General features: G+C 52.4%; 95 protein-coding genes, 1 other RNA gene and 1 pseudogene (2 of these 97 cut by a window edge). 51 read left to right on the forward strand and 46 right to left on the reverse strand.

All coding sequences use genetic code 11. The features are described 5' to 3' along the window. The 3 genes from M2403_RS15430 to yjiA form a co-directional block, all read left to right on the forward strand. Nucleotides 1-1,269, forward strand: partial view of a carbon starvation CstA family protein gene (locus M2403_RS15430; protein ID WP_152323940.1) — the 3' portion only. It extends 882 nt beyond the left edge of the window; 1,269 of the gene's 2,151 nt are visible here — the last part of the coding sequence; its start codon lies off the left edge, out of view; its stop codon occupies nt 1,267-1,269. A gap of 79 nt (nt 1,270-1,348) precedes the next feature. Further along, nucleotides 1,349-1,552 carry a YbdD/YjiX family protein gene (locus M2403_RS15435; RefSeq protein ID WP_104924916.1) on the forward strand — a complete coding sequence of 68 codons (204 nt, stop codon included), beginning with the start codon at nt 1,349-1,351 and terminating at the stop codon, nt 1,550-1,552. Nucleotides 1,553-1,565: 13 nt separating this feature from the next. Beyond that, nucleotides 1,566-2,531, forward strand: coding sequence for a GTPase (gene yjiA, locus M2403_RS15440; RefSeq protein WP_259229904.1), 966 nt, complete (start codon nt 1,566-1,568; stop codon nt 2,529-2,531). Nucleotides 2,532-2,548: 17 nt separating this feature from the next. Here the strand turns inward: yjiA and btsR are convergent, their stop codons facing one another. Continuing rightward, nucleotides 2,549-3,268 (reverse strand): two-component system response regulator BtsR, encoded by a 720-nt coding sequence (gene btsR, locus M2403_RS15445; RefSeq protein WP_152323942.1) that lies wholly within the window; start codon nt 3,266-3,268, stop codon nt 2,549-2,551. Next, nucleotides 3,262-4,950, reverse strand: a pseudogene (locus M2403_RS15450) (LytS/YhcK type 5TM receptor domain-containing protein). The gene btsR and the pseudogene M2403_RS15450 overlap by 7 nt, the downstream one beginning before the upstream one ends. 237 nt (nt 4,951-5,187) lie before the next feature. Between M2403_RS15450 and fbaB the strand changes: the two are divergent. The 4 genes from fbaB to M2403_RS15470 all read left to right on the forward strand — a co-directional run bounded on the left by fbaB (nt 5,188) and on the right by M2403_RS15470 (nt 10,626). Further along, on the forward strand, nt 5,188-6,237 hold the full coding sequence (gene fbaB / locus M2403_RS15455) for a class I fructose-bisphosphate aldolase (protein ID WP_152323944.1): 1,050 nt from the start codon (nt 5,188-5,190) through the stop codon (nt 6,235-6,237). A gap of 108 nt (nt 6,238-6,345) precedes the next feature. Then, a complete protein-coding gene (locus M2403_RS15460; RefSeq protein WP_259229906.1) occupies nt 6,346-8,040 on the forward strand; it encodes an Hsp70 family protein in 1,695 nt (564 codons plus the stop codon). Between the two features lie 4 nt (nt 8,041-8,044). Next, nucleotides 8,045-9,307 carry a hypothetical protein gene (locus M2403_RS15465; protein WP_259229907.1) on the forward strand — a complete coding sequence of 421 codons (1,263 nt, stop codon included), beginning with the start codon at nt 8,045-8,047 and terminating at the stop codon, nt 9,305-9,307. Continuing rightward, nucleotides 9,238-10,626 (forward strand): hypothetical protein, encoded by a 1,389-nt coding sequence (locus tag M2403_RS15470; RefSeq protein WP_259229908.1) that lies wholly within the window; start codon nt 9,238-9,240, stop codon nt 10,624-10,626. The genes M2403_RS15465 and M2403_RS15470 overlap by 70 nt, the downstream gene beginning before the upstream one ends. A gap of 36 nt (nt 10,627-10,662) precedes the next feature. On the opposite strand, the gene amyA is transcribed toward M2403_RS15470, so the two are convergent. The 7 genes from amyA to proP all read right to left on the reverse strand — a co-directional run bounded on the left by amyA (nt 10,663) and on the right by proP (nt 20,197). Continuing rightward, nucleotides 10,663-12,144 (reverse strand): alpha-amylase, encoded by a 1,482-nt coding sequence (gene amyA / locus M2403_RS15475; RefSeq protein WP_208951852.1) that lies wholly within the window; start codon nt 12,142-12,144, stop codon nt 10,663-10,665. 184 nt (nt 12,145-12,328) lie between these two features. Then, nucleotides 12,329-14,119, reverse strand: coding sequence for a DUF2235 domain-containing protein (locus M2403_RS15480; RefSeq protein WP_259229913.1), 1,791 nt, complete (start codon nt 14,117-14,119; stop codon nt 12,329-12,331). After that, complete coding sequence (locus M2403_RS15485) at nt 14,119-14,643, reverse strand: DUF3304 domain-containing protein (protein ID WP_152323948.1); 525 nt, start codon at nt 14,641-14,643, stop codon at nt 14,119-14,121. Before M2403_RS15485 ends, M2403_RS15480 begins: the two co-directional genes overlap by 1 nt. Nucleotides 14,644-14,663: 20 nt before the next feature. Next, nucleotides 14,664-15,194 carry a DUF3304 domain-containing protein gene (locus M2403_RS15490; protein ID WP_152323949.1) on the reverse strand — a complete coding sequence of 177 codons (531 nt, stop codon included), beginning with the start codon at nt 15,192-15,194 and terminating at the stop codon, nt 14,664-14,666. Nucleotides 15,195-15,311: 117 nt separating this feature from the next. Further along, nucleotides 15,312-16,136: a DUF4123 domain-containing protein gene (locus tag M2403_RS15495; protein ID WP_259229914.1), complete on the reverse strand. Its 825-nt coding sequence runs from the start codon at nt 16,134-16,136 to the stop codon at nt 15,312-15,314. A gap of 1 nt (nt 16,137) precedes the next feature. Continuing rightward, on the reverse strand, nt 16,138-18,465 hold the full coding sequence (locus M2403_RS15500; protein ID WP_259229915.1) for a type VI secretion system Vgr family protein: 2,328 nt from the start codon (nt 18,463-18,465) through the stop codon (nt 16,138-16,140). A gap of 229 nt (nt 18,466-18,694) precedes the next feature. After that, nucleotides 18,695-20,197: a glycine betaine/L-proline transporter ProP gene (gene proP / locus M2403_RS15505; RefSeq protein WP_152328060.1), complete on the reverse strand. Its 1,503-nt coding sequence runs from the start codon at nt 20,195-20,197 to the stop codon at nt 18,695-18,697. A 293-nt stretch (nt 20,198-20,490) separates the two neighbouring features. On the opposite strand from proP, the gene M2403_RS15510 reads away from it, so the two are divergent. Both M2403_RS15510 and M2403_RS15515 read left to right on the forward strand, forming a co-directional pair. Beyond that, the gene (locus M2403_RS15510) at nt 20,491-21,672 is read left to right on the forward strand and encodes an oligogalacturonate lyase family protein (RefSeq protein ID WP_152328059.1); all 1,182 of its coding nucleotides are present in this window, start codon (nt 20,491-20,493) and stop codon (nt 21,670-21,672) included. 6 nt (nt 21,673-21,678) lie between these two features. Further along, nucleotides 21,679-21,999 carry a cupin domain-containing protein gene (locus tag M2403_RS15515; RefSeq protein ID WP_259229916.1) on the forward strand — a complete coding sequence of 107 codons (321 nt, stop codon included), beginning with the start codon at nt 21,679-21,681 and terminating at the stop codon, nt 21,997-21,999. Nucleotides 22,000-22,105: 106 nt separating this feature from the next. Here M2403_RS15515 and M2403_RS15520 read toward each other — a convergent pair whose 3' ends face one another. The 3 genes from M2403_RS15520 to M2403_RS15530 form a co-directional block, all read right to left on the reverse strand. Next, nucleotides 22,106-22,744, reverse strand: a complete 639-nt coding sequence (locus M2403_RS15520; RefSeq protein ID WP_120508856.1) for an RpiB/LacA/LacB family sugar-phosphate isomerase — start codon at nt 22,742-22,744, stop codon at nt 22,106-22,108. A 58-nt stretch (nt 22,745-22,802) separates the two neighbouring features. Next, the gene (gene kduD / locus M2403_RS15525) at nt 22,803-23,564 is read right to left on the reverse strand and encodes a 2-dehydro-3-deoxy-D-gluconate 5-dehydrogenase KduD (protein ID WP_152328057.1); all 762 of its coding nucleotides are present in this window, start codon (nt 23,562-23,564) and stop codon (nt 22,803-22,805) included. Nucleotides 23,565-23,964: 400 nt separating this feature from the next. Then, on the reverse strand, nt 23,965-24,321 hold the full coding sequence (locus tag M2403_RS15530; protein ID WP_095925761.1) for a helix-turn-helix domain-containing protein: 357 nt from the start codon (nt 24,319-24,321) through the stop codon (nt 23,965-23,967). A 411-nt stretch (nt 24,322-24,732) separates the two neighbouring features. Between M2403_RS15530 and M2403_RS15535 the strand changes: the two genes are divergently transcribed. Beyond that, on the forward strand, nt 24,733-25,905 hold the full coding sequence (locus M2403_RS15535) for an efflux RND transporter periplasmic adaptor subunit (protein WP_165060596.1): 1,173 nt from the start codon (nt 24,733-24,735) through the stop codon (nt 25,903-25,905). Between the two features lie 16 nt (nt 25,906-25,921). Further along, the gene (locus tag M2403_RS15540; RefSeq protein ID WP_259229919.1) at nt 25,922-29,074 is read left to right on the forward strand and encodes an efflux RND transporter permease subunit; all 3,153 of its coding nucleotides are present in this window, start codon (nt 25,922-25,924) and stop codon (nt 29,072-29,074) included. Nucleotides 29,075-29,170: 96 nt separating this feature from the next. Here M2403_RS15540 and M2403_RS15545 read toward each other — a convergent pair whose 3' ends face one another. Continuing rightward, complete coding sequence (locus M2403_RS15545; RefSeq protein WP_152328055.1) at nt 29,171-29,656, reverse strand: Rrf2 family transcriptional regulator; 486 nt, start codon at nt 29,654-29,656, stop codon at nt 29,171-29,173. 400 nt (nt 29,657-30,056) lie between these two features. Here M2403_RS15545 and M2403_RS15550 point away from each other — a divergent pair, with 400 nt between their 5' ends. Next, on the forward strand, nt 30,057-30,326 hold the full coding sequence (locus M2403_RS15550; protein ID WP_165060480.1) for a DUF3761 domain-containing protein: 270 nt from the start codon (nt 30,057-30,059) through the stop codon (nt 30,324-30,326). Between the two features lie 87 nt (nt 30,327-30,413). Here the strand turns inward: M2403_RS15550 and ompC are convergent, their stop codons facing one another. The 3 genes from ompC to M2403_RS15565 form a co-directional block, all read right to left on the reverse strand. Beyond that, nucleotides 30,414-31,523 carry a porin OmpC gene (gene ompC, locus M2403_RS15555; protein WP_259229921.1) on the reverse strand — a complete coding sequence of 370 codons (1,110 nt, stop codon included), beginning with the start codon at nt 31,521-31,523 and terminating at the stop codon, nt 30,414-30,416. Nucleotides 31,524-32,135: 612 nt separating this feature from the next. Continuing rightward, nucleotides 32,136-32,324: a hypothetical protein gene (locus M2403_RS15560; protein ID WP_259229923.1), complete on the reverse strand. Its 189-nt coding sequence runs from the start codon at nt 32,322-32,324 to the stop codon at nt 32,136-32,138. Nucleotides 32,325-32,477: 153 nt separating this feature from the next. Further along, nucleotides 32,478-32,888, reverse strand: a complete 411-nt coding sequence (locus M2403_RS15565; RefSeq protein ID WP_259229925.1) for a hypothetical protein — start codon at nt 32,886-32,888, stop codon at nt 32,478-32,480. Nucleotides 32,889-33,116: 228 nt separating this feature from the next. On the opposite strand from M2403_RS15565, the gene M2403_RS15570 reads away from it, so the two are divergent. Next, on the forward strand, nt 33,117-33,896 hold the full coding sequence (locus tag M2403_RS15570; RefSeq protein WP_152328050.1) for a (S)-acetoin forming diacetyl reductase: 780 nt from the start codon (nt 33,117-33,119) through the stop codon (nt 33,894-33,896). A 65-nt stretch (nt 33,897-33,961) separates the two neighbouring features. Here M2403_RS15570 and M2403_RS15575 read toward each other — a convergent pair whose 3' ends face one another. The 4 genes from M2403_RS15575 to M2403_RS15590 all read right to left on the reverse strand — a co-directional run bounded on the left by M2403_RS15575 (nt 33,962) and on the right by M2403_RS15590 (nt 37,581). Continuing rightward, nucleotides 33,962-34,828: a helix-turn-helix domain-containing protein gene (locus M2403_RS15575; RefSeq protein WP_259229927.1), complete on the reverse strand. Its 867-nt coding sequence runs from the start codon at nt 34,826-34,828 to the stop codon at nt 33,962-33,964. A gap of 35 nt (nt 34,829-34,863) precedes the next feature. Next, nucleotides 34,864-35,199 carry an SMR family transporter gene (locus tag M2403_RS15580; RefSeq protein WP_152328048.1) on the reverse strand — a complete coding sequence of 112 codons (336 nt, stop codon included), beginning with the start codon at nt 35,197-35,199 and terminating at the stop codon, nt 34,864-34,866. Beyond that, a complete protein-coding gene (locus tag M2403_RS15585; RefSeq protein ID WP_259229930.1) occupies nt 35,192-35,890 on the reverse strand; it encodes a TetR family transcriptional regulator in 699 nt (232 codons plus the stop codon). The genes M2403_RS15580 and M2403_RS15585 overlap by 8 nt, the downstream gene beginning before the upstream one ends. Before the next feature lie 92 nt (nt 35,891-35,982). Beyond that, a complete protein-coding gene (locus M2403_RS15590) occupies nt 35,983-37,581 on the reverse strand; it encodes a tannase/feruloyl esterase family alpha/beta hydrolase (protein WP_259229931.1) in 1,599 nt (532 codons plus the stop codon). Nucleotides 37,582-37,894: 313 nt separating this feature from the next. Between M2403_RS15590 and M2403_RS15595 the strand changes: the two genes are divergently transcribed. Next, nucleotides 37,895-38,062 carry a YhfL family protein gene (locus tag M2403_RS15595; protein WP_152328047.1) on the forward strand — a complete coding sequence of 56 codons (168 nt, stop codon included), beginning with the start codon at nt 37,895-37,897 and terminating at the stop codon, nt 38,060-38,062. Between the two features lie 167 nt (nt 38,063-38,229). Here M2403_RS15595 and M2403_RS15600 read toward each other — a convergent pair whose 3' ends face one another. Then, on the reverse strand, nt 38,230-41,217 hold the full coding sequence (locus M2403_RS15600) for a Tn3 family transposase (RefSeq protein WP_259229932.1): 2,988 nt from the start codon (nt 41,215-41,217) through the stop codon (nt 38,230-38,232). A gap of 167 nt (nt 41,218-41,384) precedes the next feature. Here M2403_RS15600 and M2403_RS15605 point away from each other — a divergent pair, with 167 nt between their 5' ends. Continuing rightward, nucleotides 41,385-42,032, forward strand: coding sequence for a recombinase family protein (locus M2403_RS15605; protein ID WP_259229934.1), 648 nt, complete (start codon nt 41,385-41,387; stop codon nt 42,030-42,032). Between the two features lie 114 nt (nt 42,033-42,146). On the opposite strand, the gene M2403_RS15610 is transcribed toward M2403_RS15605, so the two are convergent. From M2403_RS15610 to M2403_RS15635, 6 genes are all read right to left on the reverse strand, one after another. Beyond that, entirely contained in the window at nt 42,147-43,583 is a 1,437-nt protein-coding gene (locus M2403_RS15610; protein WP_054888135.1) for a sodium:proton antiporter, read from the reverse strand. Between the two features lie 108 nt (nt 43,584-43,691). Beyond that, a complete protein-coding gene (locus tag M2403_RS15615) occupies nt 43,692-44,402 on the reverse strand; it encodes an isochorismatase family protein (RefSeq protein WP_259229935.1) in 711 nt (236 codons plus the stop codon). A gap of 80 nt (nt 44,403-44,482) precedes the next feature. Beyond that, the gene (locus M2403_RS15620; protein WP_259229937.1) at nt 44,483-45,370 is read right to left on the reverse strand and encodes a LysR substrate-binding domain-containing protein; all 888 of its coding nucleotides are present in this window, start codon (nt 45,368-45,370) and stop codon (nt 44,483-44,485) included. 192 nt (nt 45,371-45,562) lie between these two features. Continuing rightward, the gene (locus M2403_RS15625; protein WP_259229939.1) at nt 45,563-46,396 is read right to left on the reverse strand and encodes an alpha/beta hydrolase; all 834 of its coding nucleotides are present in this window, start codon (nt 46,394-46,396) and stop codon (nt 45,563-45,565) included. 361 nt (nt 46,397-46,757) lie between these two features. Continuing rightward, nucleotides 46,758-47,399, reverse strand: coding sequence for a carboxymuconolactone decarboxylase family protein (locus M2403_RS15630; protein WP_259229940.1), 642 nt, complete (start codon nt 47,397-47,399; stop codon nt 46,758-46,760). A 49-nt stretch (nt 47,400-47,448) separates the two neighbouring features. After that, complete coding sequence (locus M2403_RS15635; protein WP_259229941.1) at nt 47,449-48,429, reverse strand: aldo/keto reductase; 981 nt, start codon at nt 48,427-48,429, stop codon at nt 47,449-47,451. 103 nt (nt 48,430-48,532) lie between these two features. Here M2403_RS15635 and M2403_RS15640 point away from each other — a divergent pair, with 103 nt between their 5' ends. Further along, nucleotides 48,533-49,426, forward strand: a complete 894-nt coding sequence (locus M2403_RS15640) for a LysR family transcriptional regulator (RefSeq protein ID WP_054888139.1) — start codon at nt 48,533-48,535, stop codon at nt 49,424-49,426. 44 nt (nt 49,427-49,470) lie between these two features. On the opposite strand, the gene M2403_RS15645 is transcribed toward M2403_RS15640, so the two are convergent. The 4 genes from M2403_RS15645 to M2403_RS15660 all read right to left on the reverse strand — a co-directional run bounded on the left by M2403_RS15645 (nt 49,471) and on the right by M2403_RS15660 (nt 52,575). Further along, on the reverse strand, nt 49,471-50,355 hold the full coding sequence (locus M2403_RS15645; protein WP_054888140.1) for an aldo/keto reductase: 885 nt from the start codon (nt 50,353-50,355) through the stop codon (nt 49,471-49,473). Nucleotides 50,356-50,428: 73 nt separating this feature from the next. Further along, a complete protein-coding gene (locus M2403_RS15650) occupies nt 50,429-50,740 on the reverse strand; it encodes a putative quinol monooxygenase (RefSeq protein WP_054888141.1) in 312 nt (103 codons plus the stop codon). A 10-nt stretch (nt 50,741-50,750) separates the two neighbouring features. Further along, on the reverse strand, nt 50,751-51,524 hold the full coding sequence (locus M2403_RS15655) for an SDR family NAD(P)-dependent oxidoreductase (RefSeq protein ID WP_054888142.1): 774 nt from the start codon (nt 51,522-51,524) through the stop codon (nt 50,751-50,753). Nucleotides 51,525-51,594: 70 nt separating this feature from the next. Further along, the gene (locus M2403_RS15660; protein WP_054888143.1) at nt 51,595-52,575 is read right to left on the reverse strand and encodes an aldo/keto reductase; all 981 of its coding nucleotides are present in this window, start codon (nt 52,573-52,575) and stop codon (nt 51,595-51,597) included. 132 nt (nt 52,576-52,707) lie between these two features. Between M2403_RS15660 and M2403_RS15665 the strand changes: the two genes are divergently transcribed. Further along, nucleotides 52,708-53,604, forward strand: coding sequence for a LysR family transcriptional regulator (locus M2403_RS15665; protein ID WP_054888144.1), 897 nt, complete (start codon nt 52,708-52,710; stop codon nt 53,602-53,604). A 186-nt stretch (nt 53,605-53,790) separates the two neighbouring features. On the opposite strand, the gene ovoA is transcribed toward M2403_RS15665, so the two are convergent. Further along, nucleotides 53,791-55,932 carry a 5-histidylcysteine sulfoxide synthase gene (gene ovoA, locus M2403_RS15670; RefSeq protein WP_259230172.1) on the reverse strand — a complete coding sequence of 714 codons (2,142 nt, stop codon included), beginning with the start codon at nt 55,930-55,932 and terminating at the stop codon, nt 53,791-53,793. A gap of 145 nt (nt 55,933-56,077) precedes the next feature. Then, nucleotides 56,078-57,193: a tyrosine-type recombinase/integrase gene (locus M2403_RS15675; protein ID WP_405047832.1), complete on the reverse strand. Its 1,116-nt coding sequence runs from the start codon at nt 57,191-57,193 to the stop codon at nt 56,078-56,080. A gap of 390 nt (nt 57,194-57,583) precedes the next feature. Here M2403_RS15675 and M2403_RS15680 point away from each other — a divergent pair, with 390 nt between their 5' ends. Next, the gene (locus tag M2403_RS15680) at nt 57,584-59,131 is read left to right on the forward strand and encodes a methyl-accepting chemotaxis protein (protein ID WP_217153644.1); all 1,548 of its coding nucleotides are present in this window, start codon (nt 57,584-57,586) and stop codon (nt 59,129-59,131) included. A 62-nt stretch (nt 59,132-59,193) separates the two neighbouring features. Here M2403_RS15680 and M2403_RS15685 read toward each other — a convergent pair whose 3' ends face one another. Next, on the reverse strand, nt 59,194-59,742 hold the full coding sequence (locus M2403_RS15685) for a GNAT family N-acetyltransferase (RefSeq protein WP_165060494.1): 549 nt from the start codon (nt 59,740-59,742) through the stop codon (nt 59,194-59,196). A gap of 150 nt (nt 59,743-59,892) precedes the next feature. Next, nucleotides 59,893-61,440, reverse strand: a complete 1,548-nt coding sequence (locus M2403_RS15690) for a methyl-accepting chemotaxis protein (RefSeq protein ID WP_165060497.1) — start codon at nt 61,438-61,440, stop codon at nt 59,893-59,895. Between the two features lie 864 nt (nt 61,441-62,304). Here M2403_RS15690 and tssB point away from each other — a divergent pair. From tssB to M2403_RS15835, 29 genes are all read left to right on the forward strand, one after another. Then, nucleotides 62,305-62,802, forward strand: coding sequence for a type VI secretion system contractile sheath small subunit (gene tssB, locus M2403_RS15695; protein WP_152328043.1), 498 nt, complete (start codon nt 62,305-62,307; stop codon nt 62,800-62,802). A 28-nt stretch (nt 62,803-62,830) separates the two neighbouring features. Then, nucleotides 62,831-64,375, forward strand: coding sequence for a type VI secretion system contractile sheath large subunit (tssC, locus tag M2403_RS15700; RefSeq protein ID WP_152328042.1), 1,545 nt, complete (start codon nt 62,831-62,833; stop codon nt 64,373-64,375). A 15-nt stretch (nt 64,376-64,390) separates the two neighbouring features. Beyond that, the gene (tssK, locus tag M2403_RS15705; protein WP_259229950.1) at nt 64,391-65,740 is read left to right on the forward strand and encodes a type VI secretion system baseplate subunit TssK; all 1,350 of its coding nucleotides are present in this window, start codon (nt 64,391-64,393) and stop codon (nt 65,738-65,740) included. Further along, nucleotides 65,737-66,411 carry a type VI secretion system protein TssL, short form gene (gene tssL / locus M2403_RS15710; protein ID WP_152328040.1) on the forward strand — a complete coding sequence of 225 codons (675 nt, stop codon included), beginning with the start codon at nt 65,737-65,739 and terminating at the stop codon, nt 66,409-66,411. Before tssK ends, tssL begins: the two co-directional genes overlap by 4 nt. Nucleotide 66,412: 1 nt before the next feature. Next, on the forward strand, nt 66,413-68,089 hold the full coding sequence (locus M2403_RS15715) for an OmpA family protein (protein WP_259229952.1): 1,677 nt from the start codon (nt 66,413-66,415) through the stop codon (nt 68,087-68,089). A 32-nt stretch (nt 68,090-68,121) separates the two neighbouring features. Beyond that, nucleotides 68,122-68,613: a type VI secretion system effector Hcp gene (hcp, locus tag M2403_RS15720; protein ID WP_101079103.1), complete on the forward strand. Its 492-nt coding sequence runs from the start codon at nt 68,122-68,124 to the stop codon at nt 68,611-68,613. Nucleotides 68,614-68,781: 168 nt separating this feature from the next. Then, a complete protein-coding gene (gene tssH, locus M2403_RS15725; protein ID WP_259229957.1) occupies nt 68,782-71,442 on the forward strand; it encodes a type VI secretion system ATPase TssH in 2,661 nt (886 codons plus the stop codon). Beyond that, nucleotides 71,439-73,781, forward strand: coding sequence for a type VI secretion system Vgr family protein (locus tag M2403_RS15730; protein ID WP_259229959.1), 2,343 nt, complete (start codon nt 71,439-71,441; stop codon nt 73,779-73,781). Before tssH ends, M2403_RS15730 begins: the two co-directional genes overlap by 4 nt. A 52-nt stretch (nt 73,782-73,833) precedes the next feature. After that, entirely contained in the window at nt 73,834-74,349 is a 516-nt protein-coding gene (locus tag M2403_RS15735; RefSeq protein ID WP_259229961.1) for a YbjP/YqhG family protein, read from the forward strand. A 15-nt stretch (nt 74,350-74,364) separates the two neighbouring features. Next, nucleotides 74,365-77,262, forward strand: coding sequence for an N-acetylglucosaminidase (locus M2403_RS15740; protein WP_259229963.1), 2,898 nt, complete (start codon nt 74,365-74,367; stop codon nt 77,260-77,262). Beyond that, nucleotides 77,259-78,104, forward strand: coding sequence for a hypothetical protein (locus M2403_RS15745; protein ID WP_259229965.1), 846 nt, complete (start codon nt 77,259-77,261; stop codon nt 78,102-78,104). The genes M2403_RS15740 and M2403_RS15745 overlap by 4 nt, the downstream gene beginning before the upstream one ends. Before the next feature lie 120 nt (nt 78,105-78,224). After that, nucleotides 78,225-78,782 carry a hypothetical protein gene (locus M2403_RS15750; protein WP_259229966.1) on the forward strand — a complete coding sequence of 186 codons (558 nt, stop codon included), beginning with the start codon at nt 78,225-78,227 and terminating at the stop codon, nt 78,780-78,782. Between the two features lie 18 nt (nt 78,783-78,800). Further along, nucleotides 78,801-79,148: a hypothetical protein gene (locus tag M2403_RS15755; RefSeq protein WP_259229967.1), complete on the forward strand. Its 348-nt coding sequence runs from the start codon at nt 78,801-78,803 to the stop codon at nt 79,146-79,148. Nucleotides 79,149-79,929: 781 nt separating this feature from the next. Further along, nucleotides 79,930-80,193, forward strand: a complete 264-nt coding sequence (locus tag M2403_RS15760) for a PAAR domain-containing protein (protein WP_101079093.1) — start codon at nt 79,930-79,932, stop codon at nt 80,191-80,193. A 2-nt stretch (nt 80,194-80,195) separates the two neighbouring features. Beyond that, nucleotides 80,196-81,407, forward strand: a complete 1,212-nt coding sequence (locus tag M2403_RS15765; RefSeq protein ID WP_259229968.1) for a hypothetical protein — start codon at nt 80,196-80,198, stop codon at nt 81,405-81,407. Continuing rightward, a complete protein-coding gene (locus M2403_RS15770; RefSeq protein WP_259229969.1) occupies nt 81,404-84,832 on the forward strand; it encodes an ImcF-related family protein in 3,429 nt (1,142 codons plus the stop codon). The genes M2403_RS15765 and M2403_RS15770 overlap by 4 nt, the downstream gene beginning before the upstream one ends. A gap of 96 nt (nt 84,833-84,928) precedes the next feature. Next, nucleotides 84,929-86,698 carry a type VI secretion system baseplate subunit TssF gene (tssF, locus tag M2403_RS15775; RefSeq protein ID WP_152327211.1) on the forward strand — a complete coding sequence of 590 codons (1,770 nt, stop codon included), beginning with the start codon at nt 84,929-84,931 and terminating at the stop codon, nt 86,696-86,698. Further along, on the forward strand, nt 86,662-87,744 hold the full coding sequence (gene tssG / locus M2403_RS15780) for a type VI secretion system baseplate subunit TssG (RefSeq protein ID WP_259229971.1): 1,083 nt from the start codon (nt 86,662-86,664) through the stop codon (nt 87,742-87,744). Before tssF ends, tssG begins: the two co-directional genes overlap by 37 nt. A 63-nt stretch (nt 87,745-87,807) precedes the next feature. After that, on the forward strand, nt 87,808-88,350 hold the full coding sequence (gene tssJ, locus M2403_RS15785; protein WP_259229972.1) for a type VI secretion system lipoprotein TssJ: 543 nt from the start codon (nt 87,808-87,810) through the stop codon (nt 88,348-88,350). 12 nt (nt 88,351-88,362) lie between these two features. Beyond that, the gene (locus tag M2403_RS15790; protein WP_259229973.1) at nt 88,363-90,906 is read left to right on the forward strand and encodes a type VI secretion system Vgr family protein; all 2,544 of its coding nucleotides are present in this window, start codon (nt 88,363-88,365) and stop codon (nt 90,904-90,906) included. Beyond that, entirely contained in the window at nt 90,903-92,162 is a 1,260-nt protein-coding gene (locus M2403_RS15795; protein WP_259229976.1) for a VRR-NUC domain-containing protein, read from the forward strand. The genes M2403_RS15790 and M2403_RS15795 overlap by 4 nt, the downstream gene beginning before the upstream one ends. Before the next feature lie 16 nt (nt 92,163-92,178). Then, complete coding sequence (locus M2403_RS15800) at nt 92,179-93,375, forward strand: DUF3396 domain-containing protein (RefSeq protein ID WP_259229979.1); 1,197 nt, start codon at nt 92,179-92,181, stop codon at nt 93,373-93,375. Between the two features lie 129 nt (nt 93,376-93,504). Beyond that, the gene (gene tssA, locus M2403_RS15805) at nt 93,505-95,109 is read left to right on the forward strand and encodes a type VI secretion system protein TssA (protein WP_259229982.1); all 1,605 of its coding nucleotides are present in this window, start codon (nt 93,505-93,507) and stop codon (nt 95,107-95,109) included. A 15-nt stretch (nt 95,110-95,124) separates the two neighbouring features. Continuing rightward, nucleotides 95,125-95,556, forward strand: a complete 432-nt coding sequence (gene tssE, locus M2403_RS15810; protein ID WP_101079068.1) for a type VI secretion system baseplate subunit TssE — start codon at nt 95,125-95,127, stop codon at nt 95,554-95,556. A 33-nt stretch (nt 95,557-95,589) separates the two neighbouring features. After that, nucleotides 95,590-96,060 carry a hypothetical protein gene (locus M2403_RS15815; protein ID WP_259229985.1) on the forward strand — a complete coding sequence of 157 codons (471 nt, stop codon included), beginning with the start codon at nt 95,590-95,592 and terminating at the stop codon, nt 96,058-96,060. Between the two features lie 114 nt (nt 96,061-96,174). Then, nucleotides 96,175-97,548 carry a VasL domain-containing protein gene (locus M2403_RS15820; RefSeq protein ID WP_259229986.1) on the forward strand — a complete coding sequence of 458 codons (1,374 nt, stop codon included), beginning with the start codon at nt 96,175-96,177 and terminating at the stop codon, nt 97,546-97,548. Between the two features lie 557 nt (nt 97,549-98,105). Further along, nucleotides 98,106-99,530, forward strand: coding sequence for a cytochrome ubiquinol oxidase subunit I (locus M2403_RS15825; RefSeq protein ID WP_259229987.1), 1,425 nt, complete (start codon nt 98,106-98,108; stop codon nt 99,528-99,530). Nucleotides 99,531-99,532: 2 nt separating this feature from the next. Then, entirely contained in the window at nt 99,533-100,540 is a 1,008-nt protein-coding gene (cydB, locus tag M2403_RS15830) for a cytochrome d ubiquinol oxidase subunit II (protein WP_259229988.1), read from the forward strand. Between the two features lie 10 nt (nt 100,541-100,550). Beyond that, on the forward strand, nt 100,551-100,715 hold the full coding sequence (locus M2403_RS15835) for a DUF2474 domain-containing protein (RefSeq protein ID WP_152326793.1): 165 nt from the start codon (nt 100,551-100,553) through the stop codon (nt 100,713-100,715). 35 nt (nt 100,716-100,750) lie between these two features. On the opposite strand, the gene M2403_RS15840 is transcribed toward M2403_RS15835, so the two are convergent. The 7 genes from M2403_RS15840 to M2403_RS15870 all read right to left on the reverse strand — a co-directional run bounded on the left by M2403_RS15840 (nt 100,751) and on the right by M2403_RS15870 (nt 108,436). Then, entirely contained in the window at nt 100,751-101,329 is a 579-nt protein-coding gene (locus M2403_RS15840; RefSeq protein WP_259229989.1) for a TetR/AcrR family transcriptional regulator, read from the reverse strand. 46 nt (nt 101,330-101,375) lie between these two features. Further along, entirely contained in the window at nt 101,376-102,872 is a 1,497-nt protein-coding gene (locus tag M2403_RS15845; RefSeq protein ID WP_259229990.1) for an MFS transporter, read from the reverse strand. A 221-nt stretch (nt 102,873-103,093) separates the two neighbouring features. Next, nucleotides 103,094-104,608 (reverse strand): ABC transporter substrate-binding protein, encoded by a 1,515-nt coding sequence (locus M2403_RS15850; protein WP_152326791.1) that lies wholly within the window; start codon nt 104,606-104,608, stop codon nt 103,094-103,096. Between the two features lies 1 nt (nt 104,609). Further along, entirely contained in the window at nt 104,610-105,653 is a 1,044-nt protein-coding gene (locus tag M2403_RS15855; protein WP_208951091.1) for an ABC transporter ATP-binding protein, read from the reverse strand. Beyond that, nucleotides 105,637-106,644 carry an ABC transporter ATP-binding protein gene (locus tag M2403_RS15860; RefSeq protein WP_152326789.1) on the reverse strand — a complete coding sequence of 336 codons (1,008 nt, stop codon included), beginning with the start codon at nt 106,642-106,644 and terminating at the stop codon, nt 105,637-105,639. Before M2403_RS15860 ends, M2403_RS15855 begins: the two co-directional genes overlap by 17 nt. After that, complete coding sequence (locus M2403_RS15865) at nt 106,641-107,501, reverse strand: ABC transporter permease (protein ID WP_208951093.1); 861 nt, start codon at nt 107,499-107,501, stop codon at nt 106,641-106,643. Before M2403_RS15865 ends, M2403_RS15860 begins: the two co-directional genes overlap by 4 nt. After that, on the reverse strand, nt 107,498-108,436 hold the full coding sequence (locus M2403_RS15870; RefSeq protein WP_152326787.1) for an ABC transporter permease: 939 nt from the start codon (nt 108,434-108,436) through the stop codon (nt 107,498-107,500). The genes M2403_RS15865 and M2403_RS15870 overlap by 4 nt, the downstream gene beginning before the upstream one ends. Nucleotides 108,437-108,664: 228 nt before the next feature. Between M2403_RS15870 and M2403_RS15875 the strand changes: the two genes are divergently transcribed. The 4 genes from M2403_RS15875 (at nt 108,665) to M2403_RS15890 (ending at nt 110,878) form a co-directional block, all read left to right on the forward strand. After that, nucleotides 108,665-109,420 (forward strand): LuxR family transcriptional regulator, encoded by a 756-nt coding sequence (locus M2403_RS15875; RefSeq protein ID WP_259229994.1) that lies wholly within the window; start codon nt 108,665-108,667, stop codon nt 109,418-109,420. Nucleotides 109,421-109,508: 88 nt separating this feature from the next. After that, nucleotides 109,509-110,423 (forward strand): proline iminopeptidase-family hydrolase, encoded by a 915-nt coding sequence (locus tag M2403_RS15880; protein WP_259229996.1) that lies wholly within the window; start codon nt 109,509-109,511, stop codon nt 110,421-110,423. A gap of 139 nt (nt 110,424-110,562) precedes the next feature. Further along, a complete protein-coding gene (locus M2403_RS15885) occupies nt 110,563-110,685 on the forward strand; it encodes a hypothetical protein (RefSeq protein WP_259229998.1) in 123 nt (40 codons plus the stop codon). 73 nt (nt 110,686-110,758) lie between these two features. Further along, nucleotides 110,759-110,878: non-coding RNA, RtT sRNA (locus M2403_RS15890), on the forward strand. A 231-nt stretch (nt 110,879-111,109) separates the two neighbouring features. On the opposite strand, the gene msrA is transcribed toward M2403_RS15890, so the two are convergent. The 4 genes from msrA to M2403_RS15910 all read right to left on the reverse strand — a co-directional run. Then, the gene (gene msrA / locus M2403_RS15895) at nt 111,110-111,847 is read right to left on the reverse strand and encodes a peptide-methionine (S)-S-oxide reductase MsrA (RefSeq protein ID WP_254303111.1); all 738 of its coding nucleotides are present in this window, start codon (nt 111,845-111,847) and stop codon (nt 111,110-111,112) included. Between the two features lie 16 nt (nt 111,848-111,863). Continuing rightward, nucleotides 111,864-112,406 carry a peptide-methionine (R)-S-oxide reductase MsrB gene (msrB, locus tag M2403_RS15900; protein WP_259230004.1) on the reverse strand — a complete coding sequence of 181 codons (543 nt, stop codon included), beginning with the start codon at nt 112,404-112,406 and terminating at the stop codon, nt 111,864-111,866. A 203-nt stretch (nt 112,407-112,609) separates the two neighbouring features. Then, nucleotides 112,610-114,649, reverse strand: coding sequence for a TIM-barrel domain-containing protein (locus M2403_RS15905; protein WP_259230005.1), 2,040 nt, complete (start codon nt 114,647-114,649; stop codon nt 112,610-112,612). Next, nucleotides 114,646-115,343, reverse strand: the 3' portion of a protein-coding gene (locus M2403_RS15910) for a glycoside-pentoside-hexuronide (GPH):cation symporter (RefSeq protein ID WP_152326783.1). 682 nt of this gene lie beyond the right edge of the window; 698 of the gene's 1,380 nt are visible here — the last part of the coding sequence; the start codon falls outside the window, past its right edge; it ends in the stop codon at nt 114,646-114,648. The genes M2403_RS15905 and M2403_RS15910 overlap by 4 nt, the downstream gene beginning before the upstream one ends.

Here is a 115,343-nt window from a genome sequence, read left to right on the forward strand (position 1 = left end):
GGGCTGGCGATCGGGATTGTGATCCTGAATCCGGAACTGAAAATGCCTGCGATTACGCAGTACATTGACGGCACGGGTCCGCTGTGGAAAGGCGCGCTGTTCCCGTTCCTGTTTATCACCATTGCCTGTGGTGCGGTGTCCGGTTTCCATGCGCTGATTGCTTCCGGCACCACGCCAAAACTGCTGGCCTGTGAAACTGACGCGCGCTTTATCGGTTACGGCGCAATGCTGATGGAATCTTTCGTGGCGGTGATGGCACTGGTTGCGGCTTCCATCATCGAACCGGGTTTGTACTTTGCGATGAACACCCCGCCAGCCGGTCTGGGCATTGTGATGCCAAACCTGCATGAGCTGGGCGGCGATAATGCGCCGATGATTTTGGCACAACTGAAAGATGTGACGGCGCACGCGGCGGCCACGGTGAGTTCCTGGGGCTTTGTGATCACTCCGGAACAAATTCTGCAAACCGCTAAAGATATCGGCGAACCTTCCGTGCTGAACCGCGCGGGTGGCGCACCGACGCTGGCGGTGGGTATCGCGCACGTCTTCAACAAGATTGTGCCGTTTGCCGATATGGGCTTCTGGTATCACTTCGGGATCCTGTTCGAAGCGCTGTTTATCCTGACTGCGCTGGACGCCGGTACGCGTTCCGGACGCTTTATGTTGCAGGATTTGCTCGGCAACTTTATTCCGTTCCTGAAAAAAACTGATTCACTGGTGGCCGGGATTGTGGGTACTGCCGGTTGCGTGGGCCTGTGGGGATATCTGTTGTATCAGGGTGTGGTCGATCCGCTGGGCGGCGTGAAAAGCTTGTGGCCGCTGTTCGGGATCTCCAACCAGATGCTGGCGGCTGTCGCCCTGGTGCTGGCAACTGTGGTGCTGATCAAAATGAAACGCACTCAATACATCTGGGTCACCGTGCTGCCTGCGGTCTGGCTGCTGATCTGCACCACCTGGGCGCTGGGTCTGAAACTGTTCAGCACCAATCCGCAGATGGAAGGCTTCTTCTTCATGGCCAGCCAGTATAAAGCCCGTATCGCCGCTGGCGGCGCGGACCTGACGGCACAGCAAATCAGCAACATGAACCATATTGTGATCAACAACTACACCAACGCCGGGCTGAGTATTCTGTTCCTGATTGTGGTGTACAGTATTATTTTCTACGGCTTCAGGGCATGGTTGCAGGCGCGTAAAACCGATCAGCGTACCGATAAAGAAACGCCGTATGTGCCGGTGCCGGAGGAAGGTATTAAACTCTCCAGCCACTGATGATGTTGTGTTACTGCCCCGCACTCGCGGGGCTTTCCCGCATATAGCATGGCGGCCAATACTCTCAAAGGAGCGGCTTGTGTTCGATAATTTAGGCGCGGCGAAGAAATACCTCGGTCAGGCGGCGCGCATGCTGGTGGGGATCCCGGATTACGATACCTACGTGTTGCACATGCAGACCAATCATCCGGATAAACCGATGATGACTTACAAAGAATTTTTCCGCGAACGCCAGCAGGCCCGCTACGGCGGCGACGGCAAAGGCGGGATGCGCTGTTGTTAACAGGAATGACGTTATGACACCCATTGCGGTCACGGTTTTAACCGGTTTTCTCGGCGCAGGCAAAACTACCCTGCTGCGCCAGATGCTGCATCAGCAGCACGATTACAAAATTGCAGTCATTGAAAATGAGTTTGGCGAAGTGGCGATCGACAGCCAGCTGATTGGCGATCGCGCGACGCGGATTACCACGCTGACCAACGGGTGTATCTGTTGCAGCCGCTCGAACGAACTGGAAGACGCGTTGCTGGATTTGCTCGACGGTCTGGATGGAGGCGACGTGCAGTTCGACCGGCTGGTGATTGAATGCACCGGCATGGCGGATCCGGGGCCGATTTTGCAGGCGTTTTTCGCCCATGAAATTATCTGCGAACGCTATCTTCTCGACGGAGTCATCACGCTGGTGGACGCGATTCATGCGCAACAACAGCTGGATCAGTTCCCGCTGGCGCAGTCGCAGATTGGTTATGCTGACCGGATTTTGCTGACGAAAACCGATGTGGCCGGTGACAGCAGCGAGCTGATTGCGCGGCTTCAGCGGATTAATGCCCGCGCACCGGTGTATCCGGTGGTGAACGGCGATATCGATCTGGCGCTGTTGTTCGACACGCGTGGTTTTATGCTGGAAGAAAACGTGGTGGTCTCAAAGCCGGTTTTCCGCCGCATTGTGAACCGGCAGGAAAATACGATTTCATCCATCGTGGTGGAACTGGATTATCCGGTGGCGTTGCAGGCGGTATCCGGCGTGATGGAAGGTTTACTTTCCGGTTTTGCAGACAGCCTTCTGCGCTATAAAGGGATGTTGTGGGTTGAGGAACAGCCGTGCCGCCTGCTGTTTCAGGGCGTTCAGCGGCTGTACAGCGCCGACTGGGACCGCCCGTGGGAACCGGACGAAACGCCGGTCAGCCAGCTGGTGTTTATCGGCGTGGCATTACCGGAAGCCGAAATTCGTCAGGCATTTGACGGGCTGAGACCCGTCTGAACCGCCCGCCCTGATACCTAAAGCCCGACGGCTTCTTTCAGTGTTTTCAGATAGCGGCGGCTGACCGGCACGGTCTGGCCGTCGCGCAATAACAGCTCCGCCTGATTGTTATCTTCCAGGCGGATCTCTTTAAGATAATCCATATTCACCAGATATTGCCGGTGACAACGTAACAAGGGCGTGCGGCTTTCCAGCGTGCGCAGCGTCAGTTCCGTAAACCCTTCCTTGCCGTCCTGACTGGTCACGTAAACGCCGCTCATCCGGCTGCTGACAAACGCCACCTCTTCCATCTGCAACAGCCAGATCCGGCTGTGGCCGCTGCACGGAATGAATTTCAGCGACTGCTGGCTTTCCGGCAGTTGCGAGATTTCCTGCACCTGACGTTCCTGCCGCAACCGTGCCAGCGTTTTCTGTAAACGTGGCGGCTCAATCGGTTTCAGCAGGTAATCAAACGCGCACTCTTCAAACGCCTGCACCGCGTATTCATCAAACGCGGTAAGAAAAACAATATGCGGACGATGCCGGTGGTCGAGCATTCCGGCCATTTCCAGCCCGCTGATGCGCGGCATCTGAATGTCCAGAAACAGGACGTCCGGACGCAATTTATGCACCGCGCCGATGGCTTCAATGGCGTTGGCGCATTCGCCGATGATCTCGATATCGCCTTCGTCCCGAAGCTGAATCCGCAGGTTCTCGCGTGCCAGCGGCTCATCATCAACAATCATCACTTTCAACATGCGGGTTCCTCGATCGGCAGGCGCAACGTAACGCGGGTGAAAAGATCCGGTTCGCAGCTGACGGCGATCCCATAGTCATCGCCAAAGCGGGCGCGCAGGCGTCTGTCCACCAGACTCATGCCCAGCCCGTTGCTTTCGGTGCGCGGCTGATATAAACCGGCGTTGTCCTCGACCTCAACAACGACGTTTTGCCCGTCACGACGGGCGCGGATGGTAATTATACCGTTGCCGAGCAATTGAGACGTGCCGTGCTTAATGGCGTTTTCCACAATCGGTTGCAGGGTAAATGCAGGCAGATTCTGAGCCGAGAGCTGGTCCGGCACCTGAAGTTCGACGTTCAGCCGCGAGGGAAAACGCGCCAGTTCGATTTGCAGATAGGCATTCACGTGCTCGATTTCGTTGGCAAGAGTGACAATTTCTGAAGGACGTTTGAGGTTTTTGCGAAAGAACGTCGAGAGATACTGCACCAGTTGCCCGGCTTTATCGCTGTCGTTACGGATCACCGCCATCAGCGTGTTGAGCGCGTTGAACAGGAAATGTGGGTTCACCTGTGCGTGCAGCAGTTTGATTTCCGACTGTGCGAGCAGCGCTTTTTGTTGCTCGTATTTCCCCGCCAGAATTTGCGCCGACAGCAACTGCGCAATGCCTTCGCCCAGCGTACGGTTGATCGAGCTGAACAGCCGGTTGCGCGCTTCGTACAATTTGATGGTGCCGATCACCCGCTGATTTTCGCCCCGCAGCGGGATCACCAGCGTCGAGCCCAGTTTGCAGTTCGGGTGCAGCGAGCAGCGGTAAGGCAATTCGTTGCCGTCGGCGTACACTACTTCGTCCTTTTCAATCGCGCGCCAGGTATAGGCGGAAGATATCGGTTTACCGGGCAAATGGTGGTCATCGCCCACGCCGGTAAACGCCAGCAGTTTCTCACAATCGGTAATGGCGACGGCGCTGATATCCAGTTCCTGATGCAGAACCTGCGCCACTCTCATGCTGTTTTATTCGTTAAATCCCTGCCGCAATATCCCTTCCGTCGATGCCGCTACCCTCAGCGCGGTGGCGGAAAACGCCGACGTGTATTTTTCAAACATCGCGCGTTTATCCAGCAGGATGCGCATAAACATCGCCGCGCCCAGCGTGTTAGTCACCATCATCGGCGCGGCAATATTACTGACCAGATGCAGTGCGTCGTGAAACGGCCGGGCAATCAGCAGGATAATCAGCATCTGCACCGTTTCAGCCACGAACGTAATTGCGCCAGCGGTCAGCGGATTGAACAGCATATCGGTGCGCCCGCGACGGATCAGAATGCTGTGCAGCAAACCACCGAGCAGCCCTTCGGTAATGGTGGATACCATGCAACTGAGTGCCGTCATGCCGCCCATCGAGTAACGATGTAACCCCCCGGTCAGCCCGACCAGTCCGCCGACAACCGGACCGCCCAGCAGCCCCCCCATCACCGCGCCAATCGCACGCGTGTTGGCAATGGAATCTTCAATGTGCAGGCCGAAATAGGTGCCCATAATGCAGAATACGGAGAACGTGATGTAACAAAGCAGCTTGTGAGGCAGACGGACGGTGACCTGCATCAGTGGGATAAAAAGGCGGGTTTTACTCATCAGCCAGGCGATAACCAGAAACACACACATCTGCTGTAACAGCAGTAAAACTAAATTGAACTCGTACATGCCCGACATCCGCAATCAGTGAAGCGCATACGATAGCGCGTTCAGCGAAACGTTTCTTTGGCACGCGCCAGAAAAACGAAATCGATTTATTACTTTTTTGTATGTGGGGGCTTGCTTCAGCCTTCAGCATCTAATGTGCAAGTTGGCCGGAATCAAAACGTTAGTCTACTTTGTCTACTGTAAGGCAGGTTCATTCATCGCTCTGAACCCTGTTCAGAGCCCGAGACGGAGTTCGTTATGACTGATATCTCTAAGGTTTTAGGTAAAGAAGCCGATTCCCTGTTGCAACATCGTTGTTCCACAATTACTGCTGAGCAGCTTAATCTTCCGGGGGCTGATTTTGTCGATCGCGTAATGATTGATAATAACCGCTCGCCGCGCGTGCTGGCTGCGATGCAAAATCTGTATAACACCGGCCGTCTGGCGGGAACCGGTTATCTGTCGATTCTGCCAGTCGATCAGGGCGTCGAGCATTCCGCAGGCGCATCATTTGCGGCAAACCCGCTCTATTTTGACCCGAAGAATATTGTCGAACTGGCACTGGAAGCCGGTTGCAACTGTGTGGCCTCGACTTACGGCGTGCTGGCTTCCGTGTCCCGCCGCTATGCCCACAAAATCCCGTTCCTGGTCAAACTGAACCACAATGAAACGCTCAGTTATCCGACCCAGTACGATCAGACGCTGTACGCCAGCGTGGATCAGGCGTTTGAACTGGGTGCGCAGGCCGTCGGTGCAACCATTTATTTCGGTTCAGAACAATCCCGCCGTCAGATTGAGGAGATCTCCGCCGCGTTCGAACGGGCGCATGAGCTGGGCATGGTCACGGTGTTGTGGGCGTATCTGCGCAATCCGGCGTTTGTTAAAGACGGCGTGGATTATCACTCCAGCGCGGATTTGACCGGTCAGGCGAACCACCTTGCGGCCACCATTGGCGCAGATATCGTGAAGCAAAAGATGGCCGAAAATAACGGCGGCTACAACGCCGTGAAGTTTGGTTATACCGACGCGCGCGTCTATTCCAAACTCACCACCGATCACCCTATCGATCTGGTGCGTTATCAGCTGGCGAACTGCTACATGGGGCGCGCCGGTTTGATTAACTCCGGCGGTGCGGCAGGCGAAAACGATATTCAGGAGTCGGTACGTACGGCGGTGATTAACAAACGCGCGGGCGGAATGGGGCTGATTCTGGGGCGTAAAGCGTTCAAGAAATCCATGAAAGATGGCGTGGCGTTAATCAATGCGGTGCAGGATGTGTATCTGGATAAGAAAGTGACCATCGCTTAACCCGGACTACAAAATCCCTTAAGTATTCTGTAAATTTGGCCGATAGAGACGTTTCGTCGTCAGACGCTTCTTTCGGCCATTCTCAGTTCATTTTCGGGAGCAATACGGATGTTGATAGGGATAGATTTAGGCACGTCAAACAGCGCGGTTTCCATCTGGCAGGACGGTCAGGCCGTTCTGATACCGAACGCCTACGGGCACAATCTCACGCCTTCGGTTATCGGGCTCGATGATAACGGGCACATTCTTGTCGGCGCACCCGCTCACGCCCGCCTGTTTACTCACCCCGGTCTGACCCTCTCCAGTTTTAAACGTTTCATGGGCACCGACCATCATTTCCGGCTCGGACATCAGTCTTTTCGTGCAGAAGAGCTTTCCGCTCTGTTGTTGCGCAGCCTGAAAGCCGACGTCGAGCAACACTGCGGTTGTAAAGTCGAACGCGCCATCATTACCGTTCCCGCCTATTTCAATGACATTCAGCGTAAAGCCGTGAAAACCGCCGGTGAGCTGGCGGGTTTACACGTCGAACGCTTGCTGAACGAACCGACCGCTGCATCGCTGGCTTACGGGCTGGCGAATCAGCAGGAGCAGAAGTTTCTGGTGTTCGATCTGGGCGGCGGCACTTTTGATGTCTCGATCATCGATATGTTCGAAGGTGTCATTGAAGTGCGCGCCAGCAGCGGCGATGTATTTCTGGGTGGCGATGACTTTACGCGCAGCCTGGTCAGCTGGATGCTGGCGCAATTCCCGCAATTCCCGCAACTCGAGCAGGAAGACACCGGTTTACACGGCCGGCTCGTCACATTGGCGGAGCGGGCAAAGCGCCAGCTGACGACGCAGGACAGTACGTCCGTCAGTTATCAGCATGAAGGCGAAACGCTGAGCTGGACAATCACGACGGAGATTCTGGCGCAATGCTGTGAAAGTGCGCTGGAACGGATGAAAAAGCCGGTGATTCAGGCGCTGCGTGATGCGAAGTTTTCCGCCGATCAGGTGGATCATATTGTACTGGTGGGCGGCGCGACGCGGATGCCACTGGTGCGACAGGCTGTCGCGCGTTTGTTTGGCCGTTTCCCGCGTTGCGATCTTCAGCCCGATGAAGCGGTTGCGCTGGGTGCGGGAATTCAGGCCGGGCTGGCGATGCAGGATCAGGCACTTGACGATATCGTGCTGACTGACGTGATGCCCTTCACGCTCGGTATTGAGATTGCGCGCCGTAAAGGCGAAGGCTATGAGACGGGGCATTTTATGCCGTTGATCGAACGCAATAGCTTTGTGCCGGTGAGCCGGGTGGAATCCGTCCGTACGATCACCGACCAGCAAAAAATGCTCGAATTTTCGATTTATCAGGGTGAAGGCCGCCGTGTTTCCGACAATATTCTGCTCGGTTCCTTATCGCTGGATGTGCCGCCACGCCCTGCCGGTGAAATCACCGCCGACGTGCGTTTTACCTATACGCTGGACGGTATTCTTGAAGTGGAATGCAAAATCGATCATAGCGGTGAGATGCAAAAACTGGTGATCGAAAAATCCCCCGGCTCGCTCACGCCGGAACAAATCTCCGCCAGCCTGATGAAACTGGAAAACATCAAACAGCACCCGCGTGAGCAACTGGTTAACCGCCAGCTGGTCGCCGAAGCCAATGCGTTTTACGAACAAAGTCTCGGAGAGCAACGTCAATATATCGCCGATCATCTTTACCGTTTCGAAAGCGTGCTGGACACGCAGGATGCCCGGCAAATCGCTGAAGCCCGCAAGGAAATCGAGGGACTGATCGCGTATCTGCGCAGGGAATGGGAGTAAACGGATGAGCATCTGGTCAGTCTTAGACATCGAACCTACTGACGATCTGAGCGTTATCAAGCGCGCGTATGCCCGGAAACTGAAAAGCACACGTCCAGATCAGGATCCGGAAGGCTATCAGCAGCTGAGGGAGGCGTTCGAGCAGGCGAAGGCGATTCCCAATGTCCGCGGTTTACATGCTGAACAAGATCGTGCTTTTACAGAGCTGACGAAGCCTGAAAACAGTGCGCCGTTTTCGCAACAGCAGATCCTCAATCAGGTTGATGAAATGGTGACATTGCTGCTTGCCGATGCCACCGCCGGTTTTGAAAGGCTGTACACCTGTTTGTCTGAAGGTCCTCTGGAAAATATTCACGCCCGCGAGTTGTTCAGCCATTTTCTGGCAGAGGAATTGGGCAAACGTGAAGGTGTTACCCGTTCTGTGCTGATCAACGTGGCCGCCATGATGGGATGGGAAATCGAAAATTTCAGACCTGAAGGGATTTCCGCGGACCAGTTATGGGCGATTTACACGCAGACTGAAAACACAGAGGCTTCACAATACTGGGATTCCCTCGCAAATGAATCTGAGAAGTCCCTGCAGGAACATGAACGATTTCAGTTGCTGAGCGTTGAGGGCAAAAAGCTGCCTTTCATGGCGAGGTTAATTCCGGGTTATGTCGGCCAGCTACGTAAGACGGTAGAAGAAATCAGCACGTACCATCCTGTATTGCTGGAGCGGGTTAATCCGCAGTTGCTCAAAACGTTATCCGGGCTGCGTTTAGCTTTGGACTGGAGTACAGCTTTTTTTATCGTGTTCTGGGGAATGGTGATCGCTATTGGAATTCGCCATGACGAACATCCGCTGCGCGATGTGTCGATTATTATTTCCGTTCTACTTATCTGTACGTGGGGCAAAAGCGAGCTACAGCGTAAGTTCAGGCATTCGCAGAACGTTGTGGCGATATTCGAAACTCTGCTTTCGCTACTCATCTTTGGTGTGTTTGCTAAAATTTTCAGCGGCTTGTATGGGCAACTGCATTTCATGTACGACGACCCGGGACGGGGTCCGGCACTTTTTGGCATGCTTGCCGCTTTCGTACTTTTCCTCATATGGGCAATTTGTCCGCGATACTGGCGCTGGTACAACCTTATCAGCAATAGCCTGACCGCATTTGTCACATTTCCATGGCAGCAGGCAAAAAAAACTGGCGTGATATGGCGCATCGTCATTTGTGCCGTGATGTTATTCCTTTATTCGTGGCTCGTGACCTGGGCGGTGGCATGAACAACCCATACATCTGGTCAGTCTTAGACATCGAACCTACTGACGATCTGAGCATCATCAAGCGCGCTTACGCCCGGAAACTGAAAACGACGCGGCCAGATCAGGATCCGGAAGGCTATCAGCGGCTGAGGGAGGCGTTTGAGCAGGCGAAGGGTTACGTGGACCGTACTTCGAAGAGTGACGTTGTCACGGAAATTCTGAATGAATCTCCCTCTTTCACTTTACGGATGCCGGTTCACATTGAACCTTTAAAAGAGCTCACGTCGGGTATCGGTGATGCGCTGGAGCAGGAGTTAGAGGCATTAAGGCAGGTGACTGCAATCATCGATGTCATGATGGAAGATGAAACCGAAGGCCTGAACCTGCTCAAATCCGTGCTATCCGGCGAGCTTTTGCAAAATCTGCGTCTGCGGGAAGTGTTCAGTCAGGAACTGGCTGCACAGCTGAGTGAGCGCGAAGGATTGTATTCGGCACTGCTTATCCGTGTTTCAGAGGTCATGGGCTGGGATATTGACCATTATCAGCCGGGCGGCATACCCGCGCATCGACTGGCCGCGCTTTATCGTCAGATTGAAAATACGGGCGCGAAGTATTTCCTGGCTCAGTTGCAAAATAAATATCAGAAATCCGCACTGGATCGGCAACGGCTGAGGTTGCTCACTGTCGAAGGCGCCACGCTTGCGTGGTGGGCAAGGTGGATGCCTGATTTTCTGAAACCCCTTTATGAGGAACTCAGCCATATAAGGATGAATTACCCTTCACTCGTGCCGCAATTAAACTCGCAACTGGTGAAAGCGCTTGATGAATCACGCACAGCGATGAGCTGGGGCACGCTATTTCTGGCCGGTTTCTGGCTTTTACTGACATTGCTTGCGACCCGCGAAGACCCTGACAAGTGGCGTGACCGGATCCTTTTGATCGCGATTATCGGCGTTTATACGCAGGGCTACAGTTTTCTGGAAAGCGTTCTGCGTGACCGGCCCCGGAGCCTGAAGGTTGCGCAAGGCGGACTTTCGCTGCTCGCCCTTCTGATTTTAGTGAAAATGCTGTTGGGCTTTTTCGACGCTTTCAAACCAGAATCTGGCCATCTTCAAATTTTGCTAACCGATTACGGCGTGATGAGCGTTGTCGGTTTCTGTGTCCTCTGGATGATGGCGCCGAAGGCCTGGAAATGGTATCAGGTTCCTCTTAACGCCATGATTATTCTGGTGGTGTTTCCGTGGCAGCTGATGAAAAAATCAGAAGGGATTGTGGGCATTGTGTCATTTGTTTTGCTGCTGGCGATGTATGCCTTTTTGATTGCTTTGGGGATCCGCTGAAAAACTAACAGGCTGGCATTCCACCAGCCTGTCTTTTCACTCCGCCAGAACCCAGACGCTGACACTCCCTGCTTCGCAGAAGAACTGCCCCGTACCGTTTTCATCGGTTTCGATGATGTCTTCGCGGTGTTCCAGTAAATCGCGCCATTTCTTATGCGCGAAACCGTCGCCCAGTTCGATGGTCTTTTCTCCGCCTTCCCCGTTTGACATCACCACCACGCAGCCCGGATGTTCTTCGGTTCCGCTGCGGCTGAACGCGATACAGTTCGGATGATCGAGATAATCGGTCTGCACGCCCCACGCGTATGTCTGGCGGGCTTTGATCAGCGTTTCCAGTTGCGGGATCGCAGGCAGTTCGATGGTGTAATTATTGCCGTCATCCCCTTCATCTTCGTAACTTGCGCCAATCAAATCCGGGTAAAACACAATTGGCACACCCTGCTCACGCAGAAGGATTAACGCATAAGCCAGCGGTTTGAACCACGGCTCAACCGGCGCTTCCAGCGACTGTAGCGGCTGCGTGTCGTGGTTGGCGACCAGCGTGACCGCGTGTGACGCGTCGGCGGCGACCAGCGTGTTGTCAAAAATGGTGGTCAGATCGAAATCCGCGCCCTGCTTTGAGGCATGATGGAAATTCAGCTGCAACGGCGCATCGAACAGCATGGTTTTGCCTTCCACCTGATGGATGTAATTTTGCAGCGTGGGCACGTCGAACGACCAGTATTCGGCCACCAGATACATCGGCTGTTCGGATTCAGCCTGAATATGATCAATCCATTCTTTATAGAACCAGGCCGGGATATGCTTCACTGCGTCCAGCCTGAACCCCGTGCAACCGGTTTGTTCCATGATCCAGCGGCCCCAGTATTTGAGCTCTTCGCTGACCGCGTTATTGCGGAAATCAACGTTGGCACCCATCAGATAATCGTAATTCCCAAATTCGTCATCGACCTGGTCGTTCCAGCCACCGCCGGTGTAATCGTTGATGATTTTGAAAATGCCGTTTTCATCCGGGTTTTCAATATGATCGACGCCACTGAAGCAGTGGAAATCCCAGACAAACTTGGAATACTGCCCGTTTCGGGCGGCGAAGATGAATCGCGTCCAGGCATCGGCTTCGATGATGTCGTCGCTGATATCTTCACGGTCATCCATATTGACGCGGTTAACCTGCACGCGCTCTTTTTCGTCAGCGCCCATTTTATGGTTGAGCACCACATCGAGAATGACGCCAAGCTGATGGTGTTTCAGCGCCTGAACAGCCGCCAGGAATCCCTCTTTGTCGCCGTACTTGGTGGCGCGTGAGCCTTTCTGGTCAAACTCGCCCAAATCGAATAAGTCGTAAGTGTCATAACCCACTGAATATCCGCCGGAACCGCCTTTATATGCCGGAGGAAGCCAGGCGGCAGTGATCCCAATTTCGGCCAGCCACGCGGCTTTTTCTGCAACCTCAGGCCATAATTTGCCGCCATCCGGGTAATACCAGTGGAAGAACTGAAACAACGTAGGATTCTGCATACAGGATTTCCATAAAGATGACCGGGAAATGAAGTATGGAGCAGGATTAGAGAACTGCGAGGTAAAGGGCGAAAAAAAAGCCGGTCAGGAGGTGACCGGCTTGTGTGGGCTTGATTGAATTCAATATCAAACTCGCCATTGTGCCGTGCTTTGACGATGACTGTTATGCAACGTAAGGGAGCAGTCAGGCCGAGGGTATTTCCATTGAGCGGATCACCAGAAAATCCTGTGAAATACCCCGCCCCTTTTCAACAGTTTGTACATCGTGAACGAACCACGCATACATTTGCGAGGGAGCACTGTCTTCAGGCAGTGGCGGGGGCAGTCCCTGATAAGCCGCCTGTGAATAGGCTAAAAACTTTTTTGCTCTTCGTAGCGCGGGGGTATAGACATCCGGCATTATTTGGCGACGGGTATCTGTGCTGCCCAGCATCTCCATAATGTTACGCATACCCAGGGCAACATCATGCACATCCTCGAGCCAGCCCCAGTTTTTATGCAAAATATCGATTTCATTTTGGAGCTGGCCCGCGGTTTCCTTCGCATTGCGTGTGATGCCAATTCCCCCGGCGGAGGCTCCGGCGGAGGCCATCACCTGCCCGCGCTGTTTCTCATATTTCTGACACTCACAGCGGTACAGATAGAACTGTTTACCCAGCCAGTCGATGTAACTGTCGAGATGATAGTTCTGCGCAAATACGCTGAGGGTGGTAAAAGGCACGGCCTGCTGATACGTTTTTGTCCATTCTTCGACAGATTTATTCTCAACGCTGTCTCGCATGATGAAGTAACTGGCAACGTCGGTATCTGTTTTATCAAGTGTCTCAAAATCTGGGAAAGGGACGCCAGCGACCGACGCCGCGCGATACATTTTTTGCAGTGCGACCCTGCACAGTTCTGCGCTGGGTTTTTGTTCGTCGGGTTTCAGGCCGCCGCCGACATCTTCAGAGCATCCCGGCAGCAGTTCCTCAACATGCTTTTCCTTATCGCCGCCCAGCCGGTAAAGGCTCCGCCAGACGCGCGTTTCATGGGCTGCCACCAGATGCAGGGCACTTTTCACCGTCACCGGTAACGGGGTGTCCAGATCGATAGATTTATCACCCAGCAGAGTACTGATCCCTTTAACCGGGCCGCCGGCAGCAGCGACAAACCAGTCCACACCGTTGTTGTTACTGGCAGGCGTATGCCGGGCACAATCGAATAAGCCGGTAAATATGATCTCAACAGGAATGCCTTGATAAACGTATTTATCGCCCTGCTTCTTGCAAATCTCGTTGAGCAGGTCGTCCAGAAACTTACGCGCCAGCGTTGCACCCAGGTCATAACCGAATAATGAAACGGAGATCAGTTTGATGGGAACGGGGCTATTTTTTTTCGCTTCTTTAAAGGCCTCTTCAAATGAAATTTTGGTTGAGGTTATTCGTGTATCCACACCGGTGACCAGCATGTCAGAAACTACAGGGTTATCGCGCAGCCACGGCGTGGCTTCGATGCTCACTTTTTTTACAGCACTTTTGGTCATATCTAAGGCCAGCTTCCCCCATTCAGTGGGGTTAATCAGCTTTTTGCCGGCATCTTTTAATGCTTTCCACCATTTGTCTGTTTTAAAAATTTCTATGCCTGTTTCTTTGGCAATATCGCCGGGCTGATCTTTTAAATCATCTAATGCACTATCTTGCGCACCATCCATGATGGCATGTAGTTTCGAGGTTAAGTTTTCATGGAAAGGCGTTCCGAGGCCAGAAATATAAAATTTTGAATAATTCTCTTTTAACGAATTTTGCCGTTCATCAGGAAATGCCCTGAATAATCGGGCAACATTAGTCAGGCGCTGCTCCTGCGCATCCTGATTGATATCACGATGTATACCATCAAAGAAAAAACCTATATGCCAGATCCGGGAACAGTTCCCTGCCCCGGCGGTGTCCGCTTGTTCGGCTCGATTCGCGGCGGCAGTTAAGCTTTCAACATCCATTATTTAAGCTCCTGTTCACCAGGTTGTTGTTTAACATTTCGAAGATCGTCGATCTTTGGATGGATGAATCCAGTCCCCCACCACAAACGAACTTTATCTCCCGGTAGGAAATACACGTGCAGATAATTTTCTTCCCATTTTCGCTCAGGGAGGGGCATAACAATACTGCGAGTTTCTTTACGCATACCCGCATCGTATTGAGCTCTGGTAGTACTTAATGTCCATATAACTTCTGCCTTATTTCCACTAATACTACCGCAGCAAGTTGCCCCACCTCCTCCATACGCAGAAGCATTTGAACCCGCCACTCCATTAACGCTAAACACCAAAATAGGTCGGTCAATTTCACTGTGAATAATCAACGTCACCGGCCCGGTCGGTGGCCCCCAGATAGATGCCCAGACCAGCCATCCGCAACCGCCCAGTACGATCAATAACAATCCCGCACCCAGCCACTTTCCCCAGCGGGCGTAACCGCGATTTACTGCGCCGTCTATTTCTTCCAGTCTTTTAAAAAAATCCATTTTCTTTCTCGCTTTAATTTTTATTTGCGGATTATTGCATCAGGGAGTTCTTCAGACTTTGGGCTATTAAATCCTGTGCTCCACCACAAACGAACTTTATCCCCAGGTAGGAAATACACGTGCAGATAATTTTCTTCCCATTTTCGTGCTGGTATCGGAATGACAACTCGACGTTTTTCAAGCCGCATTCCCTTTAAATATTGCGAATGGGTTATATCAAGAGTCCAGATAACTTCTGCCGTCTTACCACTGATGCTGCCACAGCAAGTTGCTTTCCCGCCGCCAGTGGCATAAGGATTTTCTTTGTTGTGAGCAAATGCATTTGCTCCTGCCACTCCATTAACACTAAACCCCAAAATAGGCCGGTCAATTTCACTGTGAATAATCAGCGTCACAGGCCCGGTCGGTGGCCCCCAAATGGATGCCCAAACCAGCCATCCGCAGCCGCTCAGTACGAGTAATAACAATCCCGCACCCAGCCACTTACCCCAGCGGGCGTAACCGCGATTTACTGCGCCGTCTATTTTTTCCAGTCTTTTAAAAAAATCCATTTTCTTTCTCGTTTTGTATATTCAGCTATTCGCGTTAATGCGCAAAAATCAATTGTTCAACGTCTTCTCACACTGTAACTCGCAAAAAATCAGACCCGTATTATTGTATGTTCCTATTCAACTCGCTGAATATTCAGTCAGAATTTTCGTCAATGATGTTTTTCCTTCCCTCACTTTTTGAAGTGATAGTTGCATCTCTTCCGATTCCAGTATTTTTTTGCCGCCATTGAGGTAATAAAGTGCATAAAGCTTCACGTTTACACCTTCAGGCATTCCGGCCAGACGAGCTTTTTCCAGTGCTTTGGTCACCATGTCGCGCTGAGAACACGGCGGGAAATGCTGACTTGCGGGCATCTTTTGCCATTGAGTTAACACACTTCCCACTTCTGGCTTATCTTCAATTTTCTGCCAGATATCTGCACCCGGTCTGACGGCATGGTCCTGAGGATTCTTTGCTGTTGAAGGCTGCAGGGTAATCTGCTGCCAGCTCACTTCTTCAGGCACCCACCACTGAGTAATGCCATTAAAAATAAAAGAGTGCCATTCCTGATCATGGCATTGCGCCAGAAGGCTGATGACCTGGCGGGAATAAAAACGGACCAGCGCCACCTCTTCATCCGGGCGAATCATCGTACAGGCGACGGAAAGTCTTGCGGCAAGAAGTCCTGGCGAATCGGGTGAAGCGATGACCCCAACAATCCCGGGGATGGTCTCAATCATTTTTCCCAGATCATTTTTATCCTGTACCGCGAAGACCCATGGGCCGTAGTTCCTGATATCTGCCAGTTGGGGATGTAGATACAAAGAGTGCATTTGTGCGGAGTGTTCTGCGTAAAAAACCTGAAAGTCTTCATTGGTCTGCGCCCCGCCTTCCATCAGTAAATGAAAGCGGCTATTTTCCGTTATCGCGGCAGATTCTAGCAGCGTCGTGAATTCCATCATTTCAGGCTCCCTGCACAACGGCATCGTTGGCTTTTATCGCATTAAGCAAACATTCAATGCAGATTTTGTTTTTAAGCAAAGGATATTGGCCGGGAAGCAGAGGCATTTTCAGCGGCTTTGCCTCCGGCACGGTCAGCACCGAATGCCCGGTGCGCCGAAAATAGTCATGCCCGGTGCCGTACTCGATTTTGCCGTCCTGCAGGATGAGATAACTGCCGCCGCCAATCAGCGTGATGCGCTTTTTCGCCGCAAACAGGATGTCGCCGTCCACCGCCGTGATGCTCACTTTCCTGCCTGCTGCCAGCGTCATGGTGTTGTTTTGCGCCTGCACCTCAACTTTCCCCTGACTGGCCTTCAGGCTCATTTCACCCTTCAGCGCGAATATCCCCATTTCCTGCCCGGCGTTGAGGGTCAGGTTTTTAATCACGCCGAGGTCGGCATTCTGACCGGCGTTCAGTATCAGGTTTTTGGTGGCCGCCAGCTGGAGATGCTCGCCGCTGGTCAGCGCCATGCCTTCCGGGGCGCTGGCGAGTACCACCTGATTAATCGGCTTCAGGCGCTCGCTGAACATCGCGATTTGCGCCGCGATATCGGCCTCCAGCGCACTGACTTCGGCGGCGGCCTGGCTCAGCGCTTTGACCTGCTGTTGCAGGCATTCGATTTCACGCAGCGCGGCGCTGTTGTCCATGACCTGACCCTGCGCTTTGGGCTGGGCGTCGGCGCTGATGAAAATGCCTTTACCGCCGCGCACCGCGCCGTGTTCGTCGGTGCGCAGCTCGACGCCCTGGCCGCGCGGCTTATTCTGCGCATCTACCAGATGCCCGGCGTTAAGCTGGGTTTTGCCGTATTCAGTGGCGAGCTTGACGTGCTCTTCGCCGCGCCGGTCCTCCATCCGCAGCTTGTTATTCGCAGGCGTACGCAGGACGTTGCGGGTGTGGTTGCGTTCGGTCACGTGGTCGGCGTGGTCCGAGTCGTGCAGGGCACCGGCGATGTAAGGGCGGTCCGGGTTTCCGGCCTCAAAGGCGATGGCGACTTCGGTGCCGTCGGGCAGCGGGCTGTGCCAGCCGTAGCCGTCACCGGCGTAAGGCCGGGCGAGGCGCAGCAGCAGGTACGCATAGCCGCTGCCCGATGCATCACGGTCAGCGTCAAGCCTGACGCGATACCGCCCCTGATTGTCGAGCCAGGCGTAAGTGTCCTTTTTCTCCTTGCTTTCCACCCGCGCCGGTACGGTGCCGCGGATAACCGGACGCTCAGGCGGAACGGGGCGGAAACAGACATTTTCGCTGTAGGCCATGCCCCACAGGTTGAGGCGAAAGTGTTCGCTGCGGGCGCCTTTGGCGACAATCCGGGTGATGAGAATGCCGTCTTTCAGGTCGCTGAACGGGTAGTTCTGCGGCTCGAGCACCTGCCCCGGCGCCAGCGTGAGGCCGGTGCTGCGGGCAAAGATGCGGCTCTGTTTGTTGAGCAGGCGCTCGTGGCGGATGCGGGCGTAAAACGCGCCGGTTTCGGCGGCGGCGTCGGTATCGTCCCCGACCTCGCGGTACGACAGGGCGTAGTGATATCCCTCACCGGCCACCGGTGCCAGGCTTCTGACCTGCGCGGCGGTATCGAGCGGAGCGGTGGCGTCGCGGTAGTTGTAATCACGTTTGGTGATACGCCCGGTGACGGCCTGCCAGTGGACTTTCATGCCCCAGACGCTTTCCGCCTGACCGTCGCTCATGCCGGAAGGCTCGCAATAAGGCAGCGTGACGCCAAACTGATACTGCTCCGGCCCGTCGCCGAACACGACGGTTTCGGATTCGAGGCGGGTATCGGTTTCAAAGCGCCACCAGATACCCACTTCGGCCAGAATACGCCGGATAAACTGCAGGTCATTTTCCCCCCACTGGGTGATGAGTTCGCGCTCCGGGTAGGCCTGACGGAGACGAAACTCAAAATCCTGCCCTTCGAGGTCGTGGGCGCGCAGGAGCTGTTCGACCACTTCGGGCACCGACTGGTTCTGATAGATGGCGGTGCGCGTGGTGTTTTCCAGCAGTCTCAGGCGGGGCACCAGCTCAAAGCGGTAATGCGTCTCGTCGGCAGAGGTCGAAAGGCGCTGAAAATCACGCACCACGCCGTAAACGGTGCGGCCCGGTTGTGAGGATGTCTGCATGCCGAAGCGGGCAAATTTGCGTAAGACCTGCGCGGGGTCGATATCCGGTTCCGGGCTGGTCGCTTCAATCACATAAGAAAAGGGCTCGCTGAGCTGCTCTTCGCCGCGAAAGTTGAGGACGTCGAGTTCAAAGGGGCTTTTCCAGATATTGAGGGAATAACGGGACAGTGTATCCATACCGATCCTTGGTTGAGATGTGAAAAGCATCCGGCTTTTCGGGTATCTGGAGAGTCAATTCACATGAAAAAAGTAGGGTTACAGTTTACCAAAATTTAAGTATTCGGAAAGTGATATTGCATTAGGAATGCTGAACAAAATTGTTGCGAAATATCTGAAATTTCTGAGCATTTTGAGGATGAAAAAGCCGGTCAGGAGGTGACCGGCTTGTGTTTGCGTCAGCGCTGAATCAGTTGATTTCAGGGTGCTGCGCGATCAGGTTCTTTCTTTTGGCTTCGAGTTCAGCAATCTGCGCATCAATATCTTCAATTTTATGTTCGATATTGTCGTGATGCTCCTGAAGGATTTCACGGGCTTCTGCGCGGTCAGACGCGGCTGGCGTTGCGCCTTTTAGCGGACGGTTCGCGGTTTCTTTCATGAAGATACCGGTCACCAGGCCAATGACGGAAATGACCATCAGATAGTACGCAGGCATGTACAGGTTGTTGGTCGCTTCCACCAGCCACGCCACGATGGTTGGTGTCAGGCCGGCAATCAGCACGGAGACGTTAAACGCAATGGCCAGCGCGCTGTAACGGATGTGCGTCGGGAACATCGCCGGTAAGGTGGAAGCCATCACGCCGATGAAGCAGTTCAGCAGCACCGCCAGAATGAGTAACCCGAGGAAAATCAGGCCGATCACATCACTGTTAATCAGAATGAAGCACGGAATTGCCAGAATGAACAGGCCGATGCTGCCGATAATGACGAAGGGTTTGCGCCCGAAACGGTCGCTCAGCATCCCCATAAACGGCTGCACAAACAGCATACCGACCATGATGGCGATGATAATCAACACGCCGTGGTCTTCAGAATAATGCAGGCTGTGAGACAGATAACTTGGCATGTACGTCAGCAACATGTAATAGGTGACGTTGGTGGCGATCACCATGCCGACGCAGATAATTAGCGGTCTCCACTGTTTGGTGAGGATTTCGCGGAAAGAGACTTTCGGCGGCTCGGCAATATCTTTGCGTGAGTCGCTGTCGATTTTATCCACGTGCTGCTGGAATGTCGGGGTTTCTTCCAGCGCATGGCGCAGGTAAATCCCGATCAGGCCCAGTGGTGCGGCGATGAAGAACGGAATACGCCAGCCCCACTCGAGGAAGTTCGCGTCACCGACGATACTGGAGATCAACACCACGACGCCCGCACCGAGAATAAACCCGGCGATGGAACCGAAATCAAGCCAGCTACCGAGGAAGCCACGTTTTCTGTCCGGAGAGTATTCCGCAACAAAAATCGCCGCCCCGGTGTATTCACCGCCGACGGAGAAGCCTTGTGCCAGTTTCGCCAGTAAAAGCAATATTGGCGCCCATATGCCGATGGTGGCATAGCCGGGAATCAGACCGATACAGAAGGTACTGACGGACATGATGATAATGGTGACGGATAACACTTTCTGGCGGCCAAATTTGTCGCCCAGTGCGCCGAAGAACAGACCGCCCAGAGGTCTGACGAGGAAGGGAACCGAGAAGGTTGCCAGTGCTGCAATCATCTGAATGCCGGGATCGGCACCCGGGAAAAACACCTGACCTAAAGCGAAGGCCACAAAGCCATACACACCGAAATCAAACCATTCCATCGCGTTGCCCAGCGCGGCGGCAGTAATGGCTTTCTTCAGTTTTTTGTCGTCAATGATAGTAATGTCATTGATTTGCATCGGTTTAACGCGTTTCTTTCTTAATCTCATCTTTTACATCCCTTTTCCAAAATACTCCACTGTGTCAGCGTGAGATATTTTTGTTCGTACCCTTTAACTATTTCAGGTATCAATAATTATTCAGCAAGCCATATCATTATAGAGTGGTTTTCCGCTGAGGCAAAAGGCGGCCATTTTGTGATCAGCTTTACACTTTTGTTTTCCCCTGCCCACGTTTTACCCTGTCAAATGGTAATGTGTTTTCAAATTAATGAAACTGCATTTTAATTAATGAAAGGGAAGCCAGAACAGCGGCTAATTTCATGCTACTGATGGGGTGAATCATGGCTAAAGGTTCTCAGATTCAATTCAATTTCCACACCGTTCAGGATCCTCAGACCGGTGTCCACGTGACGCGTTTAACGCCTCCCGACGTTCTGTGTCATCGCAATTATTTCTATCAAAAGTGTTTTACGCGTGATGGCAATAAGCTGCTTTTCGCCGGGGAGTTCGACGGTAACCGCAACTATTATCTGCTGGATCTCACCACGCAAAAAGCGGTTCAGCTGACGGAAGGTGCAGGCGATAACACGTTCGGTGGTTTTCTTTCACCCGACGATCAGTCGCTGTATTACGTGAAGAACGAGCGCAGCCTGCAATGTGTCACGCTGAAAGATTTCAGCGAGCGGACAGTTTATCGGGTGCCTGAAGAGTGGGTGGGGTACGGAACGTGGGTGGCAAACAGTGAATGTACCCGTCTGGTCGGCATTGAAATCAGCCGCAAGGACTGGACGCCGCTCACCGACTGGACCATTTTCCAGACGTTTTATCACAGCAATCCGCACTGCCGCCTGCTGGGTGTCGATTTGCTCAGCGGAAAATCCCGTGTCATCCACGAGAGAAACGAATGGCTGGGTCACCCGATTTATCGTCCGTTTGATGATAATACCGTCGCATTCTGCCACGAAGGCCCGCACGATCTGGTCGATGCGCGCATGTGGCTGGTAAACGAAGATGGCAGCAATGTGCGCAAGGTGAAGGAACATGCGCCAGGTGAAAGCTGCACCCATGAATTCTGGGTGCCGGATGGATCGGCGCTGATGTACGTGTCCTACCTGAAAGGCCAGCACGACCGCCATATCCGCCGGTTTGATCCGCAAACCGGGGAAGATATTTCCCTGATGACGATGCCGGCCTGTTCGCATCTGATGAGTAACGAAACCGGATCGTTGCTGGTGGGCGACGGATCCGGCACGCCGGTGGATGTGCAGGATACCGCCAGCCATACGATTGATAACGACCCGTGGCTGTATATTTTTGATGCCGTGTCCCGCCGGTACGCACCGCTTGCGGCACATAACAGTTCCTGGCGAGTGCTCGATGGCGATCGTCAGGTAACGCATCCGCACCCTTCTTTCTCGCCGGACGATCGTCATGTGCTGTTTACTACCGATCACGAAGGGCTTCCGGCGCTGTATCTGGCCGAAATCCCGGCTTGCCTGCTCAGTTCATTACGCAAGGACTAAACGACGATGTTTATTTATAAGAATGATATTCCACTCCAGGATCTGGGCGACGGCGTGGGCCGTCGCGTTCTGGCGCATGGCGGCACGATGATGGCGGTGGAAGTCTCATTTGAAACCGGAGCCATCGGCCCGATGCATAATCATGTGCATGAACAGCTGACCTACGTGCTGTCGGGGCGTTTTAAATTCACCATCGGCGAGGAAACGCACGAGGTTTCAGCAGGCGATACGCTGTATAAAAAACCGTACATAATGCACGGGTGTGTATGTCTGGAAAAAGGCGTGTTGTTAGATACCTTTACGCCGCAGCGCCAGGATTTCCTCTAAACCGCCAGCTTTTGAGCCGTCTCCAAATATTTAGGGTTAGATGACTGCTAATAAAAAACCGGTACTCACTGAGCACCGGTTTTTTATCGCCTGAAAGAAACTGAAATTACGCGAGGATTTCACGTACGAAGTTTTCGATCTCTTTGTTCTGGCAGTTTTCAAAGAAGCACTTCTGGAAACGTTCACCGGTGACGGCGGTTTTCACCAGTTCCGGATCAATGGCCCGCAGCGTATCCAGATAGTTTTCTTTCACAACAGCGGCTTTTACCTGATTCAGGATACCGGCGTTGCGCACCTGAGGTTCTTTACGATCTGCCGGATAACCCTGACCTTTCTCGCCGGTAAAAGCTTTCTCGAAGATGAAACGAACGTTAAGCTCTGCACCCCAGCCAAAACCTTTGGCAAATGGCAGGGACAGCGCGTTACCGTTGTTGATTTGCGCGAACAGGAAAGCATCCGCCGGATCGATACAGTAACCACAGTTCACGCCCGGATGGATGTTCAGGGACATCAGCGCGCCCTGTCCGGTGCCGCAGCCTGCGACCACAAAATCGACCGCTTTGGAGTTGAGCAAAATGCTGGCCATGATGCCCAGATGGATGTAGGTCAGGTGATGATCCTGTTCGTCAGACATGCCGACGTTGTAGACCGGATACTCTTTTTCAGAAGCCACCGCGTTCAGTTCTTTCAAAATGATCGCGTTTTTAGCGGCCTGACTGTTTTCCATCATCAATGCAATTTTCATGAGATTTCCTCGTTGTGGCAGCGGATTTCTCCACTGCGCAAGTTGAATTGTGGCGGGATTAACGCGCCAGCCAGCCGCCATCGACGGCAATAGTGTAGCCATTAATATAGTCAGAGGCCGGAGACGACAGGAAAACGACCGGCCCCATCAGGTCTGACGGTAAACCCCAGCGACCGGCCGGAATGCGGCCCAGAATTTCTTCGCTGCGCGCTTCGTCGGCACGAAGTTGCTGGGTGTTATTGGTCGCCATATACCCCGGCGCGATGGCGTTCACGTTGATATTGTGTTTCGCCCATTCGTTTGCCAGCAGGCGGGTCACGCCCATCACGGCGCTTTTTGACGCGGTATAAGAAGGCACGCGGATGCCGCCCTGATAGGAAAGCATCGACGCGATGTTAATGATTTTCCCGCCGGTACCCTGAGCGATGAACTGTTTTGCAACGGCCTGAGACATGAAGAAGACGGATTTGATGTTCAGGTTCATGACGTCATCCCAGTTCTTTTCGCTGAACTCGATGGCGTCTTCACGACGGATAATCCCGGCGTTGTTGACCAGAATATCCAGATGCCCCATTTCGGCGACGGCACGTTCGAGCAGCGCCGGGATCACTTTAGTGTCGCTCAGATCGGCGGTCAGGCTCAGAAAGCGACGGCCGGTGGCGCCCACGCGTTCGATGGTTTCAGTCGGTTCAACAATGTTGATCCCCACGATGTCACAGCCCGCTTCTGCCAGACCTACGGCCATACCCTGACCCAATCCGGTGTCACAGCCGGTGACAACAGCCACTTTTCCCTGCAAAGAGAAATTATCCAGAATCATGATGTTTCCTTTTTTCATAAAACGGAGGCGAATACGCGATTCCGTCGGACGTCTTGAATGATGTCGGGCACGGCCCGGCGCCGAAGTAATGGAGCGAGTTTAGCGTCAAAATTCGCACAACTCAACAAATTGAAACATCATTTCATTTTATGTGAACTTTGATGTTGATTTTTGTTGGGTTGATCACGTCCTGACTATTGCAGGCACAGGAGAAGGCAGGCAGATGCCCGAAACGGGTGAAGGAAACAGTGAAAAATGTGCAGTAAAAAGCGTACCGGATCAGTCAGCGTGGGGTTTTAAAGGGATTGGAATAAAAGATGGGGAAGAAAATTCACTGCCCGACGAAAGCCGGGCCAGTGGTACACGCCGTCTCAGGGAGAAGAGAAAGCGGAGAGGAAACTCAGTGCAGACATCCCTGACATTCTGTTGCCAGACTCAGGCCCCGGCGCCAGTCGCCCGGCGTTTGTCCGAACTGGCGTTTGAAACTGCGCGTAAACGACTGCTGCGAATCAAAGCCCAGCGAAATCGCCACGCTGACAATAGGTTCGCCACTGCTTGCCAGCATATCGGCGGACTTCTTCAGTTTTTTCTCACGAATATATTCACCCATCGGCAAACCAGTGTGTTCTTTGAACATCCGTTGCAGATACCAGCGTGAATACCCTGCCCGCTTGGCGACGGTTTTAATATCCAGACGCTCTTCCAGGTTGTGATCGATCCAGTCGATCAGGTCGTGAATGAAATCCTCGGTTCTCATGGACTTTCTCTCCGGCTTTTTTATTGTTCGGCGCCCCCCGGGGCAGCTCGTCTTTTTATAAAGTGACGCAGTTTTGACTTAAATGCAAGTTTTACTATTGCATTTAATTCCTCGTTACGGGATAGTCCACTTCCCCGAAGTAAACGTTCTGTAAAATAGCACAGAAAGTGTAACAGTATTTCTTGCACTTTAGTAGCGGCATCCCTACAATCCCCTCGAACTAACTGTATCAGACATTGATACATAATTGTGCTGATGAACGGCATAAGCCCCAAAAAAGTCAGATCAGGCAAAGGACGTTACCCGGAGGACAGGCCGGTGTATTGCCTGGCAGCACTTACTTCACTGGAAATAAAAATAATGATGAACCTGCAAAAATCACAGGTTAATGCACGCGGCCGCTCCGGCGGCATGCCTTTGACGTTGCGTCTTTCCGGGATTGCGCTGGTTGTTGCCCTGCTTGCCGGGTGCGATAACAGTGTGGCGCAAAATGCCGCTCCGCCTGCCCCGCAGGTCAGCGCGGCAGATGTTTTAATCAGGCAAATCAGCGAATGGGATGCCTTTAATGGCCGCGTCGAAGCCGTTCAGAGCGTTCAGCTGCGTCCGCGCGTGTCGGGTTACATCGACAAAGTGAATTATCAGGAAGGACAGGAAGTCAAAAAAGGTCAGGTGTTATTCACCATCGATGACCGGACTTATCGCGCTGCACAGGAACAGGCTCAGGCCGAACTCGTACGCGCCCGCAATCAGGCCGGTCTGGCCCGAAGCGAGTCCGCGCGCACCGAAGCGCTGATCGGCACGCAGGCAGTTTCTAAAGAAATCGCTGAGCAGCGCCGTTCTGCCGCGTCGCAGGCGCAGTCAGATGTTCTGGCCGCGCAGGCGCAGCTTGATATGGCGCAGCTCAATCTTGATTTCACCCGCGTAACCTCGCCGATTGACGGGCGCGCCAGCCGCGCCATGATCACTACCGGTAATCTGGTGACAGCCGGTGATACCGCGAGCGTACTGACGACGCTGGTTTCCCTCGATACCGTGTATGTCTATTTTGACGTTGATGAAGGCACGTTCCTGCGTTATCAGGCGATGGCGCGAGACGGCCAGCGCAGCAATAACCCGCAAAACCGCCTGCCGGTTCACGTTGGTCTGGTTGGCGAAAATGGCTATCCCCATCAGGGCGTGGTCGATTTCACCGATAACCAGCTTAATTCCGGAACCGGCACTATCCGTATGCGCGCCCTGCTTGATAACCGCGACCGCACGTTTACGCCGGGCCTGTTTGCCCGCGTACAACTGCCGGGCAGCGCGCAGTTCAACGCCATGCTGGTGGACGATAAAGCCGTGCTGACCGATCAGGATCGCAAGTTTGTTTACGTGGTGGATAAAGACGGCAAGGCGCAGCGTCGTGATGTGGAACCCGGGCGGATGTCCGGCGGACTTCGCATCATTCAGAAAGGCCTTGAAGCCGGTGATCGCGTGATTATCGACGGCGTGCAAAAAGTCTTTATGCCGGGAATGCCGGTAAACGCGAAAACGGTCGCTATGGCGGCCAACAGCGTGACGCCTACTCCCGCCGCAGTTCAATAAAAGAGAATCCTGACTCATGGACTTTTCCCGCTTTTTCATCGATCGGCCAATATTTGCGGCTGTTTTGTCGATTTTAATTCTGGTCACCGGGGCGATTGCCATTCCCCTGCTGCCGGTCAGCGAATACCCGAATGTGGTGCCGCCGAGTGTGCAGGTTCGCGCTGAATATCCGGGTGCCAACCCGAAAGTGATTGCTGAAACCGTGGCGACGCCATTGGAAGAAGCTATCAACGGCGTTGAAAACATGGTGTACATGAAATCTGTCGCCGGTTCAGACGGCGTGCTGGTGACGACTGTGACCTTCCGTCCGGGCACTGATCCGGATCAGGCCCAGGTTCAGGTGCAGAACCGCGTGGCGCAGGCCGAAGCGCGTCTGCCGGAGGATGTGCGCCGTCAGGGCGTGACCACGCAGAAGCAGTCGCCGACGTTAACGCTGGTGGTGCATCTGGTGTCGCCGAACGGTAAATACGACTCGTTGTATCTGAGCAACTACGCCACGCTGAAAGTGAAAGATGAGCTTGCACGCCTGCCTGGCGTCGGTCAGATTCAGATTTTCGGTGCGGGTGAATACGCGATGCGCGTGTGGCTCGATCCGAACAAAGTCGCGGCGCGTGGTTTGACGGCATCTGACGTCGTGAAAGCGATGCAGGAGCAAAACGTGCAGGTTTCTGCTGGCCAGTTGGGCGCAGAACCTATGCCGAAAGATAGCGATTATTTGCTGTCTATCAATGCGCAGGGCCGTCTGAAAGATGAAGACGAATTCGGCAAAATCATCCTGAAAAGTGGTGACAATGGCGAAATCGTCCGTCTTCGTGACGTCGCACGTATCGAAATGGGTTCCGGCAGTTACGCCCTGCGCTCGCAGCTCAATAATAAGGATGCGGTCGGGATTGGTATCTTCCAGTCGCCGGGCGCGAATGCGATTGATTTGTCCGACGCCGTGCGCGCAAAAATGGCCGAGCTGTCGACGCGTTTCCCGGAAGGTATGACATGGCGCGCGCCGTATGACCCGACCGTGTTTGTCCGGGATTCCATCAGCGCCGTGGTTCATACGCTGCTGGAAGCCGTGGTGCTGGTCGTGCTGGTGGTGATTCTGTTCCTGCAAACCTGGCGTGCGTCGATCATCCCGTTGCTGGCCGTACCGATTTCGGTGATCGGGACATTCAGCATTTTGTATCTGCTCGGCTTCTCGCTTAACACGCTCAGTCTGTTCGGGCTGGTTCTGGCGATAGGGATAGTGGTCGACGATGCCATCGTGGTGGTGGAAAACGTCGAACGTAATATTGAGGAAGGTTTAGCGCCACGGGAGGCCGCGCATCAGGCCATGAGGGAAGTTTCCGGGCCAATTGTGGCGATTGCGCTGGTGCTGTGCGCGGTGTTTGTACCGATGGCATTCCTTTCCGGCGTGACCGGTCAGTTCTATAAACAGTTTGCGGTGACGATTGCAATTTCTACCGTGATTTCAGCCATCAACTCACTGACGCTTTCCCCTGCTCTGGCGGCGTTATTGCTGAAAGCGCACGGTGCGCCGAAGGATATGCCCTCGCGTCTGATTGACCGGTTATTTGGGTGGATCTTCCGGCCGTTCAACCGCTTCTTTAATGCCAGTTCGCATAAGTATCAGAATGCGGTATCGAAAACGCTGGGTCGCCGCGGCGCGGTATTTGGTGTTTACGTTCTGCTGCTTTGCACCGCGGCATTTATGTTTAAAGCGGTGCCCGGCGGGTTTATTCCGACGCAGGACAAACTGTATCTGATTGCCGGTGTGAAAATGCCGGAAGGGTCTTCCTTGTCGCGCACTGATGCGGTGATCCGCAAAATCAGCGCTATGGGGTTAAGTACAGACGGCGTAATTGACGCGGTGGCCTTCCCCGGCCTGAATGCGCTGCAGTTTACCAATACGCCAAATACCGGGACGGTATTCTTCGCCCTGAAACCGCTGAGCGAACGTACCCGTACGGCGGCGCAGATTAACGCGGAAATCAATGCCAAAATATCGCAGATTCAGGAAGGGTTTGCCTTCTCGATTATGCCACCGCCGATCCTCGGATTAGGCCAGGGGTCGGGTTATTCGCTCTACGTGCAGGATCGCGCGGGGCTGGGTTACGGTGCGTTGCAAACGGCGATCAATACGATGTCCGGTGCCATCATGCAAACGCCGGGAATGGGCTACCCGATTTCCTCTTATCAGGCCAACGTGCCGCAGCTTGATGCACATATCGACCGTGATAAAGCCAAGGCTCAGGGCGTTTCACTGGATGAGTTATTCAGTACGTTGCAGGTTTATCTCGGTTCGTCGTACATCAATGACTTCAACCGTTTTGGCCGTACCTGGAAAGTGATGGCACAGGCCGATGGCCAGTTCCGTGACAGCGTGGAAGATATCGGCAATCTGCGTACACGTAATGATAAAGGTGAAATGGTGCCAATTGGCAGCATGCTCAACATCACTACCACCTACGGACCTGACCCGGTAATCCGTTATAACGGTTATCCGGCGGCAGATCTGATTGGCGATGCTGACCCGCGCATTCTCTCTTCGGCGCAGGCAATGACCGAGCTGACCGCGATGTCGAAAAATCTGCTGCCAAACGGGATGAATATCGAATGGACGGATCTGAGTTACCAGCAATCTACTCAGGGCAATGCGGCGCTGATCGTCTTCCCGATGTCTGTTCTGCTGGCGTTCCTGGTGCTCGCTGCGTTGTACGAAAGCTGGACGCTGCCGCTTGCGGTGATCCTGATTGTGCCAATGACGATGCTTTCCGCGCTGTTTGGCGTCTGGCTGACCGGCGGCGATAATAACGTCTTCGTGCAGGTCGGGCTGGTGGTTCTGATGGGACTGGCCTGTAAGAACGCTATCCTGATTGTCGAGTTCGCCCGCGAACTGGAAATGCAGGGCAAAGGGATTATCGAGTCCGCCCTCGAAGCGTGCCGCCTGCGTCTGCGCCCTATCGTCATGACGTCGATTGCGTTCATCGCGGGGACCATTCCGCTGATTCTCGGCCACGGTGCCGGTGCGGAAGTGCGTGGCGTGACCGGGATTACCGTGTTCTCCGGTATGTTAGGTGTGACTCTATTCGGGCTGTTTCTGACGCCGGTGTTTTATGTCGCACTGCGCAAGCTGGTGACGCGTAAGAAAGTGGTGCTGGAAACGCAGACGGTCTGATAACACTGGACTAAATCCAGACAGCAAAAAGCCGGGAAATCTCCCGGCTTTTTTATATTTGAAATTCACGCTACGAGTAAAAATGCTTTCTGCGGTTTACTTGGAGCAGGAAACATTCTCTGCGTGTTCTGCGACCAGATCTTTGGTGCATTTGTACTTGCCGCCGCGTTCGAACTCCGCCAGCGCATCCGCCACGGTATGGTGGGCTAAAACCTGAAGCGAGGCTTCTTCGGCTTCGTTGACGATATTTTTGAAATATGTACAGGCATTGGCGCTGACCACACAGCGGGCCGGAACATCAGGCCGCGCAGCCCAGAGGCGCTTATCTTCAATGACCGCGCAGTAAATATCGCGCAGGGAGATTTCTTCCGCCGGACGTCCGAGATTAATAGAGCCGGTACGACCAAGAGTGGAAACAATAATGCCGTGCTGAGTCAGCGGCACCATCAGTTTGCGGATAAAACTGGAGTTGGCTTCCAGACCCGTTGCTAAAATCGCACTGGTGCAGCGCTGTCCAGCCTTTTGGGACTGAGCGATACAAAACACCATCTGCATAGCTGTCGGAAAGCGATAATCTAACATGTCATTGTCCTGAGAAACCAAGTCTTAGGTAAAACACCGTATCACAGAGAAATAGCCCTGTACGTGATCTGGTCAATAATATACCAAATACTCCATCGGTTGTACATGCGATTTATCAATAGATTTCAATCATGTAGAGCACAAATCGCTTAATAAACAACCCTGGTTATTTATGGTTTTCACCTCTTTAAATTCAAGCGCTTGAGAGATTTTTCAGTAGGATCAGGCAAGGATTTGTCGTCTTTTTATACGAATCTTAACCAAGATTTTACGCGGGCAGGAAAATGGTTAAAGCACCTCATTTATACACGTCATTAATGGTTAAATATCAGGATTGCATCGCTGTAAACGGAGAGTACGCTTTGCGCACACTTTCTTATCACCGGATGATAACAACATCATGCGATTATTCGCTTGTTTAATAATCACTGGCATTCTGCTTTTTCAGCCCGCACTGGCAAAACAAACTAATTCACAGGATAGCGAACTTATAGAACAAGGAGATTATATTAATTCTGACGGGCAAAGCGTCCATAAACCGGCACACAGTAAATCTGGGAATGTCCCAGAAGGCGCGTCTGCGCAATGTCGTGACGGAACTTATAGTTTCAGTACACATCATCGCGGAACCTGTTCGCGCCACGGCGGTGTTGCGCAGTGGTTAGAATAATAAATATTCCTATGGATTTAAATGTAAAAAAAACCCATCCGGAGATGGGTTTTTATTGCTCCTAATATTCAGGTTAACGCTGAATAATTAGAACTGGTAGACCATGCCTACACCAACAACGTCATCGGTAGAGATGCCCTGGTTTGTATAGAAGTCATCATCGTTGTCCAGCAGGTTGATTTTATAATCAACATACGCAGACATATTTTTGTTGAAGTAGTAGTAAGAACCGACAGAAACGTATTTAACCAGATCTTTATCGTTGTCTTTACCGCCGTTGCCGTTGTTAAGATCTTTACCTTTAGATTGCAGGTAGGAAACTTCCGGGCGCAGACCGAAGTCAAACTGATATTGTGCGGTTACTTCAAAGTTCTGAGTATTATTTGCAATATCGCTGTCACCATATGGCGTCATATTCCGTGTTTCGGAATACATGGTGGCCAGATAAACGCTGTTAGCATCGTATTTCGCGCCAATCGTCCAGACGTCAGCTTTATCCCCACGGTTGTCAGCAGACTGATCATTGGTACGGTCAGAAGAGGCATACGCTGCACCAACGCTGATGCCCATACCGAAATCATAAGTCGTGGATAACCCGTAACCGTCACCATTTTGATGTTGTACATCGCGATGGTTGTTTGTACCTTCTGAATCATTGGTGCCGTCGTTTGCGCCCTGATATTGCACTGCGAAATTCAGGCCATTCACTGCGCCAAAGAAGTTAGAGTTACGGTAAGTTGCAACGCCATTAGCACGGCCGACCATGAAGTTGTCGGTATTGGTGTAAGAGTCACCGCCGAACACTGGCAGCATATCGGTCCAGGCTTCAACGTCGTATACTACGCCGTAATTGCGGCCGTAATCGAATGAACCGTAGTCACCGAATTTCAGACCCGCAAAACCCAGACGGGTTGCGTTACCTGAAGTGCCGTTATTTTCAGTGTTGTTCGCCTGAACGTTATATTCCCACTGGCCGTAACCTGTCAGTTGGTCAGAAATCTGAGTTTCACCTTTAAAGCCTACGCGGACGTAAGTTTCGTCACCGTCGTCGCCAACGTTGTCGGAGAATTGATGACGCGCATCGACTTTACCGTACAGGTCAAGTTTATTGCCGTCTTTGTTATAAATCTCAGCTGAATGCGCTGCGCCTGCCACCAGTAATGCTGGAATAATAAGAGCCAGTGCTTTTAATTTCATGACGTCATTCCTTTATCATTTAATTGAATACTTAATTTATTATATGTACTTTATTAATGAGTTGGTGCTCGCACTAATACTACCTATATAGTTCCCTTGTTTTGTAGGAGAATTATTGTTTTTGGCTTTATTATTTATTGCTAAATATTTCAAAGGTATTTAATTATATGTTCCGTGAATATTAAAAACCAAACCATATAAATAATATATTTAAAATAAAGAATAACTTTGTGGTAAATTAATTCCCGAATTGCAGAATCATCACTGCAATTCAATTTCCCCTTCCTTGGTTTTAATTATTCGTATTAACTTGCCGTGATCCCTGTCAACGGCCTTATTATTGCCCCGCCTGACTGCGGGGCTTTTTTTTGCATAAAAAAACCCATAACCGGCGAAAGTTATGGGCTCAACAAATGAGAGAGAACTAAAATTTCTACGACGAGGTCAGAGAGACTTTCCACAACAACCTTCATACCTGATGCTACAGCTACGCTGTCCACACAACGCAACGGCAACACCAACTATTCAGGGTACAGCTTTGCACTATCAGGAGAAGATTCGCCGTTGCACAGTTCATTCCAATAACTGAAGCGCAATAAGCGAATATAACGGTCAGGAGCGGCGAAACCACGCCGGGTCTGTGTTCCCCACATCAATGCCGTAAAGGCACCCTGTAGCCAGAAAACTCTCCAGCAGACGCGATGTGTCCTGCGTCTTTTCTTCAGTCTGATCCTTCACCTTGCGATGAGTGATGCGCTGCCATAACGAGCGTTGCTCAGTAGTTAGTGCAGTCGTTGACATACAGGCCTCCGGTTGATCATTACGTCTGTTTAAAAAATCAGACAGACATTGTCTGCCGCTGGAATGACTTCAGTTAACCGTTTCTGCAGTGCGATTTGAACCAACGATTTATGCTTTGCTTTCTCATTAATAGAATAAAGCAGAATCCCTTACCTATTCCCTCAGCCAGACACCTTCACAGAATAGTTTTGCACAAGCGAGGCTGTTTTGGTGGCGCTGCGCCGGGCTGGCTGCCTGATGTGCGAGCTGTACCAGCATGCCGGTGAAACACTGCGCCAGAAGTTCAGCCGGAATATCGTTACGAAAGAGTTTGTCCTGCTGGCTGAACGCCAGATTTTTTGAAATGACAGCGGTGAGCATCGCCTGAGTTTCCGGCCCTTCCGGGGGTAACAAAAAAACGCTCTGTGTCAGATTGTTATCTTCAGCCAGAAAGTTCAGCAATTTGCGAAAACTCAGCGCCATGCGATCCAAAACCTGATTCTCAGCTACCTGGGGTGCTAACTGTAGCGATTGCGCCAATACGATCAGGCGTTCCCGGAAAGTTGCACTGTTTGACTCTGTCATTCCAACATCCTTTATTGCGTTCGGTTCATGCATTCTACCCGAGTCCGTTCGAAATTCTGACGCTCACTGACTATTAGTGTGAGTACAGTTAATTACGGTGGCTAACATTTGCACATGCTGACTCAGAGGCGTAAACCAGTACGGAGCTCACGCAAAGGTACCGGGCTGGTCTGGCCGTGCCTTGCGCGCAGCACCTGAAAAGAAACCGAATACATAGAGGATAGTGGTATGTCTAAAAATGGAAAAGTGGCTTTAGTAACAGGTGGCGGTCAGGGGATTGGTCGTGCAATTGCGCTTCGTCTGGCGAAAGATGGATTTGCTGTTGCGGTTGTGGATTACAACGGGGAAACAGCGAAGAAAGTTGCCGAAGAAATTAATCATGCGGGCGGTAAAGCAATTGCTCAGCTGGCAGATGTTTCAAACCGCGAACAGGTTTTTGCCGCCGTTGAGGCTGCAACAAAACAGCTCGGCGGTTTTGATGTCATCGTGAATAATGCCGGGATCGCGCCGACAACGTTGATCGAAGACATCACGCCGGAAATTGTCGATAAAGTCTATAACATCAATGTGAAAGGCGTTATCTGGGGGATTCAGGCGGCGGTGAAAGCGTTCAAATCCCTGGGGCATGGCGGCAAAATCATTAATGCTTCTTCTCAGGCGGGCCATGTCGGTAACCCTGAACTGGCTATCTACAGTTCCAGCAAATTTGCCGTGCGCGGATTGACACAAACCGCAGCGCGCGATCTGGCTTCTCTGGGAATTACCGTAAACGCCTATTGCCCGGGCATCGTGAAAACGCCGATGTGGGAAGAAATTGACCGCCAGGTTTCTGCGGCCGCAGGTCAGCCTGTTGGCTACGGTACGAAGGAGTTTGCGAAAAACATCACTCTGAAACGTCTTTCAGAGCCAGAAGATGTCGCCGCCTGCGTCTCCTACCTTGCTGGCCCGGACTCCGATTATATGACCGGTCAGGCGTTACTGATTGACGGTGGTATGGTCTTTAATTAACGGGATGTTTTTTTCCTTGCAAGCCTCTCATTCGGGAGGCTTTTGTGTTTTTGCAAGTGTAGAAATCAGTGTCGGGCCAGCGGAATGTAATATTCGCAAGTCACACCGTTTAGTGCAGATTCGCGGGAGTATTTTTCCAGATCCGGCTGCATGATGAATTCCAGACCAAGCGTCGGCAAAAATACTGAATACAAATACAGAATGAAATCATTCAGGCGGCTGAGATCATAAGGATAACGGATCTTCAGATAACGGCTGGCGGGCACCATAATGTCATGGTTATCGCTGACCTTCACTTCATGAGCGACCGTATAATCCATCTGTAATGCATTGGCGACTTCATCATTCGTATCAGGACGACAATCGGATAAGCCCCAGACCGGCGCGAGGAGTGATTCCGGCGTTTCCAGATAGCGTAACAGTTCGGCACGATGTACGTGATTTTTGGCGTTAAACAGCGCTTCAATCGGATAAGAATGCGTTGAAGTCTGCCCCTCGAATGCCATTTCCGGCAATTCTACAATTTCATATTCAGGCGGTGGAAACTCATCCACGGTCAGCGGTGCCGTGATGCCACTCATGGTCCACGATGCATTCCGGCGGTACATTCCCGGCGTTTCAGCAAAGTTCTTTTTGAACGAACGGGTGAACGTCTGCTGAGAATCGTAAGAGTAATACAGCGAAATATCGAGGATCGGCATATTGGTCAGCCGCAAAGCAATCGCGGCCATCGTCAGACGACGGTCACGAATGTATTTGCCCAGCGCGAAACCTGTTTTACTTTTAAACAGACGCTGAAGATACCAGGGAGAATAACCGGTTTTCTTCGAGGCTTTTTCCATGGTCAGACGATCACTTAAGTTGACTTCGATCCAATAGAGTAACTCTTTGATCAAGTCATCATGGAAATCAGGTTTTTGTTCGCTCTGCAAAATGAACTCCCTGTGCTGCGATAAAGTCGCCATAGTTAGTGCGCGACCGATTTTGAAAACACGTTCACGACAATCACGCCCGCGATGATAAGCCCGAGGCCAATCATTGCCGGGGTGTCCAGCTTTTGCCCGTAACCAAACCAGCCAATGGCGGAGACCAGGACAATACCAACGCCGGACCAGATCGCGTATGCAATACCGGTCGGCAGGGTTTTCAGGGTCAGAGACAATAAAAAGATGGCAATCGTGTAGCCCAGCAATGTGACAACGCTTGGCCACAAACGGGTAAATCCTTCAGAACTTTTCAGGCTGCTGGTCGCAATAACCTCGGCAATAATCGCCAGGCCGAGCAGCAAATAAGTTTTAAACATCAGAGGTTTCCTTACATCCAGCTTCACTGACATACAACTCATTCTGGATGGCGCGGTGTAAATTGTATTCCGCACACTGACTGGTTAACCCGAGCGTTTCGAGACGCGACATGGCATCCATGCTGCTGCTCAGACCAATCAGCCTCCAGGATATATGCTCCGGGGATTCGCCTTTGGAGAATTCCCCTTTCTGGCGACCGAATTCAATCGCATCAGATACCAGTTCGTGCCAGTCGGCCACAGACAGCGCAAAAGCTGCTTTCATCAGCGGCTCTTGTTCAGTCAGCAACATGGCCTCATGCCAGAGCGGAATGGCCATCAGCGACTGATCATCCTGGGGATCAATCAACAGCAGGTTGAGCCGTTCCCGGGCGGTCATCTGCTGACTTCTTTCCAGCAACTGTTCTTTCAGGATCTTCATCACCTGCGTATAGGCTTGCGCGCGAAGTTCTCCTGCGCTGGAAAAATGATGATGAACCTGACCGGTTGCGGCCCCCGCTTCCTGAGCAACACGGCGCACCGTGGTGGCAGCCAATCCTTCATAGCGCGCAATCCGGGCGGCGGCTTCAAGAATGGTTGTCTTGCGCGCTTCTTTACAGAGATAGGCCACTTGAAAAATCCGAAGGTGAAGAGACAGCAGAGGATAATGCCAAGACTTGGACGGATGTTCAAGTTTTTTGAGAACGTTCATTCACCTGTGATTATATATAGGTAAATTAGCTTGCATTTGATCAGAAAGGAGTGCGCGCTATATGGTGAATATTCATACAGTGGCCGGTGTACTTAGTCAGTTGTACACACGAAACTCGAAGCAGATTTTGTGTCTTCCTGCCCTTTATATTTGGGAAACTGCGGATATTCGCACAGCGGCATTTCACGACCGGCAGTGGCTTTATTGGTATCAATCATGATCTGCTGGCCAGGATCGATGCCGTGATCCACCCACTTATCGAGCGTGCCGAGGGAATCCCAGCTCACGCGGAACGGGCCGCTGCTATGGGTAAATCCGGGGGCAAGATAGAATCGCGCAAACTGATGCAATTCTTTTTCCCCAAACCGTGCTTTAAGCTTCTCGTAATAAGCCAGCGTATTTCCCGGCGGCACCGCCATGTCTGCCGTGCCGTGCATCAGCAGCAATTTTCCACCGTGCTGAACAAAAGCGCTGATATCTGCATTGTCATTATCGACCTGAGACGCCAGTTCTTTCAGCCGTGTTGAATGTTGCGCGGGATTAAATTGCAGGGAATCATAATCCGGCGAACGCATGACTTCATACCGCACTGCCTGATCGCCCATCATATATGGAAAGGAAATGATGATGTTCGATGAGGCCGGTTTTGGCTTATCAGCGCCCGAGCCAAACACGCTGACCAGCGCAGGGGCATCAGCGCCCAGCAAAATCGGCCAAGGCGCAAAGTGATCGCCGGTGGGTAAATTCACGCCCAAGGACACCGGTTTACTCAGCATTACCACCAAAGATAATTGCGCATCCGAAAGGCAAAGGTCACCGTTATCCTTGCCATCGTGACAACGTAACCTTTCCGGTTTAAAGGCTGCCCTGCACGCGTCCACATTGGCGACAACGCCGTCGGTCAGCCCGTCCAGTTTGTCACAGGCACTTAAAACGGAATTGGATATCAGCGCGGCTTTTGCCGGTGAAATCCAGGCTCCCGGCGTGTTGTAAACAGCCTGTCCGATACGAATTCCCGCCATATGCAGTTCGACAACGTTGTAAACCGGATGGATCGCAATAGCGCCGTCGTAATCGAGCGGATACCGCTGAATGGCGGCCAGCGCCTCATGGCCGCCCTGAGAGTTGCCCTGAAAATAGAGACGCGACGGTTTTCGGCCATAAGCCTGTTCAATAAGTGCCACCGCCACGTCGTGCGTTTTTTTAATCTGTGCCCCGGCAAAATTATTCCAGGCTTCCTCATTCAGCGTAAATGATGCGTCGGACACCCCACCCTGATGGCCGGAATCGCTGCCAAAGGTGGCATATCCTTGTTTCAGAGCGCCGGGTACGGACGCGGGCGCGAGCCGTGCGGTATCTGCCCCTTTTATGGCACCATCGAATCCCCCGCCGCCAAGTTGAAGCGCCTTGCCATTCCAGACGAGTGGCAGATAAAGCTGGAACTGAATATCTGGCGCTTTCGGATCAACCGGTTTGATTTGCCCTTCGAGCTTGCAATGAGTTTCCACGGGCTGACCGGCAATCGCGACGGTCGTTATGACGGCCCCCCGCGTCGGAAGCCCAATGCGCAAAGCCGGAATATGCGTATTTTTCATGGCAACACATTGTGCTTCGGTCAATCCTGAAACGGATGCGGCGGAAACAGTACCGGCGATAAGCATTAAAAACAAACCAGGCAGAATCAATTTCATCAGAAGACGTGTGTCCTTAAGTCGCAGTAACGGCAGTGTGTCACTAAATCAGTGGCGATTGAAGCCCTGTTATTCCGTGAAATGTAGCTGGATTTGAAATTATTATTCCACCTAAACAATATTAATTATCTATGCGCCAATATGCAAATATACAAAAGAGTAATAACAAACTGATTTAATTGAATAATCTCATTAAATAAAATGAATAAACGAGATGTTTTATTTGTATGCGCAGACTTTTCCGGCGTATATTGCTGTCGTCGTCAGGTTCCTGAACGGCACTAATTACACTATTATTTTTAAAGGGATTTACATGAAAAATGTCATCAAGTTCGCACTTCTTTCTGCCTTAGTTGCCACTCTTTCTGGTTGTACCGGTAGCGTTTATAATAAAGAGAAAAACTGCGACTACACTTACTTACTTCACCCGGCCATTTCAATTTCTAAAATGATTGGCGGCTGTGGCCCGACGGATAAATAATCACACTTCATCACTTTTACGCTGACCGCCCTTTTCAGGGCGGTTTTTAAAACCTAATTTTAGTTACAACATTCTTAATGTTTATAAAATAAAACAGCGAAAATTTCAATTCCTGCGTCAGATGCTTTCTTGCAGGGCTCCGTTTGGGAAACGGAAAATATTGTACGTTAAGGTTGTTTTTTGTACTGACTGACATCAACTGGTCGCAAAGGACGATACTTCCCTTCAGCCAGTTTTTTATTGTTTCGCCAGATGTAATCTCCCGTCAGATTAATGTGCTCCCAGCCCAGCGGAGACAAGTGTGACAGCAATTGGCCATTGAGTTGTAGCCCCTTCTTTTTCAGCTGGTTAATGGCGTTTTCCATATATACGGTATTCCACAATGTGATCGCGGCGGTGATCAGCGTAAGGCCACTGGCGCGGTAACTCTGGTTTTCCAGACCACGATCCCTTATTTCACCCAGACGATGCATGAAGATGGCTCTGGCAAGGGCATTGCGGGCTTCTCCTTTGTTCAGACCGGCCTGAACCCGGCGTCGCAATGCAGGATCACGGAACCAGTCCAGCATAAACAGTGTTCGCTCAATGCGGCCGACTTCCCTCAGCGCTTTAGCAAGCCCATTCTGCTTAGGATAGCTGGCCAGCTTTTTCAGCATCAGAGAAGCGGTCACCGTTCCCTGCTTTATTGAGGTCGCCAGCCTCAGAATTTCATTCCAATGGGTTTCTATCTCTCTGATATTCAGCGGAGTTGTGGAAATAATTGACTGTAGAGCAGGATATTTATCAGCCTTCCCCTGAATAAACAACCGCTTGTCATGAAGATCCCGGATCCTTGGTGCAAAAGCGAATCCCAGCAGATGCATCAGCGCAAAAACATGTTCCGTGAAACCTGCCGTATCGGTGTAATGCTCCGTGATTTCAAGATCACTTTCGTGATATAGCAGGCCATCAAGTACGTGGGTGGAGTCACGAACACGGCTGATGACTTTGGTGTAAAACGGACTGTACTGGTCAGAAATGTGCGTATAAAACTGTACTCCCGGCTCCTGACCGTACTTCAGATTGACCTGACCGGCATAGCGACCATGGCTGCCAACCCGAAAATTCTGGCCGTCAGAAGATGAAGTTGAACCGTCTCCCCATAATGCCGCCAGCGGGCGTGACTTCTGGGCATTAACCAGTTCAGCCAGTGCAGCAGAGTACGTTTCATCGCGGATATACCATGCCTGCATGTTTTCCAGCGAAGCTCGCGTGGTTCCCGGACAGGACTCTGCCATTTTGGTCAGCCCCAGATTGATGCCGTCGGCCAGGATGGTGGTAAGTAGCAAACGGTTATCCTGCGGGCGGGTAAGCGGGTTCTTTAGATGGGTAAAATGTCGCGTAAAGGTTGTCCATTGCTCAACTTCATCCAGTATTTCTGTAATTTTTGGGTGTGGCAACATGTTGTAAATCAGGTCGGCCAGTGGTGATATTGTGGAAGGAACGCTGTTATCCAGCGGGGTGATCTTCAGACCTTTATCTGAAATACCCACATCGGGAAGATCCCCGGTAACGGCCATTGCGTTAACTTCCTCCAGGCGGGAGGCCAGCAGCGTCAGCCTTGCCTTAAGGTAAGCTTCGCAATCGGTTTCGACAGATATATTTAACTGATTATTATTTAATAACTTTTCGAAATCAAATCCTGGCATAAGATAGTCATCGAAGTTTTTGTAGCGCCGGGAACCCCGGACCCAGATATCACCGGCCCGTAGCGCTCCCTTCAGCTCGTTCATTGCGCAAATTTCATAGTATTGCCGGTCAATACCTGAGGGGGTGATCACCATCTTTTTCCAGCTCTCAGGAATGAAATCCAGTGACGCTGATGAGGGAATCTTTCTTAGCTGCTTACGATACATTTCACGGATAGTATCGAGGGCATCATTAAGAGATAAGGCGGCCGGAGTGGCCCTCAGTTGCAGTGCCGATAATAATCGGGACGAATATTTACGCAGCGTGCTGAATTTTTCGGTAATAAGATGAAGCGGTTCGAAATTATCCTTACGTGCAAGGAGCCGGGTTTCCTCCAGGCTGGCGGCAAAATCTTCCCACGATAATATCTGTTCAACAGCATACAGAGGATCTTCGCCTGCGTTGCGTGCATCAAGGATCGACTGTCCGACGGAAACATACTGGCGTAATTTCTGCTGTATCAGCTTACCTGTTTTCTGGAGGCGTTCGGCTTGCTGACGTTTTGCCCGGCTGAACATACTGCGCAGTATACGTTCATGCAGTTCTATAATTTCATCAATGATTGTGGCTCTGGCCTCAGTCAGTACACAGACCATCGTTGAATATCGACGAACAGGGGAAAAATCAGCTAAATCCCGGCTGCTCATTTTGCGGCCTTCCCGCGCCAGTTTCAGCAGTCGATTCTGGTGAACGGTTCTCTCCACGCCTTCCGGTAGCGCCAATGCTTCAATGGCGTTAAGGCGGTCTATATGTTGCAGGACATTCTTTCCATTGATCTTCCCCGGAGGCTGAAGCAACCACGTCAAACGAGAAATTTGTTTTTCGGCTGTTACTAGTAGCGCATCAAGGGCTGATTTATGCGTGGCGTTAAGGTGCTCATTCAGCGTGATATAAACCACTTTATCACCCAGAGTCATCGCTTCAGCACAGGTGCGTTCCACAACATCAATACCAGGAACAATAATTCGCCGCTGATGCAGGTACTTCAGTAATTCCTCTGCGATAAGCATGCCCCGATCTGTCCTGGTGGCCTTAGGGAGCAGATACTGGACACATTCTTTCTGAAGCTCCCCATTAAAGGCCTTCAGTTCCAGATAACGATAAAGTTCTCCCAGGTGCTCACGCCGGGTTGTATCTCGGCCGGAAATATATTCCTGCCAAAGTTCTGCTGAAAGTTTAAGGCGGGTACCGATGACTCTGACTAATTCTGCCGATGGGGGCGATTTTTTATCCGGAGCAAACCCGATATTTTTCAGATAACAGAGAAGAACGGCAAAACCAAACCGGCTGGCGGGTTTACGGTGAGCATTAATAAATGCCAGATCCTGCTCACTGAAATACGCCATCCGTGTCAGCGTTAACTCATCGTTCGGTAATGCCAGTAATGATTCTCTTTCCGACAGAGAAAGAATCTGCCTCCTTGCCATATAGTTTTCCTCGTAAATTATTCCATGCGGTATTTTTAACAAAGAGAGTTATCGCATAAGGGTACACCCTGACACCATAACCAAAACGTGACGGTACGCGATGAATGACATAACCTATATGCGATACTATTAATGCAATAACCTAAATGCGACAACACGGTGAAAAAATGTTCATCAGAGCTTATTTGAGGGCATCGACCGAAGATCAGTTCGCTGATCGGGCAAAAGAGATGCTGGAGCAGTTCGTCTTGGAGCGGGGACATAAAATAGCCAGTTACTACCGGGAGAATATCAGCGGTACAAAACTCGACCGTCCGGAGCTGGGGCGCTTACTTATGGACAGTCACCGCAATGATATTTTGCTGATCGAGCAGATAGATCGTCTGACACGCCTTAGCAACAGTGACTGGATGACGCTGAAAAAAAAGATCGAACAATATGAGCTGCGGATTGTCAGCCTGGATGTTCCTACCTCATGGCAGGCGTTGTCGGATAAAGACCCTTCGCAGGCGGACCCGATTACCCGCGCAGTAATAACCGCCATCAATAACATGATAATCGATCTGATGGCCGCAATGTCGCATAAGGACTGGCTGAGTCGCCGCCAGCGGCAGAAACAGGGGATTGAACGGGCGTATAATCTGGGTAAATATCGTGGTAAACAGGCTGATAAGGAGCGCCACCATAAAGTGCTGTACTACCGTCAGGTAAAAAAATTGAGTATCAGGGAAACTGCGGATGCAACGGGTTACAGTCCCTCTCAGATATGTAGAATCCAGGCTCTGCACCGGAAGAGCCAATCAGAAATAGAATAGTTGCATGACTACGCCACACAAGGGATAAAAATATAATATAATTCCCAGTTAGCGAGTTGCAATCCTGTTTTTAGACGCCCAAGATGAAATATCTTTACCTGAGCGCCGCACTCATCACTTTCGATTGCTCAAATCCAGCCAGTCAATTTCCTGTTCTATTTTGCGGTATACCCCGTCACCAATTTTTTCACTTTTACGTAAATCATCGAGCGTCTCCCTGGCCAACAGAATATTTTTGTCAGGAGTCATACTTTTCGAATCAGAAATTGAAGGAGCATCAGTGCGCATTATTCCGAATACATAGGCTCTGGCCAGTTTAGTTTCCGCTTCTGATTGATCGTCGTAGGGTAAATTTAGCAAACGCAATAAAAGCCTGAGTGTTAGTCCCTGAAGCAACAACGTCCCAAGAACCACCACAAACGCGACAAGTAGGATGAAATTACGATATGGAAATCCATCAGGCAATGCGAGTGCTGCTGCCAGCGTAACAATCCCCCTCATACCTGACCAGCCGACAACAATCCCCTCTTTTAAGTCATCTCTTCCCAGGCTGACGCCGGGTGCAGGGCGAATCAGGCCACGTACATATAAAAAGTGATACAAGAAGACCCAAAGAACGCGTACCAGTATTACGGCAGTGAGACTGATGAATGCTATTCCAACCCACTCAGGCCGGATCAAAGGGAGAATATCGCGAAGCTGCAATCCCACCAGTACAAAAGCTAAAATATTCAGTACAAAAGTCACCGTTTCCCAAGTCGCAAATGAAATAATCCTGACGCGGGCTGACATGGAAGATGACGGCGCTCTGGCTGCAGTCAGACCGTAGCAAACCACAGTAATAACACCGGACAAATGAAGGTGTTCAGCGAGGACCCATACACCAAAAATTGTGACAAATTGCAGAACGGTCGATGTAGCCGGGTCTTGAATTTGTTGCAGTAAACGAACAATAACTTTGGCTAAAATCCAACCGGCACACACACTCCCGACGGCTACAAGCAGAAAGGCCGTCAGTGCATCCGCCACATGAAATGAACCGGTGACCAGGGTCTGTACCGCGAGTCCATAAATTAATAACGAAGAAGCATCATTAAAGAGACTCTCACCCTCCAGAATGACTTTGATTCTGTGCGGTAATTCAATCTGCCTCATTACAGCGATTGCGGCTACGGCATCAGTCGGAGCAAGTAAAGCTCCAAGAGCTATAGCCGCTGCCCAGGGCATGTCAGGGAAAAAAGCCTTTGCGATAAATGTTACAGCAATACACGTCAATCCTACTGCAACAACGACCAGAGAGAGTATCGGGAGCTTATTTCGTCGCAGGTCGCGAAACGAAATATCATGAGCGGCATCCAGCAGAACCGGCGCTACCAGTAAAGCCAGGATTAACTCACTTGAAAGACTGAAAACGGGGATCCCGGGAATAACAGCAATCGCGGCTCCCAATAAAGCCAGAAAAACCGGATAGGGAACTTTTAACCTTCCGGCGGCTAATGAAAGTAAGGCTGCTCCCAGCAACAAAACGAGGATAATTTCAAAATTCTGCATGAGTAGTTTCTTCCTGAAAATACGTACTATTATTAATTATCTATATCTGACGTAAAAATTCACGGCTTGCGGTGTGAGTTTCCATTGACCGTTAGTTTTTTAGGTAAGTTATGACCGGTTCAGAACGTCGGAAATAATGGACAGTATTGTCTTGCCTGGTTCGCGGGAAAATTCCGGCGCGAGTTGTGCAGCAACTGTTAATACCGATGTTTGTACTGCCCCAGCCTGGCTTGCCTGCACAAGCGAAGCTGACTCTGTGCGTGAAGAACGGCTGCCAATACAGTCAACGACTACATGAACCTGGTAATCATGACTGCGTGCGCCCAATACAGAAAGCAATACGGCAACCTCCGTACTGTATCCCGCTACAATTAATGTGTTACGCTTATTCGTGGCCAACGCATCAATGATGCTAGGCTCCTGGAATGGATCAGCATTCGTGCGAAAAATTGTATTCTGAGAGTTAGCATAAGATGCGAGTTCAGGGATCACCCCCCCCTTTGTGACGGTCAGGAAAAGCATAGGAATTTTCAGCACCGACGCGACTTTTGCCAGGCTTCCGGCATTGCCAGCAAGCTGACCCGGCGAATTGGTGATACTGGTATTGACCAGTGCAGGGTGCAAATCTGCGAACAGAAACTGTACGTCATTAAGATTAAGATATACGTTTTCGGCCATGATAGCGTTTTCTGCATTTCGGTTATTATTTTGAGCCAAGGTTGCTTTCGCACCCATAGCATTGGCGGTCAATGAAAGTGCGGATACCCCTGCTAAAAGACTTCCTGCGCCCAGTAACTTTCTTCGTTGTTGGTTGATCATGCGATGTCCTTCGCTATTAAAAATATATTAAACCCCAGTCTGCAAAGACACTCTCCTTACTGAATTTCAGTCGGGGTCTTTTACAATCTCAGAGAGTCCATCAGAATTCGAAATGCCTGAGTAGGTGCTCTCCTGGTGGAATAATACAAACTATAACCTTCAAAAGGTGCCGACCAATTATGCAACACCTGTATCAGTACGTTATTTTCCAGTTTATCCAGAATATGAAAATCTGGGACACATATAAGTCCGGCCCCTGAGAGCGCAAAGTCAATCAGAGTGTCGAGTTCATTAACGGTCAATGCCCTATCCGGTTTATGCCTGTATGTCTGAGATTCTGATTCGAATTCCCATTCATAAATTGTCCCTGTACCGGGCCGTCTGTATCCTATGCAACGATGGTTTTTAAGATCTTGTGGCATAACAGGTGATTCATTTCGTGCGAAATATTCGGGTGAGCCCACAACCGCCATTCGCATTTTAGGGCCAATAGGTAAAGCCACCATGTCTTTATGCAGTAGTTCCCCAATACAAACCCCTGCATCGTATTGTTCCTCAACAATGTCTTTCACCTGTAAGGTGACATCTATCTCGATAGAAATCTCAGGATAAGAAGACAGCATCTGTGCCAGTGCCGGCACGAGAATTTGCCTCGTTGCATGTTCCGGCGAAGCGATCCTGATAAGTCCGCTCGGTATGTCGCGGAAAGATTCCAGTTCAGCCAGAACAGTTTCAATACTTTCCAGTGACGGCCGCAGGGTTTTAAGAAGCTGAGTGCCGGCCTGCGTAACTGATACGCTTCGAGTTGTCCTGTTGAGTAAACGGACGCCAATGCGATCTTCCAGACGATTCATCGCGTGGCTGATGGCGGACTGAGTACTGCCCAATAGAACTGCTGCTTTAGAAAAGTTCTTCTCTTGGGCAACTACCGCAAATGTGTGCAAATTTAATAAGTGATCGCGATGCATTATTCATCCTGTGTCATTTTGACCCTTTCTTTAATGACGATATATTCCCCCCCCCCCCCTTGCCTACGGCACATAAACGCTGGCACGGAGAATTATTTCCGGGGATGTATTGGAATCATTGCGGGTATTACCTTGTATCGATGCCATATCTCCCTTTACGGTCACAAAAACTCAACACATCCCCCTTATCTGTCAGGCGACTGTTTGTTGGTGAGTAACAACCGGCGCTAAAAGCAGTGCTGCAACTTGTTCTGGTAACGTGATCATGGCCTCATGGCCTGTCTGTAATTCGTGATAATCCCAACCGTTGTTTTTCGCATAAACAGCAGAAGGGACAATATTTGGTAAGACAGGGTGAACGCAGTGAATGAATTTTTTCGGGAAATTGCCCCCCGGTATGCCATTAAGTTTGAGCGGTGTTTCGTAAGCCTTGAAAGGCATTGCTGTCATCCGGCGGTTAACCCAGGCGATTTGTTGCGGATCTGACAGGCCGAATGCAGTGGCTGGTGGTGTTGCAATAGCACGTGTACCAAAAACGTCAATTGCAGCATCAGTGCGGGCTTTGCGTACATCAGGGGGAGCTTCATCTAAGACAGACTTACCGTTGGTACCCATCGGTGCATCAAGATAAATCATGGAGCCAATGCGATCGCCCATACGATCAGCCACCCCGCTAATCACGTAACCGCCAAAACTGTGTCCCACTAAGACGACGTTTTGCAGTTCCTCACACTCTATAACGGCCATCACGTCCTCAATAAAAGTATTGAGGTCGATCTCGTTATTCAATAAGTGTGCACGCTCACCTAAACCACTATAGGTTGGAGTATAAACAAGGTGCCCTTTTGACCGTAAAATCGCAGCAACATCGCGCCAACACCAGCCACCGTGAAATGCACCGTGTGTCATAACAAACGTCTTTTTACCACTGCCCAGAGCATGATTTTTATTGGCTGCAAGTAAAGGTGCTGATGCCACCAGCAAAGGTGTCGTGGAGAGTAATTTGAGCAACTTTCTTCTGTTCATTAGTATTCTCTTAGCAGGTGAATCATTCCTGAGGGATCGCACGTCCGTTAGCTATGAAGCAGGCATCGGTTGTGCAGAAAAAACCTCTCCCGCAAGTGAAAGAGGTTTTGATAAGGTTAATTGGCTATATAGCCTGCAAATTACAGATCACGACTGACTTTATTCAGCTTGTTTTGTTCAGAGGTTTCATTCACCCGGCGGGCAGGTGATTGCTGTTTTATCGGGTAATAGCACCTGACCGTCAGCCTTTTTTGTATAAAAGAGCTCATGGGTTCAAACCGGCTATTTTAAGAAATAGTCTTCTGAAGCTTTTGACTCTCATAACTCGCCCCCATAACTATTCTGTCAGGGTGGAGTCGCCTTATTTTCTGCTTGCCAGAACTTTCGCAAGCGCCGATGTAGCTCGTTGTGCCACAGCCTTGCTAACGGAATTTTCCAGAGCATCAGTCACGTCTTTCAATTGCTGCTCAGTTAAACCAATGTTCAAAGAAATATTGAAATGAGACATCAGTTGCGGTTCTACGCCGTCCAGACCTGCAAGCGCGCCCAGGGTCGCAATTTCACGATCCATATAGTCGAGGTTGTCACGGCCAAAAATGTCACCAAACAGGTGATCCTTAAGATATGTATCGATAGCAGGAGCAAAGTCCAATACAGGGCCCTTCACGGGTGATCCCACCAGGTAAGTCTGCACTTCAGTTCCCAACTCAAGGCGGGATTTACCGGCAGGCAAAGGGTTAGCTTCTGCACCTACGATATCTACAATGCCTCGTTCTTTACGCTCGTTTACAACGGCCATAAAGGTGCCGAGCCCGTTCAGAGCACGCGGAAAACCCAGGTAAGCATAAAGCTGTGCCAGTACTTCTTTGATATCGTTAATGGTAAGACCGGCTTTCAAACCTTCTTCCAGTACAAGTTTCAGCTTAGGAAGGTCGCCCAGCGCAGTGAATGCAGAAATCGGGGCAATAGCCTGCTGGCGGCGCGTCAGACCTGTATTATTCATAGGATATTCTCTCGTCAGCGACGGGGCTCCCCGCCGCTTCATTAGGTTATTAACGATTGATGGTCTGTTGCATTGCTGCTGTATAACGCTCGCCTTCTACCGGCATTTTTGCTAACAAGTCTGCGATTTCTTGCAAGTCAGCGCTGTTTAGTGACACTGACGCGCCGCCAATGTTTTCTTCGAGACGATGAAGTTTAGTGGTACCAGGAATAGGTGTGATCCACGATTTTTGGGCAAGCAACCAGGCCAGGGCAATCTGGCTTGATGTTGCGTGCTTGCGGCTGGCTATTTCACCAATCAATGCCACCAGACTGTGGTTAGCCTGGCGAGCTTCGTCGGTGAATCGTGGCAATACATTACGTACGTCGCCTTCCGCAAAGGCGGTCTTGCTATCAATTTTCCCGGCAAGCCAGCCTTTACCTAAAGGACTGAATGGTACAAAGCCAATGCCCAGTTCTTCCAGCGTCGGGATAATGGCCTGCTCTGGTTCGCGTGTGAACATGGAGTATTCACTTTGCAGCGCAGTCACTGGCAGAACCGCGTTAGCCCGGCGGATCATATCAACGCCAGCCTCAGACATACCGAAATGTTTTACTTTCCCTTCTTTAATCAAATCAGCCACCGTAACGGCGACGTCTTCAATCGGTACATTAGGATCAATACGATGCTGATAGAACAGGTCAATACATTCAATGTTCATGCGTTTCAGTGACTGTTCGGCCACAAGACGAATACGTTCAGGCGTGCTATCCATACCTGCCGTAGGAATACCGTTTTTAAAACCAAATTTAGTGGCAATCACTACGTCATTGCGCATCGGTGCAAGCGCTTCGCCGACCAGCACTTCGTTTGCTTCGCCGTAGGCTTCGGCTGAGTCGAAGAAGGTTATCCCCTGATCGTAAGCTTTACGGATAAGTGTGACCGCATCCGACTTGTCCATTGCTGGGCCATAACCAAAGGTCATGCCCATACAACCGAGGCCCAGAGCCGAAACTTCAAGACCACCCAAACCTAATTTGCGCTTTTGCATCTACATTCCTTATCCATCATTAGAGGTTTAAACCAGTATAGGATGGGTGCAGATATGACGGTAGGTGGTATTATCTTCATACCGTTATGACTGAGATTCATATATGTCGCGTATTGATTTGAACAGCCTGTCGAGTTTTATTCTGGTCGCAAGAGAACGAAGCTTTACGCGGGCAGCAGCTCAGCTGGGTATAACACAGTCCGCGCTAAGTCATACGATCCGTCGTCTTGAAGAGAAAATCGATACCCGCCTTCTTACCCGGACCACACGTGGCGTCTCCACAACAGAGGCGGGTGAGCGTTTGTTTAACAAACTTCAGCCGGTCTATGAGGTAATAGAAGAGGAGCTCAAAGTATTAAACGAGCTCAGGAAAAAACCCAGTGGTACAATCCGCATCAGTGCTCATGACCATGTCGCAAATACTGTGCTGTGGCCGAAAATCTCACCTATTTTGGTGAACTATCCAGCCCTGAATGTTGAAATCTCAATTGCGTATGGGTTTATTGATATCGTTGCTCAGCGTTTTGATGCAGGGGTTCGTCTGGGAGACCAAATCGCTAAAGATATGGTTGCCGTACGGATTTCCCCTGAGTTCAGGATGGTCGCCGTTGGCGCTGCTGAATATTTTAACACTCATAACAAACCGGTTACTCCATATCAGCTTACGCATCACAACTGCATCAATCTGCGTCTGGAGACTTACGGGGGACTCTATGCCTGGGAATTTGAAAAAGAGGGCCAAAAACTTGAGGTTCAGGTATCTGGCCAACTGACATTTAATACATTGCCGCAGCTGTTGGCTGCGGTGAAAGAAGGACATGGTCTTTGCTTTGTCCCTGAGGATGTTATCCAGGCGGATGTAGATGACGGGCATCTTGTTAAAGTACTGGAAGACTGGAGTCCGACATTTCCGGGATATCATCTTTACTATCCCAGCCAACGGCAACTCTCCGCCGGTTTTCAGGTGATTGTCGACTGCCTCCGTCACTCCCAGTAAATAAAAAAGGCGCAATTACGCGCCCGTGTCATTGAAGACATATATCAGTCCGGTATTTTGAAACCATAGGTGGCCAGATCCAATGAATCGGGGTCCGGACCACCACGAACGCCAGTTTCAAGTGCATCAATCGCTGCGATTTCATCGGATGAGAGTCTGAAATCAAACACGTCGAAGTTTTCGGTAATCCGGTGCGGTTTAACGGATTTTGGAATGGCGGAGAAACCGTGATCCAGATGCCAGCGAAGAATAACCTGTGCTGGCGTTTTCGAATATTTCTTCGCAATGTCAGTGATCACCTTATCTTCGAAAGGATTTTTCTCTGCATTGTTGTAGGTATAAGAACCTCCCAGCGGGGACCAGCATTGCGTGAGAATACCGTAACGGTCGTTAGCCGTACGCCATTCAGCCTGTGAATAATACGGATGAACCTGGATCTGATTAACAGCGGGGATGACGTCGGTTTCGGCAATCAGCCTGTCTAGCTCAGATGGCGTGAGATTTGATACCCCAATAGCACGCACTCGTCCTTCAGTCAGCAACTTTTCAGCCGCTTTATAAGCCTGAATGGTCTTATCAAACTCTGACGCCAGAGGCTGATGGAGTAACCAAAGATCCAGTTGCTCAATACCCAATTTATTCAGGCTGACATCGAAGGCGCGCAGCGCGGGTTCGTAACCGTAGTTAGTGATCCATAACTTGGTTTCGATAAAAATATCCGCGCGGTTAACGTCCGACTGTCGGATCCCCTCTCCGACTTCACGTTCATTAAAATAGGCTGCGGCTGTATCGATCAAACGGTAACCGGCATTCAACGCCGTCTTCACCGCTTCTGTGGTTTCTTCAGGCTTGGACTGGAAGACACCCAATCCGAGTGCAGGCATTTTCACGCCGTTATTCAACGTAATATAAGGATTTTTACCGTTCATATGAGTACCGTTTATCGTTGTATTGATGACATACGTGATGCCATCAACAGTAATAAAGATGAGGTGATTTTAATCAGTCGCTGACGCGGGTACTGAGGCTGATAGAGGGTCCATAGGTGAGCAGCGGCTTCAGCTCCATCATGACTTCTGCGACATGCGGGTTTTCGGCATGGCTGGTTACCGCGTCCTGGTTGACCCAACCGTCAATGATATAAAACGTGTCGGGCTCATCGATTTTTTGATAGAGATCGTAATACAGGCAACCTGCTTCCAGGCGTGCTGGCTCAACAAATTTAAGAACAAGTTCTTTAACGTGTTCACGATCCTCAGGCTTGCATCGCAGTTCACAGATGATGTGACGTTCTTCTGATTTTATTTTCTGCATTCCCATATCCTCAATTTTTACCTGCATAAACACGCGTCATCCCACCATCGACAATCAGGTCAATACCGCGGATGTATGTGCTTGAATCGGACACGAGGAAGATCAGCGCATCAGCGATATCTTCCGCAGTGCCCACGCGTCCGGCCGGAATTTCTGTCGAAACACGCTCTGCGTAAGAGGCAATATCGCTATCACTCATTTTTTGTTCGTTGCTGTAACCTTCGGTCGGCACCACACCCGGGCTTATTGTGTTGACCCGAATATTGCGACCTTTAAGATCCGTGGTCCAGCTGCGAGCCAGAGAACGTACGGCCGCTTTGGTCGCAGCATAAACAGCAAATCCAGGCAGTCCCATATCTGCTGTAATCGACGCATTTAGAACCACAGAAGAACCGTCACGCAACACGTCCAGCATGCTCTGCATAGTTAGTACAACACCTTTAATGTTGGTACTCAGTTCACTGTCGATCTGTTCTTCAGTCAGTTGTTCAAGCGGCGTGGCGTGACCACCGCCCGCATTAGCAAACAGAATGTCGAGATGTCCTTGCTCAGTTTTAATGGTTGCGGCCGCCCGCAACATGTCTTCTTTACTCGAGACATCAGCGCGTATCGCTCTCGCTGAAGTGCCCAATTTGCTTATTGCATCGTCCAGTACATTTTGGCGGCGGCCAGTGATATAGACTGTAGCGCCGTGTTCAATCAGCCGTTTAGCCGCACCGAAACCCAGCCCGGTTGTTCCGCCAGTGACCAGTGCGATACGGCCTTTAAGAGATTGAGTCGTCATGATGTTGTCCTCTCAAACATGAATATGGGATCTGACCGGCGACATCCTGCCGCCGGTGAAAAAGCGAGGCTTAGCGGTTGATGGATTTCATCATTGCAGCGGTATAGCGTTCGCCCTGAACGGGAACTTTTGCCAATACGTCAGCAATTTCCTGCAAATCGGCACTGGTGAGTTCAACCGTTGCCCCGCCAACGTTTTCTTCGAGGCGATGGAGTTTAGTTGTGCCAGGGATCGGTGCAATCCATGGTTTTTTGGCCAGTAACCAGGCCAGAGCGATCTGTGCCGGTGTGGCTTGTTTACGTTTGGCGACTTCCCCAATCAGCGTCACCAGATTGTGGTTAGCCTGACGGGCTTCATCAGCAAAACGCGGAAGACTATTTCGCACATCACCTTCGGCAAAGGCGGTATTGCCATCAATTTTTCCTGTCAGGAAGCCTTTACCCAGCGGGCTGAAAGGAATGAAGCCAATACCCAGTTCTTCCAGTGTTGGGATAATGACCTGCTCAGGCTCACGGGTGAACATTGAATATTCACTTTGCAGTGCAGAAAGTGGCTGAACAGAGTGTGCGTCACGGATAGCTTTGACCCCTGCTTCACACATCCCGAAGTATTTCACCTTCCCTTCTTGAATAAGGTCACGCACGGCACCGGCCACATCTTCCATTGGCACATTAGGATCAACACGGTGCTGGTAAAAGAGATCGATATAATCTGTTTTCAGACGTTTAAGGGACTGCTCAACCACGATGCGGATACGTTCAGGACGGCTGTCGAGGCCCGCCGCGGCGTTACCGTCCTTGAAACCAAATTTTGTCGCGATAACGATTTGGTCACGGAAAGGTGCTACTGCCTCACCCACCATTTCTTCATTGACCTGACCGTACGCCTCTGCGGTATCGAACAGCGTAACGCCACGTTCATAAGCTGCGCGGATAAGCTTGATGGCCTCAGCTTTGTCAGTTGCAGGGCCGTAACCAAAAGTCAGTCCCATACAACCCAGACCGATTGCCGATACTTCCAAACCACTGTTACCTAATTGTCGCTTCTGCATGTTGAGTCTCCTGTTTGTGGATTTGAACGCCTCACAAGCACTGCTTGATTAGGTGGCGTGTATTTACTTTAGGGGATGAAGCAGCATTACAGAAGTGGCATACTTAGATAACCGATATGAAGTGAATTCATAATGAACCATACAGACTTTAATCATCTTGCCGTTTTCATTACGGTCGCGCGCGAAAAAAGCTTCACCCGCGCCGCAGCACATCTGGGCGTTTCACAATCTGCAATCAGTCATAGCATTCGTGGTTTAGAAGAAAGGCTGGGGATCCGTCTATTGACCAGGACAACTCGGGGTGCGGTGCCAACAGAGGCAGGAGAGCGGCTTCTTGCGAATCTGGTTCCTTACTACGACGGAATTGAAACCGAGCTTGCGACTTTGGGAGAGCTACGGGAAAAACCGGGTGGCACGATACGCATCAGCTCTCATGACCACGCGGCAACCACGATCCTCTGGCCAAAACTCTCAAAACTGCTGAGGGAATACCCGGATATTACGCTTGAAATCAATGTTGACTATGGACTAATTGATATTGTCGCGGGGCGTTTCGATGCGGGTGTGCGCATCGGCGATCAAATTGCTAAGGACATGATTGCCATGCGAATTTCACCTGATTTCCGTATGGTGGTTGTCGGCTCTCCTGACTATTTTGCCCGATACCCTAAACCACAAACACCACACGATTTGACCTCACACAACTGCGCTAATCTACGGCTTTCAACACACGGCGGCCTGTTTGCCTGGGAGTTCACTAAAGAAGGGCAAGAATTACGGGTACAGGTTCCCGGTCAGATGATTTTCAATACCTCACCCCAGTTATTAACTGCAGCACTGGAGGGATATGGGCTGGCGTATGCCCCGGAAGATGTGGTGCAGAAAGATATAAGAGAAGGGAGACTGGTGGCGGTTCTTGAGGACTGGTCACCCATATTACCTGGCTACCACCTTTATTATCCGAGCAGAAGACAGGCATTACCTGCATTTAAACTGATATTGAATGCTTTAAAATTGAATCGAGTTTAATAAGAATCACGTGAAAATTGCTTTATATCCAGTCACATTGAAGGTGGTCGAAAGTGGTTTAATTTTAACCTAAACGTACAATATTTTCCGTTTCCCAAACGGAACCCTTGCAGGATAAATGTCCAGATAAAAAAACGGCCAATTTTCGTGACCGTTTGATATTTGTTGACTGAAATCAGCAGCGTTTTATCGCTTACGCCACAACGTAAGTTCTGCCAACGTGTGTTGGAATTTTCGGGCTGTTTCGCGGATAACAAACGGAATATCCTGCGGTGCCTGAATTTCTTCAAAGTCGCTGGCCAGCAGACGACGCAAAGCCTGATGCGTTGTCACCGCTTCTCCGTTCTCGCGGAAACCGCCAAGCCAGTTTTGCTTCGGCGTGAATTCTTCCAACCAGGTATACGGCGAGGACAACATCAGCACCCCGCCACTGCGGATCATCGGCGTGATATCTTTCAGAAAACACGCGGGTTCACGCAAACGGTCCAGTAAATTCGCGGCCAGAACCAGATCATACAGTTCGCCCTGCGGCTTCAGGTTACAGGCATCCCCCTGCACAAAACTCACGCGCCCGGTTTGCTCTGCATCGATATTCACTTCAGACAATGAGGCCTGACAATAATCGACCAGCTCACCCTCTTCCGGAATAACATAACGACAGGCTTCGCCGCGAGCCAGCGCTAAAGCAACATCAATAAATCGGGCCGAATAATCCATTCCGACAACAGAATCAAAATGTCGTGCCAGCTCGAAACTCGCGCGTCCGGTCGCACAACCTATGTCCAGCGCCCTTCCGCGCAAACCGACATTTTTCACCGCAATATCAACTAGTTGCTCAGCATAATTAGGCACATCGAAATGACGCGGCCCGTACTGGAAATCCAGATACTGCGCGATCAGGCCGTCCGTTTCGTAAGGATTCACCGTCTGTAGTCCCTGATGACCGGATATCACATACCGGAAACCGGCGTGCTGGAAAAAGTGACGACGAAACGCATAACGCGAGGATTTCAGGGCTTCATTACCGGTAGAAATCCAGCTTCCGCCTTTAATCATCGAATGTTTGCCGTCAAACGTTGGCGTGGAAAAGTCATCATAAAGCGGATGCACGCGGAAACCTTCAAAGCCGCTGATCGGCGTGGACGCCCATTGCCATACATTCCCCACGATGTCGAAGAAATGCCCCTGCGCAAAATGGTCGACCGGGCATGACGACGCCCACCAGGCGAGGTTGATATTCCCCGGTGCAGTTTCCCAATCAGGCTGGTCACCTTGTACCTGATTTCGCAAAATCATCCATTCAGCTTCCGTCGGCAACTGCACGGATTCGCCCGTTTGTGCCGCCTTCCAGCGACAAAATGCTGCCGCTTCCAGCTGATTCACTTCAACCGGCCAGTCCCACGGCATTGCCACTTCTTCAGTCATTAACCGAAGTTTCAGTTGCTCCGGTTCGGTTGCCGAACCGACCCAAAAAGTCGGCATTTCGGCCTGAGCAAAGTCCCGCCATCCGGCGCCTTCTTCATCCCACCATTTTGTGTCCTGATAACCGCCGCTTTCTACAAATGAGAAATACTCTGCGTTACTGACCAGCATTCTACTGGCGCTAAATGCCTGAATTTTATGTGTTACTGAACCGTATTCATTATCCCAGCCGTAAGTGTCGTCCTGCTTACCTAACGTGACAACGTCACCTTTTATCGCCAGCGTTTCGTTTTCTGGTACGGTCTGACGGTCATGCCGGGCAATGTCGCATGCGGGCCAGTGCGGCTGCGGGGTGACCCAGCTCACCGGCAACTGACGGATCAGCACGCTGGAGGTTTCCAGATGAATACGTTCATGCTCGATACCCATCAGAATCACCCATGCCGGGCTGTCCCAGCCAACGGGAAGCGTCAGCGGCATCGACTCAATAATGCCGAGAACTTCTTCGCGAACTTTGTCGCGATATGCCCGTAAGTTGCTGACAGTGGGCCAGTTATAATTCTGATCATCGAGATCGTCCCAGCTCATTTCGTCAACGCCGATCGCCAGCATCGCCTCGATATGGGAATCGATACGCTGCGGGATCAGCCCCGCCGCCATGAGTTTATTGATGTAAAAAGTAGCGGTATGGCCGAAATAGAAAATGAGCGGATGCCGCAGTGAAATCGCTTTAGTGAAATATGCACGTTCGTCGGTCAGGCAATCAAACAGGCTTTCATAGAGCTCCCATGTCTGAATAAAGTAAGCGCGAATTTCCTGACGCTTTTGTTCCGCGGTTCCGGTACTCAGCAGGATTGTCCGGGTCGGTTCGGGTAAACCGGCCAAGTTCGATTGTGGTGAATGCATCATAATTTCCTTAATCTTCTGGCAACAACGAACAATATCCAAGTGTAGCAGTTCAGCTTTGCAAACCGTGCCAGCGAAGGTTTGGGGCGTTGCCCGGCACGTTTACAGATGAAGATGAATGAGCCTGAAATTCATTTAAGTGACGTTATCTTTCCATATAAAGCAGCGAAATTTCCGGAAGTTCCAGAGACTCGCCTTCATATTTGTGGCGTAAATCGAAGTAATCCGGGGCGTCAATAATGCCCTTTATATTGTCAGAAAATGCTTCGAGCGCTTGTTTCATCTGCGGTAAATAGTCGTGAGTGTCGTAAACCCTGTCGATGCCTTCCAGCGAGTGATTCATAATTTTGCGGGCAACATCGTTGGGGACATTGAGGGACGATAATTTGGAACGTGCAGTCCTGCGTAAATCGCGGGTCGAAAAAGCATCGATGCCCAGGCCACGCTCGGCGCGCAACATCCGACGGATCACCTGCGTAATTGCGCCTCTGGATAACGGTTTCTGTGCATCTTTCGGGGAAGGAACTAGCCAGGCACTGTCTTTCGGGCTGGCATCTAATAAGGCATTGATGCAAATAATCGCCAGCGGCGGCAGAGGCAGACTGTGATCGCGAGCTGATTTGTTTCGGGTGCCCTGCCGCCAGACGCCAATTCGCAAATTAAACTCGTCTTTCCGCGCGCGGATCACTTCATCCGGCCGTCTTGCGGTCAGCAAACACAGACGTAATGCCCACCGACATTGTTCTGAAATATCCCATAAATCAAGACCATGCCAGAACACCCATATCTCAGCATCGGTCAGCGCCCGTTCGCGCGGCGGTGTGTTACGGCCACCGACATCACGGCGTTTCATGGAACTCAGCGGCGAATGTGCCAGATAACCCTGTGTTTCTGCCCAACCAAAGAATTGCTTACACAGCGCAAAAACCCGTTTGGCTTCCGAAATTTTCCCTTCGGCCAGCAAAATATTGAACAACCGGTTCAGGCGCAGGCGCGAAATTTTGTTCAGCGGGACATCCCCGATCACCGGCAGCACATGTTTCATCAAAGAAGAGACGGCGATTTCCGGACGACGTCGGGTCAGCATCAGCGAAAGTCGGATCCAGATATTGATCACCTGCCGGACCGTCGCATTACCCTCTTCGTCAAAATCGTCCAGTTTCGCCAGCGGTGTCATTTTGACCTGCTGAAGATAGGCCAGAACGTGGCGGCCTACATTTTCGGCGGCAAAATCCGCTTCGACTTCTGTTCCTGAAACCACATTGCCCGCCCGCTGAATTCCATCAGAAAAATCACAGTGCGCAGTTATAGCAAGCCTGCGAAACAGAGGCAAAATGTTTGTGACTCCAGACCTATTAAGTCTGGAGTCACAGAAAGAATGAATAAAGAAAAATGAAGGAGTTATGACGGAGATTGGCGCCTGAAGCATTGGTTATAAAAACAGCACACATAATGATATAGCGCATATTTTCGACTGAACACATCGTTGTAGCTTATAAATTGGCGAAAATATCTCCCGTTTTGCCACCTGAATACATTAATTTCAATAACGTGCTTTCAGCCCTAAAGAAAATTTTGGTTATGCCGACATCTAAAGAGTTAAACCTCTTTTATCTCCTCCAAATCGCAGTCTGGCCATGGAAATGTCACTATGCGCAATAATCAACCTGTATCACAGCGGGAATATCAGTACCCGGACGACGCTACATTGATGTCAACGACTGACGCCGACAGCCATATTACCTATGCCAATGATGCTTTTATTGAAGTCAGCGGTTTTGCCAGTGAAGATATTATCGGTCAGCCCCACAATATTGTCCGGCATCCCGACATGCCGCCGTCGGCTTTCAAAGATATGTGGGCCACATTGCAGCAAGGTTTTCCCTGGACGGCGCTGGTAAAAAACCGCCGCAGAAACGGCGACCATTACTGGGTTCGGGCAAACGTGGTGCCGATTATTCGTGGCGGAAAAACCAAAGGCTATCTTTCTGTCCGGACCAAACCTACCGCGACCGAAATTTCTGACACTCAGGCGCTGTATGAGAAAATGAATCGTGGTGAACTGAACAACCGCCGGTTGTTCAGGGGCCTATTGATCCGCACCGGCATCACCCGTCCGTTCTCAATTTTAAAAACACTTTCTGTTCGCGGACGGATCCGCAGCGGGCTCTTTGCTTTATTCCTGCTTAACTCTCTGGCAGTTTCCACACTCACTGCGTTGCCATCGGCACAGTTGTATTTGGCGTATGCGCTCAGCACTTTTTTTGTTTTGCTTTTAGGCTTCTGGCTTGAATGGCAAATCACGCGCCCGGTCGAACAACTTTGTCATCAGACATTGCGGGTTGCCAGCGGGGCGAGTCATACGATCACACCGATGGAACGCGTCGATGAAATTGGGATGACGCTGCGCTCGGTTGGCCAGCTCGGCTTGATCTGCCGGTGGATGGTGGACGACGTTAACGATCAGGCACACAAAGTTCGCACCGCCAGTGAATCTCTGGCAAACGGAAACGAAGCGCTGAGTCAGCGGACTGAACAGACCGCCGCGAATGTTGGCGAGACTGCCGCCGCGATGAATGAAATGAGTGCGACCGTTGAAAGCAATACGCAAACGGCCGCCGAAGCCGATAAACTTTCGCTGACTGCCAGCGCCGCAGCTGAAAAAGGCAGTAACGCAATGCAGGGAGTTGTCGGCACAATGCAGGAAATCACTGACAGCTCGCAACAGATTGCGACCATCACCAATGTGATTGACGGCATTGCATTCCAGACCAATATTCTGGCGCTGAATGCGGCAGTCGAAGCTGCCCGCGCCGGAGAACAGGGAAAAGGATTTGCGGTGGTGGCCGGTGAAGTTCGCAGTCTGGCGCAACGAAGTGCAAGCGCCGCCAGCGAAATCAAAAGACTGATCGACACCAGTGTGGAGACTGTTGTATCGGGATCAAAGCAAGTCGATCAGGCCGGTAAAACGATGGCGGAAATTGTTTCTCAGGTGAGAAATGTCTCGTCGCTGATCGGGCAAATCCGTAACGCTACCAGCGAACAAAATCTGGGATTACTGGATATCGCCAAAGCCATCGAGGAACTCGACCGGATCACTCATCAGAATTCCCTTCAGGTTCAGGAAGGCGCACACGCTTCCACCGGTCTGAAACGACAGGCCGACCGGCTGGTGGAAGCCGTCGGCGTCTTCAGATAATTTGTTGAAATTCGATCACGTTCAGCACCAGATACGGAGATTTCGCCGAATTTGGTGCTGGGTTATTTCCCGACTATGTTTCTGACCTCCCACTCTGACGCCAGCAAAGCATACAAATATTCACTGCACCATTCCCCTTTCAGAAAGCAGTTTTCCAGGAAACATCCTTCCCGCCGAAATCCTGCTGACTCGAATAACCGGTAACTGCCGTGATTGCGGATATCGGTAACGGCGTACACGCGGTGCTTTTTAAGATGGTCAAAAAGATATGTCAGCAACAGATTTAATGCGCTCTTTGCAATCCCTTTTCCCTGCCATTTCGGATCAAGCGTTATGCCCAGTTCCACCTGGTAGTCGTCGACAAAATGCAGCCCGAAATCACCCACCATGCCGGATTCAGCGTGTTCGATCGCAATCTGAAACCAGTTATCCGGCGTACCAAAAGGAATTTCATTCATCTGTTCAAACAACAATTCCGCCTGCGGACGGGTGAAATATTCCCAACTTTGATAACGGGCAACAGCGGGATCCTGGCGATAACGGGTGAAAGCGTCGAGGTCGTCATGTTCAAAGTGACGCAGACTGAGTAAAGGTGAGGCCAGTAAAATCATAGCGTTTGCTCGTGAATATATAGGATAATTAATCCGTTATATCAAAGTGTTATTCATTGTGAAACAGTTTCCGTATCAATAAAAAAGCCGGACAAGATTTTCCCTGTTCGGCCTGATTTATCATAATTCCCGATCAGTCCGCTGCCGGGCTCAGGCGTTCGTCAGCCTGAATGCAGAAACCGAACGGGTCAGATGAAGCACCTGCTCTTCCAGTGAAGCCGCCGCCGCCGCCGATTCCTGCACCAGCGCCGCATTCTGCTGAGTCACGCCGTCAATTTCTGTCACGGCCTGCTCAATCTGACTGATCCCCCGGCTTTGCTCATCGGACGCCGTCGAAATATGTTCCATCAGAACATCAACCTGCGTAACCGACGAAATGATTGCCGAAATAGATTCGCCGGTACGGGACACCTGATCCGACCCTTCCTTTATATTGGCAACCGATTCAGAAATCAGACTTTCGATTTCTTTTGCCGCCACCGCACTTCGCTGCGCGAGACTGCGCACTTCGCTGGCGACCACTGCAAATCCGCGACCCTGTTCGCCAGCGCGTGCGGCTTCAACCGCGGCATTCAGCGCCAGAATATTGGTCTGGAAAGCGATGCTGTTGATGACGCCTGTAATGTCTTCGATCTTTTTAGAGCTGCTGTTAATGCGCCCCATAGTTCCGATCACGTCCTGCGCCACCTTCTCACCCGCGCGGGCATTTTTTACCGCTTCGCGCGTCAGACCGCTGGCCCGGCTGACGTTTTCGGTATTTTGTTTTACCGTCGCGCCCAGCTCTTCCATGCTGGAGGCAGTTTGTGTCAGCGCCGCGGCCTGTTGTTCGGTACGCGAAGCCAGATCGATATTGCCTGCGGAAATTTCTTGCGACGCATGCGCGACGGTATGGCTGGTGTCACGTACCTGCCCGATAATTTGGGTCAGGGACTGGCGCATATGTTCCATCGACTGCATCAGTTCTTCAATTTCACTGCGGGAACTGTTTTTAAACGGTACCGGCGTATCGAGATAACCTTCTGCAATTTTGCGGCAATGATCGCGCGAGCTCAGCAGCGGAGTCAGAACAAAGCGCTTGAGTAATAACAACACACTAATAATGATGATCAGGAACAGCAAACCAAACGCAATCGTCAGCCCGATACCGAACTTGAAATTGCCCTGCGCGTCGCTGTTAAGATTTCTTGCGTACTGCTCATGCAGCGCCAGCACTTTATCCAGCACCACTTCGTACTGATGGTCCAGCTGTACCACCGCCGGGATCCGCGCTTTGAACTGCGCCTGATCGCCCGCTTTCGCCGCGTCAATCAACGGTTCGATCCCGTTCTGACGATAGTCCTGATAAGCCGTGCGGTAAGCCTCCGCCAGTGCATTTTCGCCCGGTAGTTTTGGTGCATTTATGTAAGCCTGAAATGCGGCGTCCGCTTTTCCCATCACCTCACTGACGCCGTCCAGAGAAGTAGCAGACGGCTGGCCGCCGTTGTTTTCAATCTCCTTCATATACTCCATCACGCGAACACGCGAGGTACGGCTGTGGTTGATCGGGTCAATGATGGAAAGCACCACGCGGATTTCTTTATTCACGTCATCCAGGGACTGATTGCTCTGCGTCAGCAACCAGACGTTTGAAATCATGCTGGTAAAAAAGAGAGCAAAAAGAACAACTAAAACAAGCAAAGAAGACTTTTTAAGCGACATCAATACATTCTCAAAATGGGGCTGGAGTCTGTTTATCGGCAATTTGCACCAGATGTTTAACATTCTCATCGCCCTATCTGAAATTTGCGGCAGGATGATCGGTGTCTGCAATGGCTTCAGCGGGGTACACGACAGAATAAATCTGACTATTCAGAACAAGGCGTTTTCCCTATTTTTGAAATGATCTTTCACGCCCCGAATAAGAAATATGTGATCAACCTCTTTTAAACGCGCTTTAACAGTCAATTTTTCTGACGGCCAGAAATCCGTAAATTACTGGGGGGTAAATATAATCACACCGATGAACAATAAATTCATACGGCATGAATAATTCACCACGCGAATATTCTTAGGAGAATAGGAGGAAAAATCTTATATTTGATCTCTTTTCTCACCCTGTGCCAAATAAAAATTCATTGCGAAACGTTATATATTTTTTGAGGGTGGGTTACCCATTCTTAAGAAATTTCTTACGCCCCTCAACTTGTAAAGAAAATTACTAAAGTCCGAAAGCCTTAGCGCATGCGGCCCGCGGGGTTATATGAAGAAAATTCCTATATATCAATAAAATGATCTGGATCTTGCCATATCAAAATCTGTAACATTTATTTACATATTTAGTTTTCCTTAAAACACCTAATGTTTCTAAAATGCCGCCAACAGGTACTTATCTGAAATTTCATTTCCAGATAAATTCAAAAACACACTGCAAGATGTTCCCAAAAATATTTTGTCTCGCTTGTGACCCTGATTTAGTTGCACACCGACGTGCATAAAAAGGATGTTTTTTTGGCAGGGTTGCCAACCTTTCATTTATTTATGGATTCATTGGCAGCGTTTATCACTCCACAGTAAGGGATAGGCATGTCTAATAGCTTTCAGGAAGAAATACCCAAGGCTCGCGTCAATATTAAACTTGATTTACATACTGGCGGTGCCCAGAAGAAAGTCGAATTACCTTTAAAGTTAATGGTAATGGGCGACTACAGCAATGGCAAAGAGACCCGTCCATTGTCAGAGCGTGAAAAAGTTAATATCAACAAAAATAACTTTAACAGTGTTCTGGCCGACTTTGGCCCGTCGCTCAACCTGACCGTGGAAAACACCCTGGCCGGCGATCGCAGCGAAGAAAGCGTCAGTCTCAACTTCAGAGAGATGAAAGATTTCGAGCCTGAACAGGTTGCACGCCAGATCCCACAACTGCGCGCGATGCTCGCTATGCGTAATTTATTACGTGACCTCAAATCCAACTTATTAGACAACGCCACTTTCCGCAAAGAACTCGAAGCCATCCTGAAAGATGACAATTTGAGCGATGACCTGCGTGCTGAACTGGCTGCTCTGGCTCCCCAGAATTCTTAACCCTTCCTGAACGGATTAACCCGAGACTATGCTGATGTCTGCTACTGAAAACAGTCAAGAAAGCCGCACAACCGTGCTGGAACGTACCGACGCAGGAAGTGTTTATGCGTCATTGTTTGAAAAAATCAATCTGACTCCAGTTTCTGCACTGGGTGATGTTAATGCCTTCCAGGACGATCAGGCGCTGTCTGACGTCTCTACGGATGAACGTGTCACAGCGGCAGTTCAGGTCTTCCTGGAACGCCTGAAACAGTCCGGTCAGAAAGTTGAACGTCTGGACAAAACCTTGCTGGACGGCCACATCGCGATGCTCGACGAGCAAATCAGCCGCCAGCTGGACGAAGTCATGCACCACCCTGAATTCCAGCGTATGGAATCCGGCTGGCGTGGTCTGAAGTTCCTGGTAGACCGTACTGATTTCCGTCAGAACGTAAAAATTGAACTGCTGGACGTTTCTAAAGGCGACCTGCGTCAGGACTTCGAAGATTGCCCGGAGATCATTCAAAGTGGCCTCTACCGCCATACCTACATCCAGGAATATGACACACCGGGCGGCGAGCCAATCGGTTCTGTGATCTCCAACTACGAGTTTGACGCCAGCCCGCAAGACGTCGCGCTGCTGCGCAATATCTCCAAAGTGTCTGCTGCGGCACATATGCCGTTTGTCGGTGCTGTCGGCCCTAAATTCTTCCTGAAAGATTCCATGGAAGAAGTGGCTGCCATCAAGGATATCGGCAACTACTTTGACCGTGCTGAATACATCAAATGGAAATCTTTCCGTGACTCCGATGACTCCCGCTATATCGGTCTGACCATGCCGCGCGTGCTGGGTCGTCTGCCATACGGGCCGGACACCGTGCCAGTTCGCAGCTTCAACTACGTTGAAGAAGTGAAAGGCCCGGATCACGAGAAATACCTGTGGACCAATGCATCTTTCGCGTTTGCAGCAAACATGGTGAAAAGCTTCATCAAAAACGGCTGGTGCGTACAGATCCGCGGCCCGCAGGCTGGCGGTGCAGTCACTGATCTGCCAATCCACTTGTATGATCTGGGCACCGGCAATCAGGTGAAAATCCCATCTGAAGTCATGATCCCGGAAACCCGCGAATTTGAATTCGCCAATCTCGGCTTCATCCCGCTGTCTTACTACAAAAACCGTGATTACTCCTGCTTCTTCTCCGCGAACTCCGCACAGAAACCGGCACTGTATGACACGGCTGATGCTACCGCGAACAGCCGTATTAACGCGCGTCTGCCGTACATCTTCCTGCTGTCACGCATCGCGCATTACCTGAAACTGATTCAGCGTGAAAACATCGGCACCACCAAAGACCGCCGTTTGCTTGAGCTTGAGCTCAACACCTGGGTGCGCTCACTGGTGACTGAAATGACCGATCCTGGCGACGACCTGCAGGCTTCTCACCCGCTGCGCGACGCTAAAGTAACCGTAGAAGATATCGAAGATAACCCGGGCTTCTTCCGCGTGAAACTGTACGCCGTACCGCACTTCCAGGTGGAAGGTATGGACGTCAACCTGTCATTGGTTTCTCAGATGCCGAAGGCGAAAGCGTAAAAGGCCGGAGTGGTAATGAAAATTTATCGACCACTGTGGAGCGAGGGGGCATTGCTGTCCCCTCAGCAGTTCCAGCAGCAGGCCCTGTGGGAGGCGCACAATAACCAGTGCATCGCCCACCTGGCAGTTATCAATCCCTGGGGCGTGGCAAAAGCTGAGTTTGATGATGGCCTCCTGAGCGTACAGCGCTTGCAGGCTCTGCATCTGACGGTACGACTGCCTGACGGTACACTCGCGGACACCGGGAGTAGCGACCTGCTCCCCCCTGCTCGTGACTTATCACGGGACATTCCTGCGCAGGCGACTGAACTCACCATACTCCTGGCGATGCCTTTAATGCAGGCGAACACCAGTAACGTACTGATGACCGACACCGCCGGTGACCGCCCTCTGCGTTACCGTCAGGAATGGATTAATGTGCAGGACATGTTTGGCCAGGAAGTAGAGTCTATGGCCGTTGCGCGCTATGCCCTTTCTTTACGCTTTGACACTGAGGAAAACGATGAGTACCTGACCTGTCCGGTGTTACGCATTGTGCGCGACGGGCAAGGTGGCTGGAGAAAAGACAGCGCATTCATTCCGCCGCTGCTGGCCATGTCAGCACACCCTGAACTGGTGTTAAGCATGGAGCAGATCCTTACACAGCTTCAGGCAAAACGCCGTCGCCTCATGAGCATGCGCCGTGAAAGTAATCAGCGCATGGCGGACTTTGCGGTGGCTGATGTGTCGTTGTTCTGGCTACTCAATGCCCTGAATACGCATGTATCTGCCTTGTCTGAGTTGGTGAAATACCCTGCCCGGCCTCCGGAGCTCGTCTGGTTCGAACTCTCCAGACTGGCGGGAAGCCTGCTGACGTTTTCTCTTGAGCATGACATCGAGGCGATACCGGCCTACGACCATGCGTCACCAGAAACCGTTTTTCCTCCACTGCTCGATTTGATCGGAAAACTACTGGAAGCCAGCCTGCCTTCACGCGTGATCTCACTTGAGATGCAGCGCGTCAGCGGGCAGCAATGGAAAGCACCGCTCAATGATAGCCGGTTGCGTGAAGAGGCTGACTTCTATCTGTCGGTGCGCTCGACCTTGCCAGCGTATCAGCTGATTTCACAGTTCCCTGCGTTGTGCAAAGTGGGGGCGCCAGACGATGTTAATAATATCGTGAATATCGCTCTCAACGGCGTTCCGCTCATTGTTCTAAGCCATGTTCCTGCCGCTATACCGTTGCGGCTTGAAAATCAGTATTTTGCGCTCGATCTTAATCATCCTTCCGCGAAGGCTATGCTGGATTCCGGGGTATGCATGTTCTATGTGCCGGAGTTGCTGGGTGAACTTCAGCTGGAACTGTATGCGGTGCTTCGCTCATGAAAAATGAAATCGATATTGATGAGCTTCTGGCCGATACCTGGCTCGCTGTCGTCCAGTTGCGTAACGGTGTTGTCGCAGAAGAAGGTGATGAGTTGTATGCGCGCTGCCGTGCACAGGTTGAACGGACTCAGGATCAGCTGAAGCTGGCTGGCTTTGACGAAGAAAGCATTGAACATATTACGTATGCGCAATGTGCACTGCTCGATGAAACAGCTCTGGGTCGCCAGCAGTCTGGAAATTCACCCGATAACGGGCATCTGGCGTGGCAACGCGCACCGCTGCAGGCCCGTTTCTTTGGTTCATTGCAGGCAGGTGAAGCGCTGTACGAGCGAATACGCTCCGTACTGCGTCAACCTGCACCGGAGATTGCTGTTCTGACCTGCTTCCACCGTGTTTTGTTACTGGGTTTTCACGGCCAGTACGGTGCGCAGGCGATCAATCTGCAGCAGCGGGAACAAACGCTGGAAGCACTCACTGAACGTGTAATACCTTTCAAAGTGGCGCTCCCGGGCACATTGCTCAGCAAAACAGGACGTGTTCGTGGCAGCGCATTACTGCGATCGCCGTGGTCCTGGGTGCTTATCGCTATTGTCGTGGTAGCTGGTGTCTGGTGGGGTGGTCATCTTTGGCTGCAACATGCTATCAGCCAGCAATTGCCGGGGCTGCACTGATATGCGCATAGGTTCCCGAAAGTCTGTTTACTGGCTGACTGCGCTGGCAGGTAGTCTCATCCTGGTTTTGTGCTGGGTATTCAGTCCGTTTGGCATGCCTGAGAAACTGATTGTCAGCGTGACTACCTTGGTGCTGGGACTTTTGCTGATGTGGTGGGCAAAGCGTCGTGATGTGTACGTCGACACAAATACGCGTCTGAACAACCTGCCGGAAGCCTCATTTTCTCAGCCGGTTGTTCTGGTCTGCGGGGACAAACTGGATGTCTTATTCGGTGATACCACGGTTCGCGTAACGCCGCTTGCCTGCTATGTCAAAACGGATCCCGCTAAACCACTCTCCGTTTTCGTTGATGCAGTTTTATCGCAACGCCCGGGCTGGATCCGCCAGATGTCCATGCTTTTAAGCGTGGCGCCTGAAACTCATGCCGATGAAGCTGTGTTTCGGGCAGAGATCAAAAGCTGGCGCCAGCAGTTTCATCGCCTGCAAAAACGTATTGGTTGCCGTATTCCTGTTCTGATCAGCTGCTGGCTGAACGGGCCCGCATCGCCATGGTTTATCGGTGCGGCCGACGGAAAAATGGTGGTCAGGGAAGAAGAGGCAGGTGCGACATTGCTGGACGAATGGCTGGGTACAGCAGGTACACAGACTCAGTCCGCACGCCAGGCGCAGGCAACCGTTCTGGATGCTGCCTGCATATGGCTACGCACCGTGCTGCTCGACGAAATGCAACGCCCTGAGAGTTTATCTCCACCCGTCCGTCCCGTCGGTATTGGTGTGCGATTTGTGGCCCTTTCAGGCATCGCGGATAACCTCTGGTCAGCCGCTCTGCAGCGCCGGACTTCGCTCGGTGCCCTGATGCCTTTGCAGGCAGGTCAGGAAGGCGTGTTGCCTTTCCCGGATCCTTTACTCCCGCTGCTGTCCGGCACCACGCGGCATATCCGCGCGGGGCTGGCTCCGGTGCTTAGCATTATCATCTTGATGTGTTTTGCCGTCGCAGCCATCGGTTTTTCCGTAAACAACAATCTGTGGCTCATCACGCGTGTCGGTATGGATCTGAACCGCTATCGGGCCATTTCGATGGATAACTATATTCCGAAGGCTGAGGCTGTAAGCGTACTTAAACAGGATGCGCAGTTACTGGAACGCTATCACCGTCAGGGTGAGCCAATGCGTCTGGGGATCTGGCTCTATCAGGGGGAACGCCTGTGGCTGGCATTACAGCAGGAAATCGATCGCTACGTTCCCCCGCCCCCCCCTCCACCGCCCGTTGAGAAAGACACACCGAAAACTGTGCGTCTTGATGCCTTGTCGCTGTTTGACACCGGCAAATCCGACCTCAAACCGGGTTCCCTCAAAATGCTGGTGAACGCGCTGGTCGACATCAAAGCCAAGCCGGGCTGGCTGATCGTCGTCGCCGGACACACCGACATTACCGGAGACGCGAAGGCCAATCAGGTTTTATCCCAGAAGCGTGCGGAATCATTGCGCGACTGGATGCTCTCCACCAGCGATGTTTCCCCGACCTGCTTTGCGGTTCAGGGCTTCGGCGCAACACGCCCGATTGCAACAAATGATACCCCGGAAGGCCGTGCAGCTAACCGTCGTGTCGAAATCAGTCTGGTGCCGCAGGCAGACGCCTGCAAGGCAACAGCAACCCCTGATTCATCAAATGATTGATGGATGCTCAACCTAGAAATGGAGAACTACCCATGGCAATTCCTGTTTATCTGTGGCTGAAAGACGACGGCGGCGCGGACATTAAAGGCTCCGTAGACGTAAAAGATCGCGAAGGCAGCATCGAAGTGGTTGCGCAGGAACATAACCTGTACATCCCGACCGATAACAACACCGGCAAACTGACGGGTACCCGTATTCACACCCCGTTCCTGTTTACCAAAGAAATCGACTCATCCAGCCCGTATTTGTACAAAGCAGTGACCACCGGTCAGACCCTGAAATCTGCTGAGTTCAAATGGTACCGCATCAACGACGCTGGCCAGGAAGTGGAATATTTCAACACCAAGCTTGAGAACGTCAAACTGGTGAAAGTCGCGCCAAAAATGCACGACATCAAAGACCCGGCTAAAGAGAAACACAATCACCTCGAAGCGATTGAGCTGCGTTACGAAAAAATCACCTGGACTTACAAAGACGGCAACATCATTCATTCCGATTCATGGAACGAACGTACCACCGCGTAATTCCCTACAGCAGACGGTTCGCCGTCTGCTGTTTTTGTTGTTTCCAAAACTGCCCTGCTTCCCGGACGGTTTCGTAAACACCAAATAATTCGGACATCGACCTTATGGGCCTGGGTTCCTGCAAAGGAAAGGCTAAGGGCGGTAGCATACCCAAAAAAGGAATTGAGCATGGAACACCAGTCAGCCGTTTTACTACGTCGTCTGAACCCGTATTGCGCGAAAGCGCTGGAAGCTGCCGCGACGCTTTGCCAGACCCGCGCACATGCGGAAATCACGCCTGAACACTGGCTGCTGAAACTGCTCGAACAAGGCGAAGGCGACATCACCGTGCTGGCCCGCCGTTATGAATGGGACATGGACGCGCTCTGGCAAAGCCTGCTGGCCCACCTTGATGCCCTGCCGCGTTCCGTGCGCACCCGTCCGCAGCTCTCCGATGATTTGCAGACGCTGATGAAATCTGCGTGGCTGGCCGCCTCTTTGCAGGACGACAATCAGACTATCCGCAGCGTGAATCTTCTCGAAGCCCTGATCGCCAAACCTAAGCTGCTGCGCTGCGAAGGCCTGTGGCCGCTGTTCAGCCTGAGTGAAGAACATCTCCGCCGTCTCAAACCGATGCTGGATGCGGTGTCCGAAGAGCGTTCAGCGCTCCAGCAACAGGAAAGCCTGAACATGCCGGTGTCCTCGCTGAATGAATCTTCTGCCACGCCGAAAGCCGACAACCTCTCCAGCCACGGTCTGAGCGAAGCCCTGCAAGCCGCACTGGATAAGTTCACGCTGGACGTCACCGCAAAAGCGAAAGCCGGGCAAATTGATCCGGTATTTGGCCGCGATAACGAAATCCGCCAGATGGTTGATATCCTCTCCCGCCGCCGTAAAAACAATCCGATCCTCGTGGGCGAACCGGGCGTGGGGAAAACCGCGCTGGTGGAAGGACTTGCGCTGCGCATCGCGGAGGGGAACGTGCCGGACAGCCTGAAAACGGTCAGCCTGCGCACGCTGGATTTGGGTCTGCTTCAGGCCGGTGCGGGCGTTAAAGGGGAATTCGAACAACGTCTGAAAAACGTCATCGACGCCGTCCAGCACTCCCCGACGCCCGTTATCCTGTTTATCGACGAAGCGCATACCATCATCGGCGCAGGCAATCAGGCCGGTGGCGCGGACGCCGCCAACCTCCTAAAACCCGCCCTTGCCCGCGGCGAACTGCGTACCATCGCCGCCACCACCTGGTCAGAATACAAACAGTATTTTGAACGCGACGCCGCCCTCGAGCGCCGCTTCCAGATTGTCAAAGTCGACGAGCCGGACGACGAGATGGCCAGCCTGATGCTGCGCGGCCTGAAATCCCGCTACGCCGGACATCACGGCGTACACATTACCGATGAAGCGGTAAAAGCCGCCGTCAGCCTGTCGCGCCGCTATATCACCGGCCGTCAGCTGCCGGACAAAGCCGTCGATTTGCTGGACACCGCCAGCGCCCGCGTCCGTATGAGCCTCGATACATTGCCGGAAGATTTAACCCGTCTGAAAGCGCAAATCACCGCGCTGGAAATGGAAGAACAGGCACTGCTGGAAGATATTGCGCTGGGCAACAAAACGCACGGCGATCGCCTTGAAAAGATTGAACAGGAGACCGACCGTCTGAGCAAACAACTCACCGCGCTGGACACACAGTATCACGCGGAGAAAGCCCTGACGCAGCAACTGCTGGAGACCCGCCAGGACATCAGCCGTCAGCAAGAAATCGCCAGCCTGCAGGATCAGCTCAGCCATTTGCAGGGCAATGCGCCGCTGCTGAGTCTGGATGTTGATGTGCGCACGGTGGCTACCGTGATTGCCGACTGGACCGGCGTGCCGTTGTCCAGCCTGTTAAAAGACGAACAGACAGATTTGCTGCAACTTGAAAATCACCTGGGGCAGCGCGTCATCGGGCAGGATCACGCGCTCATGGAAATGGCGCAGCGTCTGCGCGCTGCCAAAACCGGCCTGACGTCGGAAAACGGTCCGCTGGGCGTATTTCTGCTGGTCGGGCCGAGCGGCGTGGGTAAAACCGAGACCGCGCTGTCACTCGCCGACTGCCTGTTCGGCGGCGAGAAATCCCTGATTACTATTAATCTCAGCGAATATCAGGAAGCGCACACCGTTTCCCAGCTGAAAGGTTCCCCTCCGGGCTACGTCGGCTACGGCCAGGGTGGGATTCTGACCGAAGCCGTACGCAAACGTCCGTACAGCGTCGTCCTGCTCGATGAAGTCGAGAAAGCGCACCGCGACGTGATGAACCTGTTCTATCAGGTCTTCGACCGCGGCTTTATGCGCGACGGCGAAGGGCGGGAGATCGACTTCCGTAATACCGTCATTCTGATGACCGCCAACCTTGGCAGCGACTACATCATGCAGCTGCTGGAGGAACAACCGGAAGCCACTGACAGCGATTTACAGGAAATGCTGCGCCCTGTCCTGCGCGATCACTTCCAGCCCGCGCTGCTCGCCCGTTTCCAGACCCTGATTTACCGCCCGCTGGCGGCAGACGCGCTGCGCACCATCGTTGAGATGAAACTGGCGCAGGTCGCCAGACGACTGAGCAAACATTACGGCCTGCAAACCACCATCGAAGAAAGCCTCTACGACACGCTGGTCGCCGCCTGCCTGCTGCCGGACACCGGCGCGCGTAACATCGACAGCCTGCTCAACCAGCAGATCTTGCCGGTGCTGAGCCAGCAACTGCTGAGCCGCATGAGCGGGCAACAACGCACCACTTCACTGGCGCTGGGCTGGGATGAAGAGGAAGGGATTACGCTGGAATTTGATGCTGAAAAAGGAAATAACGCATGAGTGCATCCGATGTCTTAAACCTGCTGCAAAACCAGTCCCGTTACCGGGTGGATGTGCACGGCTGTGCGGCATTTCTCGACGTACTACGCTTCGAAGGGGAAGAATGCCTCAGCGAACCGTTTGAGTACATTATCCATGCGACCTGCACGGACGCTGGCCTGACCGCCGAACAGATGGTGTTGAAACTGGCCACGTTTACGATGCAGACGCCCATGTTTGGCATCGCCGGCACCGCCATACCCGTTCGCGCCGTGCACGGCGTGATCCAGCATTTTTCCCGCATTTCTACCTCGGCGGATGAAACGGTTTACCGGATTGTTCTGGTGCCTCGCGTGGCGCTGCTTCGTCATAGCGAAAAATGTGCCCTTTACCTCAATCAGTCCGTTCAGGAAGTCGTCGAGAAAGTTCTGCGCGATCACGGACTGGAAGGCGCGGATTTCGAGTTTCAGCTTTCACAATCTTACCCGGCCCGCGAACTGATCACCCAGTGGCGCGAGACGGACTTAGCCTTCATACAGCGCTTACTGGCCGAGGTCGGGATTTACTGGCGATTTGAAATGGACACGCGTCTTGAGCATGACGTCATTATCTTTGCCGACAGCCAGCAGCAATACAAATTCGGCATAAGTCTGCCTCTGCGTAATCAGGCGGGCATGAGCGACAGCGGTGCAGAAAGTGTCTGGGCGCTGACTACCCGTCATCAGGTGGTGACACAGCAGGTCACCACCCGCGATTACAACTACCGTGATGCGCTTAGCCCGATGGACAGCACGGCCAACGCCGCAGGTGGCGATGACACCACAGAAGGTGAAGCCTACCATTACGCCGAACCGTTTCTGGAGTCCGGCTCAGAAGACGCCGTGGAAACCGGTGCGTTTTATGCCCGCCTGCGCCATGAGCGACTGCTTAATACCCAAAAAGCGGTCACCGGACGCAGCAGTAGCCCACAGCTGGCACCGGGTCAGGTGCTGGAAGTGGACGGCACCGTGCCCTCTGTAATCAGCCCAGGCATCTTGCTGACCGGCATCCAAACCAGCGGTTCACGCAAGAATGCCTTCACGGCTCACCTGACCGGCCAGCCTTACAGCGAAACTGTCTGTTTCCGCCCTGTTCTTCCCGCACGTCCGGCGATTGCAGGCACCTTACCGGCACGGGTTGAGAGCACCACAAAAGGCGACACCTATTCCTGGCTGGACAGTCAGGGTCGCTATCGCGTGAAGCTTGATTTTGACCGTGACGAACAGGAACAGGGTTACGCCTATCTCTGGCTGCGCATGGCGAAACCTTACGCCGGGGACACGTATGGCTGGCATGCCCCCTTGCTGGACGGCACCGAAGTTGCCATTGCATTTGACAGCGGCGATTGTGACCGCCCGTACATCGCTTACGCCCTGCATGATTCGGCGCACAGCGATCACGTTACTGACGATAACCATACCCGTAACGTCCTGCGGACTCCGTCTTTCAACAAACTGAGAATGGAGGATAAACGTCAGGAAGAGCACGTTAAGCTCGCGACTGAATTCGGTAAGACACAGCTGAACATGGGCCACCTGGTTGATGCCGGACGTGAAAAGCGCGGTGCCGGGTTTGAAATCCGGACGGATGAACACGGCGTCATGCGGGCCGGTAAAGGTATTTTTATCAGCGCCGAAGAACAGCTTAAGGCACAAGGTGAGGTGCTGGAGATGGCACCCGCACTTGGCCAAATCAAGCAGGCTAACAACGAGATGCAGGCGCTGAGCGATGCCGCGACTCAGGCTAGCGCGCTGGCATCCGATATCCAGAAACAGCTGAGTTTTGTTCAGGACCGCCTGACAAAACTGCAATCCGCTGCCGTTCTGGTCAGCGCACCAATGGGCGTGGCACTCACCAGCGGCGAGCATTTGCAGCTTGCGGCAAAACAAAATCTGATGATGAACGCCGGTAACAACGCCGATATCGGTGTGATGAAAAACCTGTTTATCGGTGCCGGTGAAGCGCTGAGTATGTTTGTGCACAAACAGGACGCAAAACTGATCGCCAATCAGGGAAAGGTCAATATTGAAGCGCAAAACAACACGATGGCCCTGACCGCCAGACAAACCCTGACCATCACCAGTTCGGAAGATGAAATCGTCATCACCACGCCGAAAAAACTGACACTTAACGGCGGCGGTTCTTACCTGACACTGGATGCCAGCAAAATCGAGCACGGCTCGTCAGGAGATATGACCATCAAATGCACGAACTATTTAGTGCCGATGACAGGGGCGTCTAAACCAAGTGATACACCAAAATTCACGACGGCGACGCTGGATATTTCAGAAAAAAATTCTGGAAAAGATTTTTCTGCATAAATATTTAATTACATTCGGATGCTAAAACTCTAATCGACTTCGCGAGGCTTAAATGAAGGTCAATATTATTTATAAATTTCTCGCATCATTGATTTTAAGTTTTTTTATAGTCAGTGTTGTTTATGCCGGAAACGATACTTCTGAAAATCCGGTAGATAAAACTCAGCAGTTCTACACGAAATACATTCAACTTTATTTCAAAATTACTCCTCCCGATGCTCCTGAACTGAAAAAACTAATGAAGGACAATGTGTCGCCATCGTTTTTAGAAAAAATTAAAAAAGCCCAAATTTGTGCAGATGGAAAGGATCCGGTTTGCCGCATCGAAGAAGTGAGTCCAGAGGATGGCTACGTATACATTATACGAGCCCAGGATGCATACGATGATTGGGTGCACGTCAACGTTGATCCGATATCGCTGAGTGACCGAAAAGCAGTTGTTAAAGTATCACTGGGTGGGGTTCAGGAGAAAGCCCATATACTTTCAGTGAGCCTTATTAATATTAATGGCCATTGGAAAATAAATTCTGTTTCGGATCTTAGCCCCGCTAAATATCGCTTTCAATAACTGAGTAAAACTGCAATGTGGAATAAAGAATCTGCAATATCACATTTAAACGACAATTCAACTGATGCCAGTCAAGGGGAATGCGCCAAATTTGTCAGATTATCCATTAAAGCGGGTGGCATAAGCATCGTATCACCACCTCTTCGCCCCGGTTATAAATATCCTGCCGCTGCCGACTACGGCGGATCACTTTTGCAAAAAGGGTTTCATGTTGTTTACACACATGTGGCTGGGGGGACTGAACTGACTGATACCGCATCAGTTCCAGGTCAGCAAGCCGGTGATGTTGTCGTAATCGCAGAAATACCAGGCCACAAGTATGGTCATATGGCAATGTTCAACGGCACCCAGTGGGTATCAGATTTCAAACAAAAGAAAAGTTTCTATCCTGCAAATGCATACATTGCATTAAAATCTGCATTTATTATGTACCGCTTCGGGGGCTCAGAAGAACAAACAACTCCCGCAGAAAGCAAGACCGACAATAAAGATCTCCATATCTGCTACCCCATCACCAAAAATGCTAAGGGAGATGAGTTTGGCAACAGCGAAGAGATACTGTCTCATATAGAAAAGGAACCCGCGGGGTTATATCTGGTTGGCCGGAATGGGATGTGGCACGGCGGTATTCATATCAGTTCTGTCACTACGCCATGGTGTGCGCTGAGCGGAAACGGAGCCTCGGAATCTACTGACTTCCCAACGCCATATAAAGGAGAACAACCCCTGCGATGCATGGCAGATGGCGAAGTCGTCGCTTACCGTATTTGTAAGGATTATCTTCACGCGCCGTGGCCCTCCGGTGAACTCAGCTATTCGGGCTCTTTCGTGCTGATACGCCATTATCTCCAGCCGGGTGAAGACAAAAAAAGCAGTCTGACATTTTACACGCTGTACATGCACCTTGCCCCATGGTCGGCTTATCAGGGCAAAAAAGGAAAAACAAGCTGGAAAATAAACGAAAAAACCGGCTTATCCGCCTATGAAGATGCAGGCCGGACGATCCGCAAAGGTACATTGCCAAAGGGAACCAAAGTACGTTGGGATGAAAGCAATGGGAGCCTTAAGACCCAAACGGATAAGGGCCGCATTTATGGCAATGTCACTCTTGACCAGGATGTGATTGTCAAAGCTCATGGGCAAACACCCGAAAAAAAACTGTTCAGTAAAGGCGAATTGGTATGGGTTCTGGCGGACAGAGATAATTTAAAAACAACGGAATCTGTCGTTATCCCACCAGCATGGTGGGCGCATTTTCAGCCACCATCAAAGGAAACGCTTGAATACGACAAGGTTGTCTGTCCGACTCCGTTTCGTATTAATGCCAAAGCTCCTGTAGGACATTTGGGTTATTATCAAAACCCGGTCAGCATGGGCTATATACCCCGCTATCAGGCACATATTGAATGTTTGAGTGTGGACGAAAACTTACCGACATTCCTGACCAACCCGGATAAAGTCGAGCGGGATAAACCTTTGTACCTGAAATATTCACCGGGATTGCTTCGTTATAATAAAGATCTCTCTACCGGTAAATTTGTTAAAGAAACACAGGTAACCCGCTCAACTGGCATTGCCACATTATCGAAGATTAAACCGGCTAGTGGACCTGTTGATGGCACCAATCCGGCCGAAACGTATTATCAAATCTATCCGGAAACGGCGTGGCTGGCAAAAAGCAGTGTGAAGTTGTTATCGCGATATGACCTGGGCGAGCTGGGCTTTACGTTGACCGATGATTCGCCTCAAAGCTTTGATAAACTTGAAGGTAAAATTCCGCCAGAAAGTCTCATCAAAAAAATACTGGATATATTGCATCACGATTCACAGCAGGATACGCGTATTGACTATGCGTTGATGCAAACAAACTACAAACGTCTGATTGATATGCTGAGCGCTAAACCTGAAAGCTATTCTCCGGAAGAATACCGCCAGGCGATACACAATCCACACATGCGTGATTCGCTCTTTAGAATCATCGCAAAACATCCCAGTGAATGGTATTTCAAACCGGAAGATTCCTTGTGGCAAACCTTCCTTAAGAATCTGGCAAAAGATCAGCCCGAATGGAAAGCCTACAATGAGACAGCGATTGAAAAACTGGGCTGGATACAGGATTTGGACAAAAGCAAAGTGGCTTTGGGACCGTCGTTGTGGCATATGCATCCGATAGTGTTTTTGAATATGATGAGTTCGAAGGGACGTTTTTCATATAAATACTCAAACTATAACATCACTCTCGAAGATGCTTTAGATACTCAATTGAAGCTCGGTAACAATGGTGGACCTACCATGCAAAAGGGCGGAGGGTTCCCTCGGATAAGCAAGGAAGAAACCCGTCCTTACTTTGATCCTGAGATACATCTGGAAGAACCTGATATTTTCCAATATCTTGATATCTCTATGCCAGTAAGTGTTAATGAGGAACAAATGAGAGCCTATCTTTCAAACAAAAATATCTTATCCGGACATGAGGCAACATTTTTAAATGCGGCTCAAAAATACGGTGTGAATGCTATTTATCTAGCTGTTCATGCATCGCTTGAAACAGGAAATGGGAAAAGCCCACTCGGTACAGGTATTATAGTAGATGGTGTAAAAGTATATAATATGTATGGAATTGGCGCTTTAGACGGAAAAGCAGTTGTTACCGGTTCGAATATGGCTAAGAAGATGGGTTGGACTACGCCAGAAAAAGCAATAGATGGAGGTGCATCATGGATAGCAAGTCATTATATACTTGCGAAACAAAACACATTGTACAAAATGAGATGGAATCCTGAGAAACCTGGCACACATCAATATGCCACAGCAGCTAATTGGGCCTTAGCTCAAAGTAAATCACTTAAGCGCGAGTGTGATCTATTCCCTGAAGTTACTTTACCTTTGGATATCCCGGTATATAAAAAATGAAAATTAAATACTCATTTAGAAAGAACGCCATATCTATATTATATTTGGTTACTATATTCACAATCAATAGTGCTCTGGCTGAGAGTGATTCATGTCAGAAACTACAAAATACTGCCAAAGTGACTACTATAAACGGCCAAACAGATATACCGAGGGATACCTACGTATTTGCAAATAAAAATAGAGTGATGTTCTATAACGCACCAAATAAACTGTGTAAAATTAATGACATTTTTGTTGTAAATGGTGATTTGCTATATGCATATAAAAAATTTCTCACATATACTTATGTAAGCTATCCAACAATTAAAGGGCAATATGTTTTTGGTTGGGTAAACAGCGATGACATAGATGCTTTCTCTCCTGAAAAAGCAGTGAGAAATAAAAAACGACTATTCATTACAGATTTTATTGTAATGAACGATAGCAATTGGTTCGGATTGGGAACTAACCATGAAAGTTTGGGCGTCAAAGAATACGAAATATCATCAAGTTTCATTGGTGATTTCCCAAATAACGTTGGTGGTCTGGATAAGTTTTACGCACATGAATACACGAACTTTTCAATCATAGAATCTAACGTTGGTTATGATAAAAGACTGTGGAGCATGGATGATAGTAATATAATTTCCTCCATCACCTTAAAAACGCCAAAATATAAAACCATTCGCAATATAAAAGTTGGTGATTCTGCCAATGACATCCGCAGTGCATACAATTTACTACCAGATAAAGAAGACAACAACAAAATTGAATATTTATTTTCCGGGATGTCTTTAGTTTTTAATTTAAACAAAGATAAAATAACCTCTATCGAAATGTCTATCGTTATAGATAATTAAAAATTCTGAAAATATAAAATCACTGTATTAAATGTAATTAGTGAGTTTATGGGGTCCATAAACTAATCAGTGATCCACCGCACTGGTCAGACGATGGTCGTTAGAATTAATGAGGTAAGCATGTTCAGAATACTAGCGGTTATTGCATTATTTTTTACATCAATTATATGCTTTGCTAAAGACCCAGTTGTCAAAATTAACACAGGCATTGTAGTTCCATCCAGTGATTATGGTTATTTTTTATACACACCAAGAAAAATCATGGATACAGATATTATATTTATGGAATATAATTTTAATGGTCAAGTAAAGTGTTGCGTGAAAATAAATGGCAATGAGTTAGCATGGCGTGAGAAAACAACAGCAGTAAGTGATGAATCTGGAGGGCAAGATGTTAATCTTTATATTGACATCAAAAATAATAAGATAAAAGAAACAGTTCCAAAGATATCCATTATTTTTTCAGAGCATGATTCTAAGTCATTTTCACCTGTAATCAGCAGGAGTGAAAATAACATAGCAGTTTTAGTGAAAGGCATGAACTATTATTTTTCCATGTGTAATAGCCAAGAAGGTGTGCATATCTACTCTGTAGGAAATAAAGTTGATGGGCATTTATATTATCCCCTTGGGTACGAAGTCAAACCAACGTGCCCTAAAGCTATTTATGATTACTAGTTGATCAAGAGGTTAAAAATGTTGAGCTTGAAATTCTTCCGTTTTCTTATAATTTCTGTTGTTTTATTTTCAACACAACTTATGGCTTCTACTGAAAAACCAGTAAAAGGACGCTTTGTTATTACACAAAAAGGTGAAACACTGAACGATGGATCCAGAGAGTCGATCACTTGGTTATTCAATATCGATGGGAATGGGGGTGGGGCATTAAAAAACTCTTCTTGGCATGCTTTTTTTACTTGTGATGGTGTTTATAAAATTACTCAGGATTCAGGACAGCTAGAATTCATGTGGGATAGAAATGCAAATTCGAAAAAGGTATGTTATACCCCTTCGCCACAATTCATAATGAAAAATGAAAAATGAAAATGGACACTGGCTTATTAAAAGTAAATTATTCCCATGGGGAGATGGCGGTTGGGAGCAAATAGAGAAAATCACGGAAAATTAAGAAAAATTAAGATTGCGCTCCCAATAAATAGAAAAGCCATTTAGAAATAGTAAGAGCACGCCCATTCAACTCAATTTCAGGCAAATAATATGAATAAAAACTTTTGCTATCCGCTTGTTATATTGTCGCACTGGGTTTATTTTCGGCAGAGTCCCTGGCTACGCCCCTTCCTAAAGGAACAGATTATCCGGTCACTCATTTATACAAAGGAAGCCGTTCAGTGCAGGTTGACTGTTCGGATGAATTCACAAATTCATTCAGAACTCGCTTCAAAGATGCAATGCAAGGGCCCGTTGTTTTTGCCGGAGAGTATGCGCAAGCCGAATAGGGATGCGGCGGATCCGGTTGTCACACCGTCGCATTTATTAATATACGTACCGGACGGGCCTTACCTACATCATTCTCTGCTTATGATGCAGGCGATGAGGAGCCAAAAACCATAGGCGAGGAAGTCTTATATATTAATAAAACCAGCAAACTCCTCGTCACCTACGATACCCATGCTGAATCAGGTAAACATTTTTATAATTATTACGCACTGGAAAATGGAGATCTCAAACTTATCCAAAAGGAACCCGATACGGGCTCAGAGTAAATATAGACGCCAGGCAAAACAATCAACCCCAAAAATAATAAATAACCCTATATCAAACAACTCCACAATAACTTCACCCCGCTCTGTAAAAGGACTTGCCCATGTTTCCTGTTGTTCGCGTTGGCGATAAAACCACTCATGGTGGAATGGTATTGGCCGGTTCCGGCACGATGACGTTTGCGAATATTCCCGTTGCCCGTAAAGGCGATAAGGTGTCATGCCCGATACCAGGCCATGGGCCGACAACTATAATTGAAGGCAATCCTAATTATCTCGACAACGGTATTCCTGTGGCCTTTCACGGCCATAAATGCGCCTGCGGATGTACGCTGATAAGTTCTCTTCCTGCGGCGCAGGTAGGATAAAAATGCCCGTCAATCTCGATATTATTCCCGCTATTGCCACCAAAGTGGTCCGGCCCCGCGTTCGTCGCTGGCTTATTTTCTGGGCATTTCTTCTGCTGGCCGGTGCGGTCGCCACGCTCTGGTTCTGGAAAAACGAACACACCGGCATGGCGTTCTGGTTCACTGCCGCCGTTGTTCCTACCGCCGTATGGGGCGTCCTCTTCAGCCTGCGGCGCATCAGCTATAAATGTGACCAGATCTGGGCGGCGTCGTGGAATAAGGAACGTAATCAGCTTCTTGAAGATGAAACCGTGCGGGGTCAGCGCCACCTCTGGCTACACGGGTGCGCATCGTTCACCACGCTGGGGAAAAATACCGGCGCACTGGTCAGCGCCGTGTTGAAAAATACCCCGCTGATGTCTTCCTCTGTTCCACGAACCGGGGGAGCTACCCTTCGGCATACGCGACTGGGCAATGACCACAGTACGGTGCCCGAGCTATTGCTGGAATGCCGTTCGGTTCTTAGCGTGCGGATGAACAGCCTGCTCGACGCCCTTCCCGCTGAAATGCCGTGTTACGTCCTGCTCGATATCCATGTCGACAGCAACCCTGCAGTAAACGCGGCTGCGGCACAGGAATTTCGCGAAGTGTTCTCCCGTCCGCTGCGACAGTTAAACGGCAGCGGGCTTGCTGCTTTAGACAGCTGGACAGATATGACCTGGGGCATTCCGTCGGCTCTGCTGATAGTGAGTACCCAGATCAATGCTTCGCCCACCAATAACAGCGGCGAAGCTGCCGCTGCCATGTTGCTGACCAACTGCCCGTCCACGGCCGATCCGCAAGCAGTACATATTCACCGGCCGGAACGCGGCAGCGCTGGCATGCTCAGCAAAACGATGTCCCGCGCGCTGTTGTGGGCGAAAGCAGCTCCGGCATCTGTCACACAGGCCTGGCTTACCGGCGGGAACCTGTTGACGGACAGCGGGTGGAGTACCGCCTGTGAAACGAACGCGCTTGCGCTGAATATTCAAAAGCAATGCGGCTTCATCGATAACATCACAGGGTTTACAGGCGTTGCTGCGCCATGGCTCGCCTACATTACGGCGGCCACACAGTGCCGCGAAGATGGCATCACACAGGCTGTTGCGGTGCAAACCGCCACGGACGAAATTTGGGTTGGATGCGTTTCTGCACCAGCCTCAGACGTTAAGGACATTCAGGACTCATCACTGTGACAATCAGATCCCTGCTGGGCAGTACTTTCTTGCTGTTGATTTTTATCGTCCTCATTGTGGCAGGTGCCCTCACCTTCTATCCGCAATGGGTGGCCTCCACGTTCGGCATCGGTCCGCTGTCGCCTTCCGGCATCTGGACACTTTGCCTGAGCCTTGTCGCCGGACTGGGCGCACTGTTCTGGCTGGTCGAACGTCTTTTCGACCGCGTCGGCAAGGCCGGTGTTCGCGTGCAATGGCGTAAACAAAAAAATCAGCAGGCAGGGGCTGGCATCGCTTCTGATGTCACCACTGAGCCCTCTTCGCCTTTCACCGGGCTGGATGAACAACTTCGGTTTCGCTACGGCCGGTTCTGGCACAGAAAAGTGCGGATCCTCTGGGTGACGGGCGACGCGGGGCTGGTCGAGCAGGTTGCACCCGGCCTGACCGGGCAGCACTGGCAGGAAGGTGACGGTACCGTGCTGCTGTGGGGCGGTTTACCCGACATTCCTGCGGACGCTGAACGGGTGCAGGCCGTCCGTCAGTTACGTTCACGCCGCCCGCTGGACGGTATTGTCCATGTCCTTGATGGTGAAAACTTACCGGGCACAGCATCGCTGGATGAAACCCTGCGCCAGCGCCAAAAAAGAGACGCACTGCTCGGCTGGCAGGCACCGGTTTACTTTTGGGTGCTCGGCAGCAGTGAATGGTCGCAGGCGGGTCGCGAGACCGAAACCGTCGGTTGCCTGACGCCGGGAAAGGTAACAGCAGATGCCGTACTCAGCGCGCTCGATGCATTAATCCCTGATTTACGTGAGCAGGGAATGGCGCAACTGGCAGTGGATACCCGTTACGACTTCTTATTGCGTCTCACCGATAAACTGCGCAAAGAATGGCGCGCGGGGCTGAAAAGATTGCTTGCCGGCGTTACGCAGGGCCCTTCTGCACTGATGCTGCGTGGCCTGATGTTCAGCTTGCCAGTCACGACAGAAGCGGGAACAGCGCATAACTGGGTACGGGTGCCGGAGTGGCAAGGTGTGTTGGAGGATTGTCGTCGCACAACCGGCAAACGCGTGGGCTGGCCATGGGAAAGGATCCTGCAAATCTCGCTTCTATCTCTGATTGCCCTTTGGGGTGCAGGCACCCTGCTCTCTTTATGCATTAATCAGCAGCAGATTGCCGGGTCTCAGGAAAAAGCCGTGATGGCGGCAGATGCGCAGCAACCTCTGGCAGACCGACTGACGCATCAGCTGGCACTGCAACAGGAAATTGCAAAATTACAGTTCCGTGAGACGTCGGGTTCCCCGTGGTATACCCGCTTTGGTCTCAATCAAAATGCCGCACAGCTGGCTGCACTTTGGCCGTTGTACCAGCGAAACAGCGAGATGTTAGTGCGCGACCCCGCACAGGCTAAACTCAGTCAGAGACTGACGGAGTTTGTCCAGCTGCCGCCGGGCAGCCCGCAGCGCGACGCTTTAACACAACAGACTTATGCAGAGCTTAAAGCCTACCTGATGATGTCGCGCCCTGATAAGGCTGACGCCACTTTCCTGAGTCAGACATTAATGACAGCCTGGCCGCAGCGCGAAGGGGTTCCGAACGGTCAGTGGCAAAATGTCGGGCCAAAACTCACCGCCTTCTGGGCGCAGAATCTGCCCGCACATCCTGAATGGAAAACCACTCAGAACAAAACGCTGGTGACTTCCGTACGACAAATTCTGCTCAAGCAGATTGGCCAGCGCAATGCCGAAGCCGCCTTGTATCAGGACATGCTGAAGAGAGTCGCCAATAATTATCCGGATATGACGCTGACCGAAATGGTCGGCGATACCGATGCTTCATCGTTGTTTGATACCGAAGAAATCGTACCGGGAATGTTCACCCGTCAGGCGTGGGAAGAACAGGTTCAGGATGCGATTGATCAGGTGGTCGCGACCCGTCGCAATGAAATTGACTGGGTGCTCACCAGCAAATCCCAGCCTGCCGCTGACGACATTTCACCCGAAGCGCTGAAAGAACGTCTTACCGAGCGTTATTTCACTGATTTTGGTAATGCGTGGCTGAACATGATCAACAGCCTGCACTGGCAGGAGCCCGGTTCGTTGTCTGAAGCGATTTCTCAACTTACGCTGATGTCTGACGTCCGTCGCTCACCCATGGTCGCGCTGATGAATACCCTCGCCTGGCAGGGGAAAACGGGGCAGAAAGGCGAAGCCCTGGCCGATACACTGGTTAATTCAGCCAAAAAACTGGTGGGCAAAAAACAGCAGCCAGTGATTGAACAGGCGGGAGGTCCGCAAGGTCCGCTGGATGCCTCATTCGGCCCGCTGCTGGCGATTATGGACGGGAAAAACGGCGGCGCTGGTAACGGCAACCTCAGCTTCCAGGCCTACTTAACCCGCGTGACGCAGGTTCGTCTGAAACTTCAACAGGTCACCACGGCACCGGATCCGCAGGCAATGACACAAATGCTGGCGCAGACCGTGTTTCAGGGCAAAGCCGTCGATCTCACCGATACCCGTGATTACGGAAGTCTGGTTGCCGCCAGCCTCGGACAGGAATGGAACGGATTTGGTAAGGCGATGTTCGTACAACCGCTGGAACTGGCCTGGCGTCAGGTGCTGCAACCTGCGGCCGGTAGCCTGAATGCACAATGGCAAAGCACCGTTGTAGACCAGTGGAATATCTCATTCGCCGGGCGCTATCCGTTTGCCACAACAGGCAGCGACGCGTCCTTACCGGTCGTTGCACAATATCTTCGTGCAGATTCCGGGCGCATCTCGCAATTCCTGAAAACACAGATGAGCGGGATTTTACATCAGGAAGGTAACCGCTGGGTTCCGGACGCCATCACCAGTCAGGGGCTGACCTTTAACCCGGCATTCCTGGATGCTATCAACCAGTTAGGGCAATTATCGGACATCATCTTTGCCCAGGGTGATGCGGGCTTACGCTTTGAACTGATGGCGCGACCATCTAAAGACGTGGTGCGCACCCAGCTCACCATAGACGGGCAGGATTTGGATTACTTCAACCAGATGGAAAGCTGGCAAAGCTTTACCTGGCCTGGCAAATCCTATTATCCGGGTACCCATCTCAGCTGGCGCAGCATCAGTTCCGGTATGCAGCTGTTCGCAGACCAGACAGGTAACTGGGGGCTGATCCGCTTACTGGAAAAAGCACAGGTCACACAACTCGACAGCAGCCGCTATCAGCTGGTCTGGAAAACGCCTGACGGGCTGCCGCTCAAATATATTCTGCGCACTGAATTGGGCAACGGCCCGCTGGCATTGCTGGCGTTACGCAATTTCTCATTGCCGAAAAAAGTCTTTTTAGATGACGTGCCGGTTTCCGCGGCCCTTGCGGCTGACCCCGGCGCAGCCAATACCCACGATATGTCAGACAGTGAAGACATCCCCGCCGGAATCCCCTCCGGCTCGGGTGAATAAAGGCTTCGTTTTTGCACCCGCGGCTGAACGCGGTTGCAACCCCGCCATTGCTTTCGATTGACAACACCACTGAATTTTTCAGTCAGGAATCTGTATATGGATGATTTGACCCTGCGTTATTACGAAGCAGAGATGCGCTACCTGCGCGAGGCCGGACGTGAATTTGCTCACGCCCACCCTGACCGCGCCGCCATGCTTAATCTGGACAAGTCCGGCGCACGTGACCCTTACGTTGAACGCCTGTTTGAAGGCTTTGCGTTTCTGATGGGCCGCTTGCGGGAAAAACTGGATGATGACCTGCCGGAGCTGACCGAAGGGCTTGTCAGCCTGCTTTGGCCGCACTATATGCGCACCATTCCTTCTCTGGCGATCGTAGAGCTCAAGCCCGATTACCAGCAACTTAAACAGGCCGAATCCATTCCTCAGGGCTTCTCCGTGCTGTCCCAGCCTGTCGGTCCGAAGCAGACCTGCTGCCAGTATCAGGTCACCCGCGATATGCCACTGCTGCCGGTCAACCTTTCGCACGCGAAGCTGCATACCGAAACGGACGGCCGTTCAACGATACGCCTTCGCTTTGACTGCGGCCCGCTGGCAGACTGGCGCAAAGTCGATTTAAGCCGTGTGTCTGTTTATCTCGATGCCGATGGTCCGGTGAGCAGCGCGCTGCATCTGGCTCTCACGCGCAACGTACAGGCCATGTATGTTCGTCAGCCGGAACTCGGGCAAGACAGACGCGCTATCGATGGCTGGTTCAAACCGATGGGCTTTGAAGAAAATGAACAGCTATGGCCGAAAGGCACTTCGGCTTTCAGCGGTTATCAGCTACTGCTCGAATACTTTACCTTCCGGCCTAAATTCATGTTTGTTGAGCTCAACGGCCTGCAAAATATTCACCTCGCGCCGGGCACGACCTGGTTCGAACTCGATATCGTGCTCAGCGAATTGTGGCCTTACGATCTGCCGTTTGATACCGACACATTCCGTCTGCACTGCGTACCGGTGATTAACCTGTTTTCACTGGAAGCCGATCCGCTTCAGATTGATCCTCTGGCTAACGAATACCTGCTGCGGCCGCTGCGTCTGCAAGACGGGCATGTGGAAATCTACAGCGTCGATCAGGTCCACGGTTCGGTAAAAAACGGCAGGCATGACTACGTGCCGTTTACCAGTTTTCGGCATCGTGGCGGCATGATGCGGCACGACGCGCCTGAGCGCTATTTCCACTCAAGGGTGAAACGGGGGCCATCCGGCCTGCATGACACCTGGCTGATCCTCGGCGGAAAATCATTTGAGGCCGAGCAACTGAGGGATGTACGCGAAGCTTTGTCGCTGCGTATCACCGGCACCAACGGCCAGCTCCCGCGTAAAGCACTGGAAAGCACCTTACTTAACCGTGTGGTTAAAGCCGGAAAAGTTCCGGTGCAGGTGCGTAACCTGACCACCCCGACGATGCCGGTTTACCCCCCTGCCAGCGACCGTTTCCACTGGCGGGTGATGAGCCATCTGGGTTCCAGTTTCCTCAGCATGATGGATGACCCGGAAGTGCTGCGTGGCACGCTGGCGTTGTATGACTGGACTGATGACGAAATGAATTGTCGCCGTCTGGAAGCCATCGTCGCGGTCAAACACCGCCTGATCCAACGTTTTGAAAAGGGGTTCATGCTGCGTGGCGTCGATATCGAAATCACGCTGAATACCGACAACTTTGCCGGTGAAGGTGACGTGAATTTGTTTGGTGAGATGCTGCACCGTTTCTTTGGCCTCTACGCCGATATCCACCTTTTTAATCAGCTGACGCTGGTGTTACAACCGACAGGAAAACGCCTGAGATGGAACGAGAATCACAGTCAACACGTACCGGGCTGATCGACGCCCTGAGTTCGCAGGCACCCTATCTGAATTTCTACCGGTTTTGCCAGCTTCTGGAACAAGCTGACAAAGACGCGCCGTTGTTGGGGACAACCAGCCATCCGGGCACTGACCCGGTGCGCTTTCGCCCCCATCCCGGCATGGGATTTCCGGTCAGCGAAATTAAATCTATTGATGCCGATGAAGACCACCCTGATGCTCCGCATACCGTTCGTACGACCTTTATGGGGCTGTACGGCGTTGACTCACCGCTACCCACAGGCTATCTCGACGATATTGCCCAGCGGCGCGAGGGGCACGAAGGGGTTGAGCATTTTCTGGATATCTTCAACCACAGGCTGATGACCCAGTTTTACCGTATCTGGCGTAAATATGCCTACCCGGCAACATTTCAGGCAGGTGGGACGGATGAAACGTCTCAGTGTCTGCTTGGGCTGATTGGGCTGGGCATACCCGGAACTGAGAAACATATTGCCACGCCGGTCTCCCGCTTTTTGGCCCTGTTGAGCACCATGCGTTTGCCGACGCGCACGGCAGAAGGGATCCGCGCACTGGTTAATCTGCTGGCACCTCAGACACAGGCGCATATTCAGGGCCATGACCCGGTGTCGGTAGAGATCCGCACACGCAGCGGACTTTCCGGTGAAAACAAGATCGCCCTGGCTCAGCGCAGCGTGTTGGGGCGCAAAGGTAAAGACGGCAACAGCCGCGTGCTGGTCACCCTGTTTACCGACAATGTGCAGGAGGCGGAAGGCTGGTTGCCCGGCGGCCATCTGCACACCGACCTGCTCGTCCTGATGCGGGTATACCTGGGATACCGGTGCAACGCGCGATTGCAACTCACCGTCCCAACCCGTCTGCTGCCTGAACCCCGGCTTGGCGGGACACGCCGCATACAACTCGGGCGTACCGGTGTGCTGGGGCTGCAGGAAAGCAAACGCAGTTCACTGCCTCAAAGTATGACGGTCAGCCTTGGCCTCTATGAAGGTATCCGGGATGAACCTCTTTCCCCGGCGGCATCGGGTGAATACCGTTTTCGTTAAATCTCGCCATCCCTGCCCGGCACGGATGCGCTGTTTTATGCAAAGTAAGAGAAGGATGCACTGATGGCAAAAAGAAACTCCACGCACGCCCGTTGGCTGCGAAGCGGCGTATGGCTGCTTGTAACCCTGCTCAGCGGTTGTGGTCTGACCCAGACCGTGGTCGACGGAACTAAAGGCGTGACTAAGGCCATTTTTTATAAACAAATTAAGATATTACATCTCGATTTCACTCCACGCTCTGCCGTGAATACCGACGTGGGTGATCAGTCATCCCTCGCCACGATGGTACGGGTTTACCAGCTCAAAGATCGCAAAGCCTTTGACGGCGCGGATTATGAAAAACTGCTGCTTCAGGCTGACACCGTATTAAAAGCCGATGCGCTGGCATCAAAAGAAGTGTTAGTCATGCCGGGTGGCGATGTATCGCTCGATATGCCGATGGAGGCCGATGCACAGTTCGTTGCTGTGGTGGCACTCTTCCGCCACCCCGACAGACTGCATGACACCTGGCGGGTGGTCCTGAAACGTGACGAACTCGATCCGGATAAGCCCCGTACGCTGGAGCTGAATAACGACCGGATGACCCTGTTGCCCGTCAAAGATTAAATGGAGGTTTCTGTGGCTGATATTCTGAGTTCTCTCCTCCCGGCCTCCGGGAGTTTGTCCCGTTATTCCCTCAATATCTGGAAAAGCCCCTATGTACTCGACGTCCTCAACTTTCGCGGCGAAGAGCAGCTCAGCGAGCCCTATTCTTATGTGATAGAGGCGACCAGCCCGGAACCGGATATCGACCCCGCGCAGGTCTTACGCAAATTTGCCCGCTTCAGCATGCAGACGTCCGCTCAACCGGGCCGCACCGTTTACGGCGTGGTGCGTGACTTTCAGCGCCTTTCGACCTCTGCCGACGAGACGCATTACCGCTTTGAGCTGGTGCCCCGCCTGAGACTGCTGGAAAACACCACGCGCACCGCCATTTATCAGAATCAGTCGGTGCCCGAAGTGGTCGAACAGCTCCTGCGCGCCCACGACCTCGAATGGCAGGATTTTGAGTTTCGTCTCCGTCAGGCCTACCCGGAGCGCGAACTCATCACCCAGTGGGGGGAAAATGACCTGCAGTTTATCCGGCGTATTCTGGCCGAAGTGGGTATCTGGTGGCGCTTTGAAACCGATACCCGCCTCGAGTCCGAAACCGTCGTGTTCGGGGACGGGCCGGAGCAGTATCAGTTTGGCGTCACGCTGCCTTATTGCGAGCCTTCCGGCATGAGCGACGGTCAGGCGGAAAGCGTCTGGGGCATGAAAGTCCACTGGCAGGCCGTCACCGGGCGTATCAGCAAACGCGATTACAACTACCGCGACGCCACCGCTCCGCTTGATACCGCCGCGCAGGTCAGAAGCCTGGCACCGGTGGCCGGTGAGGGATATCACTACGCCCTGTCGTACCGCGAGGTCGGGGACGATACCGACGCCGCCGCCGAAACCGGCGCGTTTTACGCCCGCATCCGCCACGAGCGCCTGCTCAACAAACAGAGCCGCATTTTTGCCCGCAGCACCTGCCTCGCCCTGGCGCCGGGGCAGGTGCTCGAGCCGCAGAACTACCCGTTCAGCGACCTGAAAGACGGCATTCTCATCACCCGGATTGTCGCCAAAGGCGCCCGCAGCGAACACTTTCGCCTTAACCTGTGGGGCATGGCCTACAGCGAAAATGTCTGTTTCCGCCCCGTTCCGCCTGAGCGTCCGGTTATCCGCGGCACCGTACCGGCGCGGGTGGAAAGCACGGAGAAAAAGGATACTTACGCCTGGCTCGATAATCAGGGGCGGTATCGCGTCAGGCTCAACGTTGACCGGGATGCATGGGATAACGGCCATGCGTACCTGCTGCTGCGCCTCGCCCGGCCTTACGCCGGTGACGGCTACGGCTGGCACAGCCCGCAGCCCGACGGCACCGAAGTCGCCATCGCCTTTGAGGCCGGAAACCCGGACCGGCCTTACATCGCCGGTGCCCTGCACGACTCGGACCACGCCGACCACGTGACCGAACGCAACCACACCCGCAACGTCCTGCGTACGCCTGCGAATAACAAGCTGCGGATGGAGGACCGGCGCGGCGAAGAGCACGTCAAGCTCGCCACCGAATACGGCAAAACCCAGCTTAACGCCGGGCATCTGGTGGATGCGCAGAATAAGCCGCGCGGCGAGGGCGTCGAGCTGCGCACCGACGAACACGGCGCGGTGCGCGGCGGTAAAGGCATTTTCATCAGCGCCGACGCTCAGCCCAAAGCGCAGGGTCAGGTCATGGACAACAGCGCCGCGCTGCGTGAAATCGAATGCCTGCAACAGCAGGTCAAAGCGCTGAGCCAGGCCGCCGCCGAAGTCAGTGCGCTGGAGGCCGATATCGCGGCGCAAATCGCGATGTTCAGCGAGCGCCTGAAGCCGATTAATCAGGTGGTACTCGCCAGCGCCCCGGAAGGCATGGCGCTGACCAGCGGCGAGCATCTCCAGCTGGCGGCCACCAAAAACCTGATACTGAACGCCGGTCAGAATGCCGACCTCGGCGTGATTAAAAACCTGACCCTCAACGCCGGGCAGGAAATGGGGATGTTCGCGCTGAAGGGCGAAATGAGCCTGAAGGCCAGTCAGGGCAAGGTTGAAGTGCAGGCGCAGAACAACACCATGGCGCTGGCGGCGGGCAGGAAAGTGAGCATCACGGCGGTGGACGGCGACATCCTGTTTGCGGCGAAAAAGCGCATCACCCTGATTGGCGGCGGCAGTTACCTCATCCTGCAGGACGGCAAAATCGAGTACGGCACCGAACATGACTACTTCCGCCGCACCGGGCATTCGGTGCTGACGGTGCCGGAGGCAAAGCCGCTGACCTTCCCCAATTTAAAACCGGGTTATCAGTATTCAGCCCGCTATCAGCTTACGGATGAAACCGGCAATATTCTGGTTAATACGCCCTATAAACTGACCACCGCGCAAGGAAAAACGGTCGCTGGGTATACCGACCGCGAAGGCAAAACACTGCCGGTCTATTCATCAAAGGCCGAAAATGTCGATTTGCACCTCGTTAAACAAAAGCCCCAACTGATAGAACAGCTTTACTACATTGGTCAGGCCGACCCGCTTGATATGGAAACCGAATACAGGGATGAAGCACAATGAATTTACCTGAATTACCGGATACGCCGGACAGTATCCCCGACGGAGATGCGCCTTATGAATGCACCACCACGACGGTAGATATGCAGGAAAAACAGGCGCGGTTACCGAATGAAGCCAGCCGTCAGTACCTGCATCTGAAAGTCGAATACTCAATGCGGTTTCCGCGACTGACCGCCGGCGTTTCCAGTAAGGGAAAGAGCTACAACATCAGCCTTAAGCAGCTGATGATGAGCGGGTTGATCCGCGTCGATGAAATTGCCCGCAATTATTTCTGGTATTACAAAGCGGAGGTGCCGTTTGATATGCGCACTACGCCACCGCGCCCCTATCTGAGCAGCACACTGTTGAAAACCGAGGGCGCGAAACGGCGGCATACCACCAATCCGTTCCCGGAAAGCGGCAAAGGGATTTACCGCCGCCCGGACATCATCATTGTCAAAAATCAGCAGGATCGCTGGCCGGGTCTGGCGGGGCCAGACAGTGAGAATGCCATGCATGTCGATAACCTCGAAAGATTGGTCGAGGTGAAGTTTCCGGAGGATAAGTTTGGTCGAGAGCAGTATGGCGACTACATGCTGATTGTTGGCAGGGACAGAAACCGTTTAACTATCTTAGAAATCCACGACTGCCGCCCTGACGAAGGCAAACAGGCCGACCATGTATTTAACGTTACCGGCAAGGCGGTCAGTAAATACTGGCCGATGTTTTTCTTTCCGCCCATATTTTTACCCCGACCGCCCACTACGCCGGCGGCGGCACGCATTGAACCCTGGACCTACGCCGTAAAAGAGACGGTGGCAAGCCTGGCTGAAAACGCCGCTGACGGCTGGAATACGTTATCCGCCGATCTTCAGGGAAAACTTAAATATACGGCCCAATGGCTGAATGACAGCGGCAAATGGGTCCACGTGCAGGCACAGGGTGTGTGGCACTGGGTCAGTGATAACGGCAAGATTATAAAAAGCTGGACAGATCATGAGTTGCTGACTGCATGGTCGGGGATCCAGCGGGTCACGGACCTGACGCTGGACACGTTAAAAAAAATTGACTGGATACAGATATTGACGGATGTGGCAAAAGTGGCCGGAGTCGTTTTAGTGTCGATTGGCGTAGGTTTTTTAGTGATGACGCTTGGCATACCGGAGGCGCTGGTGGCTGCGTTGTTACTTATCGTACGTCTGGCAATCATGGCATGGGACGCACTGGCGACAGTGCTGGCCGCGGGTGCGGCCGCTGCGACGTTAAGCACACAATAAATAAGAAGGTATTAAAATGGACTTAACCTATATCGAACGCTGGCTCTCAGACGCTACCGTGAACTACAAAGATGGCCGTCCGGCGGTTAGCCTTGGGCTGATTATTACGGTATTTTTCCGCAACGGACATACCGCGGAAGTTCGCGAAAAAATGGTCGGATGCGTTGACCGGTTTTATGAAGAATTTAAACCCCATTTGAAAAAACAAATGAACGGAAAATGGGTCGGGATCACCGAAAAAAATTATGCCAAAAAACGGCAGGAGATTATCGAATCTACCCCAGAGGAAAATTTTTCCTGGTATCTGACCAGTGCCACTGAGGATTTTCTTGCCCCGGATTACGATGTCTTAATCATGGGAGAGAGAATATTTCATAACGATACAAGTCGTTCTGTCATTAAGTTAACGTTTACATTATCGATATTAACGGAATTGGGAGGCACAGAGTGCTATCAAGATTGGATATTGTGGCTATGCAATGAGTTTGATGTTGAAAGTGGTTATGGGGGTATATCATTTAGCCTTCCAGAAGAATTTCATCGCATGTTCCCATATGAATATGCCCTGGCGCATCGCTTCCCTGGAGCAATGGTAGATTCAATTGGAACCCTCGAAGGTGGAGATGCGACGGAGGGCGTTAAAGGCGCTGCATGGTATACAATCCTCGGCAATCACTGGATAGATAAGATTGGCGGCGAAACAGCACTGAAATGTCTCATTTCAGATACGCCAGAAATTACGCTCTTGCCTTATGACAATGGTGTGATTCTTAAAGCGGGAGAAAAACCGCCTGCTCTCGGTGAAATCAACACAGAAGAGTTACCGCCACTTTTGGTAAAAATAAATCAGGTGATCCGACCAATTCGTCAGGATGGACACAACGGATTGCACTTTTATTCGATGGAACAAAATCATCAGTTCGACAAAGAATCGTCCATGAAGTGGTACGCGCGCTTTGACGCAGCCAGCGATAAATTGCCGTTGCCAGACATGAGCCCGCGGGAACCAAAACGCATCACCGCCTTCAGCGGTGAAATCAGCCCGCACACCGGCAGGTGGGGAACCTTTATCGACGGCAGCCTGCGCTATGTTCACCTGAAACAGGGCCAGAAACTGCCGGACTATGAAGATAAAGAAGGCAAGCTGCGCCGGACGATTTGGTCATTGCTTGAGCGGGATGATAAAGACAATATTTTTGTTAACAGACAATAAAAGCTCCGGGAGTAAGGCTGCTCACTGCAAGTCATATTGATTCTCTTCAAACCCACTACACACACCTGACTTCAAATACCTAACAGCACTTCAAACAAAGACGCAATAAAGATAAGGAATTCGCCTCTTATGGCAACACTACATTCCCTGCTGGGACACTGCCCGGATATAACCCAGACACAGTTGCTGCAAAAAGCAAAAGCCCAAACTGCATTGTGGGACAAATGGCTGCAACCCATCAGCAGCACCTTGCCCGTGGGTGAAGACCCCGGGTATGACGACGATTTTCAGCGCATGCGTGAAGAGGTCAACAAAATCTCAGGCGCTGATACCGAGCTTATTTGTCAGCTGGCTGAAAAATTACTGACCACAGTTTGCAAAGATGTGCGGGTGGCCACCTATTATCTCTGGGCACGGTTACATCGCGACGGCGAATCAGGTCTGGCCGAAGGGCTGGAGCTGCTCAGTGGACTGATTGCCCGCTATGGCGACCGGCTGCTGCCATCGCGAAAAAATAGCCGACTGGTCGCGATGGAATGGTTATCTGGCAGTAAAGTGCTGGACAGCCTGTCGCTTTATCCTGAGGTTGATAAGCCTGAGTTTGAACGCATACTCGCCTCGCTGGCTCTTTTTGAAGATTCAATTCCCACATGGGAGCCCGAAAACCGACCGCAACTCAGCGGCTTATATGACGCTCTCGGCGCACGTCTTGCACAGTCCGGCGGCTTCGATGCGGTTGTTCCACAAAACAGCGGAGGCCAGGCATCCGCCGAATCCCGTTCCACATCACAGGAAATGCCAGCACTACGCACCATTCAGTCTGGTCGTGAGTTGCTCGATCAGGCGAAAGCTCTCGCGCAATATCTGCGCGATCAGCCACAGGGCTGGCTTTCAGGGCATCGTCTGATGACTACCGTGCGATGGGACACCGTCGATCAACTCCCTCCGCTTGACGCCAAAGGGTGTACCCGACTCGTGCCCCCGCGAGCTGAGTACCGCGCACATCTCAAACGCCTGTTTTTGCAGCAAAGCTGGAGCGAGATACTGGAGAACGCCGACCGGATGTTTAGCGAAGGCGTCAACCATTTCTGGCTGGATTTGCAGTGGTATTTGTATCAGGCGCTGAGTAAATCAGGACCACCTTATGACGGCTGGGCGGAGTTCATCAAACAAGATTTGCGGTTGTTGCTGATTCGTCTTCCAGGGCTTGAAACTCTGGCTTATAGCGATGGCACTCCGTTCGCTGATGAGGTTACCGCAGGCTGGATATCCGGCGAAATACAGGGTAATAGCGTGCTCTGGCAATCAGAGCAAAATGCGGCGCCAGTTAACGGTGATGACGATGTCCTCCAGCTGGAAGCTGAAGCGCTCGCACAGGCAGACAGTGAAGGTATCGAGTCCGCACTCAACTGGCTACAAACCCGTCCTGGCATGAATACATATCGCCAGCGTTGGCTCATCCGGCTGCTGATGGCCCGTATTGCTGAGCAATATGGCAAAAATGAGATGGCACTTCATTTGCTCAGCGAACTGGAAACAACGGGCAACAGTCTGACGCTGGCCCGATGGGAACCGGCATTTATGTTTGAAGTGAAAGCCCGTCGCCTTAAATTACTGCGTATGAAAGTTCAACGCGGTGATACCAACAAAACATTAATTTCGCAGGAAATGGACACGCTGCTGGCCGGGCTTTTTGCGATTGATCCCGCACGGGCAGCCGTGCTTTGCGCTTAAAAGGAATCCAACCGGATGAACTCCCCATCCCCTTCTCTCTATGAAGTTCTCACCGGTAACTTCACCGGTGATCTCGATCGTCAAAGCATCAGCGAAGCCAATCAGGTCATTCTGTCCGTACTCGACAACATGCAGCGGGTCCTTAACTGCCGCGCAGGAACGATTTCGCATCTGCCGGATTATGGCCTGCCGGACATGAGCAAAATCTTGCAGGGGATGCCCGGCACTGCGCACTCCCTGCTGACCACGCTCTCCGCCACGCTGCTGAAATACGAGCCGCGGATCCGAAAACTGAACGTGATTTTACTGCCGCAATCCACGCCCGGGCATCTTGAATACGCCATCGACGCGGAGCTGAAAGAGCTCGGTCTGGTACGGTTCGGGACGGAATTTATGCCGGAAGGCCGCGTGCTGATGCGCCATATGAAACAGCAGAATTATGTTTGATGGCCGTCTGCCATTGGCGATAACAGAGGAAGTATGTCAGCTAAAGAACGTTTTTTGAAAAAGCTACAGGACAAACAACCGGGTCGTACCGTGTTTGAAAATAAAGGTCATGCTGATATCGCTGAGTTTCAGCAACAGATGAGTCAGCTTCAGGAGAACGTGGAAACATGGCTGGCCGGTACCGGCATCCGGACGGAAAGCACCTCCGTTTCCTTGGTTGAATTTCTGATAGGCGGAAGGGCATTCAACATTCCCGGCATCCACCTGCGTTATGAAAACAGGATGGTGAAATTCACGCCTGCCTTTTTATACGGTCAGGGCGTGACGGGCTGCGTGGAAGTCAGCCTCTGCGCTGAGGGCGCTCCGGTCCCTCTATGCCGTTTATTCATGCGTTCCGCAGAGCGCAATCACTGGACGTGGCGTCCGGCGGGCAGGTCCACGCAGCCCGGCGAAACGTTCAGCGAAGAGATCTTTTTCAACATGATTGAAGGTTTATTGTCCTGACCTTTAACCCTGCCGCCTGAATTCTTTAATGCACTGGCCTTCGGGAATACCTGAAGGTCTTGTGCTGATCCGCTATGTGAAAGAGCAGAATTACGTCAGTTAAGGAAAACAACCATGTCTATTGAACGCCAGCTGCGCACCGGGGGCGACCCGCGTGCGCTGGCTGATTATGCCGTTTTACGCGAAGAACTGAGTAAGCTGACACACCCGGCGCGTCCGGATGTGAACTGGAAAAAAGTGGAACAGCTGTGTCTGAGCCTGTTCCAGCAAAACGGCATCGAGCTGCAAACTGCATCGTGGTACACGCAGGCGCGGGCGCAAATCGTCGGGTTGTCCGGGCTGAATGAAGGGCTGGCGATACTCGAGGCGCTGATCTCCCGCCAGTGGCCGGGGCTATGGCCGCAGCCGGTTCATGCACGGATGGAAATTCTGACCGGGCTGAGCCAGCGCTTGCAGCAATCCCTTCGGGGAATGACGCTGGAATACCGCGACCTGCCGCAAATTTATGAGGCGGAAAAACTCATCAATGCACTGTGTGACGTATTGCAACGTCTTGAACTCAAACACGCCAGCCAGCTTGCCGTGCTGAGCACCTATATGCAGGGTGCCGCGATGCGCCTCGAAAACATGCACGCCTCGACAGACTCTGCTGTTGTGCTGCCCGCTGCCGCCGAAGAAGTTGAAAGAACATGGGAGACCCAGGCCAGAGAACCCTGGGTTTATGTTGCTCAGGCAGAACCCGAGCTTCCGCAGGTGGTAATTGCGCCCGCTCCGGCGGCAAAGCGTCCGTTACAGTGGAAAGGATTTGTGGCGGGGATTGTGGTCACCGTACTGGTTGGCAGCGGCGTGGTGGCAGGCGTGAACACGTTTTATCATCCATCTGCCAGCGAGCGGCTGATAGCGTCAATGACGAAGATGCCAAAACCTCTGAGCGCTACGGAACTGCAAGCCCTGAAAAATCGCGAGGCAGAATCACTGAACCGCGAGGCGCCAGAGATCATTGCCACCACCCGTCAGCAAACCCGCCATCTGGCCGCACTTTCGCCGCGCTGGGCGCAGGACACCGGTTCGCAGCTGATTCAGCAAACCCGGTTCCTCTGGCCTGACAATCCAGAGACGCAAAAGCTGACGCAGGAATGGAACGAGCAGCTGACCGCCAATGCTATACCGCTGGAAAAACTTAACGGCTGGCATTCGGCCAACGCGCAGTTGCAGCAACTGGCAGACAAGCTTAACGGGCTGGATGAACAGCGCGGCAAATATATGACCGTCTCGCAGCTCAAATCGTCGGTTTTTGCCATTCAGCAGGCGCTGAACAGCGCTACGCCGGTCGAAGAATCGTTGCGTAAATTAGCCGACGCCAGACAGCAGAAAGATGCCATATCTCCTCAGCTGCTGACGCAACTGGATAATCAGTTCACACAGCTTCTGAACCGGTATGCACTGCTGGAACCCACCGCTGCGGTGCCTGAAACGCAACAACGATGATTTATACGCCGTCGGCCAACCCCGCTGCGCTGACGGCGTTTCCTTCGTGATACGTAAATGTAAACAAATACTACAACCATTACCTGTTTTGACGTCATTTCGACCAAAACCGATGACATAAATTTACATTGCATTAAAATCAGAATGCGCTGATGCCGTTGGCGATTTAACTTTTTAGTTACCAATATGGCACACAACAAGTCATTACTGGACGCAGGGTAATTACATTCAGAAAACATCAAAACTCTTTGATCCAGATCAATGCAACATCATGTCCGCGTACTTTTCAGGGTTACTCTTCCCTCGGGCGCTTCGGGCTGAAATTAGTTTCGCTCCCCGCTCCTATTCCCCTGCCGCAAAAGTGTTTCAGCCGGTAATTTCCCCACGAAACCGTCCCTGTTAATACCTTTAACCCCTGTGGTTAAATCGGCCCCTCGCGAAAACCCAGCTGTACCACCCTTTCATTCAAGACTTCACCTGCGAATGTCAGAAATTGCCGGTTCCCGTACCGGTATTAATGTCTGGAAGGGTTACCTGACACACAAAAAGAGGTTGTTATGTTTGGTCTTGATGCGCTAGAACTGGCCCGGATCCAGTTCGCGTTCACCGTCTCTTTTCACATCATTTTCCCCGCTATCACCATCGGGCTTGCCAGTTTTCTGGCAGTTCTGGAAGGCATGTGGCTGAAAACGAAGAAAGAGGCTTACCGCGACCTGTATCATTTCTGGTCGAAAATTTTTGCCGTGAACTTTGGCATGGGCGTGGTCTCCGGTCTGGTGATGGCTTACCAGTTCGGCACCAACTGGAGCATGTTCTCCTCGTTCGCCGGGAGCATTACCGGCCCGTTGCTGACCTATGAAGTGTTAACCGCGTTCTTCCTTGAAGCCGGTTTCCTCGGCGTGATGTTGTTCGGCTGGAACCGCGTCGGCCCCGGTCTGCACTTCTTCTCCACCTGCATGGTGGCGCTCGGTACGCTGATGTCCACCTTCTGGATCCTCGCGTCCAACAGCTGGATGCAGACACCGCAGGGCTACGAAATTGTTAACAATCTGGTCGTGCCGGTCAGCTGGATGAAAATCATCTTCAACCCGTCTTTCCCGTTCCGTCTGATGCATATGACCACCGCCGCCTTCCTGGCGTCTGCGTTCTTCGTCGGTTCTGCGGCGGCCTGGCATTTACTGCGTGGGCGTGATACCCCGGCAATCCGCACCATGCTGTCGATGGCGATGTGGATGGCGCTGATTGTCTCCCCGATTCAGGCATTTTTGGGTGACGCCCACGGCCTGAACACCCTGAAATATCAGCCGGCTAAAATCGCGGCCATCGAAGGCCACTGGGAAAATAAAGACAATAAACCGTCCCCGCTGGTGCTGATCGGTTACCCGGATATGAACCGTGAAGAAACCCGTTACGCGATTGAAATCCCGTATCTCGGCAGCCTGATCCTGACGCACAGCCTGAAGCATCAGATCCCGGCGCTGAAGTCTTTCCCGAAAGAAGATCGTCCGAACTCCTCCGTCATTTTCTACACCTTCCGCATCATGGCCGGTCTGGGCATGCTGATGATTTTGCTGGGTGTGCTGAGCCTGATCCTGCGTCGTGGCGGCAAAATGTATACCTCTAAAGCGTTCCTGCGCTTTGCCTTCCTGATGGGGCCTTCCGGTCTGCTGGCACTACTGGCGGGCTGGATCACCACCGAAATGGGGCGTCAGCCCTGGGTCGTTTACGGCCTGCTGCGCACCAAAGATGCGGTATCGAACCATAACGTTCTCCAGATGAGCGTCAGCCTGATCCTGTTCATCGTGATTTACTGCTCGGTGTTTGGTGTCGGTTACGGCTACATGATGCGTCTGATCCGCAAAGGTCCGCAGGCGCATGAAGGTGAAAGCGTTGACCACGGTGGTCCTGGCCAGCACCGCACGCCTGCGCGTCCGCTGTCTGCTATTTCGGAATCACTGTCCGACGACTCTAAGGGAGCTTGATAATGGGTATCGACTTACCGCTGATCTGGTTTTTGATCATCATCTTCGGCGTGATGATGTATGTGGTGATGGACGGCTTCGACCTGGGCATCGGTCTGCTGTTCCCTCTGGTGAAAAAAGAGCACGACCGCGACGTGATGATGAACACCGTTGCGCCGGTCTGGGACGGCAACGAAACCTGGCTGGTGCTGGGCGGTGCGGCGTTGTACGGCGCATTCCCGCTGGCGTATTCGGTGATTCTTGATGCGCTGTCCATCCCGCTGACCCTGATGTTGTTCGGTCTGATTTTCCGCGGCGTGGCGTTTGAATTTCGTTTCAAAGCCAGCCCGGCCAAACGACATGTGTGGGATAAATCCTTCATCTGGGGATCGGTTATCGCGACCTTCTGTCAGGGCGTGGTACTGGGCGCCGTCATCAATGGTATTCCTGTGGTTAACCGCACGTATGCCGGTGGGGCGCTGGACTGGCTCACGCCGTTCACCCTGTTCTGCGGGTTCGCGCTGGTCGTGGCGTATGCCCTGCTCGGCTGCACCTGGCTCATCATGAAAACCGAAGGCGAATTGCAGGTAGCGATGCACAAAATCGCTAAACCTCTGCTGGTGGTTTTCCTGCTGGTGACGCTGGCAGTCAGTCTGTGGACACCGCTGACGCACAGTGATATCGCCACCCGCTGGTTCACGCGCCCTAACCTTTACTGGTTCCTGCCGGTACCGGTTCTGGTGGTATTCGTCTCTGCGTGGATGTTCCGTGCCATCAGCAAAAACGCGCATCACGCGCCCTTCCTGCTGACGCTGGCGCTGGTGTTCCTGGGCTATACCGGTCTGGGGATCAGCATCTGGCCGAACATCATTCCGCCGTCCATTTCTATCTGGGAAGCGGCGTCACCGCCACAAAGCCAGGGCTTCATTCTGGTGGGCGCGCTGTTCATCATCCCGATCATTCTGGTGTACACCTTCTGGAGCTACTACGTGTTCCGCGGAAAAGTGACGCCGGATCAGGGTTATCACTGAGGAATTTCGTATGAATCTCATCAGAAAAATGGATGACAACAACATCACCAAAGCCCCGTTCTTAAAACGCGTTGGCTGGATGGCCGTCATCTGGGGTGGAAGTGTGTTAGCGCTGTTTGTCGTCGCGACAGTATTTCATCTGCTGATGTTTGCAGCGGGAATGCGGGAGCACTGATGCAGAGGGCCGCTGCATCCGTGGCGGCCTTTTATTTATTTCTTCAACACCAGTTCCACGAAATCACAGATATCTTCCATGGCTTCCAGCCTGACCTCCGCTGAGGGCATGACGATCAGCTGATCGGCGTAACCGTTGAGCATCGCGGAAAGCTGGCGGGTGACGCGTGCGGCGTTGGTGGATCGAAATATCCCCGCTTCAGTACCTGCGCTGATGATTTCAGCCAGCAAATCCAGCCATTTCCTCACCATCAGTTGCGCCAGTGCGGCGTAAGCCTCGTTGTGCGCCGCCAGTTGCCACAGCGAACCGTAAAGTCGCCAGATGTCACCCTGCGTGTCCGGCAGATAACTGTTTACCAGCGTGTGGAGTTTTTCCTGCGGCGGCAGCGCCACGATTTCTGCGGTGAACTCCTTGAGTTCCGCCAGCATTACCTCCGTCAGCGCTTCGATACACAGCGTCTGCCAGTCGGGAAAGTAGTGATAAATATGACTGCGCGAGATCCCGACGTATTCCGTCAGTTCGCGCGTCGTCACTTTCTCAATCCCCTTTTCGATAAAGAGGCTGATTGCGCCGTCGAGGATTTTCGCCCTCAACGCTTCCCGATTTTCTTTCATCATCAATCCTGTGCTGGCATTGAGCAACCGCTCAGGCCGCAGTTTATCAGGAAGACTGGCGCACGCCCACCGGCTTACGCAGGACGATTTTCAGCACCACCACGGTGGCGATCACCAGCGTGGCGGCAGAAATCAGGACCGCCAGAAACGCCTGATCAAACGCCGTACGCGCCAGCTCGCTGATTAACGTCGCATGCTCCGGGCTGAGATGGCTGGCGATATTCAGCGCTTCATCGAGGCTGTCATACGCGCCGTCGCCGGTCACAATACCGGCCGGCAGCGTGAGGCTGCGGCTGTAAACTGCCGTCATCAGGCCACCCAGCAACGTCACACCCAGCACGCCGCCCATTTCCCATGACACGTCTTCGATCGCCGCGACCATCCCGGCTTTCTCTTCCGGGGCGTTCAGCATGATGGAGGTCGAGGCCGCCGTCACCGCGCCGCCGAGGCCGAAACCTAAAATAAACAGGCTGGCGAGCTGCATCACGGTGCCGCCTTCAAACAGCAGCGCGTGGCTGACAATTCCCGCGGCGGAAAGCGCGAAACCCCCGAGCATGATTTTGCGGACGCCGTATTTTGGCATCAGCATTCCGGCCAGCGGCGATGCCAGCGCGGAGGCTACCGGAATAGGCAGAATAAACATCGCGGCCATAAATGGCGTCAGCCCGAGCACCAGTTGCAACCGCTGGCTCAGTACCAGTTCGATGCCGATCAGCGCAATCATCGAGGTGATCGCCACGCCTACGCCGCAGGCAAAAGCGCGGTTGCGAAACAGCGAAAAATCAATCATCGGCTGCACGGCGCGTTTTTGCCTTCTGGCGAACAGCCCCAGAAACAGTACGCCTGCAAAGGCCGGGAACAACACGCCAGTCCATGAAGAGTTCATGTTGCTCAGCTCTTTCAGCGCATAAATCACGCCGACCAGCCCGAGCATCACCATCGCCGATCCGGTGAAATCACACGGACGTTCCGGGTTGCCTTTGCCGCGCGGGATCAACGCCAGCGCACAAGGGAATACGGCCACCACAATCGGCACGTTGATCAGGAACACCGAACCCCACCAGAAATATTCCAGCAACACGCCGCCAATCACCGGCCCGAGCGCCGCCGCGCCTGATGCCACCGCCGACCAGATACCAATCGCCAGCGCACGTTCGCGTTCATTGGTAAACACATGGCGCACAATCGCCAGCGTCGCGGGCATCATCATGGCCGCGCCAATCGCCAGAAACACGCGGGATGCGATCAGCCATTCCGCGGACGGCGCAAAAGCCGCGCACAGCGACGCCAGCGCAAACACCGGCAGGCCGCTCATAAACAGATTTTTATGCCCGAGACGGTCACTCAGCATACCCGCGCCGGGAAGCAGCCCGGCGACGACCAGCGGATACGCATTCACGATCCATAATTTTTCGGATGACGACGCCCCCAGCGCCAGCGTCAGACGCGGCAGCGCCGTGTAAAGCACCGTCATATCAATGATGATCAGGAAAAGGGTACTGGTGACAATGGCGAGGATCAGCCAGCGGTTTTGGACGAACATATACAGCCTCAGAAAGTTTTTGAGCACTTGCTCAAGCGCGAAAGGTACTTGAGCGGGCGCTCAAAATCAAGCGAAGCCAGCGTAATGGTTGAGGATCGGTTGACACACCGGCGGGCAGAAACGCAGAACTCAGCGGCAAGAAAAAGCCCACCGGAAGGTGGGCAAAAGGGGTAAACAGACTTTTATCTCAGTTTTCTTATTATTTCCCCGGTGAGGCGAAATTACTCTTTAACAGTGTCTTCCAGCGTGAAACGGCCCAGCGGGTTCTGATGGAAGTCTTTGATATTTTTACGTGTCACGTTGCGGTACGGGCTGTAATACAAATCTATCCAGTTCACATCCGCTTTAGCCATTTTCTGTAAATCGATATACATCTGCTGGCGTTTTGCCGGATCCATTTCCACACGGGCGGCGGCCACCAGCGCTTTCACTTTATCGTTGTGATAACGCGTCATGTAGTTGTTGTTGGAATCATGTCCCAGCACAAACGTGGTTTTCTGATCGGGATCGAGGATGTCATTCGTCCAGTACATCACCGAAATGTCGTAATCACCCGCGACTAACATGTCCCAGCTCTGGCTCGGATCCACTTTTTGCAGACTGGCCGTAATGCCCGCTTTTGCCAGCTGTTGTTGCAGCAGAACGGCGATTTGCTCGTCCACTTCATCCCCGGCGTTCACCAGATATTTCAGCGTCAGGTTTTTCACGCCTGCCGCCGCCAGCAGCTGTTTGGCTTTCCCGGGATCATAAGGACGTTGTAAGTTACCGGCGTAGTGATACAACGCGCCGTCAGGAATATAGGAATTGGCGATTTTGCCGTAGCCGAACGTCACGGTGTCGATAATCGACTTTTTATCGATGGCGAAATCCAGCGCCTGCCGGACTTCAACTTTGCCCAGATCGCCGTGTGAATGGTTAATCAGCAGATGATCTTCTCGCGTTGAAGTGTCCAGTTCGACGGCCAGTTTCGGGTCTTTCTGCAACGAGGAAATGCGTGAGAACGGAATCGACAGCGCCGCATCGATTTCGCCCGCCTGCACTTTGAGCATGCGGGTATTATCGTCAGGCAGCGTCAGCCACTCGACGCCATCAAGCTTTACCTTCGCGGCATCCCAGTAATACGGGTTTTTCACCAGCTCGACTTTCTCGCCACGCGTCCACGCTTTCACGCTGAATGCGCCCGAACCCACCGGATGTTCGGCAAAATCATCCGCGCCCTGTTTGGTCAGCGCCGCCTGTGAAATCACCGACGCATTGGGCAGCGCCAGCTGGGAAAGAAACGCTGCCGACGGCGTTTTCAGCGTGATGACCAGCGTGTGCGCATCGTCCGCTTTCAGCGTATCAATAATGCTGTACGAATCTTTCCAAAGTGAACCGGCGTCATCGCGGATACGCGTCAGGCTGAACACCGCATCCGAAGCCGTGACCGGCGTGCCGTCTGAGAATTTTGCCTCGCGCATTTTCAGCGTATACGTTTTGCCGTCCGGCGAAATCGTCCAGCTTTCCGCCAGCCCCGGCAGCAGTTTGGTGCCGGTATTGTCCACGCGAACCAGCGGATCAAACACGTTCGAGAACACCCAGTTATCGGCGTTTTGCGCCGATTTTATCGGGTCAAACGTCGTGCTGTCCTCACGACGTCCGATGGTCAGAACCCCGGCCGCCTGCGCCATTTCGCTGACCAGGCTCAACGCCAGCAGCACCCCGGCGGCCACAACGTTAAAATGCTTTTGCTTCATGTCACATTCCTTCAGTCATCGGAAAAATCCTTTCGCTACCGGGCGCATCAAGCACACAGGCGAAAGCATGATCGGCAATATGCCGGGTTTCGGGTGCCGCGCCCTGCCTGCACGCAGGAAGCGCACGGGCACAGCGTGGATGAAAAGCGCAGCCCGCAGGCAGCGAAACCGGGCTGGGCGGCTCGCCCTGTAACGAGTTCTCCGGCAGCGGGCGGTCGGGGTCAATCTCGGGGATAGCCGCCACCAGCGCGGCGGTGTAAGGATGGCGCGGCGTATTAAACACCGTTTGCGTCGGGCCGCTTTCAACAATCCGCCCCAGATACATCACTGCCACGCGGTCGCAGAGACGCCGCACAATCGCCAGATCGTGCGCGATAAACAAAATTGCCAGCCCCATGCTCTCGCGCAGATCCATCAGCAAGTTGATGATTTGGGCCTGAATCGACACGTCGAGCGCCGCGACGCATTCATCGGCGACAATCAGCCGTGGCTCAATCGCCAGCGCGCGGGCGATTCCGGCGCGCTGACACTGCCCGCCACTCAGCGCCTGTGGTCTCCGCGACGCATGATCAGCGCTCAGGCCGACCAGCGTCAGCAGCTCGTTAATCCGCGCCGGGATCGCTGCTTTCGCGACTTTCTGATGTACACGCAGCACTTCACCAATGCTCTCGCCCAGCGTCTGACGCGGGTTCAGTGAGGAAAACGGATCCTGAAAAATCATTGCCGTTTGCTGACGAAGCCGGGCAATATCCGGTTTCACGCCGCCGGTGATCAGTTGCCCGTTAAAGCGCACACGCCCTGCACTGGCGTTTTCCAGCTGCAACATCGCGCGCCCCAGTGTGCTTTTTCCGCTGCCGGATTCGCCCACCAGCCCCAGCGTTTCTCCGGCATTGATGTACATCGACACACCGTTCACCGCCTGCACGACGCGCTTTTTACGCCCCAGCCCGCCGGATACCGGAAACGTCACCGACAAATCTTCGGCTTCCAGCAGCGGGTAAGGCCGCACATCCGGCGCAGCCGTCCGGTCAGAAAGTGGATTCATTTTCCCTCCCGGATATCACCAGACTGAGAACCCGCAAAGGGTGATGGCAGGCGGCAACGTGGCTGCGGGCAAACTCAGCGGTCTGCATCGCGGGCTGAAGGTCATGGCACTGCGCCGTGGCGTGTGTACAACGCGGATGAAAACGGCAGCCGGTCGGGAAACGCGCCGCAACCGGTGGCTGGCCGGGCAACGTGATCAGCCGCCCCGCCCCGCCTTCGCTGGCGGGCTGACAGTCAATCAGGCCGCGGGTATAAGGATGCAGCGCCTGCGCCAGTACCTGACGTTTTTCGCCGGTTTCACACAAGCGCCCGCCGTACATCACCGCGATGCGGTCGCAGGTTTGTGCTACCACGCCGAGATCGTGAGTAATGAGAATAATGGCGATACCCAGCCGCTCGCGCAGATCGCAAAGCAGCCGTAAAATCTGCATCTGCACGGTGACGTCCAGCGCCGTAGTCGGTTCGTCGGCAATCAGAATTTTGGGCTCGCAGGCCAGCGCCACGGCGATCATTGCGCGCTGACGCATACCACCGGAAAACTCATGCGGATAGTTGTCCACGCGACGCTGCGGATCGGGAATGCCCACCTGCCGCAGCCACTCCACGGCCTGACGCTGTGCCTCGCGGCGGCTCGCCCCAAAATGCAGGCGGCGGCTTTCTGCAATCTGCTGCCCGATGGTCATCACCGGGTTCAGATGGCTGGCCGGGTTCTGGAAAATCATGCCAATTTCCCGCCCGCGAATGGCTGTCATGCGTTTATCATTGAGCGTCAGTAAATCGGTGTCATTCAGGCGGATTTCTCCGGCGCGGATGTTCAAGCCTTCGCCCGGCAGCAGGCGCATCATTGCGCGGCAGCTCAGCGTTTTGCCCGACCCGCTTTCGCCCACCAGCCCGAGGATTTCACCGGCACTGAGCGTGAGGGAAAGCTTATCCACCAGCGCCACGCCCTGCCGGTCTTCAATGGTTAAACCGCGAACTTGCAACAGCGTCATGGGCGCTCCCCCAGTTTGTCACCTAAACCGTCGGCCAGCAGGCTGAAACTCATCGCCAGCACGACAATCGCCAGGCCCGGAAACGTGGTTATCCACCAGGCGGTGGTGATAAAACTTTGCCCTTCGGCGACCATCACGCCCCATTCGGCCAGCGGCGGCTGAACGCCTAAACCGAGGTAACTCACCGATGCACCACTGAGCAACACCAGCACGCAATCGGACATTGAGAACACCAGCGAACTGGTCAGCGCATTGGGTAAAAGATGCAAAAGCAAAATGCGCGGATGGCGATAACCCAGGCTGCGCGCGGCCAGAATAAAATCCCGGTGTTTAAGCGTCAGCACCTGCGAGCGTACCAGCCGTGCGTAAGACACCCAGCCGACCATCGCCATCGCGATATAAAAACTGCTTAACCCCGGCCCGAGAATGGCGATGATAGAGAGCATCAGCACCAGAAATGGAAACGCCAGCACCACATCGATAACGCGCATGAAAAACGTATCTACCGCGCCGCCAAGATAGCCGGAAAAAGCGCCGATAAGCGTGCCAAAGGTGAACGGAAAAATGACGCCGATAATGCAGATTTGCAGATCAATCCGCGCGCCCCACATCACGCGGGAAAGAATATCGCGGCCAAAATTATCAGTGCCAAACGGATGCGCAAAAGTCGGCGGCGACAGCGTGACGGCAGCGTCCTGCGCAATCGGGTCGAACGGGGCAATCCACGGGGAAAACAGCGCAATCAGCAGCCACGCGCTCAGCATCAGAATACCCAGCCGCAGCGCCTGCTGACGCGGCAACCCGCGCAGATGAAAACGGCCGAACCGCTGCGTGGCTATTTTTTCGGTCATGCTCATAGTTTCACCCTCGGATCTAACGCCACCGTCAGCAAATCAGCCACCAGATTGACGGCCACCGTCGCCAGCGCAAACACCAAAACCACGCCCTGCACCACCATGTAATCGCGGCTGATAATGGCTTTCACCAGCAACTGTCCCATGCCCGGAATGGCAAAAACGCTTTCAATCACTACCGTGCTGCCAATCAGCCAGCCGATATTTACCGCCAGCAGATTGACCGTCGGCACCAGAGAATTGGGCATGACATGCCGCCAGAAAATCCGGTTCTCGTTCTGCCCGCGCGCCCTGGCCGCGGTGACATAATCGTTCTGCAATTCCATCAACAAACTGGCGCGCAGGTTGCGGGTCAGCACCGCCGACAGCGCCAGCGCCACGGTCAGACAAGGCAAAAACAGATGATGTAAACGCTCGCCGAAATCGCTGCCGTAGCCCGAAACCGGAAACCAGCCGAGCGACAGGCTGAACAGCAAAATCATCATGATCGCCAGCCAGAACGCCGGTAATCCGAGGCCAACGGTAGAAAGCAGACGGATCATCTGATCCGCGAGCCGCCCGCGGTTTCGCGCCGCCGTTGCCGCCAGTGGCACCGTAAACAGCATCGCCAGCATCACACTGCCCAGCACCAGATACAGCGTCGGTTCGATGCGCGACATGATCAGTTTCAGCGTATCCACGCGGTAAATCAGCGACTTCCCCATTTCGCCGTGCAACAGGTTGCGTAAGAAGTAGAGATATTGCTGCCAGACCGGCAGATCCAGTCCGTACTGCGCACGAATGCGGGCGATGGCTTCCGGCGTGCTGCGTACGCCCAGCAGGATCCTCGCCGGATCGCCGGGAATGGCGCGCACCATGACAAACGTCAGAATGCTGATTCCCAGCAAAACCGGCAGCAGTTGCAGCGGTCGCCAGAGCAAAAATCGGTAACGGTGCATGGCAATCCTCTTAATGACTGTTTTTGGTGCAGAGCAGGCGTCATTTCCCCTGTGGCTCTACGTTAGCCGCAGCAAAACCTCACCGGTAGTTAGCAAAAATACTAGGTTTATCCCGTCGGCGATTTGGCATTGCGATTGCATAACTTTTTCTTAACAACAGGTCAGCAGCAAAATCGGTGCCCGATCAGCACATTCGTGGCGGAAAGAGGAACTTGCGGAGATGAATTTATGAAACTCGCGGTGAAAGAAAGTGCCGCGCCGTTGCGGGAAACCACCGTGGATGGCGCGTTTAACCACCTCTTTGCGCAGACGTCGCGTTTGGGGTTCGATGCCCTGATCTACGATTACACGCCGGTGCCGCGTTCGCTGGAAGGCGAGCTGATCACGCCCTCTTTGCTGCGGATGTGTAACGTGCCGGGTGACATGCAGAAATTGTGGCTGGAAAGTGGCTATTACCAGGTCGATCCGGTGCAGCATTACGCGCTGGAAAGTTGCGCGCCGTTTGTGTGGTCCTATCAGCGGCCGGACAACACGTCTCTGCAAAACCGCCTGAGCGATCTCAACAAACCGGTCACGCATTACATGTGTGATAACAATATGCCGTGCGGCGCGACCGTACCCCTGCATTTGCCGAACGGCGGGTTTGTCACCGTGACCGGCATACACACAGGCGCGGGGCATGAACTGGATATTCAGGATGTGCTGGCGGAGCTGAGCCTGCTGGCGCTGACGTTTCAGGAGTGCGTCTTTCCGCTGTTCGACGCCAGCGTGCTGACCTGCAAACATGTGCGGCTGAGCAAGCGCGAGCGCGAATGTCTGGCGTGGGCGGCGGAAGGGCTAACGGCCAAGGAAATCGCCCGCAAACTCAACCGCTCGGTGGCCACCGTAACACTGCATCTCAACACTGCCGGTCGTAAACTGGGGGCCAGCAACCGCGTCCAGGCGGTGGTTCGCGCGCTGCATTATCGCCTGCTGGACAGCTGACCGCCCAATTTCCTATCTTTTTTACTAGCTGTTCAGCACCGCCCCGATGTTTACCCTGAGAAGATTATTCACCGACAGGGGAAACAAAATGGTCAAGATCACTGAAGGCTACGCGCCGTTTCAGGAATACCAGACCTGGTACCGCATCAGCGGCGATCTCAGTCGCGGCAAGACTCCGCTGGTGATCGCCCACGGCGGACCGGGCTGCACGCACGATTACGTCGACGCCTTTCGCGACATCGCCCGAACGGGTCGCGCGGTCATTCATTACGATCAGATCGGCAATGGCCGTTCGACGCATCTTCCCGATAAACCGGCCGGTTTCTGGCAACCATCGCTGTTTCTGGCTGAGCTGGACAATCTCCTGCGCAATCTCGGCATCGAAGACAACTACGCCCTCCTCGGGCAATCCTGGGGCGGAATGTTAGGTGCCGAACACGCCGTCACGCAGCCGGCCGGCCTGAAGGCACTGATCATCGCCAACTCACCCGCCTCGATGGAATTATGGCTGCAAGCCGCCGCCCGCCTGCGCAGCGAACTACCTGACGGAGTGCAGGAAACCCTGCTCGCCCACGAACAGGCCGGAACGATCGACAGCGAAGAATACAAAGCCGCCTCGCAGGTTTTCTACACGCGCCACGTTTGCCGTCTCGACCCGTGGCCGGAAGAGGTTAAACGCACCTTCTCCGCGATGGACGCCGATCCGACGGTTTATCACGCCATGAACGGCCCGACCGAATTTCACGTCATCGGCAGCATGAAAGACTGGACGATCATCGACCGTCTGCCGGCGATCAACGTACCGGTCTTGCTGATTTCCGGCCGCTACGACGAAGCCGCCCCCGAAGTGGTTCAGCCCTTTGCCGACGGGATCAAAGACGTCCGGTGGGTGATTTTTGAGAATTCGAGCCACATGCCGCATGTGGAAGAACGGGGAGCGTGCATGGAATGCATTCAGGAGTTTCTGGATTTGCAGGAGGCAGCTGCAAAGGGCTGCCTTTAAAGGCGATCTGGTGTAAGTTTCGGTGATCGTTCAAGGTCAAGACCTTGGGCTCGCCGCCCAAACGGGCCCAAAGGGCGCGTTAACGCGCGCGCCCTCTGGACACCCGCGCTTTTTAACTCCGCGCTGCCGCTAGTAAAGTATGTTTCAGCAACTCCGGCTATTGCCGCAAACGCCGCCGCTGCGCGGTTCTCTCGCCTCGGGTTCGAACCTGCTCGAAAAAAGACTCTCGCTGTTTCTCACCACTCACCCGACGTCGTTTTGAAAGCGGCCAAAGGCGATGTACTTCGGAAGATTTATGCAGGCTGATTTTGAATTGAAGAAGCCTCCAGCCGCTTTCAGAAAGCTTGTTGAATGAGTGTTTCGAGACCAAAAGGTTTGAGCCGAGCGAAGCGAGACAACGTCACGAAGTGACGACCCGAAGGGCAAGGCCGCAGGCCGGGTAATACCGAAATGAAGGTACCGCGCAGCGGCAAGTTTTCGCGGCAATAGCTGCGGTACCTGAAACATAGCCAGCGAGCGATAGCGCGTGTTGTAAAAAGACGCGGAGATTCCAAAGAGGCCCCGTCCTGGGCCTCTTTGGTCGGTTTCGGCGCGAGCCGCTGAGTAATCACCGCAATTGAAAAACCGAAACTTACACTAAGCTGGCGCGTAAAGCCCGTTTGGGCGGCGAGCCCAAAGTCTTAACCTTAAGGTTTAACCAGAACCGGTTTCTCCCGGTAATCCGCCGGGAAGACTTTCTCTAAATCTTTAATCTTCGGCAGATCGTTCACCACAATGTACGGATAGTCCGGATTATCATTCAGGAAGTTCTGGTGATAAGCCTCCGCCGGATAGAAGTGCGCATTGCTTTCCACCTTCGTCACCAGCGGATCGCTGTAGCTTTTGCTGGCGTTCAGTTGCGCAATATACGCTTTCGCCACTTCCGCCTGCGCCGCGTTCATCGGGAACACTGCCGAGCGGTACTGGCTGCCGGTGTCCGGCCCCTGCCGGTTCAGTTCGGTCGGGTTATGCCCCACGGAGAAGAAAATGTGCAGCAGTTCGCCGTAGGTGATTTGCGTCGGGTCAAACGTCACTTTGACCGATTCCGCATGGCCGGTATCGCCGCCGCTGACCTGTTCGTAGCTGGCGGTTTGCGCGTCGCCGCCCGCGTATCCGGACACCGCGCTGGTCACGCCTTTCACATGCTGGAACACCCCCTGAATTCCCCAGAAGCAGCCACCGGCAAACACGGCAGTTTCACTGTGTGATGTGCCAGCCGGTTCGTCATGTGCCGGTGCGGGGATCACCACCGCCGGTTCAGCGCCGCCCCAGGACCAGGCGGTATTTTGAAAGACAAAGGCAGACGCCAGCACCAGACCGGCGATCACGCTGATATTGCGTAACGACTTCACGCTTTTTTCGGATGTTTTCACAGTTGTTTTCATAACAGCCTCGCGGGAACTAAACTTTTGGACTGAACGTCATCGCCAGCCCGTTCATGCAATAACGCAAACCGGTGGGCTGCGGGCCGTCGTCAAAAACGTGGCCAAGATGGCCGCCGCAGCGACGGCAATGCACTTCGTCGCGAACCATGCCCAGTGTTGTATCCCGGCGGGTCAGCGCCGCGTCCGGCAGCGGTTTCCAGAAACTCGGCCAGCCGGTGTGGCTGTCGAATTTGGTCGCCGAAGAGAATAAAGGCAGGGCACAACCCGCACAGGCAAACTGCCCTTCGCGGTGCTCATTGTTGAGCGGACTGGAATAAGGGCGCTCGGTACCGGCTTCACGCAATACGTAATACTGCGCTTCGCTGAGGCGCTGGTGCCACTGCGCATCGGTCAGTTCGATTTCGAACGTTTCGGTTTTTTTTGCCTGCGCGTCGGCCTTGCGGGTAATGATCCCGGGGAAAAGCCCCATCACGGCAATCGCCGAGACGGCGGTGCTGCCTAAGAGGAAATTACGTCTGTTGATCATCATCGTCACCGTTGCGGTTACTGTCGATGACATCAGATTACCGGCGGATGTCTTACCGAATCCTCCCGAAAAGTTAACCATTTTGTGATAACTGACGAATGCCGGGAAAGAGGCATTAACACGCTTCTTCCTCCGGCGGTGGTATTACCGTGCGCTTCACTGACTCTCTGGCTTTTTATGCTGAAGGTTATGCCGCGCCCGAGTCTTTAAATAACCGCGCGAAAAGTTATGTACGGTTATAGACCCAGTTCTGCCTGCACCTGTGTACCTTCACGAATAAAGACCGGAATAGCGCTGAGCGGCGCATCGGCCATGATTTTCTGTCCGCCCTGATAACGTTCACCGTTCAGGGCTATCCAGTTTTCACCGGCGGGCAGCCAGACTTCACGCTCGCGCTGACCGGCATGTAAAACCGGCGCAACCAGAATATCAGCACCCAGCAAATACTGATCTTCCACCTGCCAGCTTTCGGCCTGATCCGGGTACTGATAGAACAGCGTGCGCATCGCGGGATCGCCCTTCTCATGCGCTTCATCCATCACGCAACTGATGTATGGCCGCAATTTTTCACGCAGGAACAAGCCGCTTTTCATCAGTTCATAATTTGCCTCGCCGTAGCTCCACACTTCATTGGGCGCACCGCTGTTACATTGCGCAATGCCATTCCGCCACGTTTCCGGCGGCTGAATTTGCGGTTCGCGATACCCGTGCAGACGCATAACCGGGCAGAAAACGCCCCACTGAAACCAGCGGATCAGCAGTTCCTGAAACGCCGGATCATTCACGTTTCCGCCCTGAAAACCGCCGATATCCGTCGTCCACCACGGAATGCCCGCCAGCCCCATATTCAGACCGGCGGCAATCTGATTGCGCAGCGCGTGGAACGAGGAGTGAATATCTCCCGACCACGCCAGCACGCCATAACGCTGGCTTCCTGCCCAGGCGCAGCGCACCAGATTGACGATTTCGCGCTCGCCTTCCTGCTGTAAACCGTCGTAAAAGCCCTGCGCGAATTTCTGCGGATAAATATTGCCAACTTCCAACACCGGCCCGAGATAATAGCGATAGTTATCAAAATCATAGGCGCGATACTCCGGTTCTGCTTCATCCAGCCAGAAGGTGCGGATCCCCAGATCAAAATAATTTTTCTTCACCTTATCCCAGACAAATTGTCGGGCGCCGGGATGTGTCGCATCAAAGAAGGTACAGTTGCCGAGGAAGTCCAGATTCACTGACACACCGCGATCGGTATTCACCAGATAACCTTTTGATTTCATCTCCTTATAGTTATCAGTGCGGCTGTCAACCGTCGGCCAGACCGACACCATCGTTTCAATACCCAGTGATTTCAGCTCAGCCACCATCGCTTTCGGATCCGGCCAGTCCACCGGGTCAAAACACCATGTGCCCTGATTTGGCCAGTGGAAGAAATCAATCACAATGACCGAAATCGGCAGTTTCCGGCGCTTGTATTCGCGCGCGACTTCCAGCACTTCCTGCTGTGTGCGGTAGCGCAATTTGCACTGCCAGAAACCGGTCGCGTATTCCGGCATGCGCGGCGCGGTGCCGGTCGCACGGCCATATTGATGCATGATTTCCGCAGGCGTGTCTCCGGCGGTGATCCAGTAATCCATCTGCTCTGTGACCTGCGCCTCCCAGCGGGTGATGTTCTTGCCAAACGTCGCCTCGCCAATCGCCGGGTTATTCCACAGCAAACCATAGCCGAGGCTGGAGAGCATAAACGGCACGCTGGCCTGTGAATTGCGCTGTGCCAGTTCCAGCGTGCACCCTTTCAGGTCCAGACAGTTTTGCTGGTACTGCCCCATGCCATAAATCTTCTCCTCGGGGTGCGACTCAAACCTGACCGTCAGCTGATGCTTTCCGCCGGGAATCGCTTTGAATTCGCGCGCATCCATTTTCAGCGCACTGATGTACTTATCCTGACTTTTTTCCGTCGCGCCAATCCCCACCGTCGAACGCTGACGCCAGAACTCTTCCAGAATGAGCTCGCCGCGTTGGTTATAAAATGCCAGCTGGCCTTTAATGTTAACCGTCGCGGTGATATTGCCGTTGCGCAGGGTCAGTGTTTCGGTGCCCCGGGAGATATCAGCCTGAGGTTGTTCATTCTGTGGGAGCAGTGCCCAGAGGTGGTCATTGAGCGCAGGACGACAGGTCGCGCGCACACGCAGACTGTTTTCACCCCAGGGTTCAATCACCAGAGTTTGCTGATCGAAATGCCAGAGGATACGGTTTTTTTCGGCGATTAATTCGCTCATGCGGACTCCTGAGTATGCAAGGTGGCCTGACGTTCAGGCTCGTGTTCCGGGGTGATTTTGGACTGATTAATGTGTTTCATGGTGGCGTCGTTGAGTTTGTACCAGCGCATCGACAGCGCGCTGAACATCGATAACACGCCCGGCACCAGCGAGAACAGCGCGATAATGGACAGCATCGCCGCAGTATTTTGCTGCGCAGCGTGCGGAACATAACCGCTCATGCCAAGTGTCCAGCCGACGACGGCCCCGCTGACCGCCATTCCCATTTTGAGGATCGCCAGCAGCGTGGAAAACACGGTTCCGTCCATGCGTTTGCCTTGTTTGTATTCACCGTAATCCACCACGTCCGACATCATCACCCACATCAGCGTGGTGGTGACCTGATAGAAGGTCGAGACCAGCAATGTCATACCGACCAGCAGGGAAATCCAAGCCGGAACGAAGAAAATCGCCATGCTCAGAAGACCGGTTAAAACGGCGCACAGCGTGAAAGCCGACAGTTTGCTGCGGCTTCGGGTCAGCGGTTTGACCAGCGCGCTGCCGAGGCTTTTTCCAACAATATGCGCGGCGAGGAGCCACATAAAATAGCTGGCGTTGCCCAGATAATACGTCACGTAATACATCATCGCGCCGAGACGAACGACGCCGAAGGAGATATTAAAGAAGATCAGAGCGGCCACTACGCGCCACTGGT

This window comes from Rahnella sp. BIGb0603 (assembly GCF_024808755.1).
In the GTDB taxonomy this organism is placed as follows: Bacteria; Pseudomonadota; Gammaproteobacteria; order Enterobacterales; family Enterobacteriaceae; genus Rahnella; species Rahnella contaminans.

Bases quoted from the DNA above. Each gene is read 5' to 3' on its own strand.
- yjiA (WP_259229904.1), top strand. From the start codon at position 1,566: ATGACACCCATTGCGGTCACGGTTTTAACCGGTTTTCTCGGCGCAGGC.
- btsR (WP_152323942.1), bottom strand. From the start codon at position 3,268: ATGTTGAAAGTGATGATTGTTGATGATGAGCCGCTGGCACGCGAGAAC.
- fbaB (WP_152323944.1), top strand. From the start codon at position 5,188: ATGACTGATATCTCTAAGGTTTTAGGTAAAGAAGCCGATTCCCTGTTG.
- M2403_RS15460 (WP_259229906.1), top strand. From the start codon at position 6,346: ATGTTGATAGGGATAGATTTAGGCACGTCAAACAGCGCGGTTTCCATC.
- M2403_RS15465 (WP_259229907.1), top strand. From the start codon at position 8,045: ATGAGCATCTGGTCAGTCTTAGACATCGAACCTACTGACGATCTGAGC.
- M2403_RS15470 (WP_259229908.1), top strand. From the start codon at position 9,238: ATGGCGCATCGTCATTTGTGCCGTGATGTTATTCCTTTATTCGTGGCT.
- amyA (WP_208951852.1), bottom strand. From the start codon at position 12,144: ATGCAGAATCCTACGTTGTTTCAGTTCTTCCACTGGTATTACCCGGAT.
- M2403_RS15480 (WP_259229913.1), bottom strand. From the start codon at position 14,119: ATGGATGTTGAAAGCTTAACTGCCGCCGCGAATCGAGCCGAACAAGCG.
- M2403_RS15485 (WP_152323948.1), bottom strand. From the start codon at position 14,643: ATGGATTTTTTTAAAAGACTGGAAGAAATAGACGGCGCAGTAAATCGC.
- M2403_RS15490 (WP_152323949.1), bottom strand. From the start codon at position 15,194: ATGGATTTTTTTAAAAGACTGGAAAAAATAGACGGCGCAGTAAATCGC.
- M2403_RS15495 (WP_259229914.1), bottom strand. From the start codon at position 16,136: ATGATGGAATTCACGACGCTGCTAGAATCTGCCGCGATAACGGAAAAT.
- M2403_RS15500 (WP_259229915.1), bottom strand. From the start codon at position 18,465: ATGGATACACTGTCCCGTTATTCCCTCAATATCTGGAAAAGCCCCTTT.
- proP (WP_152328060.1), bottom strand. From the start codon at position 20,197: ATGAGATTAAGAAAGAAACGCGTTAAACCGATGCAAATCAATGACATT.
- M2403_RS15510 (WP_152328059.1), top strand. From the start codon at position 20,491: ATGGCTAAAGGTTCTCAGATTCAATTCAATTTCCACACCGTTCAGGAT.
- M2403_RS15515 (WP_259229916.1), top strand. From the start codon at position 21,679: ATGTTTATTTATAAGAATGATATTCCACTCCAGGATCTGGGCGACGGC.
- M2403_RS15520 (WP_120508856.1), bottom strand. From the start codon at position 22,744: ATGAAAATTGCATTGATGATGGAAAACAGTCAGGCCGCTAAAAACGCG.
- kduD (WP_152328057.1), bottom strand. From the start codon at position 23,564: ATGATTCTGGATAATTTCTCTTTGCAGGGAAAAGTGGCTGTTGTCACC.
- M2403_RS15530 (WP_095925761.1), bottom strand. From the start codon at position 24,321: ATGAGAACCGAGGATTTCATTCACGACCTGATCGACTGGATCGATCAC.
- M2403_RS15535 (WP_165060596.1), top strand. From the start codon at position 24,733: ATGCCTTTGACGTTGCGTCTTTCCGGGATTGCGCTGGTTGTTGCCCTG.
- M2403_RS15540 (WP_259229919.1), top strand. From the start codon at position 25,922: ATGGACTTTTCCCGCTTTTTCATCGATCGGCCAATATTTGCGGCTGTT.
- M2403_RS15545 (WP_152328055.1), bottom strand. From the start codon at position 29,656: ATGTTAGATTATCGCTTTCCGACAGCTATGCAGATGGTGTTTTGTATC.
- M2403_RS15550 (WP_165060480.1), top strand. From the start codon at position 30,057: ATGCGATTATTCGCTTGTTTAATAATCACTGGCATTCTGCTTTTTCAG.
- ompC (WP_259229921.1), bottom strand. From the start codon at position 31,523: ATGAAATTAAAAGCACTGGCTCTTATTATTCCAGCATTACTGGTGGCA.
- M2403_RS15560 (WP_259229923.1), bottom strand. From the start codon at position 32,324: ATGTCAACGACTGCACTAACTACTGAGCAACGCTCGTTATGGCAGCGC.
- M2403_RS15565 (WP_259229925.1), bottom strand. From the start codon at position 32,888: ATGACAGAGTCAAACAGTGCAACTTTCCGGGAACGCCTGATCGTATTG.
- M2403_RS15570 (WP_152328050.1), top strand. From the start codon at position 33,117: ATGTCTAAAAATGGAAAAGTGGCTTTAGTAACAGGTGGCGGTCAGGGG.
- M2403_RS15580 (WP_152328048.1), bottom strand. From the start codon at position 35,199: ATGTTTAAAACTTATTTGCTGCTCGGCCTGGCGATTATTGCCGAGGTT.
- M2403_RS15585 (WP_259229930.1), bottom strand. From the start codon at position 35,890: ATGAACGTTCTCAAAAAACTTGAACATCCGTCCAAGTCTTGGCATTAT.
- M2403_RS15590 (WP_259229931.1), bottom strand. From the start codon at position 37,581: ATGAAATTGATTCTGCCTGGTTTGTTTTTAATGCTTATCGCCGGTACT.
- M2403_RS15595 (WP_152328047.1), top strand. From the start codon at position 37,895: ATGAAAAATGTCATCAAGTTCGCACTTCTTTCTGCCTTAGTTGCCACT.
- M2403_RS15600 (WP_259229932.1), bottom strand. From the start codon at position 41,217: ATGGCAAGGAGGCAGATTCTTTCTCTGTCGGAAAGAGAATCATTACTG.
- M2403_RS15605 (WP_259229934.1), top strand. From the start codon at position 41,385: ATGTTCATCAGAGCTTATTTGAGGGCATCGACCGAAGATCAGTTCGCT.
- M2403_RS15610 (WP_054888135.1), bottom strand. From the start codon at position 43,583: ATGCAGAATTTTGAAATTATCCTCGTTTTGTTGCTGGGAGCAGCCTTA.
- M2403_RS15615 (WP_259229935.1), bottom strand. From the start codon at position 44,402: ATGATCAACCAACAACGAAGAAAGTTACTGGGCGCAGGAAGTCTTTTA.
- M2403_RS15620 (WP_259229937.1), bottom strand. From the start codon at position 45,370: ATGCATCGCGATCACTTATTAAATTTGCACACATTTGCGGTAGTTGCC.
- M2403_RS15625 (WP_259229939.1), bottom strand. From the start codon at position 46,396: ATGAACAGAAGAAAGTTGCTCAAATTACTCTCCACGACACCTTTGCTG.
- M2403_RS15630 (WP_259229940.1), bottom strand. From the start codon at position 47,399: ATGAATAATACAGGTCTGACGCGCCGCCAGCAGGCTATTGCCCCGATT.
- M2403_RS15635 (WP_259229941.1), bottom strand. From the start codon at position 48,429: ATGCAAAAGCGCAAATTAGGTTTGGGTGGTCTTGAAGTTTCGGCTCTG.
- M2403_RS15640 (WP_054888139.1), top strand. From the start codon at position 48,533: ATGTCGCGTATTGATTTGAACAGCCTGTCGAGTTTTATTCTGGTCGCA.
- M2403_RS15645 (WP_054888140.1), bottom strand. From the start codon at position 50,355: ATGAACGGTAAAAATCCTTATATTACGTTGAATAACGGCGTGAAAATG.
- M2403_RS15650 (WP_054888141.1), bottom strand. From the start codon at position 50,740: ATGCAGAAAATAAAATCAGAAGAACGTCACATCATCTGTGAACTGCGA.
- M2403_RS15655 (WP_054888142.1), bottom strand. From the start codon at position 51,524: ATGACGACTCAATCTCTTAAAGGCCGTATCGCACTGGTCACTGGCGGA.
- M2403_RS15660 (WP_054888143.1), bottom strand. From the start codon at position 52,575: ATGCAGAAGCGACAATTAGGTAACAGTGGTTTGGAAGTATCGGCAATC.
- M2403_RS15665 (WP_054888144.1), top strand. From the start codon at position 52,708: ATGAACCATACAGACTTTAATCATCTTGCCGTTTTCATTACGGTCGCG.
- ovoA (WP_259230172.1), bottom strand. From the start codon at position 55,932: ATGCATTCACCACAATCGAACTTGGCCGGTTTACCCGAACCGACCCGG.
- M2403_RS15680 (WP_217153644.1), top strand. From the start codon at position 57,584: ATGCGCAATAATCAACCTGTATCACAGCGGGAATATCAGTACCCGGAC.
- M2403_RS15685 (WP_165060494.1), bottom strand. From the start codon at position 59,742: ATGATTTTACTGGCCTCACCTTTACTCAGTCTGCGTCACTTTGAACAT.
- M2403_RS15690 (WP_165060497.1), bottom strand. From the start codon at position 61,440: ATGTCGCTTAAAAAGTCTTCTTTGCTTGTTTTAGTTGTTCTTTTTGCT.
- tssB (WP_152328043.1), top strand. From the start codon at position 62,305: ATGTCTAATAGCTTTCAGGAAGAAATACCCAAGGCTCGCGTCAATATT.
- tssC (WP_152328042.1), top strand. From the start codon at position 62,831: ATGCTGATGTCTGCTACTGAAAACAGTCAAGAAAGCCGCACAACCGTG.
- tssK (WP_259229950.1), top strand. From the start codon at position 64,391: ATGAAAATTTATCGACCACTGTGGAGCGAGGGGGCATTGCTGTCCCCT.
- tssL (WP_152328040.1), top strand. From the start codon at position 65,737: ATGAAAAATGAAATCGATATTGATGAGCTTCTGGCCGATACCTGGCTC.
- M2403_RS15715 (WP_259229952.1), top strand. From the start codon at position 66,413: ATGCGCATAGGTTCCCGAAAGTCTGTTTACTGGCTGACTGCGCTGGCA.
- hcp (WP_101079103.1), top strand. From the start codon at position 68,122: ATGGCAATTCCTGTTTATCTGTGGCTGAAAGACGACGGCGGCGCGGAC.
- tssH (WP_259229957.1), top strand. From the start codon at position 68,782: ATGGAACACCAGTCAGCCGTTTTACTACGTCGTCTGAACCCGTATTGC.
- M2403_RS15730 (WP_259229959.1), top strand. From the start codon at position 71,439: ATGAGTGCATCCGATGTCTTAAACCTGCTGCAAAACCAGTCCCGTTAC.
- M2403_RS15735 (WP_259229961.1), top strand. From the start codon at position 73,834: ATGAAGGTCAATATTATTTATAAATTTCTCGCATCATTGATTTTAAGT.
- M2403_RS15740 (WP_259229963.1), top strand. From the start codon at position 74,365: ATGTGGAATAAAGAATCTGCAATATCACATTTAAACGACAATTCAACT.
- M2403_RS15745 (WP_259229965.1), top strand. From the start codon at position 77,259: ATGAAAATTAAATACTCATTTAGAAAGAACGCCATATCTATATTATAT.
- M2403_RS15750 (WP_259229966.1), top strand. From the start codon at position 78,225: ATGTTCAGAATACTAGCGGTTATTGCATTATTTTTTACATCAATTATA.
- M2403_RS15755 (WP_259229967.1), top strand. From the start codon at position 78,801: ATGTTGAGCTTGAAATTCTTCCGTTTTCTTATAATTTCTGTTGTTTTA.
- M2403_RS15760 (WP_101079093.1), top strand. From the start codon at position 79,930: ATGTTTCCTGTTGTTCGCGTTGGCGATAAAACCACTCATGGTGGAATG.
- M2403_RS15765 (WP_259229968.1), top strand. From the start codon at position 80,196: ATGCCCGTCAATCTCGATATTATTCCCGCTATTGCCACCAAAGTGGTC.
- tssF (WP_152327211.1), top strand. From the start codon at position 84,929: ATGGATGATTTGACCCTGCGTTATTACGAAGCAGAGATGCGCTACCTG.
- tssG (WP_259229971.1), top strand. From the start codon at position 86,662: ATGGAACGAGAATCACAGTCAACACGTACCGGGCTGATCGACGCCCTG.
- tssJ (WP_259229972.1), top strand. From the start codon at position 87,808: ATGGCAAAAAGAAACTCCACGCACGCCCGTTGGCTGCGAAGCGGCGTA.
- M2403_RS15795 (WP_259229976.1), top strand. From the start codon at position 90,903: ATGAATTTACCTGAATTACCGGATACGCCGGACAGTATCCCCGACGGA.
- M2403_RS15800 (WP_259229979.1), top strand. From the start codon at position 92,179: ATGGACTTAACCTATATCGAACGCTGGCTCTCAGACGCTACCGTGAAC.
- tssA (WP_259229982.1), top strand. From the start codon at position 93,505: ATGGCAACACTACATTCCCTGCTGGGACACTGCCCGGATATAACCCAG.
- tssE (WP_101079068.1), top strand. From the start codon at position 95,125: ATGAACTCCCCATCCCCTTCTCTCTATGAAGTTCTCACCGGTAACTTC.
- M2403_RS15815 (WP_259229985.1), top strand. From the start codon at position 95,590: ATGTCAGCTAAAGAACGTTTTTTGAAAAAGCTACAGGACAAACAACCG.
- M2403_RS15820 (WP_259229986.1), top strand. From the start codon at position 96,175: ATGTCTATTGAACGCCAGCTGCGCACCGGGGGCGACCCGCGTGCGCTG.
- M2403_RS15825 (WP_259229987.1), top strand. From the start codon at position 98,106: ATGTTTGGTCTTGATGCGCTAGAACTGGCCCGGATCCAGTTCGCGTTC.
- cydB (WP_259229988.1), top strand. From the start codon at position 99,533: ATGGGTATCGACTTACCGCTGATCTGGTTTTTGATCATCATCTTCGGC.
- M2403_RS15835 (WP_152326793.1), top strand. From the start codon at position 100,551: ATGAATCTCATCAGAAAAATGGATGACAACAACATCACCAAAGCCCCG.
- M2403_RS15840 (WP_259229989.1), bottom strand. From the start codon at position 101,329: ATGAAAGAAAATCGGGAAGCGTTGAGGGCGAAAATCCTCGACGGCGCA.
- M2403_RS15845 (WP_259229990.1), bottom strand. From the start codon at position 102,872: ATGTTCGTCCAAAACCGCTGGCTGATCCTCGCCATTGTCACCAGTACC.
- M2403_RS15850 (WP_152326791.1), bottom strand. From the start codon at position 104,608: ATGAAGCAAAAGCATTTTAACGTTGTGGCCGCCGGGGTGCTGCTGGCG.
- M2403_RS15855 (WP_208951091.1), bottom strand. From the start codon at position 105,653: ATGAATCCACTTTCTGACCGGACGGCTGCGCCGGATGTGCGGCCTTAC.
- M2403_RS15860 (WP_152326789.1), bottom strand. From the start codon at position 106,644: ATGACGCTGTTGCAAGTTCGCGGTTTAACCATTGAAGACCGGCAGGGC.
- M2403_RS15865 (WP_208951093.1), bottom strand. From the start codon at position 107,501: ATGAGCATGACCGAAAAAATAGCCACGCAGCGGTTCGGCCGTTTTCAT.
- M2403_RS15870 (WP_152326787.1), bottom strand. From the start codon at position 108,436: ATGCACCGTTACCGATTTTTGCTCTGGCGACCGCTGCAACTGCTGCCG.
- M2403_RS15875 (WP_259229994.1), top strand. From the start codon at position 108,665: ATGAAACTCGCGGTGAAAGAAAGTGCCGCGCCGTTGCGGGAAACCACC.
- M2403_RS15880 (WP_259229996.1), top strand. From the start codon at position 109,509: ATGGTCAAGATCACTGAAGGCTACGCGCCGTTTCAGGAATACCAGACC.
- M2403_RS15885 (WP_259229998.1), top strand. From the start codon at position 110,563: ATGTTTCAGCAACTCCGGCTATTGCCGCAAACGCCGCCGCTGCGCGGT.
- msrA (WP_254303111.1), bottom strand. From the start codon at position 111,847: ATGAAAACAACTGTGAAAACATCCGAAAAAAGCGTGAAGTCGTTACGC.
- msrB (WP_259230004.1), bottom strand. From the start codon at position 112,406: ATGTCATCGACAGTAACCGCAACGGTGACGATGATGATCAACAGACGT.
- M2403_RS15905 (WP_259230005.1), bottom strand. From the start codon at position 114,649: ATGAGCGAATTAATCGCCGAAAAAAACCGTATCCTCTGGCATTTCGAT.